Genomic DNA, 115,343 nt, shown 5'->3' with positions numbered 1-115,343 from the left:
AGGAATAGCCAATCTAAGTGATAATGCAACCGCAGCTTTCAACAACCAATTCCCTCCCGCTATAAGCAATGCTAGACCAAGAATTATAAAGAGTAGATTTTCCAATAATTTGAATTTGCCGTAAATATAGATGAAGATTTAGAGCAATAAAGTAGTTGTCGAAAAAAATATTTTAACTAAAATAACAGTTAAATAACTATAAAAATAGTTGTTTAACTAAATCCCTCGTTCTATATTTGAACCTTACAAAACACCCTTATATGCAAAAATTGACCAATAAGGAGGAAGAGGTGATGAAAATCCTCTGGAACTTGAAAAAAGCTTTTGTCAAAGAAATCAAAGCCGAATTAAAGGGTGACAAACCTCATTACAACACCTTGTCCACAATAGTTCGAAACCTTCAGGAAAAAAACTATGTTGGGCATGAAGCTTTTGGCAATACGCATAGGTACTACCCATTAGTGACCAAAGAAGCCTATAGAAAGAAGTTCATCAATACCACAATTGCCGATTTTTATGACAACTCATACAAGAGTCTGGTCTCCTTTTTCGCAAAGGAGGAAAAAATATCAGTGAAAGAACTGAAAGAAATCATCGAACTCATTGAAAACAACAAATAGATGGAGACCCTTATAATTTACTTACTGAAAACAGGAGGGCTCATTGCACTTTTCTGGGTTTCTTATCAATTCTTGTTAAGTAAGGAAACTTTTTTTATTACCAATCGTTGGTTTCTATTGGCTGGACTAGCTGCTTCAATCTGTATTCCTTTGTTCCATATCACCAAAACAGTTTGGATAGATCCAATATCATTGCCCACCCTTCTGGTTAACAATCTTGAAATAGCGAATGCTCCAAATCATGAAAGAGGCTTTGAATGGATATCTTTAATACTCACAATCTATTTTATTGGAGTTGCTTTTTTTGCTATTCGATTTACACTTCAACTTTATTCATTACGAACGCTAATCCGTAAAAGTATTTCCATAAAAATTGGGAACATCCGACTTGTTGAGCCCGAAAAAAAAATTACCCCCTTTTCATTTTTCGGGCATATTATCTATAATCCAAGGGAACATTCCCATGATGACCTTTTAACCATTGTGGAACATGAAAAAGTGCATATAAGGCAGTTCCATTCATTTGATGTTCTTTTGGCTCACTTCATTCTCATTTTTCAATGGTTTAATCCATTTATGTGGCTCTACCGTTCTGCTTTACACCAAAATTTGGAGTTTATTGCCGACCAAGGGGTGACATCAAACCAGCATTCTCTAAAAGATTATCAATACTTATTGTTGAAAACCAGCACTAAGATTCCAAACTATTCTTTTACAAGTCCATTTTTTAATTCCTCTGTAAAAAAGCGTATTGTAATGTTGAACATAAAACCTTCTCCTCGGAGAAACCTGGGAAAATATTTTTTGACCCTTCCTTTTCTGGCTATCTTTTTTATGGTATTCCAAGTGAAGACCAATGCACAAACTAGGGAACTGGAGCATGTTGAGACCACTATTCCAAATGCCAAAACTTATCATATCCATCAGAAATCCACCAAAGATGAAATCTTGAAAATAAAATCAAAAATTGAAAAAGGAGGGGGGAAATTCAGCTATGAAATGTCTAGAAGCCCCAATGGGAAAATCACCTATCTTAAGTTTGAAATAAAAAATAAAGGAACCGGAAACTATGAAAGTGATGACACTTTTAAAGAAGTCTTTTTTGGCACCTTAGATTCTGGGGGTATTTTTTTGGCTGAAACACGAAAAGATTACCAACGCTTAAAAAATAGAACGCTCAAACAAATTGTCCCTTCACAAAAAGACACAATAGAAAAACCAAAATCGGTTTTGGTTACTACAGATGAAAACAATGAAACCATCGTTGGCACTTCAGAAAGTGAGACCTCTCCTCAAAGAGCGGCCAATGATTCAGCCAATAAAACAACAAGGTCCAAACCAAAAAAGATTGCTTCAACCGCAATGGATTCCATATTCGAATCAAAACAAAAAGACAGCAATGCCACTGAATTCACAAGTAACGGAGCAGAATCTGACAGTGACAATTCATTTTTACGTCGCTTGAACAGACAATCACCTATTAGCTCCCAATATTATTCCCCACTGTATTTATTGGATGGAAAAGAAATCTCCTTTACACAATTGAATGCCCTGACTCCAGATAAGATAAAAAGTATAAATGTCTTAAAAGGCAATTCTGCCATATTAAAGTATGGAGGAAGGGCTAAGGATGGGGCGGTTGAGGTTTCCACTAAAAAAATATCCGATTTTTCTCAAAATACAGAGCTTAACAAAAATGACTTCAGTCAAATAATTACCAAAAAAACCACCAATAGAGAGTTAGAGCATTTGGTGTCCCAATTAAAAGCACACAAGCTTGAATTGATATATTCCGATATTGTTAGGAATAAAAATGATGAAATCATCCAAATAAATATTTCCATAAAAGATAAAACTGGACTTAAATCAGCAGGTAGTGCTATTTGGACCAACAAAAACAACCCCATTCCCAATATCTTAGTAGGCAGAATTAATGGAATGGCCAGGGTAACTTCAAGTCAATGATTTTACCAAATTTCACAACATCAACCGACCCCAAAAAGGTCGGTTTTTTATTTTGAGAAATAAATGAAATCCTTAAAAATGGCCATTTTTTGATGAAAACCTCCCTTGGTTTTTGAAAAACCTCTAAAAAAGCCCCTACAAAAGCTTCAATTTGAAATTTAAATCAACTATTGACCTTACATTTTAAAACTTTATTGAAGAAGGTCACATCTTTTTTAAAGTCAATCTCATTCTTAAACCTACAACCTTGTATGCAATTGTATTGATTTCCTTCCAAAAATTTGGAAACATGATTCATGTCATTTTATCTTAAAAAAACGTAACCGGTTCACAGCAATTTTTAACCCTTAAAATCAATCAACACAATGATCACAATTGTTAAGTTTTTGATGATGCTGTTCATTCAGCTCATCGCTATCATATTTGTCTAACCTTTAAAACCAATCGCTATGCTTACATTATTTGGAATACTGATCATATTATTAGGAATTGTTACCCTGGTTACAAAACCAATCTTTAAAACCAGTAAACTGTTGCAATGGTTTACCCCTAAGCGAAGTTTACAAATTATTGGAGTGGGAATAGTAATGAGCATTGTTACGGGGACACTGTTTTACGCAGAACCTGGAACTGCTTATGCCGTACAATATCCCTGGGGTGGCCAAAAAGCCGTTTTTAGGCAAGGAATACATACCAAAATGTGGGGTAGGCTCATTCCCATACAGTTTGAACTGCCCATCAAGTATGTTATCCCCAACAATGAAGGTGATTTGGGTGAGCAAAGTGAATATGCCAATGTTGATGCCGCTAAATACTGGGCCTTCAGTGATGCCGTAAAGGCTAGAATCGCTACCTCAGTTGTCATTAGCATCAATACCGAGGATCAAGCCCAATTCCTATCGGTTGCAGATCGTAACAAAACAGAGAAAAACATGATTCGCTCAAGAATCATCCCCAATATTGATCAGTCCATCAAAAATACCTGTAAACTGATGGATGCCCAGGATTACATCTCGGGCCAGGCGTCTGACTTTGACAGGTACTTTAAGGATCAGTTGGAAAACGGCATGTATGTTCTGGAAGAGTACGCAGATCACCAAACCCGGGAAATCATCGGTGACAGTAGCACGGTAAGAACCATTGTGAATAAGGAAACTAAGCATAAAAGATTTCGTATTCAAATTAGAAATGGAGAACCTGTTCGAGAGAAAGGCAACTCACTTAAGGCATATGGGTTAACTGTTATACAAGCTGTGGTGACAGAAATTGATTGGGAGGAAACTTTTGACAAGCGATTACAGCTACAGAAGGAAGAAGTTGCACAGACCCAATTGGAAAAACAGCAAGCCGAAAGGGAATTTTACCGAGCACAAAAAGAAAAAGCCCGTGGGGAAGCCGATAAAGCTACCGAAAGAGCTCGTTTGGAAAAAGAACAAATACAAAAAACCATTGCTGCGGAGACCGAGGCCAAGGTAGCTGAGTTTAACCTGGTCAAAGAGAAAAAGCAGTTTGAGGTGGAAAAGTTCAAAGCACAGAGCAAAAAGGTTGCTGCCGATGCTGAGGCTTATCAAAATGCCAAGCTGGTAAGTGCGGGACTTACTCCCCAGGAGCGCGCTGAATGGGATTATAAAACATCTGTTGGCGTTGCCCGTGAATTGAAAGACCTTAGACTGCCCGAAATCTTCATTGAGGGAAGCGATCAAAAACAGAGCGGTAATCTCCTTCAATCGTTGATCGGTGCAGAGTTGGCCAAAACAATGATTGAAAAGAATCCCAATAAATAACCAAAACAAACCCGGTCCAGGACCGGGTTTTTAGTTTTTGAACAATTTTTATTCCTCCTCCCCTATTTTTTGCAAAAAGGCAATGTCTTCCTCTACTGTCAATAAAAGCAAGCTTGTTGCCGTACAAAAAACTGGACTGGTAATGCAATGATGACCACTCCAACTACCATCTTGATTCTGAATTTTTAAAATACGTCCACTCATATTGTCATACCAATTTTTCCACCCTTCATCTTTGTTCACCAACAGCGACTCACCTGTCTGCAGGTAACTTAAAAATTCTTCTCCTCCATTATTCCCAAAGCCGTCCAAAACTTCATCCCTTTGTGCCATTTCCTTGGCAGACTCATACACTTTGTAAGCCGTTCCATATCTCTGGGCCTCGCCGCTTGCATAACCTATTTCTTCTAGAATTTCTGAGCTGACCACAGCATCAGCCGCTATTCTACCTTCGGCCTTTGCCTTATTGATATCCGTTTTAACCTTACGGGCCTCCTTAGCACTAGCCCTTGCACTTCCGCTTACCGAATAAAGTATGATTCCAGCACCGTCATCCGTTTTAACCGAACCATCTTTTTCGTTATAATTGGCCTTTTGATAGTTCTTGGACCTTTCCAAAATCTCTTTGTCCACAGCAACACCAGCTACCTGTGCAGATTCTAAGGCATTATTGGCCATACCACTTTGCAAGACACCTGCCCAACCTGCCCCTTTTTGCTTTCCATCTTCATCTGTCCCATCCTGAATACGGGCAACACAAATGTCCAAACATCTAACAACTCTCTTTTTGTCCATGCCATCCAAATTCCTGTCCAATACATTGGAAAGGAACTGTGCAGCCAATACGGCATCAATGTTCTGACCAAGTTTAGACTGAATCTGTGTATTTCTGACTTGTGTAATATAGGGGTCTCCACTTTCCGCACTTTCTATGGTTTCCAGTAGATAATCCAATACTTTTTCAAGGTTTTTGGCATGTTCACCTTTTTTCAGTGTTGTTCCGCTTCTTAAAAAAGCCATACCAACCATTGCAGTGGTAGCAGGATCCGCTTTCACCGCATGGGGGTCTTTAATATGTTGTGTTGAATGGCTTCCCGCGCCATATCCTCCATTGTGCAACTGTCCATTGGACAGCCATTCAAGTCCATCGCGCACGGCCAATTGAATATTCTGATCAGATCTGTAACGGTGAAAACCTTCTGATGATTGTTCTCCCATAACAGTCATAAATACGCAACCTTTCTCTGGTTGAATGGTTCTTTTTGGGTTGGACGCCGTCAATGTTGTGTAAAGCAAAATTCCTGTGAGTGCTATGACGGGTGCCACTAGAAATCGAAATGTTATCCTCATCGCTAAAACTTTTAAATTTTGTTGAAACTAGATAATGCCACCTGTTTAAAAAATGTGCATTTAGTCTAATGGGGCTACTGATGAGTGTAACAGGACTTTTGTTGAGGCAAGGCAATCTCAAATTGTCAACATTTACAGAAAAGGTAGCTTTGAATGGAAAACCAGTTTTAAAGCTTGTTTCAGATTTAATTGGTAATGGGATTTTATAAAAACTTTAGCAATTCACTTGAGCTTTGTGTTATTTGATTTGATTATTTTACATTTTTGTAACAAATCAAACCTAAAAAAGTGAAAAAAATAACAATTTTACTAGTTTCCCTCATCTGTTTGCAATCGTGCAAACAAGAACCCAAAAAAGAAGAATCCCCTAATCTTAGCGAAGAGTTCGCCGCAGTTTTGGACAGCTATTATGAAGATGGATTAAAGTTAAATCCAATCAATGCCACTACAGCTGGTGACCATCGTTATGATGATGTTTTTGCCAATCAACTCTCAGATGAGCATATCGCTAAAGCCAAGGCCCACTTTGAAGGGTATAAGAATAAGTTAAATGAATTTCCGAACGAAAGTTTGACACCTAGTGAGCAAATGAGCAAAGCCATTCTAACATGGCAATGTGATATTAATTTAAATGAATTCAACTTCAATGCAAACCTTACCCCTATTGATCAAATGTGGTCCCCTAACCTGTTTATGGGGCAATTGGCCAGTGGTTCCAGTGCACAACCCTTTGAAACTGTTGAAGATTATCAAAAATGGATGAAGCGAGTGGATGGGTATTTGGAGTGGCTATCCAGCGCAGAAGATAAAATGCGTGAGGGCATGGAAAAGGGACATGTACTTCCAAAATCACTGATTAAAAAAGTATTACCACAGCTAGAATCACTAACAGTAAAAGATTTGGACAAACATCTCTTTTACACCCCTATCAAGAATATGCCAGAAAGTTTTACAGAAGAGCAAAAGTCACAACTTACTTCTGCTTATCAAAGTATGGTGAATGACAAAATCATCCCCGCATACGAAAAGCTACATACTTTTATGGCCAATGAGTATATGGAAGCCGGTCGTGAATCCAGCGGAATTCAGGGCGAGCCTAATGGAGATGGTTACTATGCACATCAAATCAAAAAATACACTACAACAGATATGACCGCTGCTGAAATCCATGAATTGGGATTAAGTGAAGTAGCCAGAATTCGTTCCGAAATGGAAAAAATCAAGGAACAAGTTGGTTTTGAAGGGGATTTAAAGGCCTTTTTTGACTATGTGAGAAGCAATAAAGAGCTTATGCCGTTTACGGATCCACAACAGGTAATTGATAACTTCAATGCCATACACAACCGTATGAAGCCGCAAATTGAAAAATTGTTCGATGTAAAGCCGAAGACTCCTTTTGAAGTAAGGCGTACAGAAGCGTTCAGGGAAAAATCCGCCAGTGCCGAATATAACCCGGGCTCCCTAGATGGCACTCGACCAGGAATTTTTTATACTCCTATTCCGGAAGTTGCCAAGTACAATACGTATTCTGATGAGTCTTTGTTCTTGCACGAGGCTATTCCCGGACATCACTATCAGATATCATTGACCCAAGAGAGTGAAGAATTGCCAAAGTTCAGAAAAACGCTTTGGTACAGTGGTTATGGCGAAGGTTGGGCGCTATACAGTGAATCGTTGGGAACGGAGTTAGGCCTATATACAGATCCTTACCAATTATTTGGCATGCTGGGCGCTGAAATGCACAGAGCGGTAAGATTGGTTGTGGACACTGGGCTGCATTCCAAAGGGTGGACCCGTGAACAAGCCATACAATATTCGTTGGATAACGAGGCCGAGTCAGAAGCTTCCATCATATCCGAAATAGAACGCTATATGGCCAACCCCGGCCAGGCATTGTCCTATAAAATAGGGCAGCTCAAAATTCGGGAATTACGCAAAAGAGCAGAAGACGCTTTGGGAGATAAGTTTGATATCCGTCAATTTCACAATCAGGTTTTGGAAACCGGTTGTGTTCCACTTGCTTTGTTGGAAGACAAAATTGACAATTGGATCAAGGAAAATAGTTAAACACCGACGGGGCCGCTTAAAGCGGCCCTTTATTTTTTGTTCAAATCAAAAATTTGTAATGGCCCATTATTGTTCGCCACTACTATTTTTGGTTTTTCCGACACCAAAATAGGTGTCATTTTTTTTAGCATCTCCCCTAGCATAAAAACCACTTTCCCATGGAGAAACTGCTTGAAATCCACCTTTGCCTTCACCCAATAGCAAAAGACCGGTTCCTCCATCGTTTCTGGGTGTTTCCACTTCAGAAACAAATAAATTACCGACCAATAAAGCATCCAAATTACCGTCCACATTAAAATCATCCACTAAAATGTCATTTATATTGGAAAGCTGGGCAAGATGTGGCAAATCAGACAATTTAAAACTTCCATCTCCTAAATTCTCCAAATAAGAAGAAGCAAAGGTATTAGCTTCATAGTGCAAGGATTTTTCCAAATTTCTTTTTCCATATACTTGGTCTATTTCTAAAGAAGCAAAAACATCGTACTTTTCAAATTTTGTCTTTAGGCCAGGTATTTGCTGGGAAGAGCATGAAAAGCCTCTTAATGGATAATGTTTTTCACTGTTATAATACCCCAAGACAATATCTCCAAATCCATTTTTATCAAAATCGTCATAATATATGTCAAAAGGTTTTTCTTTTGAGGTTTTATACTTGTAGTTCAATCCCAAATTACCTACAATAAAATCCATGTCCCCATCCTGATCAAAATCACCCTTTTCTATGCTGAACCACCATCCCGAAGAATTTTCCAGTCCATTTATCGGTGTTTTGGAAAATCTTCCTCCATCATTTGTAAAAATCGTGATGGGCATCCATTCGCCAACCACGATTAAATCAGAATCACCATCATTATCATAGTCCGCCCAAACTGCGTCTGTAACCATGCCAACATCCTTTAATTCTGGTGCCAAAGTATCAGTATTGTCAACCAATTTACCATTGTCGTTGGTCCAAAGTATGCTGGATGCCGGTAAGGGGTATTGGCGGGGAACATGTCTTCCTCCTACGAACAAATCCATATCTCCATCCTTGTCATAGTCTTCTGCCCTTACTATTGACCCGCTCTGTTGCACTTCGTTTAATTCTACTCTTTCGGAAAAATCACCTTTCCCGTCATTTAAATAAAGACGATCAACGTAATATGAAGCATTTGCAGGGAACTCATTGCCCCCACTTACCACATATAGGTCTTGATGGCCATCATTATTGATATCTACAAACAAAGCATCCAAATCTTCATGCTCCTTTTCCTTTTCCCAAAAGGCTTGGGAACTTTTTGAAAATTGTCCACCTGGGTTTTGGATGTATAAAATGGGACTATTCCCCGTAGCTCCTCCTATAAAAATATCTTCAAGTCCATCATTGTTAATATCCGAAACATCCATTGCTGGGCCAAATTGAGACATTTTATGGGGCAATAACACTTGATACCCATAATCATCAAAAATGTTCTCTTGATGAACAAATTCTATAGCTTTTGACTTGGTATCTTCTTTAAAAATAGGAGTTGGAGAGTCAGGAATTTTTCGCGGCTCCATAGCCTTATCCATATCCAATTCCATTACCTGGTTGGCAGTAAGATTTTTGAGCATTGTCTCCTTATGATTGGGCCAAGAAATCTTCAGGCTATCTATTTTTTGATTCTCCCTCAAACCAAAATGCACAATGGGCTCGCTACAGGAATATATCCCACGAACATTTGTTGTCTCCTGAATCTGCATCCCTTCTTTGGAAAACAATGTCACCCTTGCTCCAAATACTGGTCTGTTCTTGCTATCTTTCAATTTAATTCTAAAGAAATTTGAATTAGGTAGGCTTTCGGAATTATTTCGATAAATGAATGCCTCTTCATTAACATTATTGACCACCAAATCCAAATCTCCATCATTATCAAAATCGGCATAGGCAGAGCCATTGGAAAAAGATTTTTGTTCCAAGCCCCATTCATCCATTACTTTTTCAAACTGTAGGTTTCCCTTGTTTTTAAAAGCATAATTGGATATAGGGTTGGAAGGAACCATATTTACTGCTTTCTGTAAATCCAAAATATCAAAGATGCTGGTGATACCCCCTCCATCTGGATGTGCCAAAATCCATTCATAAGATGTTTTATCGATAAAGTCGGCCACTGCCTTATCGGCATCCGTATTCATGATATCATGTAATAATCCATTGGTAACATAGGTATCTTTCAATCCATCATTATCAAAATCAGCCATTAAATTAGACCAGCTCCAATCTGTTGAGGCCATTCCCGTCATTTGGGCCACATCACTGAACACCATATTACCATTATTTAATTGTAAGGTGTTGAACATATATTGATAATGGCCTCCTTTATTCACTACTTTCCAAAAGGCCTCAGGGTCCATTCCACTCATATTGGATTTCAATCTAAAATTATCCTCTGCAACCATATCAACCACAAATACATCTAAATGACCATCGTTATTGATATCAGAAATATCCACTCCCATAGCAAAATGTGAAATATGCCCTGTTGACGAATCCACAACATTGGTAAAAGTCCCATTCTTATTGTTCAAAAATAGGAAGTCAGGCTCTTTAAAATCATTTGTCACGTATAAATCCACCCATCCATCATTGTTCAAATCTGCAGCGCAAACAGCATTGGGGTAACCAGAACGTTTAACTCCCGCTTTTTCAGTAACATCTTCAAATGAATTTTTACCAGTATTCCTTAGCAATCTTACATGAGATTCAGCCTTTTGTTTGTTTGACCCAATAAACTCAGATAGAATTCCTGCATTTGGGGGTTGAGTCAATAAGAAAATATCTAAAAAACCATCTTGATCATAATCTAAAAAAACGGCATGTCTGGTCCTTTGGGAGTCTGCAACGCCATACTCTTTTGCTGATTCAACAAAAGTACCATCCCCCTTATTAATATATAAAAAGTTGATTCTCTTCTCGGGATTATAATCATATAACTCCCTGCTGACATATATATCAACATAGCCATCATTGTTCACATCTGCAATGGTGACCCCAGCTGACCAACCATCATCATCAACTATTCCAGCTTCTTTAGTGACATCCTTAAAGGTTAGATTTCCCTGATTAAGATAAATTCTGTCCTGAACCATATTCCCTGCAAAATAAATATCCTGCAGACCATCATTATTAAAATCTCCTATACCAACACCTGCACCAGAGTAAAAATTAGCATACAACAAGATATTTTTATCCTTAGTGCTCTTTATTGTGTTTTTAAATTTGACCCCAGTATAAGATGGCTTTAATAGTGTAAACCTCTTATGATTTTGTGAATTACCAAAGCCCGGAATAAGAAGTGTTATCAAAATCCCTAGTTGAAAACAAATTATTTTTTTCTGCGTCTTTTTCATTATCACCAATACATATCAGTTTTCTTACAAATTGCCGTGGCTTTCAAAATAATTAAAATGTTCAGGGGTCTTAAATTATTTAGACCAATGCCTTATCCAAGAAGATGTTGGGTGTTCTCAAACCTATTAACCTTTTCCAAAATGACATCAAAACAAGGTTAATAAACATCCATCTTATTCATAGCCTTAATTCCATCAGATTACTATTAATGGTAATTTTTCAGGTTAACAGACCACAATATGCCATACATTAAGTTTAACTAAGTAAAGTGGTACTTTTCCATAAATGTTAAGAAGCTAAAACTTTGGCTATCTTTGCATTGACCAACCACTGAAGTTATGTTTTACAAATTCTTGGCAAAAGTCAACAGGCTAGTACTCCCTTCATACACCAAAAGAAGATTGGATCTCTCCAAGGCATCCAAATTACAGCTGGCGATTATAGGATGGCGTTATTTTGTAACCACAAGGGCATTGGATTAGTACTCGATCAAGGATTTAATATCATATCCATTGAGCTTATCAGCTCCGTTCAGAAAGCCAAGCTGAACCAGAAAGTTGCACTGCACAACCTCTCCTCCTAATTTTTCAACCAATTTGCACACTGCACTGGCTGTTCCTCCTGTAGCCAATACATCATCGTGCACCAAAACTTTTTCACCTTTGAGAATTGCATCCGTATGAATTTCAAGAATATCGGTACCATATTCCAACGCATAGGATTCAGCAGTGGTTTTATAAGGAAGCTTTCCCTTTTTTCGAACAGGTACAAAACCGGCATTAAGTTTTGAGGCCAACATTGGAGCAAAAATAAACCCCCTGCTATCCACTCCAACCACCTTATCTATCGTTTGACCATCAACAAGTTGATAAAGGGCATCGCTTGCCTCAATCAATGCATTTGAATCATTTAAAAGTGGTGTAATGTCCTTAAAAGTAATTCCAGGTTTGGGAAAGTCTTCTATATCACGAACATAGGATTCAAAATCCATAATTTTTGATTACTAGGTTTTGTCGTAAATTTAAAAAGAAATATATTTGCACCCCATTAAAAAGGCCTCGTGGCGCAACTGAATAGCGCATCTGATTACGGCTCAGAAGGTTACAGGTTTGAATCCTGTCGAGGTCACCAAGAGGAAACTCCAAACGAATTAAAAACCTTGCAAATCTTAGATTTTGCAAGGTTTCGTTGTTTTTGGACTATCATTTATCTGAATTCATTGGTTTCAGACATCAACAAATCGATTAATAAATTTTGTAAATACCTTTTTAGAGTTTATTAAATCTCAAAATTCTCTGAAACACTAAAGTGCTGTGAACATGATACCAACCAATAAGTCATAATCAAAGGATTCAAACTCAGTGAACATCATCTTGTGGTTCTCTGGACCAGATGTTATTTGGGAACTTGGAGATGTATTGCCTCAATTTATGTTTACCAATGCGTCAAGCATAGTTGAAAGCTCTTTTATTTTGGGAACAAGGAACAACTTCAATTTTAAGAACCCCAATCTCAATTTTGGTTTTAATTTCACCTATATTATCCGTTTTAATCGAAAATTGAAAGGATTGCAACAAGCAAATCAAAAACCCGAATAGATTTATTTGGACCACGGAAAATTGAACGGTACTGTTCCATCCAGTTCTACTTTCTTCATCAAGAAAATAAAGGTTCCCAAAAGCAAAATCAATCCAAAAATTGTTAAGAAATAAATTGGGGAGTGAGATAAACTTCCATAATATTCTGCAAAAGAAATGGTATTGATGTTTGCATAAGTGATAAAGAAGAACAGTACTTCAAAAAGTTTGTTTCCTTTGGAGACAATACCTAATGCAGATGCCAAGAACACTATAAACACAGCTCCCAATATAATGGAAAAAGCAGTTGTTGGGTTACCCGTAAGCAAAAGCTTTAAGACAAATGGCAATGCCAAGGAAATCATTAAAATAATGCCAGCCAAAAGTTGAGACAGAAATAACCTTCCCAATGGGTTATAAGACGTATATAGATACTGGCTCATATTATGGATTTGTTCTTTAATAGTGAGCTCTGACAAACGGTTTACCTGTAAAAACCATAGTATGGGCAATACCATTGAAAATGCAATTTTTGTGGGAACAACCACTAATAAAGCCATACCAACTACATTTAATGCCCAAGTCCATCTTTTTCCCTTTCTAAGAAGCATTAAGATTTCTGTTTTTAAAATTGATGCAATGCTAAAATTCTCGTTTGCAAGCGCCAATTGGGATGAGACTATTTCGGTATGGGCTGTCTTTTCTTTTAGGGCCACCGAGGCGTTTACTTTTAAGGATGCTTTTTGTTTTAGGTCAAATCGGTGGAATTTGAAAGCAATAACCATAATTGCCAATGTGCCTAAAAAAATCCACCCTAATCGACTTAGTAAAAACAAGTTGGTGAAATCCATTCCATCAAACATGAATCTTTTCGAATCTTGGAGATTTCCAATTACATAACCAATGGTCAAATTTGTTTTCTCGGCTGTATTTGGTATTTTTTTTACCAAGGCTTCCATTTGATGTACCACTATTTTATTTCCAAAGGGGTCCAAGGTGAACTCTCCTTCTGTTTTAGGGGTAAACAACATTATGGCAACAAATAGGAAAAAGAAAAGTACATTTTGTATGGTCTTATATTTTCCCAATAGAACTTCTAATACAACGGCAATGCAAGAAATACAAAACATTGCAGGAACAGTGATGACAACAAAAGGTTTTACGAATTGCATCAGTTCTAGGGTAAAACCATCGTGGTAGCAAAAAAACAAGATGATTCCCATTAAAAAAACAAGGAAGACAATGGTTAAAAGCATTAGAAAATTACTCAATACTTTTGAAAATAGATATTTAAAATTACTGGCAGGTGTAGAAGCCACTATCTGCCCTACCTTGGTATCTGTATCTTTCTTTATGCCATCATTGACCAAATAAAACCCTGCTAACGATAAAAAAATGCAAGACATGACGGCGGTAACATACCCAAACCATGCTGAATTGTACAACCCTACATAATCTCCAATCCTAATGGTTGAATATGTGGCATTGGGTTCTGGTACAAATGTATAGGCAATGGCCAAGGTTGCACAAAGAACAATTAAAAAGGGATAGTTCCGGGTGCGCTGCAAATAATCATATTTAATGATGTTGAACATTGATTTCATGACTTAGTTGTTTTTTGTGGTGAACAAATAAGCATCTTCAAGAGTGGCTTGCTTTTTTATCGAGTTTTCATATGGATTTTCAGTAATATACCTTACCGTAATCCCTTCTGAATTTCTAGAAGTACTCACCACAACATTGAGCTGCTTAAATTGAGGTAATTGTTCTTTTGGAATGGTTACTTCAAAAACAGCATCTGTAACTTCAGATATTAACTCTTTTTGGGTTCCGTGTAATAGCAACTTGCCATTTTTCATAATCGCAACCTTATCTGCAATAGTATCAATATCAGATACAATATGGGAGGACAGGATTACAATACTTTCCAGGGCCAGATTGGAAATTAAGTTCCTAAAGTTTACCCGTTCTTCAGGATCTAATCCGACAGTAGGTTCATCAAAGATGATGACTTTTGGGTTATTTAAAAGTGCTTGGGCAATCCCCACTCTTTGCTTCATTCCGCCCGAATAGCCTTTAATAGGTCTATGGGCTACTGCGCTAAGGTTTAAGCCTTCTAACAGTTGGGAAATTCTATTTTTTAAGTTTTTACCTCCCACTCCTTTTACCGCAGCTATATAGTTTAAAAACTCATAGGCATTTAGGTTAGGGTATACCCCAAAATCCTGAGGCAAAAAACCAAGTTGTTGTCGCATGTAGTTGGGGTCTTTTCCAATATTATTTTTGTTAAGGGATATAAGCCCGCTACTGGGTCTGTTTACCGTTGCAATCATTCTCAACAGGGTTGATTTTCCTGCTCCATTGGGGCCTAACAGTCCAAGAATTCCATTTTCTACTGTAAGTGAAAAATCCTGAAGACCATATTTATTTTGACTATATTTTTTAGATACATTTTGAATTTCTAACTTCATAGCATTAAGATTTTATCCGTTTAATAGTTGTTTCCAATCCATTTTGTCTAAAAGTCAATTGATCTACATTGCTTGGGTCAATTTCTAATTCTACACCAAAGGTGCCATTGACCAGTTTGTTTTGCTCCGTGCTCACTAGAAGTACTTTTGCTCCTTGTGCCAATATGTATAGATTATCCTCCTCCTCTAGGATTTCTATATCCATTTTTAGCCCCGCGGCATCAAATTCATAGATTCCAATAGCATGTTTGTATTCGGCTGCAATGTTATTTTTAAAAGTTGCCGAACTGATTTTTCCTTCCATGAAGTCAAAAAGTTCGTTTCTAATCATTTTATCAAAGGGAACCATATGGGCATTGGAGAAGTAAAGAATCAAGTTTTTGTTCTCCCTATTATAATATTCCCTGTAAGCATATCCTAGATTATTGCCTCCATGCCCAATGTATCCTTTGGATGATTTAATCATACCAAGTCCATAATCTGCATCATCAAAAGTTGTCAATAGTTCAAGGGAGGTTTCGTTCAGCAAGGTTTTCTTCTCAAAAAGATGCTCGTAAAACTTGGCCATATCGCTTAAAGTAGAGGCAATGCTTCCGGCTGAGAATGCATATTTGGCGAAGAATCTATAATCCAGATAAGCGAAAACATTTTCTTTATTATGTACTGGTGGAGCAAGGTTTTTAAGGTTTTTTGAAACATAAGGGTAGGATTCTTTCATACCGCAAGGTTCAAATATGCGTTCACGCAACAAATCAGTATAGTTCTGATCGGTTATCTTTTCCAAAAGGTGACCCAACAAAATATAGTTTGTATTGCAGTACTCATGTTTGCCTATCATTTCAGGATTGTTTTCCGGAATTTTTCCTAGAAAATCTGAATTGTAAAGACTATCACTTTTGGCAAAAAAGGTGCCTTCAAAATTTCTACCCACGAGTTCTCCAAGCCCACTCCTATGCCTTAAGAGGGTTTCAATGGTCAAAGACCCATCAACATGTTCAATAGGATCCAGATATTTACCTATGGAATCAGTGAGCGCTAGATTTCCTTTTTCAATCTCTTGCAATAGAAGTATGGCAGTAATTTTCTTAGTGCCACTTCCTATGTTAAATACGGTATGTTGGTTAAAGTTGAACTTGCCTGCATTGGCAAAGGTTGTATTTCCATCTTTCTTGATCAATATACCTATCCCCTGGTTTAGGTCATTTAAATGGGAGTTGTACTTGGAAATTAGGTCGGGGAGTTTCTTTGATTGTGCTGCCGATAAAAGTGAAGCTAATAAAAGTAGTGAGGTCAAAAATTGTTGTATTTGTTTCATTATCTGATGTTTTAAAAGATTAATGGCCCAAAAATCCAATGAGAAAAACCTTTTACAAAACAATAATGACAAAGGAGGGGAAACCCGTGTTCAAGGCTATTTTAATGGAATGTCATCTATTTTTAACCGTTTACACCGCAATAAGGTTTGTTGGTCATTAAAAAAAGTATTTATGACCTTTTGGATATACATTTGTTGTGAATCAAATAAGAAAAAATGTCAAGACTTGATGCCCTAGTAGATAATAAGATTGTCCAAAACCTATTTATCTGGTTTTGCCTGTTTCTTATTTTTACTGCTACTATACAGAGTGATAACAGATTGCTGTCTGGAGTTGTGGGCATACTGTTGTTTGCACCGTCTATTTATATCCAGAATCTTATGATTCTTCCCTTGTTCAATAAAAAGATGGGGCTTTTTGTGTTGTTTTCTGTGTTAAATGCTACAGCTTTTACATTTGTTTCCACTTTTTTACTGGGAAAGTTACTAGGGGAAGAATCCTATGAATGGGGAATGTTCTTAAATTTTTTAGGAGCGCAGGTTTTGGCATTGATCTTTGGAATGGCCATAAAGATGGCCCGTGATAATTACAGTAAACGCCATAGGGACAAAGAGGCTGAACTTCAACTGCTTAAAGGTCAATTGAATCCTCATTTTTTATTCAACACCTTAAATAACCTTTATGGGCTGTCCGTTGTTAAATCGGATAAATTGCCTAACCTAATGCTAAAACTTTCCGATTTATTACGGTATAGTCTGTATGATACAAAGGAAAGTGTGGTTTCATTGGAAAAAGAGATTCAATATATTGAAAACTATGTGGCCCTTGAAAGAATACGCCTCAGTGATACAACAGATATAGATTTTAGGGTAAGCGGAGAAGTGGGCTCAAAATCCATAGCTCCAATGTTGTTGATTATTTTTCTGGAAAATGCGTTTAAACACTTGGGCAGTCCAAAAAATGAAAGAAGCAGTGTTGAGGTTGATTTAAAAGTTGCTGACAATACCCTATATTTTTTGTGTTCCAATACCATTGACCCGGTTAAACCTATAGAAAGAGAGCAAAAAAATGGTATAAAGAACCATACTGGTGGAATTGGTTTAAGAAATGCAAAAAAACGGTTGTCTCTAATTTATCCGGAAAGACATAAATTGGCCATTACGGAAAAGAATAATTGCCATAAAGTTCAATTGACTTTAAACTTATAAGTGGAAATGGAAAAGCTAAAATGTATCATAGCCGATGATGAGCCCATAGCCAGGCAAATTTTAGAGAGTTATATCAAGGAAATTTCCAGTTTGGAATTGGTTGCGGCGTGCAAAGATGCTTTTGAGGTAATGGAGCAACTACAACGTAATGATGTTGACCTACTCTTTTTAGACATTAACATGCCTAAACTCTCAGGCTTGGGATTATTAAAGACCTTACAAAAAAAGCCAAGTGTAATAATAACTACAGCTTACCCAGAACATGCAGTAGAAGGTTTTGAACTTTCCGTAACCGATTATTTGTTAAAGCCATTCTCAATGGAGCGCTTTATACAGGCAGTACTAAAGGTTCAAAAAAAACCGATGTCTATTGATTCTGTTTCAATTTCCCCAAAGGAGAAGACAGAGAATTTTTTGTTTGTTAAAAGTGATAAGAAAATAATCAGGTTGGATTTTGAGTCAATCTATTATGTGGAAGCGTATGGCAACTATATAAAAATTTTTACTGACCAGATGATATTGAGCCCGCAAACTTTATCGGATTTTTTGGAAAAGTTGCCGGAATATTTTATGAGAATCCACAAGTCCTATATCATCAATTTTAATAAATTAAAGTTGATAGATGGAAATCAAGTTGTTTTGGCAAACGATAAAATTTTGACCATAGGAAAATCTTATAGAAAACAAGTTTTAAAAAAAATATAGCCCATTACAAATCAAATAAATATTGTGATTTAAAAATTTGGCATTGGTAACTTTAGAATGAATGTCAAATAGATTGACAACAATTCTGTTCATAGATTTTGTAAAGTCGTCTCAAAACATATATAACCACAAATTGCAAAAAACGCTAGAGTCCTGTTGAGGTCACTTAAAGTTTAACCCCGCATTTTCATGCAGGGTTTGTTGTTTTAGGACTGTTATTTAGTCGTATTTTTAAGTCATTATAGACAAAACCAATCAAGTGAACAAACTATTATCACTCATCTTCGGGCTAATTATATTTCTGGGATGTAAAGATTCTAAGATTAAGAATGGACAAAATCAATTGTCATCAAAGCTTTATCATAAATCCCAAGTGGTACTGGAAAAAGATGGGTGGGTCTTTAGGGATTTGAATAAAAACAAAAAGATGGACATCTATGAAGATGTCCGCCAATCCATAGATGAAAGAGTTGAAGATCTTTTAAGTCAGATGACCTTAGAGGAAAAAGCTGGGATGATGTTTATCAACGGCGTGCCAGTAAGCACTGATGCTGTTCCTGACGGCAAACAAGGCTTAAAGGGGTTTGTGGCAACCCAACCTCCCATCACGGAAAATATGAGTGCCAAGAAAATGGCCCATTTTAATACATGGGATATTCCTGATGACCTCAGCATTTTGGCCAAATGGTATAATAATGTTCAGCAGCTGGCCGAAAATACAAGATTGGGTATCCCCATAACCATGGCTTCTGACCCCAGACATCATTTTAACAAAAAAAATACCGATGTAGCTTCTCCAGGGTTTACCCAGTTTTGTGAAATGCCCGGTTTTGCAGCTATTGGTGATGAAAATTTGGTCAAACAGTTCGCCAATATTGTTCGCAGGGAATTTATGGCAGTTGGATTCCGAGAGTCTTTGAGTCCACAAATTGATTTGGCTACGGAACCACGCTGGGCTCGAATTAGTGGTGGGTTCAGTGAAGATGCTTCATTAACGTCTCGTTTAGCAAAGCCCTATATTGAAGGGCTACAAGGTGAAAAATTGACCAATGGAGTAGCCTGCATGACAAAACACTTCCCTGGGGGTGGTCCCCAAAAAGAGGGTTTAGACCCAGATTTTATTTTCCATAAAGGACAAGTCTATCCAGGTGATAATTTTGATTACCATTTAATTCCCTTTGAAGCAGCTTTTGAAAGTAATACTGCAGGAGTTATGCCATATTATGGCGTTCCAACAGATCAGACTGATGAAAATGTTGCGATGGCCTTCAACAAAACAATTATTACAACATTATTGAGGGAAAAATACAATTATGATGGGGTAGTTTGCACCAATTGGGGGTTGCTCACCGACATTCCCATGGGACCGGATGTAACATGGGAAGCAAGAGCCTGGGGTGTTGAGCATTTAAGCGCAGCGGAACGTGTCTTAAAAGTCATTGAGGTAGGGTGTGACCAATTTGGTGGTGAGAGTCTACCAGAGTTGGTGGTACAATTAGCGACTGAAGGCAAAATCAAAGAGGAAAGAATTGATACATCTGTACGACGTTTACTAAGGCAAAAATTCGAGCTGGGCCTGTTTGATAATCCCTTCGTGGATGAAACGAAAGTTACCGAAATCATCGGGGCTGAAAACTCAAAAATACTGGGAGAAAAAACACAACAGATTTCCATGACCTTATTAAAGAATGAAAACTCGACCTTGCCCTTGGCTAAAAAAAAGCATAAGGTCTATATTAAAAATTTAGACAGTATTGCAGTTGCTAAATATGCAAAAGTCGTTTCATCGCCAGAGGAGGCCGATTTCGCGATTTTAAGGTTAAATACACCATGGTATCCAGTTGAAACAAAAAACTTTATCGCCGCATCTTTTCATCATGGGGATTTAGATTTTAAAGCTAAGGAAAAAAAGGAAATTTTGAATTTGTTGAAAAGAGTTCCTACCATAGTAAACATCTATTTGGATAGACCAGCGGTTATTCCAGAGATTACACAATATGCAGCGGCTGTCATCGCCGATTTTGGAGCAAGCGATAAATCCGTATGTGAAGTTCTTTTTGGAAATTCTGAACCTCAGGGGAAACTACCTTTTGAACTACCATCCTCAATGAATGCCGTAAGAGATCAAAAAACTGACGTTCCATATGATAGTCAGAACCCATTGTTCGAATTTGGATTTGGCCTAAAATATTGATACTTGTTTTGATTTATCAATGATTTAAGGCGCAATACGAAACTCGGACATTCCAATTTTCCTTGTTAAAAGCTGAAAAGTAAAGCAACTAATTTCTCAGTGGCGTTTAAACGCAAGTACGAATTGACCCCAATGGAATATCGAACCAAAATCTCTCAACTGAATATTGGGTTAGACACATATTGCTCACACGTCAATTGGATTTCATAAAATTTTATTTTCCTGGTTGCCGAAAGGCGATAAACATAGGTTTAAAAAATAGAGGAATGCCGTATATTTGTCATGTTATTTAATTACATGACAAGTAAATGAAATCATTTTTAGATCGGTCAGCTGGTTATCTGATCAATATGACCGCACTTTTATTAAAAAGGGAAATGACCGCTGCATTGAGTAAAAACAAAATAAATGTTACCCCGGAGCAATGGGCCATTCTTAATCGGTTGAGTGAAAACTCCGGCCTATCCCAAAAAGAAGTTGCCAGGCGTACGTTTAAAGACAATGCCAACATCACGCGTATACTGGACAAACTGGAGAAAAAAGGATTGGTAAAACGGCAAATGGATTCCAATGACAGAAGGGTTTGGAAGATCCATATTACCAATGAAGGCAAAACTATTCGTGATAACATAGAACCTCTGGCAAAGGAAATCCTAAAAAAAGCAACCAAGGGCATTGACTCTAAAGATGTTGATTCTTTTAACGCGACCGCAAAAAAAATGCTCGAAAATTTGGGGCAATAATTTTTTCTCATAAATTTGTCATGACAATTATTGTTTTAAACCATAGTTGCTACAGCAATTATTTGATTGCTTCATCACACTAGAAACCATAAATCATGAACGGTATGATTATAAGAAAAGTCCTGATCGCAGCTTGTATTCTCGCGATTACTTTTTCATGTAAGGAGAAATCTAAAGAGAATGCAAAGCTCAACGAAGTTGAACAGCAACAAGAGGTTGAAACCCATGATTCGGACATTGGGAAACAGAATTATGCCATAGTATGGAAATGGGCGACTGATAACAAACAGCTGGTGGAAGAAAACCTTGTGGTTATCTCCGATGAGATCAACAAGCTTTGGAAGGAAGGTGTTGTTATAGATGCTTACTACGATTCCAATGCAACCATTGACAAGTTTGAGTACTTTCCAAATGTCTTTTTCTTTCTAAAAGCAAAATCTGAAACGGAAGCTGAGAACATTCTAAATGACCTTACACTCGTTCAGAAAGAAATAGCCTCTTATAAAATACATCCTGTAGGACTTAAATGGTTAGGGCGTGATCATGATAAAATTTTAGAAAAAGGGCTGACAAATTCCTATGTCGCTGTATGGACATCCGACAATTGGGAGAATACCACAGATGACCTTACCAAATCGCAGGCGGATGCCATTTTAGCATTATGGAACGATGCCACTATTGAGAATGTGTATTTTGATATAGAGGGCACGCAAAAGATGAACGACAAAACCGACTTTGTGTTTTTTATTAATGTAAATACTGAAAAGGAAGCAAAAGAAATCTGTAACAATCTCCCTTTTGTAAAGGAAAATATTGCCAACTATGAAATATACCCCGTTGGCGTCTTTTGGTTGGGAGATTTTGAAGAATTTAATGGGGAATGAAGTGAACTATGAAAGAAATCAAAAACAATTTAAGTCAAAAATATAGTAAGGGAACCATTGCAATACATTGGATTACCGCGCTGCTCATAATTGCCCTGTTTCCTTTGGGCAAATATATGTCCGGACTTGAACCTTCAGAAAAAATGGGGTTGCTGAAAATTCATGCCATCTTTGGAATGGTCGTTTTCGTATTAACGCTTGTGAGAAGCTATCTTTTTTTTAAATCCAAGCGACCTGACGATTTAAAAACGGGCTCCAAATTCAACGATAAATTAGCAGTTTGGATTCATAATGCATTTTACTTTTTGTTGATTGGAATTTCCTTAGCTGGATTAGCAACTATGATTACAGGCGGCTATCTAGATGCCATAAAATCAGCAAAACCAGATTTAATTCTCGCGAAAGAAAATGTAGTTCCGCTTAAAGCCCATGGACTATTGGCAACCATTATGATGCTATTGCTGGTGCTGCACGTTTTGGGTGTGATAAAACATTATGTATTGACAAAGGAAAACACATTAAAAAGAATGTCATAAAAATTGAATCATGAATACATCTCTAAAGATTTCAAAAACAATATTCGCAGCAATTTTGCTCATAGCAACGGGCTCATGTGATAATAGGGAAAACCAAAAAAACAACTCCAACATGGAAACTAGTAACTCAGAGCACATTATTCTTATAAACCCATTTGAAGTACCGGAAGGAAAATTGGAAGAATCAATACAATATTGGGAAGCTTGCCGAGATTTCCTTAAAAAAGAGCCCGGGTACATTTCTACAGAGTTGCATCAAACAATTAAGGATGATACCAAATTTGAATTGATAAATGTTGCCGTATGGGAAAGTCCAAAAGCATTTATGGACGCCAGCAAAAAGATGGCTAAAGAGCTAGGGGTTCCACCCCCAGAAGGATTGAAAGCCAATCCATCCCTTTATACTGTAATCAGGAAGTAAACGGTACTCCCACTATTAATTTATATGGATAATTTCGTAAAGCAGATGTTTGCATACATGATAAGCTCCAATAAATTCATTCTCACCTATCCAATTCATGCTACTGTAATTCAAACTTGCAAACTCGATTGCTCAAGGAGGTTCTAAACTATATTGTCCATTTAAATTTCGTGATAGCAACTTCAGCAGGCGTTCTTGCCTCAGGTATCGCCAATGTTTTTAATCTGGATAATTATTTGCACTACGGACTATTCGCCTTTTTCTCCACATTATGTGTATATAATGGTCAACGAGTTGTAAAAGCAACTTTGGAAACAAAAACAAGATGGTTGGATTGGGTAAGTAAGCATAGAAAATTAGTAACTGTTCTAAGTATTGTTAGCGGATTACTTGGAGGGTACTTCTTCATCCTATTGTTAAATAACATATCGCCCATGATAACTATATTAATGGGCGGGGCCATAATTATCTCTTTTTACTATGTCGTTCGAATAGGGAGCAAGAATTTACGTGAATTACCCCATCTTAAAGCTCATTTAATTGCCCTGACATGGACCGGAATTATAGTGGTGTTTCCCATTGTAAATGAAAATATCCACAATTGGGAAATACTCCTGGTTTTTATTCCAGTGCACTATCTATATTTTGTTGCAGTGTCCATTCCTTTCGATATTCGAGATTTGAAATATGATTCACCATCGCAACGAACAATTCCGCAAGTAGTGGGTGTCCAAAATGCTAAAATTATTTCAATCGCACTGTTGATGCTAGTATTGGTAAGCCTTGGTATTGTTTCTTCTTTTTCAATGTCGACACCGTTGTTTGTATTTGCTATTCTTATGCAAATACTCTTGATCGCTTATTGCACGGAAAAACACCGTGATTTTTATTACACCATCCTTATAGACGGTACAATTGCCCTTTTAGGAGTTAGCTATTTAACTAAATAAGGGAGAGAACCAAAGATATACATCCCAAAATGAAAAGAAAGAACTTATTAGTAATACATATTACAGCTACAATAATAGCAGTAATAACAATCAGCACATTTTTTATTGTATCATTAAGAGCAGAATTAATTGCAGATAAAACACTGATCAAAGCTGTAAAAACAGGAATTCTATATGCCTTACCAATTCTTGTAATTGCAATGCCATCTTTGGCGATTTCAGGAAATAAATTGGCAGGAAAGTCAAAACATCCAATCGTTTTAAAAAAACTAAAAAGGATGAAGCTGGTAATGGCCAATGGAATTATCCTGATCTCATTGGTAATATTCTTATACTATCGTGCAAACCACATATCCATTGACAGTACATTCCTTTATGCGCAAATTGCAGAATTTGTATTTGGACTTAGTAATTTAACCTTGATAGGGCTAAATATCAAATCAGGACTGCAACTTTCAGGAAAATTGAAAAACTAAGGTTCCTAAAATCATCGATAGGTGGTTTTCCGTTGTTCCTGTTTTTAAGATTATCCCATAAGACCAAGATTTTGCACAATTTGATTTATGACATCCGAACCTTGATCTGAAAATCACATTGCTAGCTTTAGAATGTAACAAATGAATTTACCCACCGTTAAATAGATTTTCAATAATTAGGTCAATGATTTTTACAAAGAAGCTTACAAAAATATAAACCTGTATACTTTCTTTTTATTACCCAAAGTCTGAGCAGCGTGAATTTTTTTCTACTTCACTTACCAAAAACAAATAGGTATTCACCATAAAAAGATTACGGTTTTATCGGTGTCATTTTGCTTTAATTCTATGAAAATAAATCAGAATTAGACCAAAATTTAACTTTTTAAACACTTTCTGCAAAAAAAGTATTGAAATATGACAAACTTTCTGTAGAAACCCATTCCTAACCAAACTATATTAGTCTCACCTAAATAACCAACCCTTCTTATTTCAGATGAAATCTGATGGGTTATAAACCGGTAACAACCAAACTACCAATGAAAAGTGGATTTAATAAAAGGTTGCTTTACCCTTCTTTTTGAAGATAGAAGCAATCTTTTAAATCCATTTTTGAAATGCGGCCTGCACATCAAGAAAAGTTCAAAGTGACTATATTCAACCAAAAATATAATCCGGATTAGGTTGACTTCCAATTTTACTTTTAATACTGAACTTTTACAATACCTATTCGGTTTAAAAAATCATGTTGTAACCAAACCTTTATGACAATCAACAAGTATCTTTCCATTGCACTTATCATTACTGTCTTTCATTGCAATTTGCCTTGTTTATGGGCCCAAACTGATTGGTTGATAGACGGGTCATCGTACAAGGCCGAAGTAACACAAGCCGAAAACGAGTTGGAAATGACCAATGGCCTTATTAGGCGTGTTTTCCGCATATCTCCCAACGCTGCTACAATTCGCCTCGATAATTTGGTTACCGGTGAATCACTCCTTAGGGGCATCAAACCAGAAGCTGTGGTTAAAATCAATGGGGTCAACTACGATGTAGGAGGCTTAAAAGGGCAACCTAACTATGCTTTCCTTAAATCCGAATGGATAGCGGACATGGAGGTAGACCCTTCCTCCCTACAATATATTGGTCATGAAATTAGCGAGCCCAAAGCGCCCTTTCAATGGAAGCAGGTCAGGAATTATGCCAATGGTTCGGAATGGCCTCCAAAGGGTGTTCACCTCCGCATGGATTATAAAATGCCCGAACCTGAAAATTTGTTGACAGGGGATGGTTTACTTCCCAGTCCTTATGGTAGAAAAACCTTATATCATACAAATTTTAACTCCCTAGACGATATTTGGAAAACCACCTATTCCAAAACGCATGAGCGTTCCTCTTTCCAAAATGAAGGGAAAATAGGGGAAATCTATACACCTGCCAACACTGCAGTGTACATTGAAAAAAAATTGGATTCCGACGCAAAAATCATCGAAGTTACCTTTAATGTGGGAACGGATAAAAGCAAAAGTTATGGGCCCGGAATCACCCTTGTTTGGCCCAACAAAACAGTAAAATTCTACTTGCGCCCAGGCGGTAACAGCTATGATGATGGAGTGGCCATGTTTGGTCTATGGGACGGTCAAAAAGAAAACAAAGCTGCCGGGGGTCGTCAAGTATTGGACCTGACAAAACCCTGGACACTTCGCTATCGGATTACAGACAAAGCAGTTTTTTGTGAAGCAAAACCAGAAGGTGGTGACTGGCGTACCATTGAAAAACTTACATCATTCAACACTATGCCAACACATGTACGAGTAGGCAAGACCAATGCAAAAGGAGAGGGAGTGGATGATAAAACCCATCCGGGAGAGTTGGTTAGAATGCAGGTCATGGGTTATGCTGATTACGCAAGCCTTTCCAAAAGTGCAGGGACTGGTTTAAACAAAGAAGCCATTACCCTCTCTGTTCATTACGAACTGTATGATGGGATTCCGGTAATGGCCAAATGGCTTACCCTAAAAAACAATAGTGAAAAGAGCATAACGGTAGACAAGTTTATCAGTGAGATTATTGCTGCTGTTGAATATGGGTCTGCAGTGGAAACACGTGAATTCAATGTTCCTACTCCCAATATCCATGTGGAAACGGATTATGCTTTTTCCAGTTTCAATGTAGAAGATGCAAACCACCATGCCGTACGTTGGTTGCCCGATCCAGATTATCACACTCAAGTCAACTATCTCCGGGTTACACCGTGCTTGCTCAATGTAGGCCCTGAAATTGGTCCTGCCAAAACTATCGCTCCTGGTGAAACTTTTAAGACCTTTCGCACTTTTGTAATGCCAAATGATAGCTATGACAGGGAAAGACAAGGGCTTGCCTTACGAAGAATGTACCGTACCCTTGCTCCATGGACGACTGAAAATCCCCTTATGATGCATGCCCGTTTTGCTGATTGGGAAAGGGTTAAAACCGCTATTGACCAAGCATCCGAAGCTGGATTTGAAATGGTCATCCTAACCTTCGGTAGTGGATTCAATATTGAAGACGACAGTCAACAATATTTAGCTAAAATGAAAAAATATGCGGATTATGCCAAAAGTAAAGGCGTTGAAATTGGAGGATACTCCCTCCTCGCCTCTCGAAGGATTGGTAACGGGCAAGATGTTGTCATGCCTCCTGGACAACGTCCAACCTTTGGCAACTCACCTTGCATTGAAAGTCAATGGGGACAAGATTATTTTAAAAAACTATATAATTTCTATGAAAAAACAGGCTTTACCCTGCTAGAGCACGATGGTTCCTACCCCGGGGATGTTTGCACATCACAAGATCATCCTGGGCATAAAGGCTTGGAGGATTCTAGATGGGAGCAATATGAAACCATTTCCAAATTCTACCAATGGTGTCGGGCGAATGGCATTTACCTTAACATCCCCGACTATTATTATATGGCCGGCGGTAATAAATGTGGAATGGGCTATAGAGAAGTCAATTGGAGTTTGCCGCGTAGTCAACAACTTATCCATACACGGCAAAACATTTACGATGGAGCATGGCAAAAAACGCCTTCCATGGGCTGGATGTTTGTGCCGCTCACCGAATATCACGGAGGCGGTGCCGCTGCAACCATTGAACCGTTGAAAGAACACCTCTCGCATTATGAAATGATGATGGTGAGCAATCTTGGAGGAGGGGTCCAAGCTTGTTATCGTGGTCCAAGACTTTATGATTCAGATGAGACAAAAACAATGGTTTCACGCGTGGTTAAGTGGTTTAAAAAACATAGGGAAGTACTTGAAGGAGATATTATCCATTTACGCAGGGCAGATGGTCGTGATATCGATTATTGGCTCAGTGTCAATCCAAATGGAAAAGAAAAAGGTATGCTGATGGTCTACAATCCAACCGACAAAGAAATTACGAAAACCATAAAAGTCCCTCTATATTATACAGGTCTTACCGACAATGCCAAAATAGCATTGGAAAATGGCACAGTAAAGAAATATGCGCTAACCCGGGATTATACCGTAGCCCTCGAGGTCACTGTAAAACCCAATAGTTATACCTGGGCCGTAATAAAATAATAACGGGGTCAATTTTATGATAATAACAGGAATAAAATATTATGTTGAAATAAAAAATGTTATCGTACACATTTTAATGATACTTTTTTATATCTTGCCCTAATTGCATAACAAAACCTAAACTGCATGAAAACATTGAGAACAATAATTTACCTTTTTCTGATTGCCTTTTTAAATGCGTGTGGACCGCAAGTAGAAAAAAAGCTAGGTAATTTTGAACTATTGCCTTCTCCACAGGAATTTGAAATTACCGGGATAAGCAATTTAAAGGTTGATCAGTTACAATTCATTTTCTCTGAAAGTAATGATGACCTTCCTGTTTTGGGCAACATTTTAGGGAGTTTTGAACAATCCGATGAAAAATCCAAAGCACAAGTGGTCTATAGCATTGACGAAAGTTTGGATGTACCTACGGAAGGATATATTTTCCAAATTCAAAATGACCAGATCATCCTAACTGGTAAAGATGAAGCAGGATTGTTCTATGCCTTCAAAACTTTGGAACAGCTTGCCATAGACGCCATAGAACAGGATGTCCATCTCCCCTTATGCAGCATTAAGGATTTTCCGCTTCTCGCATATAGGTCTATCCATTTGGATATCAAACATCACCTTGAAAAAACGGATTACTACTATCAACTTATTGACAAATTGGCCAGTTATAAGATCAACGCCATTATAGCAGAGGTAGAAGATAAAATCAAATTTGAGCGCCATCCTAAAATTGGCTCCGCAGATGCATTGAGCAAGGAAGATTGGAAAAAACTCTCAGATTATGCCAGTGAAAGAAATATAGAAATCAGTCCGCTCATGCAAGGGTTAGGGCATTCGTCTTTTGTGCTCAAACATGAGGAATACAAACATCTCAGAGACGACCCAAAAAGTGACTGGGCTTACAATCCATTGGACCCTGAAACCTACAAGGTCCAGTTTGACCTGTATGAGGAAGCCATTGAAGCAACCCCAAACGGCAAATACCTCCATGTTGGAGGTGATGAAGTACACACAACGGGGCGCGGCAGTGGTAAATCTGCCCTAGAACTACAATTACAATGGTTGGACAAAGTTTGCAAATTTGCCGAAGAACATGATCGAATTCCTATATTTTGGGATGATATGCCCCTGAAGCATGCGGATGTTTATAACCCTATGTTCAACACGGAAATCAGTAAACAAGAGGTAGATAAAATTTGGGAAGAAAATGAACACAAATTGGTCGAATTTCTAGATCAGTTTCCCAAAAACTGCATTTATATGCGCTGGAACTATCATTCCCCAGAAACCTATGGCAATAGTAAGGCCATGAATTGGTTCAGCAATCATGGTTTCCAAGTAATGGGAGCTACCGCTGGGCAAACAAGATGGGTATTAATGCCGCAACGGGAGAGCAATATCGACAACATCAAATCCTTTGCCCTGTCATCTATAGAAAGTGGGTTAAATGGCCTTTTACTTACCCTTTGGGACGACGATTCCCCACATTTTGAACTCTATATGCGAGGCATTCTGGCATTTGCCGAATATACTTGGGCCGGTGATAAAAGAACCAAGGATGAAATTAAATCCGCATACCGCCACAGAGAATATTCAAGCACACTTTCCGAAGACCAATATGCGTTTATAGATACCTTGGAAGCCCCCGTGGCCCAATGGAAAAATCTATTGTTGGAGGGGAATAGCAGAAATTATCTGATGAGCAACCCAAATGCCAAGGAAAAGCTGGTCATTGAATTACCAAATACCGAAACCCCAGGAAAATGGTCAGAAAAATATGCTGATAGAATAAATGGGGCCAAAGAAACAGTTCTCAAATGTGATACTATTGCGGCTAAGATTGTCGAGATGAAAAATCTGGCTAAGCGAAACACATACAATTTGGAGATTTATGAACAAGTGAACAAATTAGTCCGGTTCAATAACACCATCCTCCTACAATTAAACGAATTTGATCTTGCATCCAATATTATAGAAAGAAAACAAGCTTTGGAAAAGCTCACAAAACTGAACGAACAATTTTCAACACTTAGAAATGAGTTGGAATCTGTTTATGGCAAAACCCGAGTACTCAACAAACCTGATGACTATATTTTAGACCAAGATCATCATGTACATTTAGCCAACCAATCCTTATCTTTTGACTGGCAGTTTTCTGCAGAAATCCTATTTTTGGAAAAACTGGATGAAACCATTAATTATGAAACTGTTTTGATCAATTCCAAGGATTAATCCACGACCATAGATGACAAGAAAACCCAATATTGTATTGTTTTTCCTAATATTATTTGGGTTTGCTTGCGGTCCAACCAAACAGACAAGTTCTGATCCCGATATTTTCATCCAAAAAAGACACGGTTCTAGCAAAGAGTGGAAGGTGGTATGGGAAGATCATTTCAACAGTTCTGAACTTGATAGTAGCAAATGGACGAAAATCCCTCAGGGAAAAGCCGACTGGAATGACCAAATGACCGATAAGGATGCACGTTGTTTTGATTGGAAAGATGGAAAACTCCATTTGATCGGAATCAAAAATAACGATACGCTATCTGACCCTAGAACGTATCTAACAGGTGGAATCTATACGAAAGGTAAGTTTGCCTTTCAATATGGCAAAATTGAAATACATGCCAAACTGGAATCGGCAAAAGGAGCTTGGCCCGCCATATGGATGCTTTCTCACGAAAACAGATATGGTGCCTATCCAAGAAATGGTGAGATAGACATTATGGAACATCTTAATTTTGATGATATCATCTACCAAACCACACATTCCTACTACACACTGGAGTTGAAACAAAAAGACAATCCCCAATATTATGGCACCACCACTGTAAATACCGAAGAATTCAATACCTATGGATTGGAGTGGTATCCGGATAAACTGGTATACACCCTAAATGGAAAGCCAACATTCACCTATCCAAAGGTAGATGGGGTTGATTCCAGTCAATGGCCTTTTGATCAGCCTTTTTATATATTGATCGATCAACAATTAGGAGGCTCATGGGTTGGGGATGTAGATCTTGAACAGCTTCCGGTGAACATGATCATCGATTGGGTAAAAGTATATCAATAGCAAGCCATGAAAACAATATTTGAACAAGGTTCCAGACACTTATGGGTTTTAGCAATCTCATTTTTATTAATCTCCTGTAACCAAAAACAGAAAAAAGCATCTCCAAAGACTCCACAGCCGGAAGGTCAGTGGACAGCGGAGCGTGCCAATCAGTGGTATAATGACCTCGATTGGCCGGTAGGCTGCAATTTTGCGCCTTCCAATGCTATTAATCAACTTGAAATGTGGCAAGAGGACACATTTTCACCCGAACTTATAGACAAAGAACTGGGTTGGGCCGAGGATTTGGGTTTTAATACCCTTCGTGTATTTCTACATTATCTGCCATGGAAAGAGGACAAAACTGGTTTTTATGAAAGAGTTGACGAATTTTTAGAGATATGCAAGAAGCATAACATAAGGGTCATGCTTATCTTTTTTGATGATGTTTGGCACCCCAATCCTGTATCTGGCAAGCAACCCGAGCCTACCAAAGGTGTACACAACTCAGGGTGGGTTCAAAGTCCGGGTATTGCCATATTGAAGGATTTAGAATCACATGAAACCAGTTTGAAGGCCTATGTACAGCAAACTATGGAACGGTATGCACAAGATTCCAGAGTACTTATTTGGGATTTGTACAATGAACCTGCAAATCCAAACCAAGCTAGTTATGGGGACATTGAGCTCGAAAACAAGGAACAGTTTTCATTAAAACTGCTGAAAAAGGCATTTGCATGGGCGAGGGAAATCAACCCCAGTCAGCCCATATGCTCCGATGTCTGGAGAGCTGGAGAGCTGGACCTTGACAAATTAGATGCTATCGACAAGTTCTGTTATGAAAATTCAGATGTGATTAATTTTCATTCCTATTATGGTCCCGAAATCACTGAAAAAATGGTTGAGCTGTTGTCGGCCTCCGGCCGTCCATTAATATGCACAGAATACATGGCACGCACAGCAGGTTCCACTTTTGAAACCATACTCCCCATATTTAAAAAACACAAAGTGGCTGCCTATAACTGGGGGTTGGTCAATGGCAAGAGCAACACCATTTACCCATGGCGTAGTTGGGAACATCCTTTTCCTAACGAACCTGAAGTCTGGTTCCATGATATTTTTAGGGAAGATGGGACTCCTTTTTCCAGTGAAGAGGTACACTTTATTAAAAAAACCATTGGGAAATAAACCACAATTGATGAGTGTTCCCACCCTCACAAACTTCAACCGAAATTAGAAGATAAAAACAAAAAGGCTAGCTGCTACAGCTAACCTTTTTATTACTAACTCAAACTAAACTAAAAACTAAACTTTTAGATTTTACTACAGTCAAATTTAAATACTTAGAAGCTTAATTTCCAGTTATAATTATACTACTTCTGATATTTTTTTTGCCATATGGGTGTTATATTGGGAAATTGTGTCTAATAAAGCATATGAAATACAGCTTATAATTGGTTAAAAAATGGGTCGGGAGCTATTGTGCTTCTTTCAATAGGGAATCTATACTAATCTGAGCTTTTTCCAGTTCTTTTGCCAATCGCTCATTTTCTTGAATATGCTGTAGGCGGACTTGCTCCAATTTTCGTTCAAATTCATCCAAAGGAACATATTCTGGCTCTAACAAAGCGCCTTTTATAATGCCAAAAAGGGTGTACAAAAAGCTTATGGCAATGGCAGAAATTAGAACAACCAACAACGTTTTCTCCTTTTTGTGGGATGATGAATTCTTTTTGAGCAGTACTTTTTCATTTTTGGAAAGCTTACGATTGCTTGACAGTTGATCAAAGAAAACGTCCCATTTCTCCTCTTCCCTAACATGCATGTCTTTAAACCCGCCTTCTTCAATGAACAAATGGGTTTTGGGTGTTGAAGCCAACATAAAAATCTCTGCCCCATTTCCGCCCATCACATCCAACAATGTTGGGTCATACTCCCTAATTTCCCTAATCAATTTCTCTACAAACCTCAGATTATAATTTGGCCGGAGAAATTCATCATAAAGCGTTTGGGTCTCAAAATAATCCCTGCGCTCCAACGCATATTGCAAAAAACGATCTTTTAGTTCGGCCTTAAAAAATTCGCCCATTTCCCTGGTAAGAAAAAAATTAAAGTTTTTGGTGTACTGCTCTTTCCTTACAAAGTTACTTCAAATGTGCTGTGAAATGGCAGCGGATAGGCAAAAGAATTGTAAGTCAAGTAAAAAGAAAATTAACCCCTATTACTTTTACTCATTGCTCCATTATATGAGTCATTGATTATTTAGGGTTGATTAATGTATTGTTATTAAAACTTGAGCTTGCCATTTTTGTCCCAAAGCCCCCAATAGGCGCCAACATCCCCCTCTGCCCCAACTTTCCATGATTCATCAAAAGAGGAAAAATAGAATATTTCAATGTCTTCTTCCTTAGACCATTTTTGAGCATTCATAAAATACTTCAGTGCGTTTTCATAGGATGGAAATGCACCTTCTAGATTGGTTCCCTTACTTGGCCAACCAGTTTCTGTTATAATCACTTTTTTTCCATTACCTGCCTTAAGTGCCCTTTGGTACATATCCTTCATATATAACAAGGAATAGTCCATATCACATCCTTCCCAAAATGGGTAACAATTGGCCAAAATAATATCGCAGACATCTGCAATTCTCGGGTGATCCGTAAACTCATAATACGCGTCAACGTAACCCACGGGGATATCCGAAATTACGGTTTTCACTCGGTTTATATAACTTAGCAGTTCATCTTCAGTCAAGTCTCCACGGTATAAAACCTCGTTACCAACTGCTGCAATATCCACATAACCCTCATTGGCCAATTCAATAAGGTTTTCGATTTCTTTCTTGTTGATTTCCCCATCCTCGCCCAACCAGGCTCCGACCAGCGTTTTTATTCCATATTCATGAGCAATCCTGGGTATCATCTCATTACCTTCCGTACAGGAAAAAGAACGCACCCATTTTGTATAAGGTTGAATGATTTCCATTCTTTGGCGTATCTGATCTTCGGTAATTTGAACGCCAGGTTTCTGATTTTCCGTATATGGACTAAAACATAATCCATGCATACCATCCTCAAGAACCTGCCTACATAATTTCTTAAGTTGGTTTAGCGACTTGCCACTATAATCAAGAGCGGCCAAGGTCAAAAATTTTTCTTTTCTTCCTGAAGACATAATATCTCCGTTTTTAGAAATTATTGATTAGGTTTATTTTACTTCTTCTTTTCGTTTTTCAAGTGCAGCCCTTATCTCGCCGGCACGCTCCTCGGTAACATCATAATTTCGCATTACGTAAATGGCCACCAGTGTCCCCAAAATTGGAAAACCAGAATAGAAAGCCCTTAATCCCGTAATGGCTCCTTCAGGTTGTGTTGCGGCCTCAGGATCAAAACCTACCAAAGTCATAATGGTTCCTGTCAACAATCCCGCTATAGCAAAACCAAATTTGACCATCCACCAGTAAATGGCCCCAAAAATACCTTCTCTCCGTAAGCCCGTATTCAATTCATCCAAATCGATAACATCTGCAGTCATTGACATCATCAATGTAAATAGACTTCCTATTCCAAAGGAAAAGAAGGGCAATGCGAAAATGAACATATAGGGTTTTCCAGGTATGAAAAGGAACCAAAGCATAATGTATCCCAAAATTGAAATGGACTGTGAGAGGATAAAGGCTTTCTTTTTTCCCATCTTTTTTGACATCCAAGCTACGATTGGGATAACCAAAAAGGTGGTCACTAAAGCTCCTATGCTTCCAAAAAGTGTTGGCCATATTCCTGCCGCACTGGCATCACCATTAAACAAATAGTACACCACTATGAAAAATGAAAAACTGGCAATGGTATAAAATGTATTATATATGAAAAAGGTAGAAATACATAGTTTTCTAAAAGGCTCTGATTTAAATGCTTCTTTAAATCCGTTTAAAATCTCTTTTAAACTCCCCCCCATGTTTTTTAGAGTCAAAGGAGCATAATCCGCATCAATTGTTGATTTGCTTTTTAAGAATATGGCGGGAACCATGGCAAAAACCATACAGACTATTCCAACCCATATTGCCAGGTCACGCGTTGCCACATCGGCAGATTCGAACCAGCCTTTATCATACATAATCACCCAAAACCATGGGGCAATTACCCAGGCCCATTGTCCTATCCACTGGGCCACCGCCATAATATCTGTTCGTTCATGAAAATCATTGCTCATTTCATAACCCATGGCCACATAGGGAACACTGAAAATGGTCAACCCCAAATAGAACACAAAAGACCATAGTAGAAAATAAGTGAAATTATAATCGATACCATTCTCCCTATACAATTGCCACATGATCACAAATGACACTCCCATTATAATTGCTCCCAGAAATACGTATTGCCTTCGTCTGCCCCATCGGGATTTAGTGTTGTCGGAAATGAAACCCATGATCGGGTCGGTAATGGAATCGAATATTCTAGGAAGGAAGAACAATATTCCCCACATCCATCCTGGAAATCCCAAATCTTGAACCAGCACCACCATAAAGATTCCCAATACGGCAGGAAACATCTGATTGGCCAGCATACCAATTCCAAAAGCTACTTTAGCTCCAAAGGAAACTTTGTCCGCAGGTAAACTCTCTGTGTTGCTCATAATTTTTTATTTAGTTGGTTGTATCTATTAGACCGTGATGGCCTTACATGCTTTTTTAAACACGGCTATCGGTATTTATTCTTCACCACTTCAAAAGTCAATTTCTTGTTTCTTTCTATATCCACAATACCCCAATATTCCTCATTCGGTGTTCCATCATAGGGTACACCGCTACTGTTAGGTGCCCATCCGCCTGGATCTTGTGTATCAGGCTTTCCTGCTTTCCACCAACCATCGGTAAAAGAGAAGAGCGTTACCCCAGAACAAACATCTTGATTGTTGAAAACCGCATCCAGAATGTTTGCATTGGCTTCTGCTTGCGCTTTCTGGTTAATCCCTTTTTCATAACCCTTTTTAGCAATTGTCATGTAACTATCGCCTCCTGCTTCAGATAGGTACATAGGTTTTTTACTGATAGTTTTCCATCGATCAAAAACCTCCGTGGGATCATCCCATCGATATACATTCAATCCCCAAACATCTATATTAGGACAAGAGGTTAGTGCCTGGGCATCGGGCAGTTCTCCATGCGCTGTTGTAACAGGATGTGTTTTGTCCAATTCATGTATGGCCTCCGCGGATGTATTTAAAGTTTGATACCAGTTGTTTATATCATCGCCAAACCATTCCGGATGATAGTTATACTCATTACCTAGTTCCCACATTAAAATGGCCTGATGATCTTTGTATTTTTTCACATAGTCTATAAACGACCTTGAAAGGATATCATATTTTCCATTTTGATTATAACCAAACCCTATAATTACCTTCATTCCTGCTTCATGGATGGCATCCAATACTTGTATATCATCTATGGGTTCATAAACCCTGATGGTATTGATTCTGGCTTCCTTCATGAGGGCCAAATCCGTGTCCAAGGTTTCAAAACTTCTTTTGGTACTCCCTTTTGAAACTGGATGATAACAGATTCCCTTAATGAGGTAAGGGTTACCATTCACCATAAGGTTTCGGCCAGAATTGGCTACTACACCCTCTGCATCATGACCTTTACAGGCCAGTGCAATCATGATCAATGCTATAATCGATATTTTTTTTAGCATCACACTTACTTCAATTCGCTACAGTTTCTTTTTTTAAGGGAGGTTCCAAAACATCCTTCATCAATTCTTCCTTATCTCCATGGTATGTTTTGGTAACCGGATTTCCATTTCGGGTTAAGCCCTTAAAATTGCCTTTATCCACAAGTTCCCAAAGTGCATACTTTGCCTTTCCATCAATAGTAAAAAGTCCAAAATGATTTTCAGACCCCCCTTGGTTTTTGGCATCTTTCCATTTTTCATCAAAGGCCTCAAAATAAAAACAAGAAATCTTTGCTTTGTTGGTCCATGCTCTCATGTGCTTATGGTAAATGGCCTCTTTGTATTCATCGGTGGCCTTGGAACCTTTGGAACCGTAATGGCCGTTAGAAAAACTGGCCCAACCTGTTTCGCCAATATGAATAGGTTTATTTACACCTAAAGATTTCATGTAATCGGACACACTATTGTATTGTGCCACCGCATATTCCTTAGCGCGCAGCATAGCAGCTTCTATTTTTTTCGGTTTTGGACAGCTTTTCCTCTTCTTCGTTTATTCCCCAAAAAAATTGGGTTGTGGTGGGTGTCGTGCATTGGATATGTGTGCATGGATACATAATCGACCGCATTCCACAAACTTTCCAAGTCCTCTACATGATATTCATTGCTTCCACCACCCCACGAGGCAAAATTATCTGAACTGGTTATCCACAAATCTTTTGGAAGTTTTCCCTCATTTTTCAAATGTTGCAAGTGATTTACCCATTTTAGAATAACTCCAGGTCTTACGTAATAACTCCATGCCCATTTTACCATGGCTTCATTGCCCACAGCAATGATTTTTACGATATCCGGATATTGATTTGTAAGTGCTACCGATCTGCTGATTTCCCCTATGTTTTGGTCACTTTCTCCATCATGATCTGGATTGGCAGTCCAGGCATCTTTGCAATCTATCCATGCGCCAAGCATTACATACATTTCAAAGGCTGAGTCTTCCTTTTTAAGTTCATCAATGGCTTTCAGTAAATTGGATGCTTGTTGAAATTGTACGTTATAGGTCCTAACAATCTTTATGCCCATGGCCGATAGAATCTTCATATCTTCCTTGAGCTCATTTATTGTTGGTTGAATTTTTCGGGTAATTTCCCTATAACCTCCATAGGAAATGGCCAAATAATCTGGATTGCCTAAAATATCTTTAGCTGTCACTTCTCTTTTTGTTTGGGATTGTTTTTGTTCTTCTTTTATCCTTTGTTCTTTACAAGAATGGTGCGCTACCAAAATCGCTGTTACCATAAATATTTGTATGATTGATCTCATACCATCATTTTATAATTCTCATCTTAATTTGGACTTGTCTAGATTAACAATAATCAGTGTGACCTCTCCCGACCTTTCAAAAATTTGTGTGCTAATAGTTTTGTCAAGGTTTAGGGATTCAAATATTGTGGAACTGTTGTCACCGGCAACAACCTTTATTTGGTCATTTTCTGCCAGAATATAAACAATAGGTACTTGACAATACGTAAAACAAAGTGAGTCCTTTTCCAGTAACAATTGCCTTTGCTTTCCATTTACATCTACATAATTGAAGGTTTTGGAATTGGCCAAAAACTCATTCTTTCTTAATAAGCATGGATTAAAAGCCAGCATCCCATCTTTTACAAATACACCCAACTCGCCAAATCTGCTCAAAATATCTTCCTTCACCTGTCCCGTCATTCCAGGTTGTTGAGCACCTTTCCCCGCTGGTGTATGTGAATAGGGGTCTGTTGGAAACGCTCCATACAACGATGGTGGCTTGTGCACACCAATTCCTTCATTTATTTCATAAAAATGCTCCAACATCCTTCCTATAACCTCTTCGCTCTCTCCTTTTGATATAGCTTTTAAGCAGCACTCCTGTACTGCAAGTAAAAGTTTGGAAACCATATGCCAATAAATGGAACCCAATCCTTCATAACCATAAAAAGTACCTGACCTACCCGTAAAGGATTTATGATCAAAAACAGTTTCAAAAATTTGTAGTATGCGCTCTTTATCAGATGCAACCAATTTGGCATATGAAGTTTTTGAAAGCTCGGTTAATGCAGTTTCAAGGTCGTTGGCATTCTTAAAATTTCCATTAAAGTGATACTCTCCGTGATTGTCTTTCTCAATTATTTGATGGTTACCATCCTTGAGTAGTTGTGGCAGCAGTTTGGTTGTTAGCACTGATTCTTCCGGAACATTGTTTTTTTCTGAAAACAAAGGCAATTCTTTATTGGGATAGAGTAGATAACTATACTGATCTGCCCTGAACAACTTACTGTTTTTTAGACTATCCAAAACCGCAAGTACTTCCGTGGAAGACAAATAACCAGAACTTAGCACCGCTACTTGGCCTTCCAACATTTCGCTTAGGTACGAGATGGACACCTCATCACTGTCCTCAACAGTCATTAGGTTATAAGCATGATATAAATGATCTGCCCTTTTATTGGCTTCTATGGAATGCTCCAGGTATTGAAGGCTTACCTCCACAAATTGTCTTAGGTCTTTAGTTGAAACATCCTGTTTGTTGCCAGTAAAGGAATTTTCATAAATATTGGCGCGGTACTCGCTACCGGATTGGCCCAAACCATCCATTATCTGCTTGCGGGTCTTGTCATCAATCTTGTTTGATAATGATTGCTTATTCTCAATGAGTGTGTCGGACACAGCTTTAAAAAAGGTGACAAGTTCTTCTGAAACTCCAATATTGTCCATTGTAGCTTCCTCCAATACATCTTGGAAAAAATTCAAGAATCGTCTTAAATAATATAACGTAACCATGGAAACCCCGTTGCCTACAAGAGCATTATTGGCATCATTCCATTCTGGGCGCTGGGTGTTCATCCAAATACCTCCCTCAGGAATTAGATTTGATAGTTTTGCCAGTACCGTGGCTAAAATCTTCTCTATAAAATTGACCCTATAAATATTGTGGTTACAGTCCTGTAACAACCCTCCATCGGCTCCAAGTTCACCCCTTCTCTTTCTAATTTCCGAATCCAAATCATGGTTGAAAAGGATGGTATCCTTAGGGTTTTTCAAAATGTCACCATAGCTTTTGATAACATATGGAACGTTGGCATAGACAAACATATCTTGGTTGAAATAGCTTTCCAATCTTCCAGGTTCATGGTTTTGGAGAAATTCCAAAAACTTCAATAAGTAGATAATCTGGTGGTCTCCCCAATAACCAATATAGGACCAAGGATCGTCGGGTTCAATAATCTCCCAATCAAAACCATCTTTGGTAACCCTATAAGGGTTATACCCCTCAAAAGTGGTGGCATTTAAGAATTTATTGATCATACTTTCAATAAACTCGGGATAAGAATGTGCCAAGGCCTCCCAGTTCTGAAAGATATCCCTCCAGTTGCCTTCGTAGTCCAAAATCTTGGAACCGTCATTCTCGTTTCTTGTATTTATCGAAAACCGATTCCAGGGCCTACTTGGATCGCCATGCCTTCTACTGAACATAAGTGGCATATATTCCAAACAAAGCCTCTTAAAATCCATGTCCATGCTCCCATTTGCCACGTTCCGTAAGTCTGAAAGGGAAAAACTATCCGGAAGTTTTTGAATCAGTGTTTTTGAAGTCTCGAAAACTTCTTTGTTGGCTTTAGCCACATAATTTGAGAAGTCCCATTTTTCAATTTCATAGTTGTTATCGAAAATCCCGCCCCGCATTATATTGAAGAGGGTATTGGAAAAGTGACGTGTATCACGAAGTTTATCCCGGGACATCTGCAATCCATCCGAAGCAGCTGCCAATTGGATTAAATGTTGGGTCCCTTTTTCAATATCTTGTTTTACCTTTTCATATAGCTTTTCATCTTTCTGAATCTCCTTGGAAATTTTTACAATGGTGGAATGGTTTTGGTTGACGTTGGCCACAAGCATCCATTCTTTTTCCTCCTTAGGTTCCAAGGTTAGTTCCACCTGGTTAAAATATGCCCCCTTTTCGGCCTTTACATCATATTCAGGCTGAACTTCAGCTCCTTTTCGGAAGTTTGACAACTGAAGAGAAGACAGAATTTGTTTTGGGTTTTCCAATCCCATCGACCAAACCATATTAGCTTTAAGGGCCTCGCTTGGTTCTGCTTTGTCCACAATTATTGCACTCAATGCGTAAATCCCAAGACCAGATTCCGTGACAAGCTCACTTCGTTTATAGGCATCGACCAGATTGCTCTGCTTGTTTTGAAGCTCACTTCCCACTCCATAAGGTAAAATGTTTTGGATGCCATCCAATATGGATATGTTAACCGCGCCGTATCCATCATTTACCAAAGTACACTGCCTTACAAATCCATAAGCGTCACTGGAGCACCACTGATATCTAAATGTGAGTTCCAGATGATGGTTGATCTCCTCAAATACGATCTTATTGCCATAAACATTTTTATATAGATTTCTGGTCACGTGATACATGCCTTCCATCCTATCTGAAAATGGCTCCCATAGCTGGGATTCATTCCCTTTTTTGATTCTGAAAATAGTTTTACTTCCCGTTATCTCTCTGGATTCCGTTATCTTATCATCAGAATAATAGGGGAACAGGGCATATTCAGCATTCTTTCTGCCAGCTGTGAGCCCTCCATTGCTGGAGATAAACATCCAATGGTCAGAATCGCTAACAATACTCATAAAGAAAGGGCGTAAAGTATCGCTATTGGAAATTTTGAAATAGCGCTCATTCGCGATTTCCACGTATTCCATTTCCTTAATGTTATTTGCTGTAAAATCCTGCATTATAAATTCTTCTGTCATTTTTGGTTGTAATTCATATTTTAAGTCCTTATCAAGGACTGTTCAACTTCCTCTAATGTCTTTCCTTTGGTTTCTATCACATATCTGGAAACAAAAAAGAAAGCGAGCAATGATAACAGTGCATAAAGTGCAAAAGTCATAGTGGGGCCTAAATTTGACAGCTCCCACGGAAATACCTGTGTTACGGAAAAGCTGACCAGAGAGTTGAAAAAACCTACCACCGAGATAGCTATACCCTTAATTTTATTTGGAAATATTTCGGAAATCAAGGTCCACATCACCGGACCCAACGAAATGGCAAATGCCGCCACATACAGTAATATGGCTATCAGTACCAAGTTAGCATTAACATTGATGAAATTGGTTATCTCGTTTCTTTTGAAGCCTAGAAACAGTTCGGGTTTCAACTTCTTACCAACCGCATCAAACAATTCGGATTGACTCTCATATGACTCTCCTTCAAAACCGGCAAGCACCTGTTGAATTTGTGGGTTCCCCACTTTTTCCAAGGATTCATGAGTGAAACTATAGGTGGCATTGTTGAACGCCAAGGTGGCCATCAATAACGCAATGGTCATAAATCCGGTTCCTAGGAGCAACAAAGGCTTCCGGCCCAATCTATCTATTAACCAGATCGCAACCAAAGTAAATACCAAATTGGTAAGTCCCACCACAATGGCTTGTAAAAAGGAAGAATCGGTGCTACCTCCGGCTTGTTCAAAAATTGTGGGCGCATAATAGAAGATCGCATTGATTCCCGTTATCTGTTGAAAAAAAGCAATGCCCAGCGCTATAATCATTATGGTGGCATATTTGCTCTTGAACAAGTCTGATAGTTTTCCTTTTTTTTCTTTCTTTTCGAGTCCCCGTTGAATTTCTGCCACAGTTAGCTCTGCATATTCCTCACCTCCAATTTTTTGTAGTATCCTACGCGCAAGTTTCACTTTGTTCAGTTTAAGAATCAGCCATCTTGGACTTCGAGGTACCGAAAACAGTGAAGCAAAATAAATCAAGGCCGGGATTGCTTCAACCCCTAACATCCATCGCCAGCTTTCATCTCCATAATTCACCAAAAAATAATTGGAAAAATAGGCTACTGAAATTCCAATAACTATGTTCAACTGATTGAAAGAGACCAGGCTTCCCCTCAGCTTAGGAGGTGCTATCTCCGCAATGTAAATGGGCGCTATTAAAATGGCCCCGCCAATACCTATACCACCAATGATGCGGGCAATAATGAATTCCGTATAACTTGTCGCCAAAGCGGACCACGTTGCCGAAATGGCAAAAAGAGCCGCTACAACTATCAACACTTTCTTCCTTCCAAACCTATCCGCTGTGGGGCCCGCCAAAAGATTTCCGGCCATTGCACCAAAAATGACACAACCCACGGAAAAGCCCAACATGGCATCCGTCATTTCAAAATATTGGGTAATACCCTTTACAGCTCCAGAAATTACCGCACTGTCAAAACCCAATAAAAATCCTCCAAGCGCAACAACAAGGCTTATCAAAATTGTATATGACCTGTTCATTTTTAAAGAAGCATCTTTGGTCTCCATATTTTTTTGTTTTGACGGTTTCTATTTGTGCACATTTTTGACTTTTTCCATCGCCGCTCATTTAGGGACAAAAAAGACCAGTACTAATAGTAACTGGTCCTTTTCTCATACAAAACTTAACAACCTATTACTATTGATAAACCCTTATATAATCCACCTCCATGGTAGAGGAAACAAACCCGGGATCTATATTCCCTCCAAAGTTTCCACCCATTGCAACATTCAAAATCAGGAAAAAATCCTTATCGTATGGACGATTGGCATCATTAGATAAGGTTCCGTATTCGACATCGTCCACTAAAAATGTAATTTCAGTTTCTGTCCAAATCACACTATACACGTGAAAATCATCAGAAGCGCCTGTAACGGTTGTTTCTACACTTCTTGCATCTCCGGCATGGTTGATTGGATCATGGGTACTACCCAGTATTTGGTCTTGATTATTGCCCACATGCTCCATGATATCAATTTCCCCAGCAGCTGGCCAAATGTTGGTTTCAAAATCAGCTCCAAGCATCCAAATTGCAGGCCATGTTCCGCCTCCAGTGGGTAATTTTGCCCTGGCATCGACCCTGCCGTATTGAAATTCAAAATTCTGATAGGTCTGGATACGGGAAGAGGTGTAATCGCTTCCGTTAAAGCTCTCAGCTTGTGCCGTAATTTTTAAAACTCCATCTTCAATTATGATGTTTTCTGGACGATCGGTATAGTACTGTGATTCATTATTTCCCCAACCATTATCACCAGTACCAAGATCATAATTCCATACCGCTGAATCTGGGGCACCATCCGTATCAAATTCCTGTGACCACACCAAATTTTCAAAAGTGGTACCGGAACCTCCAGAATTACCTTGTTCATCTACTGGAGTCGTAGAAAATTTAAGATACCAAGCAAGATTTGAATCGTTTCCATCAATAGCCCTTACATGCATGGAATTGTTGGTGATTTCCAAAATTTCATAGGAAGAGGTACTTATGTAATATCCCATAAAGGCATCATTTGTAAAGTTCATTACTGTTCCTCTAGAATTGAACGCCGGATCTGGTACTTGTGTCCAATCCACTGAAGTGGGTGCCAATGATACACTGCTCACCCCTGAGGTATCAAAATCGAAGCATGCGTCTTCCCCTACAGATCCGCCAACAATATCTTGGTGTCCTGCATTAAAAAATGTTGCTCCCTTGTTATCATGTTCATAGGTCAATTGATTGCCCGTAGCATTCAATGTAAATGTAAATTCATCATCACAAAAACAACTGCTGATCGCTTCACCACATTTTTCAAATGGAGATGCAGAAAAGAAAGCTGGAAACCAAAATTGGTCTGGCAAAAAAGCCAAAGTGGCCCCCACTCCCAAATGTCCTGGTTCTACGGCAGCTAAATACCATGTCTTGGAAGAAGCCGAAACAACTTCACCATCATCATTTAAATCTCCACCTGTAAGTAATTCCATGGCTACAAAATCTGAGAAATCACTTTCCACAGCAACTTGATAAGAAGCAGATGAGCTTACTCCTCCTGTACCATAGGCAACAACAGCGTAATCATACGTGTTTAGCCCAACAAGAGTAAATCGCTTAGTCACGGTACCATTTGGAGATACCTGAACGTCTCCATCACTAAACTTGAAAGTATAAGTGATGGCATCATCAGCGGAAGCGGTAAAAACCACTATCCCAGAACCGTCGGTACTTACTTCCGTAGAAACCGATAGGTTTGATGGCACCAGAATGGTATCCAACGTTGGCTCATCTTCTTGGCAACCAAAAGCCAACATTGCCAATAGTATTACAATCAATAGTTTTACATCTTTCATCCTCAATGGTTTTTAGTCTTTAACCAATTTATACTGCCAAAACACTCCTGACCCTGCTTCAATGACCACATTCATAGTGGTGTCGTTGTCGGACAAGGTAATGTTATAGGTAATGCTGTTAGGAACGGCTACATTTGGAAGTTCCCCAGCATTAACAGCCTTGGGAAGCCCTATGTAGGCCCCAGAACCATCAATGGTCAATGTGCCTGCGCCAGAATCATAGCTAAAAGTTGCAGATGCAGTTCCATCATGCGGGGCAACCGGTGCGCCACAGGCTTCGGAGCCACCTTGCCATCCTTCAATCCAAGATTCTGCACCGAGGACATTCATAAACGATCCATCACCTCCAAAGACATAGGTGTCGTCAAAATAACAGGCCCTATCGATAACCCCTTGGTCATCTATGGCGAACCAGCTTACGTCTCCTGGTGCTGGACCAACTCCTAAGGATCCTGCTTCGGACGCCATTCTCCAAGTGCCTTCCAAAGGAGAGGGAACATCCCTGATCAACTTATATTGCCAGAATACTCCTGAACCGGACTCAATGACCACGTTCATTGTATTGTTGTTGTCTGCTAGTGTAACGTTGTAAGTAATGGAAGTAGGAACGGCTACGTTGGGAAGTTCCCCTGCATTGACTGCTTTGGGAAGACCCAAATAAGCTCCTGTACCGTCAATGGTCAATGTACCTGCGCCTGCATTATAGGTATACGTTGCAGATGCTGAACCGTCATGTGGAGCAACTGGTGCACCACAGGCTTCGGAGCCACCTTGCCATCCTTCAATCCAAGATTCTGTACCAAGGACATTCATAAACGATCCATCTCCTCCAAACACATAGGTGTCGTCAAAATAACAGGCCCTATCGATAACCCCTTGGTCATCTATGGCAAACCAACTTACATCTCCAGGTGCTGGACCAACTCCTAAGGATCCTGCTTCGGGTGCCATTCTCCAGGTTCCAGCAAGTGAAACTGGAGGAACACTTTTGATTAGTTTATATTGCCAGAAAACACCTGAACCTGATTCAATAACAACATTTAAAACCGTATTGTTTTCAGAAAGCGAAGCTGTATAAGTTATCGACTCCGGAACCGCCACATTGGGAAGTTCTCCTTCATTGACAGCTTTTGGAAGTCCTATATAGGCTCCCGTACCATTGATGGTAACCGTACCGGCAACTCCATCTACGGTATAAGTTGCAGAAGCAGAACCGTCGTGAGGTGCCACAGGTGCACCACAAGCTTCGGAGCCACCTTGCCATCCTTCAATCCAAGATTCTGCGCCAAGTGCATTTACGAAAGAACCGTCTTCATTAAACGTATAGGTATCATCAAAATAACAAGCTCTTGCCGTTACACCAGCCTCATCAATTGCGAACCAACTGGTATCACCAGGTGCCGGACCTACGCCCAACGAACCTGCTTCAGGTGCCATTACCCAGGTTCCAACCAAATCTTCGGCTACCAAGGTCACCGGAGCTTGAACATTTACAGTTTGAGTGGATTCAACAGTGGCTGCACCTACTCCTCGCGCCACAACTTTCACCTCATAATCACCAGCTTCGGCATAGATATGATTTACAGTCTCGCCATTCATAATAGTGGTGGCTTCCTCATTTTCCACATCTCCAAAGAACACATCAAAAACGGTTGCGTTATTAGCAGTTGGGGCTACTGTAATTTCCAAGGAATTGGTTGTAGAGGCCGTAACATCAACAGCCAAATCACTGGGAGGTGTGAACGATATGTTCACTATTCTGCTTAACTCACTTGTCAATCCGGTTGCACCTACTCCAATAATCTTTAGAGTAAATTCGCCTTCTCCATAAACATGATTCACCGTTTCGCCAGGGGCAACTTCAGTTGCGGATTCGTTTTCCACATCTCCAAAGAAAACCTGAAACACAGATGCTCCTTCGCCAGTTGGTGTAATTGACACCGTTCCAGTATCATCATCTGCAATATCAAATAAGGCACTTAAATTGGTCGGTGCGGAAATATCTTGAAATGCAAAGGATTGATCATCATCTTCTTCACAAGAGTTAAATACGCCAAGTACTATGAAAAGTACCAATAGATGTTTAAAATATTTCATTTTTCAAAGTTTAGTTTTTATTAATACCCTGGGTTTTGCAGCCAGCGATTGCCCGCTAATTCTATTTCTATGGATGGAATTGGGAACAGCTCATTTTTACCGGCCTGAAAGCCATCAATTTCAGCTGCCGCCCTTCCTGTTCTTACCAAATCGAAGAAATGATGTCCTTCTCCGACAAGCTCTACCCTTCTTTCTTGATAAATGGCCGTGGTCAATGCATTTCCCGTATCGGTCAAATCGGCCAGTCCAGCCCTATTTCTCACCTGATTCAAATAAAGCAGTGCTCGTGTATCATCAATACTGCCCCTGTTAAGGGCTTCGGCCGCCATAAGCAGCACATCTGCATACCTGATAGCCCTGTAATTGTTGGGATTGGTCAAGTTGGCATCTCCCGTATTGAGATCTCCTTGACGTGAGATATATTTTCTGTTGTAATAGCCTGTATGTTCAAAACCTTCTACATAAGAAACACCGCTATTGGACGCGGCCCAGGCCTCAATATCCAAAATGGCCACATCTCTTCTTAGGTCTCCTGCCTCAAAGGCATCAAAAACTTCTTGGGTGGGTACGTTAAAACTAAAACCAGATTCAAACAATGGTCCTGAGTAGTTTCTAATACCATTGAAACCAACGGCCACATTACCTTCACTACATTGCAGACAATCAAATCCCGCTCCTTCCAGGTCAGTGTACTGCACCTCAAAAACAGATTCTATATTGTTCTCATTATCATTTTCAAACATTGTGGCGTAATCAGCCAATAGGTCATATGTACCCGAACCTATTACCTCCTCAAGTACGGTCGCTGCTTCTTGAAATTTGCCTTGGAAGAGGTATGCCTTTCCCAATAATGCTTGGGCCGCTCCTTTGGTTGCCCTTCCAACTTCGGTCTGCGTAGCAGGTAGATTGGCTGCAGCAAAAATCAGGTCTGTTTCTATTTGGGCATAAACCTCTGATGCAGGTGTGCGTTCGGCTGTATTCTGATCTCCAAAAAGAAGTCTTTGGTCTACGGCCAATGGTACATCGCCAAACCATTTTACCAGTTCAAAATAATAATAGGCGCGTAGAAAAGTTGCTTCGGCAAGTACGGCATCCTTATTGGCAAAATCTGTCTTGTCCTTGAATTCCAAAATGTAATTTGCGCGGTTCACTCCTGCGAACATCCAGTTCCATATATCCCGTAACTGTTGATTGACAGGTGTGTGCGTCATATCATCCACCTCTTGAATTCCAGGAACGTCAGTGGCACTTTCACCACCCGCCAGGGTATTATCCGAAGCTATTTCACCTAGCATTACATTTAGATAGGTGGAATGCAACATGTCATAGGCAGCAATAAGTGCGCTTTGATAATCTTCTTCTGAATTGAAAAAACTTTCGGTATCCTCATTAAAGGAATCCACATCAACATAATCGTCCGTACATGCCCAAACTGCAAGGCTGGCAAACAGGACAAAAAGAATTTTTTTCATGAATCTTAAGTTGTATTTGCTCATTTTCATCCTTTTAAAATTTTAGATTTACACCCAATAGATAAGTTCTGGGCACTGGATAGAATCCTTGATCGATTCCGGCGCCAATTGGTGCTCCTGAAGAGGCACTTGGGTCGTACCCCCGATATTCTGTAAATGTGTAAATGTTATTGGCGGAAACATAAATCCGAAGCTTATCAGCCCCAAAGCGTTCCATAAATTCATTTGAGAATGTATATCCCACTTGCGCGTTCTGAATCCTTACAAAGGAACCGTCCTCTACAAAAAAGTCTGAAAACAGGGTGTTGGATGTGGCTCCAGTGGTTACCCTAGGATATTCGTTGGAGCTCCCTTCCCCAGTCCACCGGTTCAAAGTGAAAACCGATTTATTGACAAGAGGTTGGTTTCGTTCATAATTTCGAACGATTTCATTTCCAATCGATGCAAAAGCGTATGCCCCAAAGTCAAAATTTTTGTAATTGATAGAGAGGTTCAACCCCATTGTAGCATCGGGTATTGGATTACCAATATCTACCCTATCATCAGAATCAATTTCTCCGTCACCATTTTGGTCCACAAAACGTATATCGCCCGGACCTGTATTGGCCTGTGTGGCATGAGCATCTACTTCAGCTTGGTTTTGAAAGATTCCGTTGGTCTCCAATCCATAGAAATATCCTATGGGCTTTCCTGCTTCCATTCTGGCAGGTGGATCCTGACCAACTCCAAATGCGCCTCCTTGTAAAAACCCCGCTTCGTTGTTTACCTCAGTAACCTCATTATCCAAGAAGGTTACATTATAATTGATTCCCAAGGAAAAATTCTCTGATGGGCTATAATCATATCCAATGGCAAATTCAAATCCACTATTTTCAACTGTACCACCATTTACAACAGGAGCTTGGGCTCCTGGAGCCGATGCCCCTAGAATTCCCGAAACCTGTGGTTGAAGCAAGAGCCCTTCCGTGGTTTTGTTAAAGTAATCTGCTGTAATATCAATGGTATCATTGAACAATCTCAGGTCTATCCCTATATCGTAAGTTTTTTGCTCTTCCCATTGAATGGCTGGATTGGGCAAAACTCCCACTGCCTGACCAAACACCAACTGTCCATTCAACACATAAGCTCCTTCTCCACTTAGCACTCCCCTAAATCCATTGGAAGGGATACGATCGTTACCTAAAATACCATAGCTTCCCCTTAACTTAAAAAAGTTGATGGTCTTGCTCTCATTTAAAAAATTCTCATCGGAAACTACCCATCCAACAGAACCTGATGGGAAATAACCAAAGCGATTATTGGGTCCAAATTTGGTAGAACCATCTCTTCGGATAACCCCAGAAAGAAGATACTTGCCTTTATAGTCGTATTGGACCCTGGCAAAATAGGACAACAATCGTTCATCAAACTTGCCGCTAAGACCGCTATCCACCAATCCATTCCTTCTATCTACCGTGTTCGCAATATCCGCCTGGGCAAAAGTGGTCTCATTTTCAAAGAAACCTGTTGTACTTCCAGAGAACAGGCCGGTTGTCTTGAACACTGAAGTACCCAAGGTTGCCTGAAGGTTATGATTTTCTCCAAAAAGTCTTTTGTAATTTATAAATGCATCAAACGTATAGTCCCTGAAAATATCCTTGTTTACCGACAAGGAGTTTCTACCAATGTTATTGAACACTTTTCCCGAACCATAGAAAACCGTTGGAGAAAAACCTCTTCCCTGTACTTCAGCATAATTGAACTGCAGACTGGTCTCCACGGTAAAATCTTCCAAAAAACCATAGTTCAATGCTATTTTCCCACTCAAACGATCTACATCGGTAGAGTTAAATGTATTGGCCACTTGAGCCAATGGATTTATTACTTCATTACCAAGTCCTTCGGCCAAGGTGAAATCTCCATTTGCATCTTTGACCGCAAAAGTCGGGGCATTGTTAAGTGCATTAAAAAGAACAGAACCTATGGCATTTTCAGAAAGTGTTCTTCGTTCCGTGCCTGTGTATAACAAATTTGTGGTCAACTTTAGATTTTCCAGCAGATCCGTATTAAAATTGACACGGGTTGTATAACGTTTAAAGTTTGCTTTGTTTCCACCTACAATACCATCTTGGGTCAACAAGGAGGCTCCAAAAGAATATGTTGATTTTTCGCCCCCTCCATTCATGGTCAGGTTATGATTGAATATTGGTGCGGTTTGAAAAACCTCATCTTGCCAATCTGTACCCACACCCAATTCTGAAATGTTTGGGAAGGGATTAGGCTGGCCATTGGCTGCGAAAGCCTCGTTTATAATAACTGCATATTCGGTTGCATTGAGTACTGGAATGGTTCGTGATGTTTCTTGAAAACCTCCGTAGGCGTCATAGCTGAATTTTAATTCCGAATTTCTTCTACCTGTCTTGGTGGTTATCAAAACGACCCCGTTTGCCGCCCTTACCCCATAAATACCTGCGGTGGCATCTTTGAGTACGTTGATACTTTCAATATCCCCTGGGTTTAGGACACTCAGGTCTTCAATAACGTTGCCATCAACAAGAATCAAAGGTCTGTTGTCCCCATTTGTTGATATTCCACGGATGCGGATACTGGACCCACTACCAGGTGATCCTGATTCTGCGGTGATGTTCACCCCAGCTACCTGACCTTGTAAAGCCTGCTCAATCCGAGTTGGGTTCAATTCTTCTATGGTCTCTGAGCCTACCACCGTAACGGCCCCTGTAATCTCTTTTTTCGTTTGGGTTCCATACCCAATCACGACCACTTCATCCAAGGCACTTACGTCTTCCTGCATGTAAACGGTTATGGCATCTTGACCCGTTATGGTCATCTCTGTGGTTTTAAAACTTATATAGGAGAAAACCAGAACGTCGCCCACCGCAACATCTGCCAATGTGAAATTACCATCAAAATCAGTAGTTGTGCCGTTAGTGGTGTTCTTAAGAATGACATTGACGCCCGGTAAAGGTTCATTCAAGGCCCGATCATACACTGTCCCAGAAATTGAAATACTCTGAGCGGTAAGTAAAGAAGTACTTAAAACCAAAAACAGAAAAGAAAAGACGTGCTTCATTTGAGTTAATTTTGAAGCTGCAATCTAATTTCTGTTTATTGAGAATCCTTAAAAAGAACCTCTACAAAAAATCAACGTTTTCAAAAAATTGCGTAAAAAATTGTCAAATACTCACAAAAAGGCTGTGTTTGCAAGCACTATCACAATTTGTCAATTAGCCCTTTTTTTTAGATGCCTTCCTTGAAAATACCATATTGTATAGGTAATGTTGAGGTGTTTTGAATTTATGTTGTATCAATTCTTTGTAAACATCTCTTGAAATCATGAGATTTTGGTCAAAATATGCTTTAACAGTGACACTTTTTAACCTTATTTGGCATTTACAGCCCTAAAATATAGTTGGTCAGATTATCATCTTGGGAAAGGTTCATCTTTTTTCTGAGTCGATATCGTTTGATCTCGACACTTCTCGGAGAAATATTGAACATTGGAGCTATTTCTTTGGAAGATAGATTAAGACGTAAGTAAGCACAGAGTCTAATATCGTTTGGGGATAAATTGGGATGTTCTTTTTTCAATTTCTTCAAGAACTTCCTATCCGCATTGTTGAACGCTTCCTTAAAAAGTTCCCAGTCATCATTTTGATTAAGGTTTTTATCGATGATATGTATAATGGGTCTTACTGAATCCTTGTCATCTACACTTTCCACAAGTTGTTCTTTGACCTTTGACAACAGTTCATTCTTTTTAATGATACTCATTGTTGATGCGGCCAACTCATTGCTTTTATTTTTAAAATCCTCCTTTAACCGTTCGTTTTTGAGTTTTATGATCTCTTTTTCATTTTGAGCTTTGGCCAATGCCATTTCACGTTGACTACGTTGAATAAGCTTTTCTTGTCGTTTACGATAGTAACGTCTGTAGAAATTGTGAATCATAAAACCACCTAAAATTGTCGATAAAAGGTAAATAGTCAACATTAAATTGGTCAGATACCAAGGCCTGGCAATTGAGAAGGAATAGGTAGCCGTATTATTGGACATTTTGCTCCCAATCCGGGACCTTGCATAAAAGGTAAAATCCCCATAAGGTAAATTCTCAAAAGTAACAGAAGCAGCAGTTGACCAATCGCTCCAGTTATCATACAACCCTTCCAATTTATACTGATACTCAACTGCGGTATATTTATCGAATGCGGGAACGCTATATGAAAAATGAAGATTGTTTTCCTTGTTTTCCAAAAGAGCAACGGAATCCAAAGCCATACTTTGGACAGGTTGACCATAGCTATATTTATTCACTTTATTTAAATGAATGACCTGCTCCTTTAGTTTCAGCTTTTCCAAATTCAAGGTAACATAGCCATTTGAAGAACCTATCAGGTATTTATCACTACCGATATTGGTAATGTTTTCAAAGCCAGCAACCCCCAGATTGTTTCGTAAACCAGTGGGTAATGGTACAACCGTCCGGTTATACCCACTATCAAACTTGGAAGGGGAAACAAACATAATTTCCTGTTGGCCAAAACGCCATAGCCTTTGATTTGGTACATCATTCATTAAAATACTCAAAGCGTCCTGTTCCTTGTAATGAAAAAGTTGGGTAAGCGTTGAATCGGCAATAAATTGACCTTGGGGTTCCAATTTAAACACACCATTGGTTGTTGCATAGATAGTTTCATCTTTGAATTTGACAAGACTTGAAGCAATCCCTTTGCTTTCTTCCTTAGATAAAATTCTCACCTTTCTAAAGTCTTCTTCCAGTTTTAACCTGAACACGCCTTTGTACTCATGGTTGATATACAACTCATTCTGAGCAGAAAATTCGAAAAACCGGCTCGAGTTACTAAAACCTTCCAGCGTATTGCGATATTTCCATTTCCCATTGGTATTCTCCAAAATGCTAAGTCCTCCATAATTACCTTGCAATAGGTAATTTGGCTCTCCTTCAATGACTTTTACATCCCATGTACCAGGAAAATTCGAAATCAACTCAGCACCATCATCTTTTACCAAATAGGTCCCATTATGGTGGCCGCAGAACAAATTACCCTGTATTTCCGTTAGACACCATACTTGACCTTCAGTTCCTTTGATCAATTTGAAATTGGAAATGCCATTAAGTTCGGTCCAAAACAATCCCTGGTTGGTTCCCAAATACAATTTTCCATTATAAACCCTTGCCGCATAAACCACTCCCAATTTACCTTCGTTATCAACATATTCATTAAAATAGGAATCAAGGTTAACCACACTAAGCCCATTGTCATGTCCTAACCATAAATTGGAATCTTGGTCTTCATATATGGAAAGAATAGTGTTGTTATTCAATCCTTGCTGCTGGTCAATCCTGAGAATTAATCTGCCTTCCTTGGATATTAGGTACACTCCGTTGGATATGGTCCCCAATACAATATTACCGTCTTTCAACCGTAGACTACTGTATATATTAAGTGATTGTAGGTCAGATTGTGCAGGAATGTTCCACTCAACCAGTTGGTCATCTCCACCAGCTCTGTATAATTTGGAATCGGCTGTTACATAAACCAAACCACTTTGATATTCAAATAACCCAATTAACGTTTTATTTCTTATTTGGACATCTTGGGTAACCAAACTTGGCGCACCCTCGGTTATTTTGAATACACCCTGGTTCTTTCTTTGAAAGTAAACTCCGCTTGTAAGATTAAAAATTTGGGCTTTGTCAGTTTCCGCTTCGATAACCCTGAAATTCTCATTTGTAAGACTATAAATGTAAATGCGATTAAGCGATTGGAACAATATCCAGTCTTCAACCGGAACAATATTCCAAAATTCCTCATCCTCAATGAGTGGTTCAGTAAGCTTATCTTTAAGCGAGGTATATACTAGTTTACCCTTTGAGTTTTTTGTCCAAAAGCCAAATTCCATATAACACCCTGTATAAATTTTGTCATTTACCACGGTAACATTTCGGATTACGGAGCCATTTGGAGTGGGATACTTATTCCACTGAATACCATCAGATTCAAGGAGGCTATGGTTGTTGGCTATGTATATAAATCCATCCGAAGATTGTGAAATTGCCCAATTCTGATTTTCACCATAATAATCAGCTGGAGTATAGTTTTGAATAGGGGGCAACTCTTGGGAACAAATGGGAGCAATTAAAAAAACAAGTATTACGAAAAAAGGAAAGAATCTCAAATTCCTGTATTTAAACAATGATCAACCTATCTAAATATAGGAAAAGAATTCAAGTATTAAATAATTTCCGCATTCAAACCTGCATCCAATAGTTTGGAACATCTGGGTTTTAGATAGGAATATTCTCCAGTTTTGACCGTACATTTTCCGTTATAATGTACAATTAATGAACATTGTTCTGCTTGCTCCGGAGTGTGGTCGCAAACATTTATAAGTGTTTCAATGACATGGTCAAATGTATTTACATCGTCATTGAAGAGCACAATTTCATTCTGATTTACAATCTCTTCTTCTAAAAGTAGTTCTTCCGATACTTTCTCCTGGGTTCCCATGATTGTGGAATTAATCAATCCTAATTTACATATTTTGCCGAAACCCAATTGTTCTTTTCCAGTTTTTTTGCAAATTTTAACCCACAATCCCCACATTTTAAGGAAATTATATCTAAATCTTGGGTGTAGAATCCGCTTAAAAAAAGTATTCCTCCTTTATTTAAGCAATTGGAATAGACAGGAATATCGTCCAGTAAAATATTTCTATTGATATTGGCTAAGATGATATCGTATTTCTTATCTACCAGTAAGCTGCTATCTCCTTGATAGACTTCAATCCTACTACAATTATTTCTTTCTACATTTTCCTTGGAATTTAAGAAACACCATTCTTCAATATCGATAGCGTCCAGAGTAGTTGCACCTCTCATTTCAGCCAAAATAGCCAGAACTCCGGTACCGCACCCCATATCCAACACCGATTTACCATCGAAATCTTCATTTAAAATATGTTTCAACATCATATGGGTGGTTTCGTGGTGTCCGGTACCAAAACTCATTTTTGGTTCTATGACGATGTCATATTCTACATTTTTAGATTCATGGAAAGGAGCCCGGACCATACATTGATTACCAACGGTAATGGGATGAAAATTCTTCTCCCATTCCGCGTTCCAATTTTGTTGTGCTATTTCTTTACTGGACCAGGTGATTTCAAAATTAGGACTCTTTAAGATATGTAAGTCCTCTAAAATGGTTTCTTTCCATTCCGACTTGAGTATGTAGGCCAACAAGCCCAAATCGTTTTCCACAAAGCTTTCAAAACCCACTTCCCCCAGTTCTGCAATTAAAATATCGGTTGCAGGCTGTAAAGGTATAATCTTAAAGTTGTATTCAATATAAATCACTCTGAATCAAATAAATATGCATTCAATGTACCTTACATAGTCTGTATACATAAAACACCTGCTGTCAGTATTTTGTGTTCATGTTCATTTTGTCTTGATACAAAACGAACCAAAAAATCAAGACGATTTTAATGAAATTTTTGCCATTTCATTGCAAAACCGCTGATAAATCTATCGCTAGATGCTCTTTTTTGCTTTGCAAAACGCAATTCCGCTCGATTTACAGCTATTTCTGGAAAATCGTCATCTACAACATCAACTGGTTTAAATGGCCTTGATAATGGCAATAAAATCATCTGCCTTTAACGAAGCTCCGCCAATAAGACCACCATCCACATCTGGTTTTGAGAAAATATCCGAAGCATTTGCAGGCTTTACGCTTCCACCGTATAAAATAGAAACACCTTCTGCAACTGAGTTGTCATAAGCCTCTGCAATTGTTTTTCTGATAAAAGCGTGCATTTCCTGCGCTTGTTCAGGGCTTGCAGTTTCTCCTGTTCCAATGGCCCAAACAGGTTCGTAAGCCAACACAATACTTTTCCAAGCAGCGGCATCCAAATCAAAAAGGGCGTTTTTCAATTGGCTTTCCACTACAGAAAAATGATTTCCAGACTTTCTGTCTTCCAATTCTTCTCCAAAGCAGAAAATAATGGTCATTTCCTTTTCCAAAGCGGTCTTTACTTTTTTGGACAGTAAATCATCCGTTTCTCCAAAAAGGGATCGTCGCTCAGAGTGGCCAAGAATCACAGTATCCACATGAATGTTCAATAACATATCTGCGGAAATTTCACCGGTATAAGCTCCATTTTCTGCAAAGTGCATATTTTGGGCCGCCACTTTTATGGTTGATGATTGCAGACTTCTTTGTGCTTGGGCCAAATTAACAAAGGTTGGTGCCACAATGACTTCGGCATGGGTATCTGGAAGTTTAGCGGAAAGCTCGGACAACAAAGCCTCCGTTTCTTCAATATTCTTGTTCATTTTCCAGTTTCCTGCTACTATTTGGGTTCTCATTCTTCTTGTTTTATGTTTGGTGTTATTATGTTTAGAATTCTAATTCATCAAGGTCATTATAATGGACTTTTTGCAGAATAGTGCCCCGCTCCAAGACCAAAACGGCCGGATTAGATCGTACAATGGTCTTTAGTGTGGTCTCATCAGTAAAGTAAAAATCGAAGTCCAATCCGTAATCCTTCTTTATTTGGTTTGCCCTATCATTTCCAGAAGCTGACATACCTATAACTTTGAACCCCTTTTCTTTGGCTTTTGATGTCACTGAAGCCACATCTGCAAAAGCTTCATGATTGCTCTTTGCCAAATCATAGGCAATGACCATTACCAATTTATTCTCCTCCAAAATAGAAGAAGCCATATCTTCTCCGTCTTGTTCAATGGTGAAATCGTGGATTGGTGGTTCGTATCCCTTTTGAATTTCTGTTGTTTCTACACCTATAAATTCCCCATCAACTTTTGGGTATTCTCCATTGGTCACCACAATTTTTTCCTCCCCGTTCACTTTAAATTGCCATGCATACTCATATAAAGGCTTTGGAGCATTCTCCGGCACGCTCATCCCCTCCTGAATATTGGCTCCGATCTTATACGGTCTAAAATCTACCGAAGGTAGGTGATTGAGTACATGGTTCGCAAATAAAGCACAGACTACCAATGAAACTCCTGCCACAATCCAATTGGTTTTAGCATTGAACAAGGGTGTAATATATTTTCTACCGAAGAATAAAATCAAAATAAAAACCAGTAATATGATATCCTTGGTGAACGATTCCCAAGGAGTGAGTTTTACAGCATCACCAAAACAACCGCAGTCTGTAACCTTGTTGAAATATGCCGAATAAAAAGTTAGGAAGGTAAAAAAGATAATCATCAACAAGAGGCTCCAAACCGTAAATTTTGGTTTAAACCCAATTAGCAACAGTACTCCCAAAATTACCTCAACAATGACCACAAAAATGGAAATTGACAAAGCCAAGGGCATTAAAAACGGAAGATCCAACACCCCTTGGCTAAAATATTCTTCCAGTTTGAAGGAGAACCCAACAGGGTCGTTCAACTTTATGAGTCCACTTATTATAAATAAGACCCCGACAAAAATCCTAGAAATCCAAACCAAATATTTCATATTTCTTCGAAATAAAATTCCAATCTACAAATACTAAATTTCAATATACAAGTACCAAATTCCAAATACGTCGAATTTCAAATTTTATTTATAATGGAGGATAGTATTTTTCTAAGTTCTTCAGATTCTTGTATCAAGCCATCAAATTCATTTGCGTTAGGGTTACTCTCTTTCAATAAGCGTAACCAATATTTAGATTCTTTTGCTTCTTTTCGGGCGATCTTTAACCTAAATGCAAAGTCTTTCTCACCCAACTTTTCATTAGCTTCAATATAATTTGCACCAACAGAACCAGATGATCTGACCAATTGTTTTCCATCTTCAATATTAGCAATCGAGGTCTTGAGCGACTTCACCAAAATTCTACAATTGCAAGCAAATTTAAATGTCCTTTCTTCTAAATCATAAATCTTTGACATTTTTAAGATTTGGGATTTGTATTTTTTTTATTTGGAACTTTCACTCATGTGAATCAGCGCAAAAACCGCATAATTTACCATATCCTGGTAATTGGCATCAATACCTTCACTAACCAAAGTAGCGCCTTGGTTATCCTCTATCTGTTTTACCCTCAATAATTTTTGTAATATCAAATCGGTCAATGAGCTTACTCGCATATCGCGCCACGCTTCGCCATAATCGTGGTTTTTGTTCTCCATCAACTCTTTGGTTATGGTAACTTCCGCATCATATAGGGCAATGGCTTCTTCTGCCGAAAGATCAGGCTGTTCTACAACCCCTTTCTTCAATTGGATCAGTGCCATAATGGAATAGTTGATAATTCCGATAAACTCGGAGCGTTCCCCTTCATCCACTTTGCGTACCTCATTTTCCTGCAAACTTCTAATGCGCTGGGCCTTGATAAATATTTGATCGGTCAACGACGGGAGCCGAAGTATCCGCCAAGCTGTACCATAATCTTTGGCTTTCTTTAAAAATAGTTCCCGGCAGGCATTGATCACTGCATCATATTGTTGGGAGGTGTGCTGCATGTATTCTGGCTAATTTGCGTAAATTTCGTCCAAACTTGGGTGCTATAAAAACACCTTGCCAAAGATAATCAAACCCAACAAAGCAGCTATTTCTTATGACCATAAACTGCAAAGGAGACCTTATCGACCTCAGCACGCCTAAAATAATGGGTATTTTGAACCTTACCCCTGATTCTTTTTATGATGGAGGAAGGTACAAGGATGAGTCCATTATCTTGAAACAGGTAGAGAAAATGCTTTTGGATGGAGCAGCTTTTATTGATATGGGTGCTTACAGTTCAAGACCTGGGGCCGAACACGTTCCAGAAGACGAGGAATTACTGCGAATGCTCCCCATTTTGGAGTTGATTCTCAAAAACTTTCCTGAAACTTTGGTTTCCATCGATACTTTCAGAAGCAAGGTAGCCTCCGAGAGTTTGCAACGAGGAGCAGCGTTAATCAATGATATTTCTGCCGGAAATCTTGATGCAAATATGTTTGCTACCATTGCCCAATACCAAGTACCCTATATTATGATGCACTTGAAGGGTACTCCGCAATCCATGCAGAAAAAGGCGGTTTACGATGATCTAATCAAGGACCTTCGCTATTATTTCTCAGAAAAGATGGGTAAGGCTACCGAGCATAAAATTAACGATGTGATCATTGACCCTGGTTTCGGTTTTGCTAAGACCACAGAGCAGAATTACACCTTACTGAACCATCTGGACCTTTTCAAAACTTTTGAAGTTCCATTGTTGATCGGTTTAAGTAGAAAATCCATGATTTACAAAGTGCTGAAATCATCTCCAAAAGAAGCTTTGAACGGTTCAACAGCACTCCATACCGTAGCATTGTTGAAAGGCGCCAATATTTTAAGGGTTCACGACGTTAAAGAAGCAAAGGAGTGCGTAATGCTCATAGAAGCATTAAAAGCCAACGCACTCTAATTTTTGGTTAGGCTATTTTTGCTAATTTTACAAAAACACCGCGGTTGGATTTTCTGAATTTTCTTGAATTTAAAATCACAGATGTCATCGACATTGTGCTTGTGGCCGCCCTACTCTACTACATTTATAAACTGGTCAAAGGTACGGTTGCCATCAATATTTTTATTGGAATAGTGATTGTTTGGGCTCTGTGGAAGTTGACTGAGCTGATTCAAATGAAAATGATCAGTAGCATGGTGGGTGGTTTTATGAACATTGGTCTCATTGCTCTGATCATTGTGTTCCAGCAAGAAATACGAAAATTCCTGTTGATGATTGGCTCTACCAATTTTGCCTCCAAGCGGAGTTTTATCCGGCATTTTAAATTTTTAAGACAAGAGGCCATGCCCACGGACACCAATATTGAAGCCGTTGTAGGGGCATGTGAAAAAATGGGTTCAACCAAGACCGGGGCCATTATTGTCATGGAACGCACCAATTCCCTTGACTTTGTAAAGATAACCGGGGATAGTATGAATATTGAGATTACCCAACCTATTCTAGAGAGTATCTTTTTTAAAAATAGCCCACTACATGATGGAGCGGCGATAATTCAAGATAACTACATTACGGCAACTCGGGTAATTCTGCCCGTTTCCAACGATCGGAACATTCCTTTGCGTTTTGGACTACGCCACCGTGCCGCTGTGGGCATTACCGAAAAGACCGATGCCATTTGTTTAGTGGTGAGTGAAGAAACTGGATCTATTACTTATATAAAAAACGGTGAGTTTGTTCCCTATAAAGGAATGGAGGAACTGACCAATCTGTTGAAAAAGGATTTGGAATAATTGTTTTCAATTCAAAAGTCATAAACCCGGACAATACATCAGAAGTTAATGTACACTATCCACTTTGTACCATTACAAATTAATCATCTAAAAAAAGCAATGCTAACATTGATTGCTTTTGGATTTACAATAAGCTTGGGTGCTCAAATTCATCAAACTTCATCGGCAAGCGACAACAGTCCAAACTTTGTTCTAATTCTTGCGGACGATTTGGGGTTTGCCGATCTTGGTTATAGTGGAAGCACTCAAATTAAAACACCCAACATAGATAAACTGGCCAATACAGGCATAATCTTTTCAGAGGGATATGTTTCCTCTCCTGTCTGTAGCCCCTCAAGAGCTGGCCTGCTCACCGGAATCAATCAGGTTAAATTTGGGCATGACAATAATTTAGCAAACAATCAACCAGGTTTTGACCCTGAATACTTAGGCTTGCCCGTTTCACAAAAAACCATAGCTGATAGATTAAAACCTCTTGGTTATACAAATGGACTTATCGGAAAATGGCATTTGGGTGAGAAACCGCAATTCCATCCTTTGCAAAGAGGATTTGATGAATTCTGGGGATACACCGGAGGTGGACATGATTATTTTTCTTCCCTGCCAAATGGGAAAGGGTATAAATCCCCAATTGAATGCAATTATAAAACGCCAACTCCAATCTCATATATTACTGATGATGTTGGGGATGAAAGTGTTCAATTTATAGAAAGGCATAAAGATCGTCCTTTCTTTTTGTTCGCTTCCTTTAACGCACCGCATACTCCTCTGCAGGCAACCAAGGAGGACCTTGAACTATACGAACATATAGATGATATAAAAAGGAGAACATATGCCGCAATGGTCCACCGATTGGACATTAATGTTGGTAAGATTATGGAATCGCTTAACCAGAATGGGCTTAGGGAGAATACCATGATAGTCTTTATGAGCGACAATGGTGGTCCCACGGATAGCAACGCCTCATTAAACGCCCCATATAATGGGCAGAAGGGAATCCTTTTGGAAGGAGGCATACACGTGCCATTTATTATGAATTGGCCCAAAACACTTCCATCTGGATTGAGGTACAACAACCCTGTTTCCTCGTTGGATATTATGCCCACTTTTCTTGAATTGGCAGGCGGAAAAAACCATGGGATAACGACGGACGGGGTAAACCTAGTACCCCATATTTTGAAAGAAAAGGTAGGTCCGCCACACAAAGAACTAAAATGGCGTTTTACCATAAGCGCTGCAATCAGGGATGGCGATTGGAAATTGGTAAGACTCCCGGACCGCTTCCCTATGTTATTCCATTTACCTTCTGATACTTCTGAACAAAAAAATGTGGCGCTAAAACATTTGAAAAAAACGGAAGAATTGCTAAAGAAGTTGGGGAGCTGGGATGTACGTCTTCCTCACCCGGTATTTTTAGAAGGAGCCGTTTGGAAACAAAGGCAACTTGAGTTGTATGACAAAAAGTATAAAACCAAACAACCTTTAACACAATAATATACAAAGAAAGAATCGTATAAATGAAACCAATTATCGTTTTACTATTCGCAATGTTCTCTCTTCCGCTGTTTTCCCAAATGGATAGATGTGACCGGGGAATATCATCGTAAGCTTGGTGGTGGAGACCATATAGAAAAATATACTTTATCCTTAAATGAAGACGGTTCTTTTTTCTTTCATTCATATAAAAATGTAAAACGAGGGATTCCACCTGAAGTGCATAAATATGGTAAAGGCACCTGGCGTGCAGAAACAAAACAAAGGTTTAGCACCCATACTGTCCTGATTACATTCTTTGCTGATGGTAATAAAGATTTTGACGACAAGCATACGCTAGACTTTAATAATTCCAAAGCACGATTGATCATGAAATCCACCCGTGACAAAACGGATAAAAATGTGGAGGTAAAGCTTCAATTTTATGCATCCGATGATTTTTTGGATGGAGAAAATTGATATGTTTAAGGTTGAGAAAAAGGATTTGGAGTAATCATCTCAAAAACAAAAAGGGCCAACTTCCTGTGAGCTTTAATAAAACCCTGTCAGTTCGAGTGATTTTAAGGAACAAAAAATCGTATCGAGAACTCCTTTGAGGTCGAAATCCTTGTTTTCGATACAAATTTTCACCGATTACAATCGTGAAAATTCACTCAAACTGACGAATTCCATCTAAATGCACAACGGGTCACCTAAGTTTCTAAGTACAGATAAAAGTTTTGAATTGATTTCGTGTTCCAAAGGAAATCATAATTAACATTTTTTTGCTTTTGCCTTGTCATACATTTGGCATCAAAATCAACAAAAAATGAGAAAAACCATCAACTTATCCCTTTGCTTCCTATTATTTACCGCTTTATATACCCATGCGCAGACCCAAAAAGACAGCATGGAAATTAAACAAGTGGCATTGGACTATATCGAATCCCAACATCATGTAAAACCAGAACAATTTGAACGTGCCGCCCACCCCAGGATGGTAAAAAGAACCTTCTGGACCGACAAAAGCACCCAAAAGGAGTATTTACGGGAGACTTTTACCGATGCCATGATCTTATTGGCAGAGACCTATAATAAAGATGGTGACAAATTTCCTGAGAACCCGAAAAAAGAAAGTGGTCATACTTGATATTTACGATAAAACCGCCTCGGTAAAATTAATTGCCGATGATTGGATCGATTATATGCACATCATTAAACTAAACGGGAAATGGCAAATTGTAAATGTGCTCTGGCAGTTTAAAGATTCAAGTATTCACTAATACTTTTACATTTACGCCACCTCCTCGGCCAAAAACTGAGCTTCGTACAAATCGTTGTAGTAACCTCCTTTTTTAAGCAATTCTTTGTGGGTACCCATTTCAACGATCTGTCCGGCATCCATAACAATAATTTTGTCTGCTTTTTTAATGGTCGCCAAGCGGTGTGCTATGATAATGGATGTCCTTCCCTCGGTGATTTTGTCCGTGGCCTGTTGAATCAATTGTTCCGAATAGGTGTCTACTGATGAGGTGGCTTCATCCAGAATCAATATGCTTGGGTTGCTTACATAGGCCCGCAAGAATGCAATCAATTGGCGTTGACCACTGGAGAGCATACTTCCACGTTCTTTCACATTGTATTGGTACCCTCCGGGCAAGCTCGAAATAAATTCGTGCACCCCAATCTGTTTGGCGGCGGCCTCTATATCCGATAACGCAACAGATTCATCACGAAGTGATATGTTGTTGGCAATGGAATCGGCAAAAAGGAACACATCTTGCAACACAATGGCAATATGGGAACGCAATGACCTTAAGGAGTAGTCCTGAATATTGTGTTCATCAATCAAAATATTCCTGAATTGATTTCATAAAAACGGTTCAACAGATTGATGATGGTAGATTTTCCTGCTCCGGTTGCCCCCACAATGGCCACGGTCTCACCAGCCTTTACATCAAAAGAAATCCCATGTAATACCTCCTCATTTTCCAAATACCCAAATCGAACATCGGAGAATTGAATGTTGCCTTTTACATCCGTTTTTTCCAAGGTTCCGTTATCGGCAATCTGGCTATCGGTGTCCAAAATCTTGAACACCCGGTTTGCAGCCACCATTCCCATTTGCAGGGTATTGAACTTATCCGCAATCTGTCGAAGTGGACGGAACAATAGATCCATCAAAAAGAAAAAAGCGACAATGGAACCCTTGTTATCCAAATTAATACCGTCAATACTTTGAATTATCCCAAAATATACCACTAGACCAATACCAACAGAGTTTGAAATTTCGGCAATGGGGAAAAAGATGGAATTGTACCAAACTGTTTTTAACCACGCATTCTGATGCTTTTCGTTGATCTTTCGGAATTTTTCCTTTTCAATTTCTTCACGATTGAAAAGCTGTACAATCTTCATTCCCGCAATGCGCTCCTGCACAAACGAATTCAAATTGGCCACCTGTGCACGAACTTCAACAAAAGCTACCTTCATGGCTTGTTGAAACACCCTTGTTGCAACTAGAATTATTGGTAGAATGGCAAATACAATCAAGGCCAATTTCCAATTGATGTATAGCATGACCGCTGCACCGGAAAGCATTTTGAGCAAATCGGCAACAATCACAAAAAATCCCTGACTGAATATTTCACCAATACGTTGCATATCCGCAACCGCCCGTGTGACCAAAACCCCAATGGAAGAATTATCAAAATAGGTCATTTTAAAACCCATCATCTTTTGAAAAAGCCGAACCCGAATATCTTTGATCACCGACTCACCCAACAAGTTTGCATAATAATTGAACAGGAAGCTGACAAATTACCTGCCCCAACAAGGCACCCAACATTATCAACACAACAAACAACAATTGCTCACTATCTTTGTTGGCTAGGGGTTCATCTATTATGAATTTGACCAAAATCGGTGTTAATATACGCAAAAGCAGCGGATAAAATGGCAACCACTGGCCACCACCCAAAAGGTAACTCTGTAGGGTTTGGTATGCGCAAACACTCGCTTGAACAAACCAAAGTCAAATGCTTTTCCTATTTCATCATTTTTGCTCATTAAATATCTTTTTTGGGTAAGAGACCTTTGTCAAATATAATCCTTTTGCAGGGACAGAAACACCGGCTTTGCCCCTATCTTTACTTTCAATAATTGTGTTGATTTCTTCAGGTTCCATTTTGCCAAGTCCCACATCCAACAAAGTACCAACAATGGCCCTGACCATATTCCGAAGGAATCGGTCTGCTGTAATGGTAAAGACCAACTTATCTTCCTTTATTTCCCAATGAGCCTTCTTAACATCGCAAAGAAAGGTTTTAACATCTGTATTGGACTTGGAAAAGCACTCAAAATCTTTGTGTTCCAATAAAAATTGAGCCGATTTGTTCATGCATCAACATCCAATGGCAGTTTTACAAAATGTGCAAAATCGGCATAAAACGGATTTTTCTCTTGAACCACCCAATATTCATAAGTACGTTCCTCTGCATCGAACCGGGCATGGGCCTCAACCTGAACATTTTGAATGCTTTGTACGGCAATATCTTCTGGCAGGAAAGCATTCAATCTGAACGTAAGCTCTTTGGAATCTTCGATTGTATCAAAATCAAAATGCGCAAACATTTCTTTGGCGTGTACTCCGGCATCAGTCCGTCCAGCCCCAACAACATCAATTTTTTGCGCAGCAGTGTGGACAGGGCTTTCTCCAGTACCTCCTGAACAGTTATTGCGTTGGGTTGGTTTTGCCAGCCATGGTAAGCTTTCCCGAAATAAGAAAATTGGATGAAATATCTCAATGGATTCCCTTACTTTTAAGTTGTTAAAGATACTTGAATCCCCCTCAATAGAAATCTTACTATATTTTTTTAGCATATTTTTAGCGTTATGACCAAGATTTTATTGCTTTCCGATACCCACGGACATATGGACGAGTCCATTTTAAAATATGCGGCACAGGCGGATGAAATATGGCATGCAGGGGATATTGGAAATATTGCGGTGACCGATAAATTGAAAGCACTGAAACCGCTTCGAGGGGTTTATGGCAATATTGATGACCATGTCATTCAAATGGAGTTTCCTGAGCACAATCGGTTTTTCTGCGAAGGGGTTGATGTTTGGATTACGCATATTGGAGGCTATCCCAATAAATATAATGTTAGGGTTAGGGACGAAATCAAACGAAATCCCCCAAAATTGTTTATCTCCGGACATTCCCATATTTTAAAGGTCATGAACGATAAAAAATTGAATTTGCTACATATGAATCCGGGTGCCTGCGGAAAACAAGGTTTCCAACATGTAAGGACCATGCTCCGTTTTGTTATTGATGGTGAAAAAATTTCGGATTTAGAAGTCATTGAATTAGGAAAAAACTAATGAAACATTGCCTTTTAATCATCTTACTATTTAGTATAGCCTGCAACAACAAGGTAAAGCAGGAAGAAAAGGTGCTTTCAGAGCCTGACGCCAAGGTCACTCTATATTTATTAGGCACTGTTCAGGATGCAGGCAGCCCTCATATTGATTGTCAAAAAGAGTGCTGTTCAGCTTTGTTCGAAAACCCTGAGTCTGATCGTAAAGTAGTTTCATTGGGTTTGGTGGATCATGAAAATGGAAAATCGTTCCTGTTCGAAGCTACTCCAGATATGCCTGCCCAATTGAGGGATTTGAAGAATTTTTCGGGTAATGACAACGACATTCCTGATGGGATTTTCTTGACCCATGCGCATATTGGTCATTATACCGGATTGATGTACCTGGGGCGTGAAGCTAAAGGAGCAAGCCAGGTTCCAGTATATGCAATGCCCAAAATGAAATCGTTTCTGGAAACCAATGGTCCTTGGAACCAATTGGTATCCTTAAATAATATTACTCTTCAACAAATTCAAGATGAAACACCACTGCAACTGACCTCCAATATTACAGTTGTGCCTTTTTCGGTACCTCATAGAGATGAATATTCTGAAACCGTTGGCTACAAAATTATGGGTCCAAACAAATCGGTTTTGTTTATTCCAGATATTGATAAATGGCACAAATGGGAAAAGAATATTGTTGAAGAAATCAAAAAGGTGGATTTTGCATTTTTAGATGCTTCATTTTTTGACGAAAAGGAAATCAACAATAGGGATATTTCCGAAATACCCCATCCCTTTGTTATTGAAAGTATGAAACTTTTTGATGAACTTTCCGATGAGGAAAAAGGGAAAGTCCATTTCATTCATTTCAATCACACCAACCCTCTCTTGAAACCCAAAAGCACCGAATCCCGATTGGTTCAGATACAAGGTCATAAGGTTGCCAAGTTTCGGGAAAGGTTCGCACTTTAAGGTACTCACAGATTCGTAAGAATTACAATCCTTGCACGTCTAAGCAATCAAACAATCCAAAAACAGATGAAAACACCTAATTTAAAACTTCTCGCGATTACCTGTGCACTATTGTTAAGCTCGTGCGGGCCAAAAGATAATAAGGCCGCCACTGTTGAAACAAAGATGGTTGAAACAGTGGTCAAAGAACCTGTCTATGACACCAATCGTCCAGAGACCATTTTAGCAGCCATTGAATATGCCCATGGTGGCTGGAACGGCCTTTGGAAAAAGGGTGATGTGGAGTACACCTATGATTATAGGTCACCTGAAACAGGAAAGGCCGATGTTTCCCTGGAGCGCTACATATTCGGTTCTGAGATTTCGTACGGCAATTATGGCCAGCATCAAATCAACTTTATGCAGGATAGCAACGATAAAGTAATCCAATATTTTGATGGAAATGAAACCACGGTTTTGGTAAATGGAGACGAAAATCAAAATCCAGAATTGTTAGGGGTGAGTGATTTCCTTAGAAGAACCAATTACTATTGGTTTACCATGCACTACAAGTTGAACGACAAAGGGGCAAAGGCTAAATATTTAGGGCAAGAGGATTATAAGGGAAAAACATATGATAAAATTGAAGTAAGCTATGATGCTGAAGTTACCGGGAAGGAACAAAATGACAGTTATATTATTTTGGTAAACCCAGAGACAAAATTGATTGATAGGTTTTTCTTCTCAATACCTTTTTTAGGTGTAGACGAACCTGTTATTGCGGCCAACTACGAATATGAAAATATTGACGGACAGTTAATATCGACCAAGCGATCCTATTTTATGCCCAGTGAACAGGGATACTCAGAAGAACCCAGCCTTATCCAAACATTAAAAAATATAAAATTTGGAAACGGTTTTACTGCGGAAACCATACAACAATAGATTACAGTCACTATAAAATTAAAAACCCCGGCAATGCCGGGGTTTTTCGCACTAATACTACTAAGATGTTAGGTTTAACGTAAGCGATCAACAGATTTTACAAGATCTTCATCCTTTTTGATGGCTCTGTTGGCCAGAACCAGAAAAACGATAGAAAATACAGGAATCAGCATCCCAATACCCTTCTCAGAAATGGTGTTTTCTCCGGATAAGCTTAGTGATCGATAAACGAAAAATCCTAGTAAAAAAAGATTCAATATCATATTCAATCTGTTCACAACAAATTGATTCTGTCTGTTTTTGTACATAAAAATCGAAATCAAGGCCAATGCCGCGGAACCATAAAAAACGATACTTATCCATAGTTCGTTTTGGGCAAAAAACTCGGCTCCCTCCCCATCAATCCATAAACTCAAAACAAATGGTAGCGCACCTGAGGCGAGTACCACCATTATTAAAAAAAACGTTTGAATTCGTTGAATCATTGTTCAAATTGCTTTCGGAAGGCAAAAATAAGTGTCTTTTCGGTAAATGACAGCTTATTCTTGAAAATAATTTGTATACTTGTGTCGTTATTAGCGAAGCACTTACCCAAGGAAATCTTTCCCGTCGTAGTACCCCAATAACTTTTTACTTCAATTTATTTCGATTAGACAAGTTTAATTTATTCATATTTAATGTTCGAGATTTCAGATCTAAAAGCTAAAAAGCTTCCTGAGTTGCAAGAAATTGCAAAAGGCCTAAATGTTCCCAAATTCAAGACTCTAAAAAAACTGGATTTGGTCTACCAGATACTGGATGTGCAGGCAACCAACCCAAAAGTGGTACAAGAAAGCCCGGCAGTAGCCAAAGAAAAGGCCGCTCCAAAACCTAAAAGGGCAAGAACACCCCGTCCTAAGAAAGAACAAAAAGAAGCTGTTACAGAAACTGTCGAAACTAAGGTAGAAACAGACAAACCCGTTGAAACAAAGGAAGATTCCAAAGGTCAGCCCCAAAAAAGGGAACACCATAAACAAAACGGGCACCAAAAAAATCAACATAAAAAAGGTAACCAGCACCATAGAAACCACGAGAAAAAGAGCAGCAACTTTGACAAAGATTTAAAAAACAGGTACAAAGAACCTGAATTCGAGTTTGATAGCATCATTGAAAGTGAAGGTGTACTGGACATCATGCAGGATGGCTACGGTTTCCTTCGTTCATCGGATTATAATTACCTGTCTTCTCCTGATGACATATACGTTTCACAATCACAGATTAGGTTGTTTGGACTAAAAACTGGGGATACCGTACTAGGAAATGTTAGACCTCCTAAAGAAGGAGAGAAATATTTCCCGCTTATCAAAGTGACCAAAATAAATGGTTTAGACCCTCAAGTGGTACGTGACAGGGTTTCATTTGAACATCTTACCCCATTATTTCCTAAGGAAAAGTTCAAGTTGGCGGAACGACAAAGTACGCTATCCACAAGAATAATGGATTTGTTCTCCCCAATTGGTAAAGGACAACGGGGCATGATTGTTTCGCAACCCAAAACGGGTAAGACCATGTTGCTTAAGGATATTGCCAATGCCATTGCCGCCAATCATCCAGAGGTGTACCAGATTATTCTTTTGATTGATGAACGTCCTGAAGAAGTTACCGATATGCAACGTAACGTTCGCGGCGAGGTGGTTGCTTCCACTTTTGATAAAGAGGCCACTGAACATGTCCGTGTAGCAAACATTGTACTTGAAAAAGCCAAACGTTTGGTAGAGTGCGGTCATGATGTTGTTATTCTTTTGGATTCCATTACACGATTGGCAAGAGCTTACAATACAGTACAGCCAGCCTCTGGTAAAGTATTGAGTGGTGGTGTGGATGCCAATGCATTGCATAAACCAAAACGTTTCTTTGGTGCGGCAAGAAACATTGAAAATGGAGGATCACTTTCCATTATTGCAACCGCCTTAACAGAAACAGGTTCAAAAATGGACGAGGTTATCTTTGAAGAATTCAAGGGTACTGGTAATATGGAATTGCAGTTGGATAGACGAATTTCCAACCGTAGAATTTTCCCTGCCATTGATCTTATTTCTTCCTCTACCCGTAGGGATGACCTGTTATTGGATGAGACCACAATTCAACGTATGTGGATAATGCGTAAGTATTTAGCCGACATGAACCCCGTGGAAGCCATGGAGTTTATGGAACAACGTATTAAACAGACCAAAAACAATGAGGAGTTTTTGCTAACTATGAATGAGTAGTTTTCTTACATAAAAAGTTCTTAAAATTCACAATTTTTAGACCCTTTGATTAATATCAAAGGGTTTTTTTATGGATTCATTTTAAAGAAAAAACATATCTTTAAAACAGTTTCCTCAAAACCCTATAAACTAAAACACTTACGTATGAAAAACACAAGTAAAGTAGCCACCTCTTTTTTAGCATTTATACTTCTTATTTTGGCGGCATGCCAACCAAAACCCAAAAAAGAGGAACCCCATGAGGAACCAAGAGAAAAAGTAAAACCGCCAGAACAAATTATCTCCCTGGAAGAATCTAAGTCTTTGTATGACAATTACACTCGAAATAGAGTGGATATAATACAGCAATTTGAAAAGGAACAGCACGAAGATGACAATTTCCGTGTGGCCAGGTTCAACTCTTTTGACTACAAGACGATAAAACAATACATTGCCTTTATAGAACAAGAGGCGGAAGCGGCCGACGTGGATATTACAACGCTGCGTTTTTATTTTGCCAACTACCCGAACAAAGAAAATTTCCCCGATGGAAGAAAAATAGTTCACCCAAGGCAGAATTCACTTTTTGTGGTTCCCACAATGAACGTTGATGGTGAGGATTATGGTTTTTATATTGGGGAGGATGGTAAAGCAAAGCTTATAAAAGATGCCGTAGGGGCAAAAGGAATAGGGCAGCGTTCCAAACAAAATAACAAATCATATGCCAGCATGGTTCCAATATCCTCTGCACCACCTGCTGTTAATGGTGGGCAAAGTTTAGCCCTAGACAAAGGGAGCAGTGGCCCACCTCCAAATGGAGATTACTAAAAACCTATGTCCCAAGAGCTCTTAAATCTTTTTAAGGAAAATTATTATATCCCACTGTATTTGTTGGCATGGGTAGTAGCAGTAGTGCGTTACAGAAGTTATTTTGACACAGCGTTAAAATACTTTCCCATATTCATCATCTATACATTTTTTACGGAGCTCTTGGGTTACTTTATCAAACATTCCGACGAATTTCAGTTCTTTTCTGATGAAAGATACGCATGGCACAACGTCATAATATATAATATCTACTCTATTGTCTCATTCTCTTTTTTTTACTATATCTATTGGAATGTTCTTAAAAAAGCAGCTCATAAGAAATGGCTTAAATACGGTATTATTATTAGTCTACTGAGCTATGTTGTCAGTCTCTTTTTTCAGAATCCGTTTCATAAGAGCCTATACTATGCTGACCTAGTAGCATCCATTACCTTAATACTTGCCATTATTTTATATTTTAAGGAAAAAGGGATTGAAGAAAGTGCCTTTTCACTAAAGTATAGTCTATTGTTTTGGATAAGTTTGGGACTCCTTATCTTTCATATTTTTTTCCCATTTATTTTTATAGCTGCCTTTGATGCTCCTGTCTTCTATTATGAATATAATCTTCATCAATTATTACTGATTCTCATTGCCATTATGTATCTACTGTTTATTCTTGGTTTTTTAATGGGACAAAGAAGAGCATTTAGATAGTCCATTTTAATCTTTTTTACTTTTTCATAAACCACAGAATTCCCTGCTTTTACAACTTCGCCTTACCGTTTATCGAATAAACATATAGTTTTGTAGTATTTTTCGTTCAATTTACATTGAAATTTATATTGTTTTTTAATCGAAGAAAAAATACCGTTTGTCGACACATCAATGCCATCCATCTGAAATTGAGGCATTGAAAACCTAGTTGCATATATTTTTAATCTAGAATTTGGACATTGGGTCCAAGCAAATATTTAAAAGATGAAAACGTCCCAAATTGTTTTATCTACCTTGTGCTTAGTAATGGCACTTACCTTTACTTCATGCGTCAAAGATAGTTTAGACCCTAATGTTGAACCTGAAACAGAAGGTGAAACTGAAGAGCCTGTTGTTCCGGTTGGAGAACTGGAAATAACAGAATTAAAAATTCCATCAGGTTTTGAGTTCAAAACAGAAAAAGAAGTAACGCTTACCATAAATGATAACACCTCGAATGTAAAGTATGATGTTTATGCATACAATGATGAAGTGTTGACAGGTGAACAGATTACATACTTGAATGAGGAAAATGAGGAAGAAACGGATGTTGAAATTTCAGTAGACAACCTAAATCATGTCATCTTTAGTGGAATGCCTTCCGGTGGTAAAATTGAACACACTTTTGTGGTTCCCAGCTATTATGAAAAACTATATATCAGAAGAAAAGAAGGTTTCTCATACACCTCTTCTATTGTGAACATTACGTCACAAGAAGTTATCTATACGTATTCACCTCAAAGTGGCAAAAGAGCATCAGCTGCCAAGCCCATGGTAGAAGATTATTTATACTGTGTTAATGGAGCTGGTGAGATGTTTCAAATTGATCCCGTTAATGGCGACTATACTTTTATAAGTGATATGCCCATGGGTAGTTGGACAGCAGCCATTGATCAAGAAAACAAGGTTTTATATTCAATAGGCAGGTCCAAACCTAACCCATTAATGAAGTATGATATGGTAAATGACACTTGGACCACTATAGGAGATCTAGGCATTGGTGGGCCACGATTGGATTATAATAAAAATGATGGCCTACTTTATTTTTCAAAAAATAATACGCTGTACACTATAGACCCACAAAATGCCAATATTTTATCTAATTGGAAAATAAACGGCCTGCATAAAAAAAATGGGGGAGATTTAGCCTTTGCGGATGATGGAACCATATTTCTATGCTCCTTTTCAGGCTTATATAAACTTGAGCTAAATGGAAACGGGGAGTATGATACTACGCGTATCAGTGGCGAAGATTTACCTTTTGAACCCACTTCCATGACCTTTGATTCAAATCAAGAGTTATGGCTGGCCAACAATGGGGGAAACAGCAACCTTATTGTCATGGATACAGAAACTGGCGGATGGGAGTATCGTTATGGTCCACTTTCTACCTCAGGAGTATCCTTTGACCGAACCATTAACGATCTTACGACTTTCAGGATTTTTGATGAAGTAACTGTTGACCCAGATACTGATGGAGATGGAATTACCGATAGCAATGATGAATACCCTGACGATCCTGACAAAGCCTTTGAACAGTTCACACCAAGTAAATATGGATGGGGAACAGTAGCCTTTGAAGATCTTTGGCCATTTTTGGGAGATTACGATTTTAACGATACGGCAGTGAACTACAGGTTTGTGGCCATTTTGAATGCCGATAATATGGCAGTTCAGCTGGACATACATTTTGAAGTAAGCTCAGACGGAGCAGCTCTGACCAATGCCTTCGGTATTGAATTTGAAAGTATACCGCCCAGCTTGGTTGAATCAGTAACTGGTACCGTATTGACTGAAGGTTACATAAATGTTGCTGCAAATGGACTGGAACAAGGACAAGATAGAGCTGTGGTCATTTTATTCGATAATAACGAGACCATGTTACACGTACCTACAACGGTTTCCGTAAAATTTACAAATCCAATCACAACAGCTCAGTTGGGTATAGCACCATTTAATCCATTCTTGATTGTTGCCAAGGACAGAAGTAAGGAAATTCACCTGCCTAACAGGTTCAGAACAACTTTAGGTGTAAACGACACCTCCGTTGAAGGTGTAAATAGAGATATCGATGGTAATTACCAAACAGATTCGGGTTTACCATGGGCCATCAACATTATTCACAATTTTAAACCCCCAAAAGAAAGTGTCCCTATAAATCAGGCATACAACTTCTTTAATCAATGGGCCACTTCAGGTGGAAATTCGTACGAAGATTGGTATAAAGATTCAACAGGTTACCGAAATGAAGCAGATCTTAAGGATTAAAATTGAAAATCATATAAACTAAAAAAGCGCCCTAATTAGGGCGCTTTTTTATGTCATTTAAACCAAGTATTACATTGCCGCAACACTGCTCATCAACTTGCTCTTCAAGTTGGCGGCTTTATTGTTATGGATAATATTTCGCTTGGCAAGCTTATCAATCATACCCACTACAGTAGGCAACAAAGCTTCAGCAGCTTTCTTATCTTCCTCATTACGTAATTTTTTAATGGCATTACGCACTGTTTTGTGCTGATACCTGTTACGTAAACGTACCGCTTCGTTTCTTCTGATTCTTTTTAATGCTGACTTATGATTTGCCATTCTCTTAGTTTATACTTTCAAATATTTTTTTCGTAGCCCGTAGGGGAATCGAACCCCTGTTACCAGGATGAAAACCTGGCGTCCTAACCCCTAGACGAACGGGCCATTTAGGTAAAATGTACGATTAAAAATTAATAGTTGATGTTACTCGAACAATAATTCCTAATTCATTAAACCCATTATTTCACTGAACTTCGTAGCCCGTAGGGGAATCGAACCCCTGTTACCAGGATGAAAACCTGGCGTCCTAACCCCTAGACGAACGGGCCGGGTGCATAATTGCGGATGCAAAAATACAACTATTTTTAAGTCTTGCAACAGTAAATAAAATTTTTTACCTGCTTTAGTAAGCCTTGGCAAATAGCACTCTACGGGTAGATGGTTTTCCTGTTACCATACATTTCCCTTCTTCCTCCTCTGCTTTCCAAGGAATACATCGTATTGTTGCTTTGGTTTCTTCTTTAATCTTATCCTCAGTTTCGATACTTCCATCCCAATGAGCTGAAACAAAGCCTCCTTTTTCCGCAATCACCTGTTTGAACTCGTCATAAGTATCAACATGGGTAATGTGAGCAGCTCTATAATCAAGTGCGTTTTGATATATATTCTCTTGAATCTCTTGCAACAAGGATTCTATTTTGCCTACAATATCTTCAGCTTGAACCGACTCTTTTTGAAGGGTATCCCTTCGAGCGACCTCATAGGTGCCATTTTCCAAATCACGCTGTCCAATAGCCAAACGTACCGGCACTCCCTTTAATTCATACTCATTGAATTTAAACCCAGGTTTGTGTGTATCCCTTTTATCATATTTAACCGAAACTCCTTTAGAGCGAAGCTCCTTTACCAAAGGCTCCACCTTTTCAGAAATAGCCTCCAACTGCTCCAATCCTTTATAAATGGGAACAATTACCACTTGAATAGGTGCCAATTTAGGGGGAAGCACCAATCCATTGTCATCGCTATGCGTCATAACAAGTGCCCCCATAAGTCTGGTGGAAACTCCCCAAGAAGTGGCCCAAACATGTTCCTGTTTTCCTTCTCTATTGGCAAATTTCACATCAAACGCCTTGGCAAAATTCTGCCCTAAAAAGTGTGATGTTCCTGCCTGCAATGCCTTTCCATCTTGCATTAAAGCTTCAATACAATAGGTTTCTTCAGCACCTGCAAAACGTTCGCTTTCCGTTTTGGTACCCTTGATTACAGGCACACCCATATAATTTTCAACAAAGTCTGCATATACATGCATCATTTGCTCAGCTTCTTCCAAAGCTTCTTCTCTTGTAGCATGGGCCGTATGCCCTTCTTGCCATAAAAATTCGGCAGTCCGCAAAAACAAGCGTGTACGCATTTCCCAACGCACCACATTGGCCCATTGGTTCACAAGTATGGGTAAATCCCTATAAGATTGTATCCACTTTCTATAGGTATCCCAGATAATAGTTTCCGAAGTCGGACGTACAATCAATTCCTCTTCCAACTTTGCATCCTCATCCACAACAATCCCGCTTCCATCTTCGGCATTTTTAAGACGATAATGGGTCACCACTGCACATTCCTTGGCAAAACCCTCCACATGGCTGGCCTCTTTGCTCAAATAGGATTTTGGTATAAACAGCGGGAAATAAGCATTCTCATGCCCAGTTTCCTTGAACATTTTATCCAATTGAGCCTGCATCTTTTCCCATATGGCAAAACCATAAGGTTTGATTACCATACATCCCCTAACACCTGAATTTTCAGCTAAATTAGCCTTAACAACAAGTTCATTATACCATTTGGAATAATCCTCGCTTCTACTCGTTAATTTTTTACCCATCTACTGTAGTTTGGCACAAAACTTGTGACTTTGTCTTAGAAATAGTTGGGCAAAACTAACTATTTTTAGTATGTTCAACAATAAAAATTGTACAATGAAAAAGTCGATACCCCGCTCCAAATTTCAAATTCTTGCTGCTACTATTGTAGCGGCCATTCTATTGGCCTCCTGTGGCTCATACCAACAGGCTTCTTATTACGACGATGATGGCATCTATTCCAATGGCAATAGAGTGGTCAGCGTTGAAAAAAAATCTGCTGAAGCCGTAAGGATCGAAAAACAGGAGAGTGATATTTATGGTGATTATTTTGGGCAGAAGGCAGATGAATATGATGAAATTTTGGAAGATGAAATTTTCACGGATATCGACAGCTATAATAGTGGTGTTCAAAATGACAGCATTCCGTTGGGCGAACAAACCGATTATTTTGCCAACAACAATACGTATCGTGGGAATCCTGGATGGGGTGATAATCCTTCCAGCGTTTCCATAAATGTTTATGACAATAGCTGGGCTTGGGGTGGCCTTGGTTGGGGATTGGGCTGGAACGACCCTTGGTTATGGAACGGATGGGGCTGGGGAGGCTACTATGGATGGTACAACCCATGGAGATGGAACCGTTGGGGCTACGCCGGATATTATGGTTATGGCTATCCTTATTGGGGTTACGGAGGATACAGATACGGATGGGGCGGATATTATGGTTATGGATACAATAGACCTTATAGAGGATATTACGGCAGTAGAGGGTATGCCTACAACCGAAGTAGAAGAGGTTATTCCAATAATGTTATTCCAGGAACATCCCTTCGTGGAAGATCAAATCTAGCATCCAGAAGAAGTGGTTATTCTTCTAGGTACAGAGCCAATACAGGACGTTCCCGTGTAAGTAGAAGTGCCTCCACAGGTAGAAGTTCAAGAACATACCGAAGCGGAACTACCGCAAGAAGATCCGTGAGCTCAGATGCCATAGCACGAAACAGAATCTACAGAAGTAGTAGAAGTACCCGTACAGCTCCAAATTATAACAGAAGTTCCAGAACATACCGCTCTTACGGTACTTCACCTTCCACAAGAAGTAGTGGCACCTATAGAAGAAGTGGAACGGTCAATAGAAGTTCATCTGGTTATAGAACATCTGGCAGAAGCACAAGAAGTTATCAATCTTCTGGAAGAACAGCTCCCAGGAGCAGCAACTATAGAAGGTCTTCCAGTAGTTCTAGAAGCTCAGGAAGTTATAGAAGCAGTAGCCCTAGCAGAAGTTCTAGAAGCTACAGGAGCAGCAGTCCAAGTAGAAGTTCCAGAAGTTCTGGCAGCTACAGAAGTTCCGGTAGTTCCAGTAGATCATCAGGAGGAGCCTCAAGATCATCATCGTCTGGTAGAAGTAGCAGAAGACATTAAATCCTGCAAAAATTCATTGTAAAAACTAAATCATTGGAAATGAAAAGAATTTCAACTTTCATAATGGTATTCGCATGCGCTTACGCAAGTGCCCAAAACATAAATGATGTGCTACGCTATAGCACAGAGAATACGCTAGGGACGGCCAGATTCCAGGCCATGGGAGGTGCTTTTGGAGCCTTAGGAGGAGACCTATCATCCTTAAATGTGAATCCGGCAGGCTCCGCAGTCTTCAACTATAGCCAGTTTACCGTTTCTGGCTCCAACTATAATGTGAGCAATGATGCCCTTTTTGGCAACAACACTCGAAATACGGATATCAATTCAATTGAACTGAACCAAGTGGGCGGGGTCTTTGTCTTTAAATCTTCCGACAGTCCCTGGAAAAAAATTGCTTTGGCCTTCAACTATGACATGGTACAAAACTTTGATAATGAATTTTCCGTTTCCGGAAACACAACCCAGGGAATAGACAATTACTTTTTAAACTTTGCACAAGGGCAAACCTTAAGCAATCTTAGGGTACAGCAAGGTGAACTCATTGAAGATGCATATTTGGATATAGGATCAAGTCTAGGTTTTGGTGCTCAACAGGCTTTTCTTGGATTTCAAGCTGGATTGATTGAACCCACAGAAGATGTAGACAACAATACATCTTATTTCTCCAATGCAGAATACACCAATGTAAACCAGCAATATTTGCAGAGTGTAACAGGGTATAATAGTAAATTCACATTGAATTTTGCTGGACAATATCAGGAAAACCTATACCTGGGAGCTTCTTTGAACTTTCATTCCTTGGTTTATGATAAATTCACCCGATTGGATGAAAATGGATATAATGCTGATTCTCCCGTACAGTTTACCGATTTCGATAATTTCCTTCACACCGAAGGATACGGTTTCTCATTCAGTCTGGGAGGTATAGCAAAATTGAATGACAATATTAGGGTTGGCGGAAGCTATCAATCTCCAACATGGTATGAACTAACGGATGATACGGCCCAACGCATCAATTCAAACTTGGCAGAACCTGATATCGATTTTATAGACTTTGGTATCCTAAACCTGTTTGAGGAATACAGGATAAAAACACCGGCTAAACTTACAGGAAGTGTTGCCGTTGTTTTTGGCAAGGATGGGCTTTTGAGCTTTGACTACGGATATCAAGATATGTCACAAGCTGAACTTCGCCCTACAACCGACCCAAGTTTTGCATCAGAAAATGAATTTATTGCCAATCAACTAGGTCCAGTGAACACCTATAGATTGGGAGGCGAGTTCCGTATTGACGAGGTTAGTTTGCGAGCTGGATATAAATATGAGGAAAGTCCTTATGAAAATGGGGATATCATTGGAGATTTAACCGGTTTTTCAGGCGGTATTGGCTATAATTTTGGTGGAAGCAGACTGGATTTAGCCTTTAGCAGGTCTGAACAGGATATAAATACATTGCTCTTTGAATCAGGCATCAATAGCACTGCCATGATCAACAGAATAAATACCAATGTTACCTTAGGGTACACCTTAAAATTCTAATTTCTCAGAAAATAGCATTGTTAAAAGGCCGGAAGTATCTGGCCTTTTTTCATTTACCTTACAAGAGAAAAGTGCCTTCTGACTGAGCGGGCCAATACCACTCCTGAGTCATCATAATCCAACCGGAACCAATAATCAGAAGATGGTAACTCCCTGCCATTAAATGTTCCATCCCAAGCGCTACCAACTCCAAGCTGTTTTAACAACTTACCATAACGATCAAAAATAAAAACAACGGGATTTGTTAGTTGTTCAATTCCCAATACATTCCAATTGTCATAGATTCCATCTCCGTTAGGTGTGAAAAATTTTGGGTAACCAACCACAAGAAATTCAATAGGTTCAGAGGTACCACAACCATTTACATCATTAATGACAACCGAGTTCAATCCTGGAGGTACATCTGAAAATACCTGATCGGTCTGAAATTCACCACCGTTAAGCGAGTATTCGTAATTCCCGTTTCCGACTGGAACAAACTCAACATTATAGGGATCTGTTTGATTACTGCTGACTAAATCATCCAAAACCACAATATCAATGTCAGCTGGTGTTGGGGTTGCAAAAAAGGTAATTAAGATATCATCTTGGATTATTGTTGCAAAAGTAGTTTCTATGGTCACCCTATATCGCCCGGAATTTGGACTGGTCACTGTCCATTCTGTTTGTCCCGCACCTGTTGCCAAGGTTGTTTCGTAAGTCCCATCATCATCAGCATCCAATTCCCATGTAATATTGGCAATGTTAGGACCAGCTGGGGAATTCAAAGCGCTCAATACAATATCTGGGTCACCTTCACAGGCAATAATGTCCAATCCCAAAAACTCATCCCGTAAGGTACAGTCCAATGCAGTATTTTGGTCCGCATCCACAGAAGATCCCGTAAAGGTTAATTCAAATGGCTCAGGATCACCATTAAAGTTGGTACGGTAATTATTTATAAATAAATAGTAAATCTCGCCTGCTGTCACATCCAACCATTCATCATATGTGTTCTGACTCTGCTTTACAAAAGGTGCACCTACCCTACCATCTATTGGATTTACCCCTATACCGGTAAAATTTGTGTCATTGGTTTCATAATTGCAACGAATAGGCTGCGCAGTTCCATTTCCAACAATGGTACAGAAATTTTGACCCGTAGTTTGGTCAAAAGGACCGTAAAGCGCAAAATCCAACTCGGAAGTAACTATACCTCCGGGAGTCACAGGAAGAGCCTCTATATCAAAACCAATTTGTCCATCCGTCCCGGCCCTAAAAACGTACCATGAAGAGTTGTTTTCCAAATTGGCGGAATCAACACTTCCCTTTTCCAAACAACCCGATTGTGTTATAACATCAGGGTCAAAATCATCAATATCACCACTACCGTCGGTAAGTGACATTATAGGAGCATCCGCACAAACAGGGATGGCTGTTCTACAATCTGGGGAATTTTGGGCTTTTAGGCCAATGGAAAAAAGAAGAAAACAACAGATAGCGCAAAATAGAGCTCTCATAGAATTTGGGGCTAAAGGTTATTCTAGAATCTAACCTGTATAACTCCCCAAAACCTGGTTTTAGTATTTTTCAACCGAAAAATTATACACTTAATCGATAAAATGCACTTTTAGCTATCTTCTCAATGAAAAATGGTTCTTAAGATGTTTGGCATTGACCCGGTTTCCGTCATTATCCAAATAGGACAATTTAAACCAATAATCGGTAGATGGAAGCGGTTTCCCATTTAAACTACCATCCCATCCCGCGTTAAACTCGGTCAACTGTTTTATCAACTTACCATAACGGTCATAAATAGTAACTATGGGCGAATTTAATATGGAAAGTCCCTCTATTTGCCAACTTTCATTCAGTACATCCCCATTAGGAGAAAAAATGGGAGGAAATCCCACAACCACAAAGCTCTCCGTCACCACGCCACATCCAAAAGCATCCCTAGCACTTATGGTATGCGTTCCACCCGGCACTTCATCAAATACCGGACTGGTTTGATAAGCACCTCCATTCAAACTGTATTCAAAATCTCCGTCCGCTTCATTTGTTACTGTAACCGTGTTGCTTGGACTCAAATCTCTGAATTCAACATCCACCGAGATTACAGGAACTTCAGAGATGGATACATTAATTGTTCTACTAACCGCACAATTTACTCCATTGGAAAAGTGGGTAACCGTTAACTCATAGGTTCCTTCTTGCGACACCACCAAACTTGGCGTTAATTCCCCAGTACTCCACTGATAGGTATATGATGGATTGGGTATGGTCTCTCCAATAGTGATAGTGGCACCGTCACAAACCGTTTCATTCTCCGAAAAGGTCAATTCTGGTGTTTCAATGGCGTCGACAGTAAAGTTTTGCGAAGCATCATAACAATTTGGATTGGCCAAAGAAGCCGTTCTGACGTAAATAACTTCCTGTCCTGAACTTTTTGGATACTGTTTTGGCAAAGGATTGGTTCCAGAATTCGCATCTGTTTGGGAACTGTAATAACTCACCACAAAATCACTGGGGTTTTGGGCTCCAAGTGCTTCCGAATCCTTAGCAGCCAAATTAAAAATCATTCCAGATGTATGGCATAAAGCTTCATCTGCCAACGTTCCAGTTGTCGGTACTGCGTTAAAAGCTACTTGCACATCACTTATGATTGAACCTGTAGTAGTGGTCACAAGAACTCTATAAACCGCTGAACCTGTCACGTTCAACGTGGGATTGATTTCTCCAGAAATTACTTGAAACCCGCTACCTGTATCACTGTACCATGTATAATTGGTCGCCCCTACAGTAGTGGCATCTAGCGGTACCGTATCGCCCTGGCAAGCAGCAATTGGAGAACCTAAAAGATTATTTACTATGGAACAATCCAACGCGTCGGTTGGATTAGTACTGAAAACATTTCCGGTAAATTGAATGGAAAAGCCAGAATTAACATTGCTGAAATTATTTATCAACAAAAAGTAATCCTCTCCCGCGTTTACATCCAGCCAATCTTCATAATGCACCGAATTTTCATCTCCTGTGGGGTCTTCCCCAACTCCAATGAATGATTTGTTTTCGCTATTGTCAAAGAAGTTACATCGTACCGGGTCTCCTAAACTGTTGCAATCACTTGCCCTATATAAAGCAAAATCCCAGTCTTCAGAACTATCATGACCAATATTAAATCCCAATTGACCGGTTGCCATGGTTCTAAACCTGTACCAACCAGAATTGGATTCTATGGCCCCAGAAAGTGACCGTTCCAAACATCCGCTAGAGTTTGCCCCGTTAAAGTCATCGTTCCCAAAACCGTTTGCCCCACCATTAACAGGGGTATTGCTGCATATGGGAACAGCGCTACCGCAATCTGAAGTAACTTGCGCATAGGCCGTTTGGCAGAATAAAACAACCGCTATAACTCTCAATACTCGTTTCACCATAAAGGGTTGTAAGTTTGGGTGTTATAAAAGTAAAGTGGCTTAAGCCTTAACAATAATTTATGTTGTCAAACCAAGCATAGCAGATGTTAAATAGGGTTTTAATGTATATCTTTGCTTCCTTGAAGAAAAAGGAAATGAAATTAGAGCAGGCATTGGAAGAACAGTACGAAGAAAGAGGCAATGACCATATTGGTTCTGCATCAGAAACCCCAATTAGGGATGACGCTTTTATTTTAAGTGATGAAGAAAAGATTGAACGTATACAAAAAAGTGTCCGTGAAATCATGTTGACCCTTGGTTTGGATTTGGATGATGACAGCCTTAACGGTACCCCAAAAAGGGTAGCCAAAATGTACGTTAAAGAGATTTTTGGAGGCTTACATCCCAAAAGAAAGCCAAAATCCTCAACCTTTAAGAACAAATACAAGTATGGGGAGATGTTGGTTGAAAAGAACATCGTCCTATACTCCACTTGTGAGCATCACTTATTGCCCATTATAGGAAGGGCTCACATTGCCTATATCTCCAACGGAACCGTGGTAGGTCTGTCCAAAATGAACCGAGTAGTGGATTATTTTGCCAAACGCCCACAGGTACAGGAAAGATTGAACATCCAAATTGTAAAGGAGCTTCAAAAAGTATTGGGAACCGAAGATGTGGCCTGTGTTATAGATGCAAAACACCTTTGTGTCAATTCAAGGGGAATACGTGATATTGAAAGTAGCACGGTTACTGCCGAGTATGGCGGAAAATTTAAGGATGAGGCCATACGAAGGGAATTTCTGGACTATATTAACCTAGATACCGACTTTTAATCCTAAGTTTTTCAATGCAGCTTTATAAGAATCAGAACCTAAGAGTACATAATTCACTTTCGGGAAAAAAAGAGGTTTTTCAACCTATAAATGAAGGTCACATTGGCATGTATGTTTGCGGACCAACCGTTTACAGTAACGTACACTTGGGAAATTGCCGTACGTTCATGTCTTTTGATATGATTTTCCGTTATTTCAAACATTTAGGTTATAAAGTGCGCTATGTACGGAATATTACGGATGCCGGGCATTTGGAGAACGATGCGGATGAAGGTGAGGATAAAATCGCCAAAAAGGCAAAACTGGAGCAAATTGAACCCATGGAAGTGGTTCAGCGCTATACGGTCGACTTTCATGAAACACTGCAAAAGTTCAACTTTTTGCCCCCAAGTATTGAGCCAACAGCCACAGGGCATATCATTGAGCAAATTGAGATCATAAAAGAAATCCTGGAAAAAGGCTTTGCATACGAAGTAAATGGTTCGGTTTATTTTGATGTTCCCAAGTTTAACGAGAGCCATGAATATGGCAAACTCAGTGGTAGAAAGCTGGAGGATATGATTGCAAATACAAGGGAACTCACAGCACAGGGTGAAAAAAGAAGCCCGCAGGATTTTGCACTTTGGAAAAAAGCAGGACCGCAGCATATAATGCGCTGGCCTTCGCCTTGGGGAGACGGTTTCCCAGGTTGGCATCTGGAGTGCACCGCAATGAGCACAAAATATTTGGGGGAAACCTTTGACATACATGGGGGCGGAATGGACTTAAAATTCCCGCACCATGAATGTGAAATTGCCCAATCCGAAGCAAGTACAGGAAAATCACCGGTCAAATACTGGATGCATGCCAATATGTTGACATTGAATGGCAAAAAAATGTCGAAATCCACGGGCAATAATATTTATCCCTCTGAAATGTTCAGCGGTGAAAACGACATTATGAGCAAAGCATATGCACCTGCCGTAGTTCGATTTTTTATGATGCAGGCACACTATACGAGCATATTGGACCTAAGCGATGATGCATTACAAGCTTCAGAAAAAGGCTATAACCGCCTAATGGATGCCATGGAATGCTTGGACGACCTGAAGACAGGTGAAAAATCTGATTTTGATTACAAAGCGTGGCAGCAAAAATGCTATGATGCCATGAACGATGATTTTAACACTCCTATCCTTATAGCTCATCTCTTTGATGCCGTTAAGCATATTAATCTCATTAAAGAAGGAAGCGAGAATATCTCTCAAGAAGATAAATCCTTGCTCAAAACAACCTTGCATAATTTTGTATACGATATTTTAGGTATAGAAAATCAAAAAGCAGCAAAAAATGATACCAGTGCCCTGGGCGGAGTAATGGAATTGCTTATAGAGTTGCGCAACGAGGCACGCGCCAATAAGGATTTTGCCACCTCGGACAAGATTAGGGACCAACTTACCGCTTTGGGCATTCAACTTAAAGACGGAAAAGACGGAACCACGTTTAGCATAAACTAAAACATAAATTCATTGAAACAAAGGGGAATATCATTCAAAAAAATCCTTATTGCCCCCTTTGTTCTTTTGGTGAGGCTATACCAGCTTTTAATTTCACCACTTACCCCCGCCACTTGCCGCTATTCTCCAACATGTTCTGCATATACTTTAGAAGCCCTCAAAAAACATGGCCTTTTCAAGGGTGGATGGCTCTCTTTGAAGCGAATTTTCAGTTGTCATCCCTGGGGTGGTAAAGGGTATGACCCCGTACCATGAAATTCAAAGCTTCAAAATTTAAGCTTGAACTAGATTTCATATACCAAACATCGAAAACCTCACACTTTCACGAATCAAATCCCAAATTCCAAACATAAAACTATCAAAAGTAATGATCTAAAATTCCAATAATCCAACCATCTAACCGTCCAAAGTAAGTATATTAGTCCAAAATTTTTTTACATGTACTTCCTTGGCTTTAATTGGAATCCTGATGGCACCCTTTTTAAATTAGGTTTCATTCAAATCAAATATTATAACCTACTATGGATTGCTGCTTTTGTAGTGGGGTGGTACATCATCAAAAAAATCTTTTTGAACGAAAAAAAGTCCATGCAACAAGTGGATTCGCTTTTTGTATATGGATTGGTTTCCATTATGTTGGGAGCACGTTTGGGGCATGTCATTTTCTATGACTGGGCCTATTATAAAAATCATTTGCTGGAAATTCTGTTACCCATTCGCGAAAGTGCAGATGAATCTTTATTTGGTTTTATAAATGGATATGAATTTACTGGTTTCACCGGATTGGCCAGCCACGGTGCCACAATTGCTGCTATTATTGGGGTATGGTTGTACTGCAGAAAATGGAAGGATATTAAAATGCTTTGGTTATTGGACAGAATGGTGATTCCATCTGCTATAGGAGCTTGCTTCGTGCGATTGGGTAATTTCTTCAACTCCGAGATCAACGGTAAGGTAGTGGATAAATCCTATGCCATGGCAGTACGTTTTATCCGTGATTCTGATGATATGCCTGCATACAAGGCAATGGCTCTGACCAAGGAAAAAACTGCAAGTGCGGCTTATAAAGCCATTGAACATAATCCAGAATTTTCTGGAGTTTTGGAATCCATTCCATTTCGCCATCCTGCACAACTCTACGAATCCATCTGTTACCTGTTCCTTTTCCTCCTATTGTACAGATTTTATTGGAAAACCAACAAAAAAGACAAAGTGGGGTATTTGTTTGGTCTCTTTATGGTTGGGTTGTGGACCACACGTTTTTTAATTGAGTATTTCAAGAAGAGTCAGGGAGGTTTTGAAGAATCTTTAGGTCTTCTTTCCACGGGGCAATGGCTAAGTATCCCTATGATTTTGGTTGGTCTCTACTTCATGTTCAGACCTTCGTCCAGTGCACAATAAAAAATTTACAATGACCAATTATCAATTACTCCCGTCAAAACATGCCCGTTTCTTTGCCTTGATAATTTTCAGCGCTTTTATAATTGTCAGTTGTAAATCAGAACCAAAAAAAGAAATCAAAACCGAAAGCATAAGCTTTACCAAAGAAGGTGAACTTACCGTTTCAAAATCTGAAACCGATGAAATAGTTGCCAATTTTGATATTGAGATTGCAGAATCTGAATACGAAACACAAACTGGGCTAATGTACCGGGAATCCATGGAAAACAACCAAGGGATGTTGTTTGTTTTTGACGATGTGGCCATGCACTCTTTCTACATGAAGAACACCCAAATCCCACTGGATATCATCTATATAGATGAAAATTTAAAAATTGTCAATTTTCAAAAAAATGCCAAGCCATTTGATGAAACCGGACTATCCTCCGGGGTTCCAATAAAGTATGTGCTGGAAATCAACGCTGGACTTTCCGACCAATTGGGCTTGATGGTTGGTGATAGCGTTTCCTATAACAAACTGTAATGCCTAATTACCTATTAGAAAACCAAACTACGGAACGTTTACTTTTTCGTAAAATACTCCCCTCGGATTTTGATGCGTGGCTTCCTTTTTACCACGAGCCAAAATCCACACAATATTGGGATGGACTTCCCTCAGACCCACATGAAGCATGTAAAATTCAGTTTGATCGTATTTTTGAGCGATATGAACAGGAATCAGGTGGAATGAACGCCCTAATTCTAAAAGAAATGGGGCAATTGGTGGGAATCTGCGGTCTTTTGGTTCAAGTTGTGGATGAAATTGAGGAGTTGGAAATTGGTTATTCTGTTCTACCCCAGTTCTGGCAACAAGGCTTTGCCATTGAAGCAGCCCAAAAGTGCAAGGAATTTGCCTTTACTCATAATTTTGTCCCCTCATTGATTTCAATTATCCATGTAGACAATATCCCCTCTCAAAAAGTTGCTTTAAAAAATGGAATGCATTTGGATAAAACCACAACCTACAAGAACAATCCTGTTCACATTTTTAGGGTAAATCAAGGATAATCTTTATTTTGAACTTTTTGATTCATCAGATGGACCAACCCAAAAACTATGCAATTCTAATTGATAATAAATCCCAGACCAAAACTTTGGTTTCCGATTTATTGAAGGGCATTCCGATCCATGGATTTGAAAAACTAAATAACAAAAACGGACTGTTGTTTTCCCGCTCGGAAATTGAGCGGTTTATGAACGAGGAGGAACGGCACGGCACCAAGATAATTACCAAAGATTCCCCCCAATCCTTAAAATCCATGAGCAGTGGGGAACAAAAAAAAGCATTGCTGGCACATCTATTGGCACAAAAGCCTGATTTTTTGGTGTTAATCAATCCTTATGACAATCTTGATGTTGCCACGCAAGACTACCTAAGGGAAAAATTGCTTTCTACTTCAAGGTCTACCCCATTGGTCCAAGTAGTAAGTAGATTGGATGATATTCTTTCCATTACCACGGATTTTTTTAGATTGGACAGAGGTGAACTGGTTTTATATTCGAACGCCAATGCTTTTTGGAAGGCAAATAAAAGACCGACTGTTCAATTTTCAGAAACCATTCCACCTCCTATTGAAGCAATAACGGTCAATAGCGCTGAATTGGTCAATTTCAAGAATGTATCTGTCAGTTTTGATGGGCGTCAAGTACTGGACAATGTCAATTGGACCATCAAAAAAGGGGAGTTTTGGCAACTCATAGGTCCCAATGGCAGTGGAAAGACCACCATGCTCTCGATGATTACAGGCGATAGTCATAAAGGTTACGGACAAGACCTTACCTTATTTGGACAAAAAAAGGGAAGCGGTGAAAGTGTATGGAACCTAAAAGAAAAAATAGGGTACTTCACCCCTGCCATGACCGACAAATTCAATGGTTACCATACCTTAGAAAACATGGTGATTTCCGGGATATATGATTCCGTTGGACTTTATAAAAAGGCATCTGATCAAGCTAAGCGTCTTGCAGGTTCATGGGTAAAGCTGTTGCATTTGCAGGACAAACGAAAGAAACAATTTCATGAGCTTACTCCTGGTGAAAAAAGATTGGTCATGACGGCCAGGGCAATGATCAAGCATCCTCCATTACTTATTTTGGACGAACCCACCGCTGGATTGGACGATGAGAATGCAGCTCTTTTTGTTTCATTGGTCAATAAAATTGCGCAGGAAAGTGATACCGCTATCATATTTGTGTCACATAGAACAGAAATTGGGCTGGAACCTCAATTTGACTACATTTTGGAGATGAACCCAACGGGCTCCATAGGAAAGGCATCCACTAGAAACCCATAAATAACAAGTGTACGAATAAGGCTTTATTCTGTAATTTTTATTTCGCTGTTCAATTCCAGGATTTTTTTAATAAAGGATTCGTTGGTTTTTGGGCTTATATTTAATAATCCATGAGTGTCATATTTTATGACAAGTCCCTTTCTGGCAGTGGTTGGCCAATTTCCAATCCAAATTGTTTTTTGAACCGCTATTTCCTTAATTCGGTCTAAGCTGATTTTTCTGGCAAAAGGACCACTCCCATAAATCAGCTCGGTATCCGTTAGTTCATAATAGGTACCATACCACATCCAAACCAAAAATCCAACGACTATGAACACTGGTATCAAAACCCAACTTTCATCAACTCCTATTTGCTTGTCAACCACATTAAAAAGTGTGATTCCAGCTAAAAATGCACAGAGTCCCAATATTATGGCATTAAACAAGATTCCCTTTCTGCTCTTAAATCGCATTCTTTCAGTTTATAAAATAACGTACTTAAGGAAACATATCCGACCAAGGTCTTATCCAAAATCCCGTTATTTTGTCTGCTTCATTCAATACAACCCTCACCTCAAGCTTCTTGTTGCTCTTTTCAAAAGTACTTTTGAATCTGTGTGTACGTATTTGTTCGTTTTCTGGTGATATCCAAGTTTCTTCATATTCCAAATCCTTAAAATCGCCAAACTGACTTTTAAGGCTCTCGTAAACTGCCTTTTGATTCTCCGCTGTCAAATAGTTTTTTACCATAGGTATTGCCTCATTATTGAACGTATAGGTCTCTCCCTTTTTTGACTGCTCCAGATATTTGGTTGCAAAGTCTCGGGCGATACGCACATTGCTTTTATCGACTTTTGAGTTTGGCAGTTTTTTGTAATCCTGACCACAGGAGTTCAAACTAAAAACCAGGGCCATGCTGAGTAAAAATGTTATACGTTTCATAGTAAGGGTATTGTATTAAGGATTAATCGGGTAATTATTTCGGATATGACCAAACTGCATATGAACGTTATGGTCAGTGTGGTTCCTCTTAAGTTTGAGGAGACTTTAAAACCATGGAACAACAATACTATTGTCCAGCTAAGCGATAATAGATAAATCAATGTGACAACATACATCGCAACTGATTCAACAACAAAGCTTTTGAAATAAGGAATATACCGAATCAATGGAACTATGATCAATGGTATTCTGGCCAAAAGTGCAGTGCCAAAAACATCTATGATTCTAATTCTCGTCTTTGAAAGCATTAGTCCGGATGCATATAGAAGGAGAGAAATTACAAGCCAACTTATGAGGTGCTCAAGAAAAAAGAATTTGAACCCAGAATCCTTGGCAAAATCGATGTTTGAAAATCCGTAGAAGTGTGTTCCCGATCCAAATGAAAGGTAGGCAACCAAAAGCATGGCCATAAATCCAAGAACCAACGATTTAAATCCTGCTATACGGGTAAATGGATTGATCCAGTAACTACGCTCCATCTACTTCCAATTTGTTGATTTCACTTATGATATCATCAAGCTTGTTCCTGACCGTAGGATAACTCAACTTCATTTGTTGGGCCATGACCTTTAAACTTCCACTTGCTTTAATGAAGTCCAAAACAAATTTTTGGTCATCCATAGATAATTGCGATATTATGGGGAGTGCATACAATCCAGTAACCGTAGTTTCACAATTATCACAATGTAACTGTCTAACATTCAGCACATTTTCACAGCTTGGACACGATAATGGAAGCTTTTTGTTCATTTTTTAAATTTAACTAAATATAGTAAATTTTAAATTATATTAAAGTATTACTCAATTTTATTAAAATTAATATAAATATATTATAATGAGAGAAGCTATTTTAAAAATCTATGATGAAGTAGTAGCAACTAACCCAAATTTTGAACGTAAGGGAAAAACCATGCCCTATACTTCCGCAAATGGGTATATGTTCTCATTGATCAGTAAAGATGATGAGTTGGGCATTCGGCTCTCAAAAGAGGCTACAATTGAATTTGACAAAGCTTTTGGTGCAAAACCATTTAAATCGCACGGAGCCACAATGCGAGAATATGTGTTAATCCCTGAATCTTTATTGGCTGATCAAGAAACCCTTGGCAAGTATCTTCAAAAAGGATACGAACATGTAATGTCTTTACCTCCCAAATAGCATTTATTATGGGGTTTTATGATTTATCAAAACAGGAAAGGAAGAAACTGGTCTATAAAATTGAATCGGAAATTCTATCCGATCTTAAAAAAGGACAGGACAAATCCGTTCTACACTATTTTTCTGATGAAGACACTTATATCAGAAAAACAGGATATTTATCCATAGGCAAAATTCATAAAACCACTAAAATTCCGCTTTCCAATATCACATCTCTTCTTGACAAACTTCTTCAATCTGACAATGAAAAAGTAAGACAAACAACTATTAATGCAGCTGGGGAGTTAGGAAAAACCCATTTTGAAGCGGTTGTCCGTTTTTTTGATATCGGACTATTTGATGAGCATCATTCTGTTAGAAATGCGGTAATAGGTTCCATTAAAAAAATGGGAGAGAAAAACCCTAAACCTGTGTTGGCATGGGCCAACAAATATTTACATCACCCCAACAAAGAGGTTAGACGTGAAATATGTCATGGTATAGAGCTACGAGGCAGAAAATACCCCGAAGACATCCTTCCATTGCTCAAAGAACTGGAACGTGACCCAACGGCAAGGGTAAAAAACACATTGATTCATGTGCTGGGACAAATTGCCTATAAAAAAGGATGTCTTGAAACTGTTGTAAAAGCCTTGAATACTTGGCAGAATAAAGAATTAGTAGAAAAGGCACTGGACGAAATTGTGGATGTACATTACCGCTATAAAAGCTTTGCGGCTCTAAGTCAAAAAGAAGTTGTAGCCTTTATAGATGAACACTATGTTCGAAAATAAAAAAGCCACTCTTTAGAGTGGCTTTTTTAATATATCATCCTAAAATGACTATTCGTTAGCTCCTGCTATTTTCTTTTTCAATGCATCAAACATTATTGGAGTTGCAATAAACACGGAAGAATATGTACCCACAATAACCCCAACGATCATAGCGAACATAAATCCTCTTAAGCTTTCCCCACCAAAAACAAAGATGGCCAAAAGTACTATCAAAGTAGTTAAAGAGGTGTTCAACGTTCGGCTCAATGTGCTATTTAATGCTTGATTAATATTTTCTCCGTTCTTCCAACCTTTTAGGTTTACAATCTCCCTAATACGGTCAAACACAACCACGGTATCGTTCAAAGAGTAACCGATTACCGTTAGAATTGCGGCAATAAAGGCTTGGTCAATTTCCATGTTGAATGGCATAATACTTCCAGTTAAGGAGAAGATACCCAATACAATCAATACATCATGAAACACTGCCATAACCGCACCCAAAGAGAACTGCCATTTTCTAAATCTCAACAAAATATACAAGAACACTACAAACAATGATCCAATAATGGCCAAGAAAGCATTGTTCTTGATATCATCTGCTATAGTAGGTCCTACTTTAACGGACTGTAGAATTCCTATGGATTTTTCAGATGCGCCAACGGTGAAATCTTCAAAAGAAGTACCATCCGGTAAATATTTTTGAAGCGAAGTATAGAGTTTGTTCTGGATTTCATTATCCACTTCAATACCTTCAACATCCACTTTATATGGAGTGGTCACTTTAATCTGATTGGCTTCCCCGAAGGTTTTTACATTTGTTCCACTTCCAAATACTGTATTCAATTCCGATGCAATCTCCGAAGGATTAACCGCTTTTTCAAAACGGATTTGGTACGAACGCCCTCCAACAAAGTCAACACCTTGTTGCAATTTTAAGGTAAACAACGAGAAAATACTTACTCCGATCAAAATGGCAGAAACCACATAAGCTATCTTACGTTTACCCAAGAAGTTGATGTTCATATTCTTGAAAAGGTTCTTGGTCAATCCTGTGGAGAAATCCAAGCTTCTGCCTTTTTTGGAAACATACCAGTCTACCAACAAACGGGTGATAAAGATGGCAGTGAACAATGAGGTAACAATACCGATCAATAAGGTAGTGGCAAATCCTTTAATTGGTCCTGAACCAAAAACAAACAGGATAATCGCTGTAAGACCGGTTGTAATGTTGGCATCCAAAATAGATGACAATGCATTGCTGAAACCATCTGCAACAGCTTGCGCTTTTCCTTTTCCTCTCGCCAATTCTTCTTTGACACGTTCAAATATCAGTACGTTGGCATCGACCGACATACCGATGGTCAACACAATACCCGCAATACCTGGAAGGGTCAATACCGCTCCAAGACTTGTCAACACTCCAAAAATCAAAAGGATGTTTAACACCAAGGCGATATCGGCAAAGATTCCAGCTTTTCCGTAGTAGAATACCATCCATACCAGTACAAATGCCATTGCAATCAAGAAGGACATAAAACCACTATCAATGGCTTCTTGTCCCAAGGATGGCCCAACAACTTCCGATTGAATGATTTCTGCTGATGCAGGTAGTTTACCCGCTCTCAACACATTTGCAATATCCTTTGTTTCGTTAACCGTAAAAGTTCCAGTGATTTCGGAACGTCCACCAGAAATTGGCCCGGTAGAAACACCTGGAGCCGTATAAACTTTGTTATCCAATACAATGGCAATACCAGTTTGGTTGTTAAAGGCATCGCCTGTCAACTTCTCCCATTCCTTGGCGCCACGAGTATTCATGGTCATGCTTACTGCTGGTTTGTTGTATTGATCAAAAGTATCTTGGGCATCAGAAACAACATCACCGCTTATTCTTGGGGTTCCATCCCTATTGGATTTTAGTGCATATAGTTCAGCTATCTCTGAATCTTTAGCCGATCTTTCCCAAAGGAACTTGGTAAACTGAATATCATTCGGCAAAAGTCGCTTAATCTCGCGCATTCTAAGGTATCCCCCTATTTCAGCAGTATCCGTAACCAAAACCCTTGCAATGGCATGACTGCCAGGATTGCCAGGAATCAATTTGCTCAATAATGGATTAGTTTGAGTTGTCAAATCCAAAGAATCTTGCGCAACATCCGATAAAAGCGAATCAATCTCAGATTCTGGTTTGGTTGTTTCCTCTTCTGAAGCCACTGGCTCCAAAATATCCCTTAATTTTTCATTGGCATTTACAAAGAAAGCACCCAAGCTTTGGTTGTTTTGAGAATACGTTTCCCAAAATTCCAACTGTGCTGTACTTGACAACAGTTCTTGTGCTCTGGCAATATCCCTTGCTCCCGGAAGTTCCACCAAAATACGACCTGAATTTCCTTCTCGCTGAATGTTAGGCTGTGTTACCCCAAAACCATCAATACGTTCACGAAGTACCTCAAAAGCTGAAACAATGGATTCATCAATCTTTGTTCTGATGATTGGCTTCACCTCATCATCGGTCATCTGAAAATTGACTACATCGCTTAGACCCTTGTTGGCAAAAATATCAGGCGATGCCAATTTGGTATCACCTTTTACGTTATCAAAAGCGTCAAAAAATAACTCCAAGTACGTGTCAGGACTATTCTTGGAAGCATTATCCGCATCGGCCAAGGCCTTATTGAAAATTGGATTTTTTGTATTGTTGGCCAATCCTTTTAAGATGTCCTTTACAGAAATCTGAAGGGTAACGTTTATCCCTCCTTTAAGGTCAAGACCCTTGTTCAATTCTTTTTTCTTCGCATCATCATAGCTGGTATAGCCCAACACAGGATTGGTGCCGATAGAATCCAAATATGATGCTTCTAAAGCCTCACGCTTTGCTACATAATCTTCCTCTGCTTCCGAAATTTGGCTAATGGCATAGGTTTCAGCATCCTTTTCCAACTTACTCGTTATGAAAGTATAGGATAGCTGATAAATACTTACCAAACCAAAAAGGAGTGCGAAAAGCTTTATAAGTCCTTTATTTTGCATTGATTATTAAATTTTTAGAAGTTTTCTTAAACAGCGTGCAAATATATCATTTCCCGTAAGATTTGCCAATAGAATTTGCGGGAATTGCAAATGGGCAGAGGATTCTGCCCATTTATTTTAAATCGTTATTTGTCCTAAGGATTATACTTCAAGCAATCCATTGGTTTTTTTAACGCCTTCGGCGCTTTCCTGCATTTTGGCTTTTTCGGCATCGCTCAGTTCAATCTCAACAACTTTTTCAATACCATTTCTTCCCAATAATACAGGTACACCTATGCAAATGTCGTTAAGCCCATATTCCCCTTCCAAAAGTGTGGAACACGGGAACATTTTCTTCTGATCACAAGCAATGGCCTGTACCAAACCAGAAACTGCGGCCCCCGGAGCATACCAAGCGCTGGTACCCAAAAGTTTGGTCAATGTTGCACCACCCACTTTGGTTTCCTCTACCACCCATTTCATTTTTTCTTCGGAAAGAAATTCAGAAACTTTTACACTGTTTCTTGTAGCATGACCAATTAAAGGCACCATACCTTTATCACTATGGCCACCTATCACCATTCCATCCACATCTGAAATTGGAGCTTCCAATGCTTCGGCCAATCTATATTTGAAACGGGCACTGTCCAAGGCACCACCCATACCAATGATTCTGTGTTTTGGGAGGCCAGTGGTCTTATGCACCAAATAGGTCATGGTATCCATTGGATTGCTCACCACAATTAAAATTACATTTGGAGAGTGCTCCAAAAGACTGGAAGAAACTGTCTTTACAATTCCGGCATTGATTCCAATGAGTTCCTCACGGGTCATCCCAGGTTTACGAGGGATTCCAGATGTAATCACAGCAATATCGCTACCTGCAGTTTTGGAGTAATCGCTGGTACTTCCTGTTATTTTGGTATCAAAACCATTTAGGGATGCGGTTTGCATCAAATCCATTGCCTTTCCTTCGGCATATCCTTCTTTTATATCCAACAAAACAACCTCAGAGGCAAAATTTTTCATTGCGATATACTCAGCACAGCTAGCACCTACTGCACCTGCTCCAACTACGGTAACTTTCATTTTTTTAGGTTTAAATTTTAATCGATCAAAAATAAGGCATTTAGGTCAGAAAAAACCTGACATTTACCATTTTAGGTCAGATCATTTTTCTTATTGCTTTGTAAGTAAAATAACCGTAATGTTAACAAAATATGTAGTTCAACGAAGAAATGGCCCCTAGGCTTACCGTACGTCGAATTTGCTACAATAGTTCTTCCCTGAACTCCGTTCTAGTAGTCCCAAATCACGATTAACCTACTTTGCCTATGAAAAAATTCTTTTCATTGCTATCGATTGTGTGCATTATTGCTATAAGCAACTGTACCAGTATTCCAGAAAATAATGACCCTATTTTGGGTATCTGGGCCAGAAGTTCTTCTTCAATTGATGGTAAAAGCGGAAACACCACTCGGGAGGAGTGGATTTTCAACGATGTATACTTAGGTAGATACCAAAGCTATTCCGATTCCAAATTGACATTTTATACTGATTTTAAATGGTCTGAGGAAAATGGAGTATATACCATTATTTATGCCGATACAGAGGTTACGGATGTAACCGTTAGTTTGGAAGAAACCAATGACCCTGAAATATTGGCCCTGGAAAATGGTTCTGTCTTCGCCACCAGGGAATAACCAAAGAAGGCACACCATATGAAAATAAAAAGCCCCTGCCCCTAGGGGCTTTTTTAGCGTTTTGAAGGTTTATAGTGTCGTATTTAGCACAATTTCATACCTTTAAGTAACTCCCCCTCACATAATTGTATATTCCTATGAAAACTTTCATGTACCTCTGGGGCTTTTTCCTTCTTTTTCTAATGGCTGCGAATCCAACAGTTAATTCTCTCCCGTATTCTGGGGAGTCTCCAAATATTTTGGATTGTGATGCATTTTATAAGACTGCTATGGACGAAATGGTTGCTGACCAGAACAGTTTCATGGAAAAATACCTTAAAGGCAACGAAGGGGACTATGACAGACATTACGATTTCAAAAACAGTGTCTTAAAAATCAGCAATAAAAAAAATGGTTTTGTGATACTGGAAATTGATTTTATCCATGTGGGATATTTTGATGCGGAAAAAAGTATTTGGCATTGGGGTTGGGAAGATACCGATATTGACCCTAAACATGCTGAAAGTTATCAAAAAGTAAAACAGTATGGGATAGAAAACGGATGTGATAAGCTTACCGTAAAACAATGGCTTGGAAAAGAGCTAAATGCCTGGGAAATGTCTGGAGCGGTCAATCACATTTTAAACGGAAAGGGTGCAGCTAGACACTACACCCCTTCTGAATATAATTATGTTGTTTTCATGGATATTAAACCCATGGTTGACTAAGATTACCTAAATCCAAAGTTCACCCCAAAGGTGAATGTGCTGAACTCGGCAATGTTATAATCTGCATTTAAACGGAAAAAACCAAGCTTCAATTTGGTTCCAATGTTGGCAGAAACACCACTTACCTTATTATTTATCATAAATGGGTCGTTATAAACTATATCCGGACCAGCGGTCTCCACTTCATATCTTCCCAATATATTGGTATCTGATTTTCCAGTAATGTAATTCAATCCTCCATAGAAATTAATTACGGGCAAGCGAGTAGATACAACTGCAGCAAAATTCCAAGAGCTGAACTTGGCATCAATGCGCTGGTTTTCTCCGGATACCGCTCCGGTATCCGTAAAATCGTATTCTCCGCTAAGATTGGTATATCCAATAACCGCTGAGATTGCAACTGGCAGTAATTTATCAGCTGGAAGGTGTTTGGTAAAATCATGTTGGACACCAAACCCATAAAGTCCTATGGAAACATCGTCTGTGTTGATTTTAGGTAAAAACCTTGCCTTTACCTCCGTACCTTTGATCAAACCCACACTAGCTTGAATATATCCAGAGGGAACAAAGTTTAAATCCTCTGAAGATAAACCCGAAGGGAGCTCAAACTGAGCACTTACCTGCTGTCCTTCAATGGTTGCATTAATGGCCACATCCACACCTTCAATATCTCCCAAGGCGGTTGCTACTTCCTTAGAACTGCTACCATCCAAAAACTGTAGGTTTTCGTAATCTGCCGTATTTAGGGTAAAGGATTTTTTATCTGATTTATTCTTGAAACCCGTAATATTTCCAACAATCGATATTTCGAATCCGCCCAAAGGCTTCGCATCTGCGGTGTTGTACCATCCATTTGAAATGCTATAGATTCCTGCTTCCGTGACGGGAGCCAACCAACTCGTTGTATAACGTTCGGCATCATTGAGACCTGCCGCCAAGAGATCATTAAGGTTAGATTGTGCCATTCCGAAGGAAAAACTACACAAAGCGAGCAAAAGAACTATTCTCTTCATCTTGTAAAATTTTTCCTAAAACTAAAAAACTCGCTTTGTTAGAGCGAGTTTTTGTTGTGAAATGGCTTTATCTATGCATCTATGTTAGCATAAACGGCATTTTTCTCAATGAATTCTCGTCTTGGCGGTACCTCATCCCCCATTAACATGGAGAAAATACGATCAGATTCTGTTGCATTATCGATGCTCACTTGGCGAAGTGTTCTAAACTCAGGATTCATTGTAGTATCCCAAAGTTGTTCTGCGTTCATTTCACCAAGACCTTTGTAACGTTGGATGCTAGCACCTCCTTTCATGGATTCCACTATCTCATCACGTTCATTATCGTCCCAAGCATATCTACGCTTAGTACCTTTTTTCACCAAATACAATGGTGGTGTGGCGATGTAAACGTGTCCTCCTTCAATAAGCTCGCGCATGTATCGGAAAAAGAAGGTAAGAATCAAAGTTTCAATGTGACTACCATCAACATCGGCATCACACATGATGACCACTTTATGATAGCGCAGCTTTTCAAGATTCAATGCCTTACTATCTTCCTCGGTACCAATAGTGACTCCAAGAGCAGTATAAATGTTCTTGATTTCCTCATTTTCAAAAACCTTATGTTGCATGGCTTTTTCCACGTTCAGAATCTTACCGCGAAGCGGTAAAATAGCCTGAAAATTTCTATCACGACCCTGTTTTGCGGTTCCACCCGCAGAATCTCCCTCTACCAAGAACACTTCACATTTTGTTGGATCTTGTTCAGAGCAATCGGATAACTTTCCTGGCAATCCCCCAACACTCATTGGGTTTTTACGTTGCACCATTTCACGGGCCTTGGCCGCAGCGTGTCTAGCTTGGGCAGCCAGTTTTACTTTTTCAACTATTTGCTTGGCATCATCTGGATGCTCCTCCAAATAATTGGTCAACATTTCAGAAACTGCCTGACTAACAGCACTGGTCACCTCACGGTTACCCAATTTGGTCTTGGTCTGTCCTTCAAATTGTGGTTCCGCAACCTTTACCGAAACAATAGCTGTAAGTCCTTCACGGAAATCATCTCCGGAAATTTCAAACTTTAGCTTGTCCAACATTCCCGAACCATCTGCATATTTCTTCAAAGTGGATGTCAATCCCCTTCTAAAACCAGATAAATGGGTTCCACCTTCATGGGTGTTGATGTTGTTTACATAAGAATGAAGGTTTTCCGTATATCCGTTGTTATAGATCATGGCAACTTCAACAGGAATTCCATTTTTCTCACCTTCCATGGAAATTACGCTTTGGATAAGCGGTTCACGAGTTCCATCCAAAAACTTGATAAATTCCTTCAATCCTTCTTTGGAATGAAAGGTTTCAGAGATATACTCCCCTTTTTCGTCTTTATTCCGTTTATCGGTAAGGGTTATGGTCACTCCCTTGTTCAAATACGCTAGTTCACGCATTCTATTGGCCAAAGTCTCGTAACTGTACTCAACAGTTTGGGTAAAAATGGTGTCATCGGGCATAAAGGTTACCACTGTTCCGGTATCCTTGCTCTCGCCGGTACTTTTAACCGGGTACAGCGATTTTCCCCTCTCGTATTCTTGTTCCCAAATTTTACCTTCTCGGTGAACCGTAGCCTTTAAATGGCTTGATAGCGCATTTACACAAGAAACCCCAACACCGTGAAGACCACCTGAAACCTTATAGGAGTCCTTATCAAATTTACCTCCAGCACCGATCTTGGTCATCACCACCTCTAGGGCAGAAACTCCTTCTTTCTTGTGAAGGCCCACTGGTATACCCCTACCATTATCCTTTGTGGTAATGGAGTTGTTTTCGTTTATAATGACATCAATGGTATCACAATGACCGCCCATGGCCTCATCTATGGAGTTGTCCACTACTTCATATACCAAATGGTGCAATCCTCTGACCCCAACATCCCCAATATACATGGAAGGTCTCATACGTACGTGCTCCATGCCCTCAAGGGCCTGGATACTATCCGCTGAATATTGATTTTTTTTAGCCTCTTCGCTCATATATTTTCTTTAGTTACCTTGAAAATTTCAAATCTTACAAATATAAAGAATACCCAATGAAATTAGGAGGTTGAAGCACTTTAGAGCACCTAAGTTATCAACAAATAAATGTGGAAAAAATTGAGCCTTTTTCTTACTTCCCTCTCACACTTTTTAAAATCAAAAAGCCCCTTGGTTAAGGGGCTTTTCTGACTAATTCAAATAAAACAAAACTACATCTTCCTACTTCACGTTTTATTTACGGTTAATTACTTTGTATAGGCATCCTCATGGACATTGGCCACAGCCCTACCAGAAGGATCATTCATATTTTTAAACGCTTCATCCCATTCTAGGGCTATTTTGGTGCTACAGGCCACCGAAGGCTCTTGTGGAACACATAAAGCAGCCGCATCCGAAGGAAAATGTCCTTCAAAAATGGAACGATAGTAATATTCTTCCTTGGTGGTCGGTGTTTGAATGGGGAATTTGAAATGGGCATTGGCCAATTGCGCATCACTCACTTCTTCTTCTACCAATTGCTTCAAAGTATCTATCCAGCTGTATCCAACACCATCCGAGAATTGTTCTTTTTGCCTCCAAGCAACACTTTCTGGCAAATAATCTTCAAACGCCTTACGAACCACCCATTTTTCCATACGTTCCCCATTGATCATTTTATCTTTTGGGTTGATTCGCATAGCAACATCCATAAATTCTTTGTCTAGAAATGGAACACGGCCTTCAATCCCCCAAGCTGCCAAAGATTTATTGGCCCTAAGACAATCGTACATGTGCAATTTGTCCAACTTTCTCACGGTTTCTTCATGAAAATCTTTTGGACTGGGTGCTTTATGGAAATAAAGATACCCCCCGAACAACTCATCCGCACCTTCGCCAGACAGCACCATCTTTATCCCCATTGATTTGATAACCCTCGCCATCAAATACATGGGTGTGGACGCCCTAATGGTGGTGATATCATAAGTTTCCAAGTTGTAAATGACATCTTTAATGGCATCAAGTCCTTCTTGGATGGTAAATTTTATCTCGTGATGAATGGTACCGATATGATCTGCCACTTTTTGAGCGGCAGCCAAATCAGGTGAACCTTCAAGTCCAACCGAAAATGAATGCAATTGTGGCCACCAAGCTTCTTTGGTATCGCCAGATTCAATTCGCATTTGCGAATATTTCTTGGCAACCGCAGAGGTAACCGAAGAATCCAATCCCCCAGATAATAGCACTCCATACGGCACATCAGACATTAATTGACGGTGTACTGCAGCTTCCAAAGCATCCTTTATTTCTTGAATGCTGGTCTCGTTCTCCTTAACCGCCTCATAGTCCATCCAATCCCTTTTGTACCATTTTTTGAACTCTCCATCAGCACTGTGCAGATAATGTCCAGGTGGAAACAATTCTATTTTTGAGCATGTTCCTTCCAATGCTTTAAGTTCGGAAGCCACATAAAAGGTTCCGTTTTTATCCCATCCTATATATAATGGAATAATTCCCATATGATCTCTTGCAATGAAGTATTCATCCTTTTCACTATCATAAATGGCAAAACCGAAAATACCGTTCAAGTCGTCAACAAAATCAACTCCTTTTTCTTGGTACAGTGCCAAAATAACCTCGCAATCTGATTGGGTCCTGAATTCATATTTACCCTCAAACTGCTTTCTAAGCTCCCTATGGTTATAGATTTCGCCGTTGGCGGCCAATATCAGTTTACTATCTTCGCTGAGCAAAGGTTGTTTTCCAGAAGCTGGATCAACAATGGCCAATCGCTCATGGGCCAAAATGGCTTTTTCATCTGAATATATACCACTCCAATCCGGACCTCTATGCCTAACTTTTTTAGACATCTCCAAAAGCTGGGGTCTTAATTTTTCCGCACTTTCCTTTATATCAAATGCACATACTATTCCGCACATATCTTTATCTTTATAACAATTTATACTGCAAATATTATTTTAATATTTCAATTAATAAATAGTATTGCTATTTTACATTACAATATGAAACTTTATCGATTCAAATACGGATAAAGTGATATGATTATTATCGAAAAGAGCAGTTTATCGAACACTTTGAAAGGTCTGTTAAATTTTAACGTCTCTTTATAAAAACATCATTTAATTACATCCTAGTTTTGAGGACAACTAAAATCATAATCATGAAAAATGTATTCTTATTTACTTTTTTAACCTTAGCCTTGGTTTTTTCCACTGAAGCAACCGCTCAAAAGTTTAGCGGATTGGACAAAAGCCCTGCTGATATCGCTTCTTACCCCGCCAGTTACAGAGTTTCTGATAAAGCGGTAAGAGTGATTTACAGCAGACCTCAGTTAAAGGGGCGTAGCCTTTCTGAACTTGCTCCTGCCGGTAAGGTTTGGAGAACCGGAGCCAATGAAGCTGCAGAAATCACTTTTTACAAGGATGCCACCGTTGGTGGAAAATCCGTGAAAGCTGGAACTTATTCTTTATTTACTATTCCCGGTGATGACGAGTGGACGGTAATATTGAACAGTAATTTGAACCAATGGGGAGCTTATTCTTATGATAGTGCCGCCGATGTGGCCAGAGTTACTGCTAAAGCCAGTACCGACGGGGAATCTTTGGAAGCGTTTTCAATTGCTTTTACTGACGATGGCGATTTGGTCATGGGTTGGGGAACCACAAGAGCTTCTTTAGCCATAAGCCAATAAAACAATAATTTTAATGTTGAGGAAACGGGCCATATGGCCCGTTTTTATTTCATCTGTTTTCCGCTGATAAAAACCTGTTCTGCTTGTAGATTGGGTATGTCATCCACTGGCATATCCATAATATCATTGCTCAAAACCACAAAATCTGCCAGCTTACCAACCTCAATGCTTCCTTTTTCATTTTCCTCAAAATTGGAATATGCCGCCCAAATGGTCATTCCCCTTAAAGTTTCTTCTCGCGATAAGGCATCTTTCATTTGGAAGCCTTCTTCTGGATACTTTTCCAAATCTTGACGAGCCACTGCGGCATAAAACGTTAAAAACGGACTTACGCGCTCTACAGGAAAATCAGTTCCCAAGGCGACCAATCCAGCTTTATCCAATAGTTTTTTATAGGCATAGGCTCCTTTTACACGTTCCGCACCTAACCGATCTTCGGCCCAATACATGTCGCTAGTGGCATGGGTGGGTTGAATGGAGGGAATAATTCCATTCTCGAAATAATCAAAATCTTGTTCTGAAACCACCTGTGCATGTTCCACCTTCCAACGTCTGTCTTGTTTCCCTTCAAGTGCTTTTTGATAGGCCCTTAGCACCACAACGTTGGCCGAATCCCCAATGGCATGGGTATTCATTTGGTATTCTGAAGCTGCAATACGCTCTGCCAAACTTTCAATTTGGTCCACTGGGGTTACCATGGCTCCAAAATGCCCTTCTTGGTCCGAATATGGTTTTTTCAAAGCCGCACCTCTGGAACCCAAAGCTCCATCGCCATAAACTTTTACAGATCGTACGTGGAGCCCATCCGTTTTGATGATTCCTTTGTCCAAATAGTAATCCAGGTTTTCAGGATTGTTGCTGATCATGGCGTATACCCTAATGGATAGATCATCTGCTTTTTGAAGACTATCTATAAGTTCAATCGTAGATTTGTTCAGTCCAGCATCGTTTACCGTGGTCAGTCCGTAATCCAAGCACAGTTTTTCCGCATTTTTCAAAGCCTGAACCTGCATTTTTCTGCTAGGTTTGGGTATGATTGCATTTATCATCCCCATGGGATTGTCTACCAAAACTCCGGTCAGTTTTCCATCTTTTTTTACTATTTCACCACCTTCGACATCCATTTCCAAGGTTATTCCGGCTAAATCCAATGCTTTTTGGTTGGCCAAATAGGCATGACCATCCACACGTCGTAAAGCAACAGGGGTGTTTGGAAAGAGTTCATCCAATTTTTCCTTTGTTGGGAATTCCTTGATTTCCCAATCGTTTTGGTCCCATCCTCTTCCCCTAACAAAGTTGGAGGGATTACTTTTTTGAAATGCGACCACTTTTTCGAGTATTTCCTCAAAACTGGTCGTCCCTACCAAGTCCACGACTTGTTGATTCAACCCTAATCCATAAAAATGACAATGAGCATCGATAAGTCCTGGAACAACGGTTTTTCCTTGAACATCGAGTTCTTTTTTTGCTTGGTAATTTTGCAGTAGCTGCTCTTTGTCTCCCACCGCCACAAACTTTCCATCTTTGATGGCCATACTGTTGACTATGGAAAATTCCGCATCAACCGTGTAGATATTTGCATTGTGGACAATTAAATCGACCTCTTCCTTGGGATTGCAAGCAGCAAAAAGAAGAAGAACCAAAAGGCTGAAAAGTATTTTTTTCATGTTTTGAGGATTTCCCTCAAAAATAGAAAATGTAACGTTATGGAGTTGTGCTAATTAATTATCATTAAAATCAGTCATCACAAACTCAACCCTGCGGTTGGAAAGATGATCTTCTTTGATTCTCCCGTTTCCTAGTGGTCTTGTGTCACCAACTCCTTCCCATACAATACGGTCATCATCGATACCGAGTTTTTTAAGATAAATGGCAACTGCCCTAGCTCTTAATGAAGATATGAACTTGTTATACCCAGGCTGTCCAACATTATCCGAATGACCGGTAATCTTCATCTGTACCTCCGTGTTTTCTTTAAGGTACTTGAATATCTTTTTGACACTTGCTATGGCTTCAGCATCCAATTCGTATCCTTTTGGTTCAAATGGGTTGCGCTCCAAAACATAAATCTTGTCTTTTTCATAGTTAACCCTTGGCAATTCTTCCAGTGCCAAGTTATCAACATAATAATACGAGTAATCACTTGATATTATGGGCTTTTCTTGCTGCAACAACACTGTATTTGTATTGTTTTTAAAATTCCCCACAATGATATGATTTTCAAAGCCTTTGGCTTCAAATTCCGCAGTCAACGTAACCCAATCATCCGTACTTGCCAACGATTTGTTCGGTTTCAATTTTACCTCATGAAACAATACGCCTTCTTGTAAATCTAGACGGGAATTTGTCAAAGCGGAACCATTGGGAAACTTTACTTTTTTATTGACCAGGACAATTGACATATCCTTTACGGCAAGACTAGAAGCCTCGGCTAGACTCAATTGCACGGAAATTTTATAGGGATGTTTTTCTCGTAGTGTTCTACTGGTGTTTAGCTGAATATATTCGCGATAGTCATTCAATGCGTAGAAATAAAGTCCTGCATAACCTGAACCATCAGTTGCCTCTTGTGAACCCTTAAAATTGGCAGGCACCCCAAAATCACTTGATCCACATTCATTGAAATAGTCTCCCGAACTGGACGACGGCAATGAAACATCCTCAAGAAGAGCATCAAAACTGGTGATGTTCAACGGACAGGATTTATAATTTTCGAAGCTGGGGTTTAGAATTAAATTTTGTCCAAAAAGCGGAGTCCCCACTAAAAAACAAAAACTGAAGAATGAAAAAATACGAGTAACCTTGTAAAGCATAGTTGTGTTGATTTGGGTTCTCGTATCGCCTATATAAACGCAGTTTTCAGGTTCATATTGTTTAGCGCTCTGTTTTTGGGGTATGAAATTTCATTATTCTTATCATACTAACTTTCAATAAAATACGTTACTTATAGTCCAAATCTTATTTCAATGCGGATAGTGACCTATATGCTGGTTTTATCTTTTGTCCCTTACTTTGGACTTTGCCAAAACAAGATTAGTGGTAAAATAGTTGATGAACTGGGATTTCCCGTTTATAGAGCTTCAGTTGAAATAAATGCAACGGACAATATCACTTATACCGACTACGACGGGTCCTTTACACTGATCGGCGAAAAGGATTTTCATTGGAAAATCAATATCAAATCCAAAGGTTATAAACCTGAATCGTTTTTTGTTCTGAATGGTGGCAATACCGGTAATATCATATTAAAATATGATGTAGATATCAATAAACTGCTGGATGGCAGTTCAGGCCTGCATCAAAAGTTTTATTGGGATTCGTGGAACAAAGAAATGTTGTTTCCAAAATTGGAAGATCTCCTGGCCAGTACTTTTAATTGATTGCTTCTTTTGGGGCAGTTCTTAGTGCCTCTGTCATTCATCAACAAACTCGGTCATCACAAACTCCACCCTACGATTTTTCCGTCTGGCTTTATCCGTCAGAGTGCTGTCCAATGGAATCTTGTTCCCATGGCCTTCGGAGGTAATCCTATTTTTCTCCAATCCCAAGCGCATTAAATACCTAGCAACAGTTTTAGCCCTTTGGTTGGACAATACATCATTGTATTCTTCTGATCCTAAATCATCTGTATGCCCGCTAATGGAAACTTTTAAATTGGGATTCTTTTGAAGGTATTCATACACATCTTTTAAGCTTTGCTTAGCCTTGGGCTCCAATTCAAAACGGTCAAAATCAAAGTTTACATGATTAAGCACATAACTCTGGTTGGGCTTGTACTCAGGCCCAAGGTAAACTAGGGAAACATCGTCCAAATAGTAATAGGAATACCCTTCTGTTTTGGCGGCACTATTTTTAAAATCCAAATAAAGGGTTCCGCCGTTACTTTTAAAGTTCCCAAGAACAAGATTGTTTTCAAATCCTTTGGCCACTATATCCAAACTTACTTGCATCCAGTCCTTCTTGTCATCATAAAACCCTGTTGTAGAGAATTGTTTTGCATGAGTGGTTTTAGTTGATTCTGATGACAGAACTGCATTTGAAAGCTGGCGCTTGGTATGAATCGATAACGGTTTTTCCGAGAAAACTGCGCCAATATCCATAACAGCCCCATCTGATTTTTCAGAAAGACTCAAGGAGAGGCTCAGTCTGTATCTATGGCCTTTTTTCAACGTTTCAGATAACTCAACTTGAATGTATTCCCTATAATCTTTTGGAGCAAAAAGATATAATCCGGCATAACCGTTACCCTCATAGGCTTCTTGCTTTCCTTTAAAATTCATGGGAATACCAAGCTTGGTCTTACTGCACTCGTTAAAGTAATCTGTTGTTCCCAATGTAGGAGCATTCCAAAACTCGGTATCTCGATTTAGATTACTCATTTTAACGGGGCATTCCACAAAATCCTCAAATCCACCATTGCGGACAAAATTTTGCGCTATCCCTAACTGCAAAGTCAAGAGTAAAATGGCGTAGGTCGGTATGTTAATGAATCGTAATCGCATGACTTCCAATTCAAATGGAGCAGCCATTCCAACGCAAGTAGATGGAACAGCATTCTAAACATAACGATTTTTCTGACGATTTATTGCAGTTTCCTTACATAAGAGTGAGCCCAGAAAAGGTGCAACAAAGAAAAAGTGTCCAAATTCATGAATTGAGTTGGACACCTTTTTAAAATTTTGATTGGATAGTCCTAATCGACAATGATTCTTGTTCCCTTTATGGGGAAAACACCATCTGTAGATTCCGCCTCACCTTTGATCTCATTTCCATCCCAGGTTAAACTCACAGTTACTTTCTGTCCTTCAACATATATAACAAAATCTATGGCCTTTCCAGCCACCTTTACCTGCTCTGCCTTTAAAGCAGCGTTGTTCACCCTTACGGTAACCTCATAGTTTTCTTCGATTTTTTTTACCACCAATACTCCCTTACTATATTCATAGGAAGTACCTTCTGCCGTATAATTCCATTCACCTACTGGAGAGGTTTCTACAATTACTTTATCGTTTACCGATTTGTTGGCCGAAACAGGCATGGCTTGCAAAGAAGTGCAAAGAAAACAGGCTGCCACAATCACTGAACACATTGATTTTACTGATATCATTTTTTTCATTTTTTGAAATTGTTATTGTTTATACCAAAGAAAGCGTTCCATTTGTAAAATACAATAGCACTATTAACTTTTGTGACCAAAAGCTATTATAGTGTGATAAACAGGGACATATTTTACTGTAAAAACTTAAAAAGCTCCCTGCTAACCAAAGCCTAAAAATCAAATTTATAAGAAACCCCAGCTAAGGCCTGAAAACCTTGAACCCTAAAATTCGCCCACCTTTGATAATCATTGTTGGCAATATTGGAAGCTTTTAGAAAGACCGAAAGTTGTTCGTTAAAGCGATATCCTACGTGTGCATTAGCATCAAAAAAACCATCCAAGGTCACAATGGTGGCCGGGAATTCTGAGGGCAATACATTTTGAACAGCTTGGGACACCAAGTCATCACGTTCCCCAATATAAAAGAGGTTGGCGCCAAAATACCATTGCTTGTTGATTTGATAATCCATGAATAATGATCCCTTTATAGAGGGTAAATTCCATGCCGGGTTGTCCGTTTCGGTGTCATAATCGTAAAATTCGGCGTTGATTCCCAAGGTGAAATTCCGGTTCACATCAACATTTAGCTCTCCAAAAATCCCCAATGTTTTTACATCATCATAAAACACCTGAAAGGAATTTCCATAGAAATACCCTTTTACATCAGTTCTAAACAGGTTCTGCGGATTTAAAAAGAACAAAGGCTTTCTATTTTCCGCAGTATAAGATCCCTTGATATTGTACCCCACATTGGACAACAACTGTCCTTTCAATCCAATATAACCTTCATATTGCCGATCCGTAGGCCTAATGTCCAAGGTTGGAGAAACGTATGGGTTTTCTGAAACAAAATCATAATAGGAATTTTGCTTGAGCTCTCCCTCAACTCCACCATAGGCAATTACAGATTCGTCCAACAAACGATAGGATGCAGTTACCGCTGGATAAATGTAAAAATCAATGTCATCGTTTTCGGTATCCATTCCATAAACAATATTAGCTCCCAAATTTAGGGTAAGGTCATCCCTAAGCACCAGTAAACTTGGATTTAAACTGGCCTGAAACTGACTATAGTTAATTTCACCAGTATTAGTGGTACTGTTCAATGATGCATTTTTAAAATTCCCATTTACATAATCCAGTTTTGTATTTATGGTCACCAACTCTTCGGTGATGGGTAATTCAATGGTTGGGTTAATGACAATGCGGTTCTCTCCAGATTCGGAAGCGTCCCAGAATCTTCGCAACAATACATTTCCCTTCTTAAAAAAAGAATCTTCCAAATTTAAGTGTGCCTTGGCCTCCGCATTAAAATAGTTCTGTTTTTCATCAATTGTGGCAATAGTGGCATCGTCAAACGCATTGTTTTCAATCCCGTACCAATTATATAATTGGTGTTGAAGTCCAATACTAGCTCCCCAATCCATATCCCTATCCTTTTTGGCGTAGGAAGCATCAAACTTGGTATTGTAAAACTCCGTATCTAGTGGTGTGCTTTCAATATCTCCCCGAGAGGAATGGTGACTCAAACCAAAATCCAACAAATCTTCTCCCCTATTAAATTCCCTACTGGTATATAAATCCACCAAGGCATTGTTGAAGTTTCCCAAACCAACAGATGCATAGGAATTGTACAAGGTTGGTGGAGGTGTCTTTTTTACTCGAGATGCCTTTCCTTTTGCTGGGGTAAAGGTAGATGCGACCGGTACTGAAAAAATACTGTAATTGATCTCCTTTTTCTGTAGCACAATGGAATCGTTAAGATTGGGAGCGGATTTTACTTTAAAGGCATCTGAAACGGTGGGGGAATACGGTTTTACAACAGTAACCGTTTCAGTGCCTATATCATCGGTTTCCTGAGCTGAAATAGCTCCCCAAAGGCCCAAAAATAGTACTGAAAATATATGGATGTTCTTTTGCATGCTGTGTCTCGTTTTTTAATTGCCGTTAGGATCAACTGAAGAATTGCTCTGCGCTTCCCTGGATTTGATAATGGATAACTCTCCCTTGGCCTCAGCAACAATATCATTGTATTCCGCAAAATTGGAAATTACACTCTCCAAAATATAGGTGGCCTGAAAAGCATCGCCCAGTGCATAAAAATTCTTGGCCATGATGATCAATCCCTTTCCTCCCCATTCCTTATATGCGGAATAATCCTTGGCCAATTTTTGAACCGCCGTGTTGGAAGCTTCAAAATCTTGGTTTTTATTCTTAAAATAACCATCATAGTACCAGGCCTCCGCAGCTAATTCACCTGTGGCAATCTTCTTTACCTCTTGATATGCCGTTTCCGCCAAGCGTTCATCATTGGTTGCAATGGCAGAGCGCGCAATCATGATTTGGGCATCACTTTTAATACGGTTATCAATTTTTGGTGCTTTCAATACCTTTTCGGCATAAGCAATGGTCTGCGAATAATTTTCCTGCCCGTAGTACCCTTTCATTAAGTTGGATTGTGCAAAGGTCCTGTTTTGGGAAATCTCCGCAGTGTTTTCCAATTGCTTTAAGTACGGAATGGCACTTTGATAATCTTGTTTTCCAACATAAATTTCGCATACCCTGGTAAGAGCCTGCTCTGTATATTCTCCGCTTCCGCTATCGGCAACCGTTTTGTACTTGGGCAATGCAGCTTCTTTATTTCCTTTGGAAAAATACAGTTGTGCCAGATTAAAATTCACCTGTAATGCATGGAGCCCATTTGGAAACTCCTTTAAATAATCTTCATAGCCCTTAATGGCTGCTTCTGATTTTCCTTCCGCTCGTTTTCTATCGGCTGCTTCAAAACTGGCATTGTCCAATTCGGCATCAGTGACTTCAACAAAATCCAAGTTTCTGGCCCATGCTGCATACTCGCTCACCCTACCTTCATCAACATACACCAATTTGGCAGTTGCTACGGCCTGTTTGGCCTCTTGGGTGTTAGGATACTTTTGGACCACACCTTTTAGTTTTGTTAGTGCTTGATCATTCCTGTTGGCATTGTAATGAACCAGTCCTTGTCTTAACATGGCTCTGGGAGCAAATTTGCTCCTTCCATATTCTTCAATCAAACGATCATAGGTTTGGAGTCCCATATTTTCCTTGCCTCCCTTTATGTAGGAATTACCAAGTTCAAAGAATGCATCATCACGAAGTGAGGATTTGGGATATCGGGTAAGAAATTGGTTCAACCCATCAATTTTTGCCGAACTGTTTCCCAAAAATCCACTGCATAATGCTTTTTGGAACGCTGCATAATCGCGTTCAGGCCCATTCATTTTGGAAGATTCATTATAGGCCGATTGTGCTGATTTGTATTTGCTTGTCACAAAATAGCTATCTCCCAATCGCAAGTAGCTATCGGCCAATCGTTCATTGTCTTCCGTTCCAGAGTTGGTCACATTTTTAAAATAGGATATGGCGTTACTGTATTCCTTCAGTTTAAAATGGCAATACCCCAAATTGTAGTCTAAATTGGTATATTCAGGTAATTTCTTCGCCGCAGGAAGCTTTCTAAATTGTGAAAAATCGGAAAGTGCCTCATCAAACCTGTTCAATCGGTATGCTGATTCGGCTTTCCAATATAGCGCCCGGGCTTCAAAATCTTTATTCTCTGCGCTTTTCAAAGACTTGGAAAATCGTTCCAGCGCTGGTTCATAATCCCCATCAATAAACAATTCCACTCCTCTATAAAATGCCACTTTTTGATAAGTCTCCTTGCTGGCATAACCCTTGTTTTTCTCCAAGAGTTCCATGGCGCCCTCAAAATTCTTGGAAGTAATATAAGAATCCACCAATAATTCCTGAATCTCTTGTTGGTGCTCGTCCTTGGGATATTTCTCCAAATAAGTTGCCATTACTTGCGGAACAGGTTCGTACGCATTTCCTATCTCATAGCTCAAACGGGCATAGTTCAACAAAGCGTCTTTTTGGATTTCTGCACTAAAATCCATCTGGGAAGCATTTCTGAACGCATTCAACGCTTCTGGTTTTTTATCCAGTTTTAAATAGCATTCAGCCAAATGATAATAGGCATTCTGCGAAACACTGTTGGTTCCCCCAATAATTTTATTGAAGTATTGGATTGCGCCTTCATAATCACCCTGCTTATAATGACTGTATCCTGTAAGGTAATAATCCGTGTTACTCAATTTCCCCCGTCTACCGCGATATTTTTTTAGATAAGGTATGGCTTCATCGTATTGTTTTAGGTTGAAGTAACTCTCCCCAATAATCTTGTTCAACTCGGAAATTTCCTTGCGGTCAGATTTTGGCAATTGCTTTTTTGCCATGGCAATGGCCTCTTCAAAATTGCCCAATTTAAAATTCAGGTCAGCCTGATAATAAGAAAGCTTTTCATTGAGTAATTCAGGGTCTGTTATTTGGTCGAACCGGGCACTGGCCTCGTCATAATCATCCTGCTCATAAGCTATGTATCCCAAATAATATTTGGCCTGCGATCCATATTTGGGCGAGTTGCTCACCTTGCTCAAATAGCGTTCTGCCTGCTTTGGCCTTTTTGAAGCATAAAGCGCATAGCCATTGTTGAAGTTGAAACGCTCTTTATCGTTATTGGACATGGCGGATTGATCCACTTTTTTATACCATTTAAGGGAATACGGATATTTTCCGGTTTCAAAATAATAGTCGGCCACATCCAAAAAAGCAGAATTCCGTTTGGTAGAAGTGGGATATCTATCCACAAAATCCTCCATTAATTTATCGGCGCCGCGCTGGTTCAATCGAATCGCAGCATTAGCAGAATAGTAAGCACTGTTGGCTTCCGTTTCGTAATCTTTGGTGCTGGTTTTTATTTTATCGAAAATTGACTGTGCCGCTTGGTATTGTTGATTATTATACAAAGCAAGGGCATCTTGATACGCCTTTTTTTCGTGGGAATAAATTTCAGTTTTCTGTGCGGAAAGAATAAAAAACGACCCTAAACAAATTAGGGTTAAAATGAGGTTTCTTCGATTCATAGTGTTCTACGCTGTTCTCGATTGACTGTTACCATAACGTCAAAATTCAGGCCAAAGTATATTTTATAGTTAAGAAGAAGAATTTGCAAATGCTTCAGCTGCTATAATTTTAGAACTTAGTACCTTTAGTTTTTCAATACAAAAATATGCCAGAAACCATCTTAAAATTACAGGACGTCGCTGTTTTTCAAAACGAAAATCTCATCTTAAAGGACATTACCTTGGAAGTGAAAAAAGGGGAATTTGTCTATGTAATTGGAAAAACTGGTAGCGGGAAGAGTAGTTTTATGAAAACCCTGTATGCAGATATCCCGTTAAAACAGGGAGCTGGTAGCGTGGTCGATTTTGATCTAAAAAAACTTCAAGAAAAAGATATTCCGTTTTTACGAAGAAAATTGGGCATTGTATTCCAAGATTTTAAATTACTTCCAGATAGAAATGTGAACAACAATCTTCGGTTTGTGTTAAAAGCCACTGGGTGGACAGATGCCTCAAAAATGGATGGCAAAATTGAAGAAGTATTGGATAAGGTGGGAATGAAAACCAAAGGTTTTAAATTTCCACATGAGCTCTCTGGTGGGGAACAGCAACGAATTGCCATTGCCCGTGCCTTGTTGAACGACCCTGAATTAATTCTGGCGGATGAGCCTACTGGAAATCTGGACCCGCAGACCAGTGTAGAGGTCATGAAAGTGCTACAGGACATCAATCAAAATGGACGTACGATCATTATGGCCACACATGATTATGCACTAATATTGAAATATCCTCACAAAACCTTAAAATGTGATGGCAGTAAAGTTTTTGAAGTCATACAAAAAGCCATGTGATCATGATAATCAAAAAACAAGATTGCGGAAAGAAAAAGAAATCAAGTCCAATTATTGGTATTCTACTCTTTCTAATTTCCATTGTTTTAATGGCGCTTACCGGTCCAATAGGTCTGGTTTTTGGTTTTTTTCATCAACTTTTCGCCAAAGGTTTTAATGGAATTGGGGAATTTGCACTGAAAATTGCGGTTTCCATAGATCAATTGGGTAATGTAATCATGCAACACCTTTTCAACAGCTTGTGGATCACAAAAGATGGATATGAGTTTGGTAACCGGGATGAAACTATTTCAAGCGCCCTGGGCAAGAACAAGCAATTGTGCACCTTAACCACCTTTGGAAAAGCTATCGATAAAATTCTGGATATCATCGACCACAACCATTCCCTGGATTCCATCGACTATTTTATTCAACCCGAGGAATAATTTTAACAAGCCTGTATTGTAGTTAAACAACCTCTTTCAACTGTTATTCCTGTAACACTTTTTAAAAAGTATTGTCTTTTTTGATATCAATCAAAAACGATAATCCATGTTCAACAAAATCAAATGTATTCTATACACCTGTCTTATCCTGATTTTCAGTAATTCATGTGCGCAAAGCACAACCTCTATAAAAGATCTAGAAGGGGAATTTATTTCATTAACCAATGAGTACTTAAAAATAAATGAAGAAGCAAGCGGAGCAATGGTCGCAATTGACCATCCCGATAAACCCCTTTGGAAATTTAGCACTGGCTTTATTGGCCATGCAAAAAAAGACCAACTTATTGGAGAAGAACTTTTTATAGCGGCAAGTATTACAAAAACATTTGTTGCGGTATGTATTTTACAGCTTGAAGAAGAAGGCAAGCTCCATATTACGGACAAGGTAAGCCAGTATTTGGATAGAAAATTGTTAAAAAAGCTAACCGAATATAAAGGCAAATCCTATGAGGACAAACTGACCATAGCTCATTTGTTGAGACACACCAGTGGCATTTTTGATTATTTAAATGAAGGACAGGTTCATTTGGAAGGATATAAAAAATCTCCGGACAGAACCTATGAATTACAAGAAAGAGTGGATTTTGCTTTGGAACTGGGATCGGCCACAAACAAGCTTGGAAAG

At 39.2% G+C, this 115,343-nt stretch carries 96 protein-coding genes, 3 tRNA genes and 2 pseudogenes (2 of these 101 cut by a window edge); 51 read left to right on the top strand and 50 right to left on the bottom strand.

Annotated features, from left to right (window positions below; genetic code table 11):
* Positions 1-105, bottom strand: the beginning of a protein-coding gene (locus ACOQO1_RS04245) for a calcium/sodium antiporter (protein ID WP_420601614.1). 840 nt of this gene lie to the left of the window's left edge; the window shows 105 of its 945 coding nt (coding positions 1-105); it begins with the start codon at positions 103-105; its stop codon lies beyond the left edge, outside the window.
* 155 nt (positions 106-260) lie between these two features.
* Here ACOQO1_RS04245 and ACOQO1_RS04240 point away from each other — a divergent pair, with 155 nt between their 5' ends.
* The 3 genes from ACOQO1_RS04240 (at position 261) to ACOQO1_RS04230 (ending at position 4,369) form a co-directional block, all read left to right on the top strand.
* Positions 261-620: a BlaI/MecI/CopY family transcriptional regulator gene (locus tag ACOQO1_RS04240; RefSeq protein WP_420601613.1), complete on the top strand. Its 360-nt coding sequence runs from the start codon at positions 261-263 to the stop codon at positions 618-620.
* On the top strand, positions 621-2,585 hold the full coding sequence (locus tag ACOQO1_RS04235; RefSeq protein ID WP_420601612.1) for a M56 family metallopeptidase: 1,965 nt from the start codon (positions 621-623) through the stop codon (positions 2,583-2,585).
* Between the two features lie 449 nt (positions 2,586-3,034).
* Positions 3,035-4,369, top strand: a complete 1,335-nt coding sequence (locus tag ACOQO1_RS04230) for an SPFH domain-containing protein (RefSeq protein WP_420601611.1) — start codon at positions 3,035-3,037, stop codon at positions 4,367-4,369.
* Positions 4,370-4,417: 48 nt separating this feature from the next.
* Here the strand turns inward: ACOQO1_RS04230 and ACOQO1_RS04225 are convergent, their stop codons facing one another.
* A complete protein-coding gene (locus ACOQO1_RS04225) occupies positions 4,418-5,719 on the bottom strand; it encodes a hypothetical protein (protein ID WP_420601610.1) in 1,302 nt (433 codons plus the stop codon).
* Between the two features lie 288 nt (positions 5,720-6,007).
* Between ACOQO1_RS04225 and ACOQO1_RS04220 the strand changes: the two genes are divergently transcribed.
* Positions 6,008-7,786, top strand: coding sequence for a DUF885 domain-containing protein (locus tag ACOQO1_RS04220; protein ID WP_420601609.1), 1,779 nt, complete (start codon positions 6,008-6,010; stop codon positions 7,784-7,786).
* Between the two features lie 66 nt (positions 7,787-7,852).
* Here ACOQO1_RS04220 and ACOQO1_RS04215 read toward each other — a convergent pair whose 3' ends face one another.
* Positions 7,853-10,984, bottom strand: a complete 3,132-nt coding sequence (locus tag ACOQO1_RS04215) for a VCBS repeat-containing protein (protein ID WP_420601608.1) — start codon at positions 10,982-10,984, stop codon at positions 7,853-7,855.
* Positions 10,985-11,497: 513 nt separating this feature from the next.
* On the opposite strand from ACOQO1_RS04215, the gene ACOQO1_RS04210 reads away from it, so the two are divergent.
* Entirely contained in the window at positions 11,498-11,641 is a 144-nt protein-coding gene (locus ACOQO1_RS04210) for an SsrA-binding protein (RefSeq protein WP_420601607.1), read from the top strand.
* Here ACOQO1_RS04210 and ACOQO1_RS04205 read toward each other — a convergent pair.
* Entirely contained in the window at positions 11,638-12,150 is a 513-nt protein-coding gene (locus ACOQO1_RS04205) for an adenine phosphoribosyltransferase (RefSeq protein ID WP_420601606.1), read from the bottom strand. The genes ACOQO1_RS04210 and ACOQO1_RS04205 overlap by 4 nt on opposite strands.
* Before the next feature lie 63 nt (positions 12,151-12,213).
* Between ACOQO1_RS04205 and ACOQO1_RS04200 the strand changes: the two genes are divergently transcribed.
* Positions 12,214-12,290 (top strand) — tRNA-Arg (locus ACOQO1_RS04200).
* 230 nt (positions 12,291-12,520) lie between these two features.
* On the top strand, positions 12,521-12,757 hold the full coding sequence (locus ACOQO1_RS04195; protein ID WP_420601605.1) for a DUF5777 family beta-barrel protein: 237 nt from the start codon (positions 12,521-12,523) through the stop codon (positions 12,755-12,757).
* Between the two features lie 2 nt (positions 12,758-12,759).
* Here ACOQO1_RS04195 and ACOQO1_RS04190 read toward each other — a convergent pair whose 3' ends face one another.
* From ACOQO1_RS04190 to ACOQO1_RS04180, 3 genes are read right to left on the bottom strand one after another with little or no spacing between them, the layout of a single operon-like run.
* Positions 12,760-14,340 (bottom strand): hypothetical protein, encoded by a 1,581-nt coding sequence (locus tag ACOQO1_RS04190; protein WP_420601604.1) that lies wholly within the window; start codon positions 14,338-14,340, stop codon positions 12,760-12,762.
* Positions 14,341-14,343: 3 nt separating this feature from the next.
* Entirely contained in the window at positions 14,344-15,207 is an 864-nt protein-coding gene (locus ACOQO1_RS04185; protein WP_420601603.1) for an ABC transporter ATP-binding protein, read from the bottom strand.
* A 4-nt stretch (positions 15,208-15,211) separates the two neighbouring features.
* Positions 15,212-16,522, bottom strand: a complete 1,311-nt coding sequence (locus ACOQO1_RS04180; protein ID WP_420601602.1) for a serine hydrolase domain-containing protein — start codon at positions 16,520-16,522, stop codon at positions 15,212-15,214.
* Positions 16,523-16,738: 216 nt separating this feature from the next.
* Between ACOQO1_RS04180 and ACOQO1_RS04175 the strand changes: the two genes are divergently transcribed.
* The 13 genes from ACOQO1_RS04175 (at position 16,739) to ACOQO1_RS04115 (ending at position 32,467) form a co-directional block, all read left to right on the top strand.
* Positions 16,739-17,731 (top strand): sensor histidine kinase, encoded by a 993-nt coding sequence (locus ACOQO1_RS04175; RefSeq protein WP_420601601.1) that lies wholly within the window; start codon positions 16,739-16,741, stop codon positions 17,729-17,731.
* Between the two features lie 6 nt (positions 17,732-17,737).
* Positions 17,738-18,436 (top strand): LytR/AlgR family response regulator transcription factor, encoded by a 699-nt coding sequence (locus tag ACOQO1_RS04170; protein WP_420601600.1) that lies wholly within the window; start codon positions 17,738-17,740, stop codon positions 18,434-18,436.
* Positions 18,437-18,695: 259 nt separating this feature from the next.
* Positions 18,696-20,630 (top strand): glycoside hydrolase family 3 protein, encoded by a 1,935-nt coding sequence (locus ACOQO1_RS04165; RefSeq protein WP_420601599.1) that lies wholly within the window; start codon positions 18,696-18,698, stop codon positions 20,628-20,630.
* Between the two features lie 308 nt (positions 20,631-20,938).
* The gene (locus ACOQO1_RS04160; RefSeq protein ID WP_420601598.1) at positions 20,939-21,373 is read left to right on the top strand and encodes a MarR family winged helix-turn-helix transcriptional regulator; all 435 of its coding nucleotides are present in this window, start codon (positions 20,939-20,941) and stop codon (positions 21,371-21,373) included.
* A gap of 104 nt (positions 21,374-21,477) precedes the next feature.
* Positions 21,478-22,257: a hypothetical protein gene (locus ACOQO1_RS04155; RefSeq protein WP_420601597.1), complete on the top strand. Its 780-nt coding sequence runs from the start codon at positions 21,478-21,480 to the stop codon at positions 22,255-22,257.
* An 8-nt stretch (positions 22,258-22,265) separates the two neighbouring features.
* Positions 22,266-22,793: a cytochrome b gene (locus ACOQO1_RS04150; RefSeq protein WP_420601596.1), complete on the top strand. Its 528-nt coding sequence runs from the start codon at positions 22,266-22,268 to the stop codon at positions 22,791-22,793.
* Positions 22,794-22,803: 10 nt separating this feature from the next.
* Positions 22,804-23,214 carry an antibiotic biosynthesis monooxygenase family protein gene (locus ACOQO1_RS04145; RefSeq protein WP_420601595.1) on the top strand — a complete coding sequence of 137 codons (411 nt, stop codon included), beginning with the start codon at positions 22,804-22,806 and terminating at the stop codon, positions 23,212-23,214.
* A 170-nt stretch (positions 23,215-23,384) separates the two neighbouring features.
* Complete coding sequence (locus tag ACOQO1_RS04140) at positions 23,385-24,164, top strand: hypothetical protein (RefSeq protein ID WP_420601594.1); 780 nt, start codon at positions 23,385-23,387, stop codon at positions 24,162-24,164.
* Positions 24,165-24,193: 29 nt separating this feature from the next.
* The gene (locus tag ACOQO1_RS04135) at positions 24,194-24,640 is read left to right on the top strand and encodes a hypothetical protein (protein ID WP_420601593.1); all 447 of its coding nucleotides are present in this window, start codon (positions 24,194-24,196) and stop codon (positions 24,638-24,640) included.
* A 764-nt stretch (positions 24,641-25,404) separates the two neighbouring features.
* Entirely contained in the window at positions 25,405-28,227 is a 2,823-nt protein-coding gene (locus tag ACOQO1_RS04130; protein ID WP_420601592.1) for a hypothetical protein, read from the top strand.
* Positions 28,228-28,353: 126 nt separating this feature from the next.
* Positions 28,354-30,453 (top strand): family 20 glycosylhydrolase, encoded by a 2,100-nt coding sequence (locus tag ACOQO1_RS04125; RefSeq protein WP_420601591.1) that lies wholly within the window; start codon positions 28,354-28,356, stop codon positions 30,451-30,453.
* Between the two features lie 13 nt (positions 30,454-30,466).
* Positions 30,467-31,300, top strand: coding sequence for a glycoside hydrolase family 16 protein (locus ACOQO1_RS04120; protein ID WP_420601590.1), 834 nt, complete (start codon positions 30,467-30,469; stop codon positions 31,298-31,300).
* Between the two features lie 6 nt (positions 31,301-31,306).
* Positions 31,307-32,467: a cellulase family glycosylhydrolase gene (locus ACOQO1_RS04115; protein WP_420601589.1), complete on the top strand. Its 1,161-nt coding sequence runs from the start codon at positions 31,307-31,309 to the stop codon at positions 32,465-32,467.
* A 289-nt stretch (positions 32,468-32,756) separates the two neighbouring features.
* Here ACOQO1_RS04115 and ACOQO1_RS04110 read toward each other — a convergent pair whose 3' ends face one another.
* The 19 genes from ACOQO1_RS04110 to ACOQO1_RS04020 form a co-directional block, all read right to left on the bottom strand.
* Entirely contained in the window at positions 32,757-33,368 is a 612-nt protein-coding gene (locus ACOQO1_RS04110) for a hypothetical protein (RefSeq protein WP_420601588.1), read from the bottom strand.
* A gap of 197 nt (positions 33,369-33,565) precedes the next feature.
* Complete coding sequence (locus ACOQO1_RS04105) at positions 33,566-34,453, bottom strand: glycosyl hydrolase family 17 protein (protein WP_420601587.1); 888 nt, start codon at positions 34,451-34,453, stop codon at positions 33,566-33,568.
* Between the two features lie 33 nt (positions 34,454-34,486).
* On the bottom strand, positions 34,487-35,914 hold the full coding sequence (locus ACOQO1_RS04100; protein WP_420601586.1) for an MFS transporter: 1,428 nt from the start codon (positions 35,912-35,914) through the stop codon (positions 34,487-34,489).
* 65 nt (positions 35,915-35,979) lie between these two features.
* Positions 35,980-36,975, bottom strand: a complete 996-nt coding sequence (locus ACOQO1_RS04095; protein ID WP_420601585.1) for a glycoside hydrolase family 2 TIM barrel-domain containing protein — start codon at positions 36,973-36,975, stop codon at positions 35,980-35,982.
* A 10-nt stretch (positions 36,976-36,985) separates the two neighbouring features.
* Entirely contained in the window at positions 36,986-37,456 is a 471-nt protein-coding gene (locus tag ACOQO1_RS04090) for a glycosyl hydrolase family 17 protein (RefSeq protein WP_420601584.1), read from the bottom strand.
* Between the two features lie 8 nt (positions 37,457-37,464).
* Complete coding sequence (locus ACOQO1_RS04085) at positions 37,465-38,274, bottom strand: hypothetical protein (RefSeq protein ID WP_420601583.1); 810 nt, start codon at positions 38,272-38,274, stop codon at positions 37,465-37,467.
* An 18-nt stretch (positions 38,275-38,292) separates the two neighbouring features.
* Entirely contained in the window at positions 38,293-41,754 is a 3,462-nt protein-coding gene (locus ACOQO1_RS04080; RefSeq protein WP_420601582.1) for a hypothetical protein, read from the bottom strand.
* Between the two features lie 20 nt (positions 41,755-41,774).
* Positions 41,775-43,316, bottom strand: a complete 1,542-nt coding sequence (locus tag ACOQO1_RS04075; protein ID WP_420601581.1) for a sugar porter family MFS transporter — start codon at positions 43,314-43,316, stop codon at positions 41,775-41,777.
* 130 nt (positions 43,317-43,446) lie between these two features.
* The gene (locus ACOQO1_RS04070) at positions 43,447-45,135 is read right to left on the bottom strand and encodes a glycoside hydrolase family 16 protein (protein WP_420601580.1); all 1,689 of its coding nucleotides are present in this window, start codon (positions 45,133-45,135) and stop codon (positions 43,447-43,449) included.
* A 12-nt stretch (positions 45,136-45,147) separates the two neighbouring features.
* The gene (locus tag ACOQO1_RS04065; protein WP_420601579.1) at positions 45,148-47,232 is read right to left on the bottom strand and encodes a hypothetical protein; all 2,085 of its coding nucleotides are present in this window, start codon (positions 47,230-47,232) and stop codon (positions 45,148-45,150) included.
* A gap of 20 nt (positions 47,233-47,252) precedes the next feature.
* Complete coding sequence (locus ACOQO1_RS04060) at positions 47,253-48,704, bottom strand: RagB/SusD family nutrient uptake outer membrane protein (RefSeq protein ID WP_420601578.1); 1,452 nt, start codon at positions 48,702-48,704, stop codon at positions 47,253-47,255.
* 34 nt (positions 48,705-48,738) lie between these two features.
* The gene (locus ACOQO1_RS04055; protein ID WP_420601577.1) at positions 48,739-51,774 is read right to left on the bottom strand and encodes a SusC/RagA family TonB-linked outer membrane protein; all 3,036 of its coding nucleotides are present in this window, start codon (positions 51,772-51,774) and stop codon (positions 48,739-48,741) included.
* 320 nt (positions 51,775-52,094) lie between these two features.
* A complete protein-coding gene (locus ACOQO1_RS04050) occupies positions 52,095-54,902 on the bottom strand; it encodes a two-component regulator propeller domain-containing protein (protein ID WP_420601576.1) in 2,808 nt (935 codons plus the stop codon).
* Positions 54,903-54,958: 56 nt separating this feature from the next.
* On the bottom strand, positions 54,959-55,234 hold the full coding sequence (locus tag ACOQO1_RS04045) for an ATP-dependent Clp protease adaptor ClpS (RefSeq protein WP_420601575.1): 276 nt from the start codon (positions 55,232-55,234) through the stop codon (positions 54,959-54,961).
* 20 nt (positions 55,235-55,254) lie between these two features.
* Entirely contained in the window at positions 55,255-56,082 is an 828-nt protein-coding gene (gene prmA / locus ACOQO1_RS04040; RefSeq protein WP_420601574.1) for a 50S ribosomal protein L11 methyltransferase, read from the bottom strand.
* A 264-nt stretch (positions 56,083-56,346) separates the two neighbouring features.
* Complete coding sequence (gene tpiA / locus ACOQO1_RS04035; protein WP_420601573.1) at positions 56,347-57,096, bottom strand: triose-phosphate isomerase; 750 nt, start codon at positions 57,094-57,096, stop codon at positions 56,347-56,349.
* Between the two features lie 31 nt (positions 57,097-57,127).
* Positions 57,128-58,222 carry a BT_3928 family protein gene (locus tag ACOQO1_RS04030; protein ID WP_420601572.1) on the bottom strand — a complete coding sequence of 365 codons (1,095 nt, stop codon included), beginning with the start codon at positions 58,220-58,222 and terminating at the stop codon, positions 57,128-57,130.
* Positions 58,223-58,299: 77 nt separating this feature from the next.
* On the bottom strand, positions 58,300-58,641 hold the full coding sequence (locus tag ACOQO1_RS04025) for a four helix bundle protein (RefSeq protein WP_420601571.1): 342 nt from the start codon (positions 58,639-58,641) through the stop codon (positions 58,300-58,302).
* A gap of 27 nt (positions 58,642-58,668) precedes the next feature.
* Positions 58,669-59,214, bottom strand: a complete 546-nt coding sequence (locus ACOQO1_RS04020; RefSeq protein ID WP_420601570.1) for a DUF1599 domain-containing protein — start codon at positions 59,212-59,214, stop codon at positions 58,669-58,671.
* 95 nt (positions 59,215-59,309) lie between these two features.
* Here ACOQO1_RS04020 and folP point away from each other — a divergent pair, with 95 nt between their 5' ends.
* The 6 genes from folP (at position 59,310) to ACOQO1_RS03990 (ending at position 63,729) form a co-directional block, all read left to right on the top strand.
* Positions 59,310-60,143 carry a dihydropteroate synthase gene (gene folP, locus ACOQO1_RS04015; protein ID WP_420601569.1) on the top strand — a complete coding sequence of 278 codons (834 nt, stop codon included), beginning with the start codon at positions 59,310-59,312 and terminating at the stop codon, positions 60,141-60,143.
* Positions 60,144-60,187: 44 nt separating this feature from the next.
* Positions 60,188-60,973, top strand: coding sequence for a diadenylate cyclase CdaA (cdaA, locus tag ACOQO1_RS04010; RefSeq protein WP_420601568.1), 786 nt, complete (start codon positions 60,188-60,190; stop codon positions 60,971-60,973).
* A 99-nt stretch (positions 60,974-61,072) separates the two neighbouring features.
* A complete protein-coding gene (locus ACOQO1_RS04005; RefSeq protein WP_420601567.1) occupies positions 61,073-62,467 on the top strand; it encodes a sulfatase-like hydrolase/transferase in 1,395 nt (464 codons plus the stop codon).
* 90 nt (positions 62,468-62,557) lie between these two features.
* On the top strand, positions 62,558-62,926 hold the full coding sequence (locus ACOQO1_RS04000) for a hypothetical protein (RefSeq protein WP_420601566.1): 369 nt from the start codon (positions 62,558-62,560) through the stop codon (positions 62,924-62,926).
* 349 nt (positions 62,927-63,275) lie between these two features.
* Entirely contained in the window at positions 63,276-63,596 is a 321-nt protein-coding gene (locus tag ACOQO1_RS03995) for a hypothetical protein (RefSeq protein WP_420601565.1), read from the top strand.
* Positions 63,547-63,729, top strand: a complete 183-nt coding sequence (locus ACOQO1_RS03990) for a nuclear transport factor 2 family protein (RefSeq protein ID WP_420601564.1) — start codon at positions 63,547-63,549, stop codon at positions 63,727-63,729. Before ACOQO1_RS03995 ends, ACOQO1_RS03990 begins: the two co-directional genes overlap by 50 nt.
* Positions 63,730-63,740: 11 nt before the next feature.
* Here ACOQO1_RS03990 and ACOQO1_RS03985 read toward each other — a convergent pair.
* Positions 63,741-65,515, bottom strand: a pseudogene (locus ACOQO1_RS03985) (ABC transporter ATP-binding protein).
* Positions 65,502-66,252 (bottom strand): annotated as a pseudogene (truA, locus tag ACOQO1_RS03980) (tRNA pseudouridine(38-40) synthase TruA). Before truA ends, ACOQO1_RS03985 begins: the two co-directional pseudogenes overlap by 14 nt.
* A gap of 88 nt (positions 66,253-66,340) precedes the next feature.
* On the opposite strand from truA, the gene ACOQO1_RS03975 reads away from it, so the two are divergent.
* The 3 genes from ACOQO1_RS03975 to ACOQO1_RS03965 all read left to right on the top strand — a co-directional run bounded on the left by ACOQO1_RS03975 (position 66,341) and on the right by ACOQO1_RS03965 (position 68,712).
* Positions 66,341-66,835 carry a metallophosphoesterase family protein gene (locus tag ACOQO1_RS03975; RefSeq protein ID WP_420601563.1) on the top strand — a complete coding sequence of 165 codons (495 nt, stop codon included), beginning with the start codon at positions 66,341-66,343 and terminating at the stop codon, positions 66,833-66,835.
* Positions 66,835-67,788 (top strand): MBL fold metallo-hydrolase, encoded by a 954-nt coding sequence (locus tag ACOQO1_RS03970; protein ID WP_420601562.1) that lies wholly within the window; start codon positions 66,835-66,837, stop codon positions 67,786-67,788. Before ACOQO1_RS03975 ends, ACOQO1_RS03970 begins: the two co-directional genes overlap by 1 nt.
* Before the next feature lie 66 nt (positions 67,789-67,854).
* On the top strand, positions 67,855-68,712 hold the full coding sequence (locus ACOQO1_RS03965) for a DUF6503 family protein (RefSeq protein WP_420601561.1): 858 nt from the start codon (positions 67,855-67,857) through the stop codon (positions 68,710-68,712).
* 74 nt (positions 68,713-68,786) lie between these two features.
* Here the strand turns inward: ACOQO1_RS03965 and ACOQO1_RS03960 are convergent, their stop codons facing one another.
* Positions 68,787-69,197 (bottom strand): DUF4293 domain-containing protein, encoded by a 411-nt coding sequence (locus tag ACOQO1_RS03960; RefSeq protein WP_420601560.1) that lies wholly within the window; start codon positions 69,195-69,197, stop codon positions 68,787-68,789.
* A gap of 192 nt (positions 69,198-69,389) precedes the next feature.
* On the opposite strand from ACOQO1_RS03960, the gene rho reads away from it, so the two are divergent.
* From rho to ACOQO1_RS03940, 4 genes are all read left to right on the top strand, one after another.
* Positions 69,390-70,961, top strand: coding sequence for a transcription termination factor Rho (rho, locus tag ACOQO1_RS03955; protein ID WP_420601559.1), 1,572 nt, complete (start codon positions 69,390-69,392; stop codon positions 70,959-70,961).
* Positions 70,962-71,105: 144 nt separating this feature from the next.
* The gene (locus tag ACOQO1_RS03950; RefSeq protein WP_420601558.1) at positions 71,106-71,768 is read left to right on the top strand and encodes a hypothetical protein; all 663 of its coding nucleotides are present in this window, start codon (positions 71,106-71,108) and stop codon (positions 71,766-71,768) included.
* A 6-nt stretch (positions 71,769-71,774) separates the two neighbouring features.
* Positions 71,775-72,464: a hypothetical protein gene (locus ACOQO1_RS03945; protein WP_420601557.1), complete on the top strand. Its 690-nt coding sequence runs from the start codon at positions 71,775-71,777 to the stop codon at positions 72,462-72,464.
* 264 nt (positions 72,465-72,728) lie between these two features.
* Positions 72,729-74,771, top strand: a complete 2,043-nt coding sequence (locus tag ACOQO1_RS03940) for an LruC domain-containing protein (RefSeq protein WP_420601556.1) — start codon at positions 72,729-72,731, stop codon at positions 74,769-74,771.
* Positions 74,772-74,840: 69 nt separating this feature from the next.
* Here ACOQO1_RS03940 and rpsT read toward each other — a convergent pair whose 3' ends face one another.
* From rpsT to proS, 4 genes are all read right to left on the bottom strand, one after another.
* Positions 74,841-75,092: a 30S ribosomal protein S20 gene (rpsT, locus tag ACOQO1_RS03935; RefSeq protein WP_420320054.1), complete on the bottom strand. Its 252-nt coding sequence runs from the start codon at positions 75,090-75,092 to the stop codon at positions 74,841-74,843.
* 33 nt (positions 75,093-75,125) lie between these two features.
* Positions 75,126-75,197, bottom strand: a tRNA-Glu gene (locus tag ACOQO1_RS03930).
* Positions 75,198-75,289: 92 nt separating this feature from the next.
* Positions 75,290-75,361 (bottom strand) — tRNA-Glu (locus tag ACOQO1_RS03925).
* Positions 75,362-75,435: 74 nt separating this feature from the next.
* Entirely contained in the window at positions 75,436-76,911 is a 1,476-nt protein-coding gene (proS, locus tag ACOQO1_RS03920) for a proline--tRNA ligase (RefSeq protein ID WP_420601555.1), read from the bottom strand.
* A 94-nt stretch (positions 76,912-77,005) separates the two neighbouring features.
* Between proS and ACOQO1_RS03915 the strand changes: the two genes are divergently transcribed.
* Complete coding sequence (locus ACOQO1_RS03915) at positions 77,006-78,313, top strand: hypothetical protein (RefSeq protein WP_420601554.1); 1,308 nt, start codon at positions 77,006-77,008, stop codon at positions 78,311-78,313.
* 39 nt (positions 78,314-78,352) lie between these two features.
* On the top strand, positions 78,353-79,852 hold the full coding sequence (locus ACOQO1_RS03910; protein ID WP_420601553.1) for an OmpP1/FadL family transporter: 1,500 nt from the start codon (positions 78,353-78,355) through the stop codon (positions 79,850-79,852).
* Between the two features lie 53 nt (positions 79,853-79,905).
* Here the strand turns inward: ACOQO1_RS03910 and ACOQO1_RS03905 are convergent, their stop codons facing one another.
* Complete coding sequence (locus ACOQO1_RS03905) at positions 79,906-81,351, bottom strand: T9SS type B sorting domain-containing protein (RefSeq protein WP_420601552.1); 1,446 nt, start codon at positions 81,349-81,351, stop codon at positions 79,906-79,908.
* A 114-nt stretch (positions 81,352-81,465) separates the two neighbouring features.
* The gene (locus ACOQO1_RS03900) at positions 81,466-83,268 is read right to left on the bottom strand and encodes a T9SS type B sorting domain-containing protein (RefSeq protein ID WP_420601551.1); all 1,803 of its coding nucleotides are present in this window, start codon (positions 83,266-83,268) and stop codon (positions 81,466-81,468) included.
* Positions 83,269-83,402: 134 nt separating this feature from the next.
* Here ACOQO1_RS03900 and folE point away from each other — a divergent pair, with 134 nt between their 5' ends.
* The 7 genes from folE to ACOQO1_RS03865 all read left to right on the top strand — a co-directional run bounded on the left by folE (position 83,403) and on the right by ACOQO1_RS03865 (position 89,313).
* Entirely contained in the window at positions 83,403-84,083 is a 681-nt protein-coding gene (gene folE / locus ACOQO1_RS03895; protein WP_420601659.1) for a GTP cyclohydrolase I FolE, read from the top strand.
* Between the two features lie 14 nt (positions 84,084-84,097).
* Positions 84,098-85,579 carry a cysteine--tRNA ligase gene (cysS, locus tag ACOQO1_RS03890; RefSeq protein ID WP_420601550.1) on the top strand — a complete coding sequence of 494 codons (1,482 nt, stop codon included), beginning with the start codon at positions 84,098-84,100 and terminating at the stop codon, positions 85,577-85,579.
* Positions 85,580-85,606: 27 nt separating this feature from the next.
* Entirely contained in the window at positions 85,607-85,834 is a 228-nt protein-coding gene (yidD, locus tag ACOQO1_RS03885) for a membrane protein insertion efficiency factor YidD (protein ID WP_420601658.1), read from the top strand.
* A 183-nt stretch (positions 85,835-86,017) separates the two neighbouring features.
* On the top strand, positions 86,018-86,980 hold the full coding sequence (lgt, locus tag ACOQO1_RS03880) for a prolipoprotein diacylglyceryl transferase (RefSeq protein WP_420601549.1): 963 nt from the start codon (positions 86,018-86,020) through the stop codon (positions 86,978-86,980).
* A 10-nt stretch (positions 86,981-86,990) separates the two neighbouring features.
* Positions 86,991-87,503, top strand: coding sequence for a DUF192 domain-containing protein (locus tag ACOQO1_RS03875; RefSeq protein ID WP_420601548.1), 513 nt, complete (start codon positions 86,991-86,993; stop codon positions 87,501-87,503).
* Positions 87,503-88,027 carry a GNAT family N-acetyltransferase gene (locus ACOQO1_RS03870; protein ID WP_420601547.1) on the top strand — a complete coding sequence of 175 codons (525 nt, stop codon included), beginning with the start codon at positions 87,503-87,505 and terminating at the stop codon, positions 88,025-88,027. The genes ACOQO1_RS03875 and ACOQO1_RS03870 overlap by 1 nt, the downstream gene beginning before the upstream one ends.
* Positions 88,028-88,056: 29 nt before the next feature.
* On the top strand, positions 88,057-89,313 hold the full coding sequence (locus ACOQO1_RS03865; RefSeq protein WP_420601546.1) for an ATP-binding cassette domain-containing protein: 1,257 nt from the start codon (positions 88,057-88,059) through the stop codon (positions 89,311-89,313).
* Between the two features lie 23 nt (positions 89,314-89,336).
* Here ACOQO1_RS03865 and ACOQO1_RS03860 read toward each other — a convergent pair whose 3' ends face one another.
* The 4 genes from ACOQO1_RS03860 to ACOQO1_RS03845 are packed head-to-tail and all read right to left on the bottom strand — an operon-like array spanning position 89,337 to position 91,044.
* Positions 89,337-89,765 carry a PH domain-containing protein gene (locus ACOQO1_RS03860; RefSeq protein ID WP_420601545.1) on the bottom strand — a complete coding sequence of 143 codons (429 nt, stop codon included), beginning with the start codon at positions 89,763-89,765 and terminating at the stop codon, positions 89,337-89,339.
* Between the two features lie 25 nt (positions 89,766-89,790).
* A complete protein-coding gene (locus ACOQO1_RS03855; RefSeq protein WP_420601544.1) occupies positions 89,791-90,234 on the bottom strand; it encodes a hypothetical protein in 444 nt (147 codons plus the stop codon).
* Entirely contained in the window at positions 90,231-90,773 is a 543-nt protein-coding gene (locus ACOQO1_RS03850) for a hypothetical protein (protein ID WP_420601543.1), read from the bottom strand. The genes ACOQO1_RS03855 and ACOQO1_RS03850 overlap by 4 nt, the downstream gene beginning before the upstream one ends.
* On the bottom strand, positions 90,763-91,044 hold the full coding sequence (locus ACOQO1_RS03845) for a DUF2089 family protein (RefSeq protein WP_420601542.1): 282 nt from the start codon (positions 91,042-91,044) through the stop codon (positions 90,763-90,765). Before ACOQO1_RS03845 ends, ACOQO1_RS03850 begins: the two co-directional genes overlap by 11 nt.
* An 85-nt stretch (positions 91,045-91,129) precedes the next feature.
* Between ACOQO1_RS03845 and ACOQO1_RS03840 the strand changes: the two genes are divergently transcribed.
* Together ACOQO1_RS03840 and ACOQO1_RS03835 are read left to right on the top strand one after the other, a co-directional pair.
* A complete protein-coding gene (locus ACOQO1_RS03840; protein WP_420601541.1) occupies positions 91,130-91,453 on the top strand; it encodes a TfoX/Sxy family protein in 324 nt (107 codons plus the stop codon).
* Between the two features lie 8 nt (positions 91,454-91,461).
* Positions 91,462-92,226, top strand: coding sequence for a HEAT repeat domain-containing protein (locus ACOQO1_RS03835; RefSeq protein WP_420601540.1), 765 nt, complete (start codon positions 91,462-91,464; stop codon positions 92,224-92,226).
* 48 nt (positions 92,227-92,274) lie between these two features.
* On the opposite strand, the gene secDF is transcribed toward ACOQO1_RS03835, so the two are convergent.
* Positions 92,275-95,238: a protein translocase subunit SecDF gene (secDF, locus tag ACOQO1_RS03830; RefSeq protein WP_420601539.1), complete on the bottom strand. Its 2,964-nt coding sequence runs from the start codon at positions 95,236-95,238 to the stop codon at positions 92,275-92,277.
* Between the two features lie 141 nt (positions 95,239-95,379).
* On the bottom strand, positions 95,380-96,306 hold the full coding sequence (gene mdh / locus ACOQO1_RS03825; RefSeq protein WP_420601538.1) for a malate dehydrogenase: 927 nt from the start codon (positions 96,304-96,306) through the stop codon (positions 95,380-95,382).
* A gap of 245 nt (positions 96,307-96,551) precedes the next feature.
* Here mdh and ACOQO1_RS03820 point away from each other — a divergent pair, with 245 nt between their 5' ends.
* A complete protein-coding gene (locus tag ACOQO1_RS03820; RefSeq protein WP_420601537.1) occupies positions 96,552-96,920 on the top strand; it encodes a hypothetical protein in 369 nt (122 codons plus the stop codon).
* Positions 96,921-97,057: 137 nt separating this feature from the next.
* Positions 97,058-97,627 carry a DUF6882 domain-containing protein gene (locus ACOQO1_RS03815; RefSeq protein WP_420601536.1) on the top strand — a complete coding sequence of 190 codons (570 nt, stop codon included), beginning with the start codon at positions 97,058-97,060 and terminating at the stop codon, positions 97,625-97,627.
* Between the two features lie 2 nt (positions 97,628-97,629).
* Here the strand turns inward: ACOQO1_RS03815 and ACOQO1_RS03810 are convergent, their stop codons facing one another.
* From ACOQO1_RS03810 to asnB, 3 genes are all read right to left on the bottom strand, one after another.
* Entirely contained in the window at positions 97,630-98,640 is a 1,011-nt protein-coding gene (locus ACOQO1_RS03810; RefSeq protein ID WP_420601535.1) for a DUF6588 family protein, read from the bottom strand.
* A gap of 71 nt (positions 98,641-98,711) precedes the next feature.
* Positions 98,712-100,652, bottom strand: a complete 1,941-nt coding sequence (gene gyrB, locus ACOQO1_RS03805) for a DNA topoisomerase (ATP-hydrolyzing) subunit B (RefSeq protein WP_420601534.1) — start codon at positions 100,650-100,652, stop codon at positions 98,712-98,714.
* A gap of 248 nt (positions 100,653-100,900) precedes the next feature.
* Positions 100,901-102,571, bottom strand: a complete 1,671-nt coding sequence (gene asnB / locus ACOQO1_RS03800; RefSeq protein WP_420601533.1) for an asparagine synthase B — start codon at positions 102,569-102,571, stop codon at positions 100,901-100,903.
* A 242-nt stretch (positions 102,572-102,813) separates the two neighbouring features.
* On the opposite strand from asnB, the gene ACOQO1_RS03795 reads away from it, so the two are divergent.
* Complete coding sequence (locus tag ACOQO1_RS03795; protein ID WP_420601532.1) at positions 102,814-103,344, top strand: DUF2911 domain-containing protein; 531 nt, start codon at positions 102,814-102,816, stop codon at positions 103,342-103,344.
* 44 nt (positions 103,345-103,388) lie between these two features.
* Here the strand turns inward: ACOQO1_RS03795 and ACOQO1_RS03790 are convergent, their stop codons facing one another.
* Positions 103,389-105,011, bottom strand: a complete 1,623-nt coding sequence (locus ACOQO1_RS03790; RefSeq protein ID WP_420601531.1) for an amidohydrolase — start codon at positions 105,009-105,011, stop codon at positions 103,389-103,391.
* Between the two features lie 54 nt (positions 105,012-105,065).
* Complete coding sequence (locus ACOQO1_RS03785) at positions 105,066-106,037, bottom strand: OmpA family protein (protein WP_420601530.1); 972 nt, start codon at positions 106,035-106,037, stop codon at positions 105,066-105,068.
* A gap of 273 nt (positions 106,038-106,310) precedes the next feature.
* Here ACOQO1_RS03785 and ACOQO1_RS03780 point away from each other — a divergent pair, with 273 nt between their 5' ends.
* Positions 106,311-106,724, top strand: coding sequence for a carboxypeptidase-like regulatory domain-containing protein (locus ACOQO1_RS03780; protein WP_420601529.1), 414 nt, complete (start codon positions 106,311-106,313; stop codon positions 106,722-106,724).
* A 33-nt stretch (positions 106,725-106,757) separates the two neighbouring features.
* Here ACOQO1_RS03780 and ACOQO1_RS03775 read toward each other — a convergent pair whose 3' ends face one another.
* The 4 genes from ACOQO1_RS03775 to ACOQO1_RS03760 all read right to left on the bottom strand — a co-directional run bounded on the left by ACOQO1_RS03775 (position 106,758) and on the right by ACOQO1_RS03760 (position 113,403).
* On the bottom strand, positions 106,758-107,873 hold the full coding sequence (locus tag ACOQO1_RS03775) for an OmpA family protein (protein ID WP_420601528.1): 1,116 nt from the start codon (positions 107,871-107,873) through the stop codon (positions 106,758-106,760).
* A 164-nt stretch (positions 107,874-108,037) separates the two neighbouring features.
* Entirely contained in the window at positions 108,038-108,451 is a 414-nt protein-coding gene (locus tag ACOQO1_RS03770; protein ID WP_420601527.1) for a hypothetical protein, read from the bottom strand.
* Positions 108,452-108,612: 161 nt separating this feature from the next.
* Entirely contained in the window at positions 108,613-110,364 is a 1,752-nt protein-coding gene (locus tag ACOQO1_RS03765) for a TonB-dependent receptor (RefSeq protein ID WP_420601526.1), read from the bottom strand.
* 15 nt (positions 110,365-110,379) lie between these two features.
* Positions 110,380-113,403 carry a tetratricopeptide repeat protein gene (locus tag ACOQO1_RS03760; protein WP_420601525.1) on the bottom strand — a complete coding sequence of 1,008 codons (3,024 nt, stop codon included), beginning with the start codon at positions 113,401-113,403 and terminating at the stop codon, positions 110,380-110,382.
* A gap of 146 nt (positions 113,404-113,549) precedes the next feature.
* Here ACOQO1_RS03760 and ACOQO1_RS03755 point away from each other — a divergent pair, with 146 nt between their 5' ends.
* From ACOQO1_RS03755 to ACOQO1_RS03745, 3 genes are all read left to right on the top strand, one after another.
* Positions 113,550-114,233: a cell division ATP-binding protein FtsE gene (locus tag ACOQO1_RS03755; protein ID WP_420601524.1), complete on the top strand. Its 684-nt coding sequence runs from the start codon at positions 113,550-113,552 to the stop codon at positions 114,231-114,233.
* 2 nt (positions 114,234-114,235) lie between these two features.
* Positions 114,236-114,658, top strand: a complete 423-nt coding sequence (locus ACOQO1_RS03750) for a hypothetical protein (protein ID WP_420601523.1) — start codon at positions 114,236-114,238, stop codon at positions 114,656-114,658.
* A gap of 106 nt (positions 114,659-114,764) precedes the next feature.
* Positions 114,765-115,343 carry the 5' portion of a serine hydrolase domain-containing protein gene (locus tag ACOQO1_RS03745; RefSeq protein ID WP_420601522.1) on the top strand. It continues 552 nt past the right edge of the window, so 579 of the gene's 1,131 nt are visible here — the first part of the coding sequence; it begins with the start codon at positions 114,765-114,767; its stop codon lies beyond the right edge, outside the window.

Origin of the sequence: Flagellimonas sp. (assembly GCF_965222555.1) — a bacterium.
GTDB lineage: Bacteria > Bacteroidota > Bacteroidia > Flavobacteriales > Flavobacteriaceae > Flagellimonas.
The sequence above is the reverse complement of the archived record's forward strand: the minus strand, read 5'-3'. Positions and strand labels throughout refer to the sequence as shown.

Coding starts and splice junctions, on each gene's coding strand:
- ACOQO1_RS03970 (WP_420601562.1), top strand. CDS start 66,835: ATGAAACATTGCCTTTTAATCATCTTACTATTTAGTATAGCCTGCAAC.
- rpsT (WP_420320054.1), bottom strand. CDS start 75,092: ATGGCAAATCATAAGTCAGCATTAAAAAGAATCAGAAGAAACGAAGCG.
- cysS (WP_420601550.1), top strand. CDS start 84,098: ATGCAGCTTTATAAGAATCAGAACCTAAGAGTACATAATTCACTTTCG.
- ACOQO1_RS04185 (WP_420601603.1), bottom strand. CDS start 15,207: ATGAAGTTAGAAATTCAAAATGTATCTAAAAAATATAGTCAAAATAAA.
- ACOQO1_RS03835 (WP_420601540.1), top strand. CDS start 91,462: ATGGGGTTTTATGATTTATCAAAACAGGAAAGGAAGAAACTGGTCTAT.
- ACOQO1_RS03850 (WP_420601543.1), bottom strand. CDS start 90,773: ATGGAGCGTAGTTACTGGATCAATCCATTTACCCGTATAGCAGGATTT.
- ACOQO1_RS03750 (WP_420601523.1), top strand. CDS start 114,236: ATGATAATCAAAAAACAAGATTGCGGAAAGAAAAAGAAATCAAGTCCA.
- ACOQO1_RS04065 (WP_420601579.1), bottom strand. CDS start 47,232: ATGAAATATTTTAAACATCTATTGGTACTTTTCATAGTACTTGGCGTA.
- ACOQO1_RS03990 (WP_420601564.1), top strand. CDS start 63,547: ATGGTGACAAATTTCCTGAGAACCCGAAAAAAGAAAGTGGTCATACTT.
- ACOQO1_RS03760 (WP_420601525.1), bottom strand. CDS start 113,403: ATGAATCGAAGAAACCTCATTTTAACCCTAATTTGTTTAGGGTCGTTT.
- ACOQO1_RS04235 (WP_420601612.1), top strand. CDS start 621: ATGGAGACCCTTATAATTTACTTACTGAAAACAGGAGGGCTCATTGCA.
- ACOQO1_RS04085 (WP_420601583.1), bottom strand. CDS start 38,274: ATGAGATCAATCATACAAATATTTATGGTAACAGCGATTTTGGTAGCG.
- ACOQO1_RS03875 (WP_420601548.1), top strand. CDS start 86,991: ATGACCAATTATCAATTACTCCCGTCAAAACATGCCCGTTTCTTTGCC.
- ACOQO1_RS04110 (WP_420601588.1), bottom strand. CDS start 33,368: ATGGGCGAATTTTTTAAGGCCGAACTAAAAGATCGTTTTTTGCAATAT.
- ACOQO1_RS04175 (WP_420601601.1), top strand. CDS start 16,739: ATGTCAAGACTTGATGCCCTAGTAGATAATAAGATTGTCCAAAACCTA.
- ACOQO1_RS03855 (WP_420601544.1), bottom strand. CDS start 90,234: ATGAAACGTATAACATTTTTACTCAGCATGGCCCTGGTTTTTAGTTTG.
- rho (WP_420601559.1), top strand. CDS start 69,390: ATGTTCGAGATTTCAGATCTAAAAGCTAAAAAGCTTCCTGAGTTGCAA.
- ACOQO1_RS03810 (WP_420601535.1), bottom strand. CDS start 98,640: ATGAAGAGAATAGTTCTTTTGCTCGCTTTGTGTAGTTTTTCCTTCGGA.
- ACOQO1_RS03840 (WP_420601541.1), top strand. CDS start 91,130: ATGAGAGAAGCTATTTTAAAAATCTATGATGAAGTAGTAGCAACTAAC.
- ACOQO1_RS04160 (WP_420601598.1), top strand. CDS start 20,939: ATGAAATCATTTTTAGATCGGTCAGCTGGTTATCTGATCAATATGACC.
- ACOQO1_RS04115 (WP_420601589.1), top strand. CDS start 31,307: ATGAAAACAATATTTGAACAAGGTTCCAGACACTTATGGGTTTTAGCA.
- ACOQO1_RS04120 (WP_420601590.1), top strand. CDS start 30,467: ATGACAAGAAAACCCAATATTGTATTGTTTTTCCTAATATTATTTGGG.
- ACOQO1_RS03775 (WP_420601528.1), bottom strand. CDS start 107,873: ATGGCTGCTCCATTTGAATTGGAAGTCATGCGATTACGATTCATTAAC.
- ACOQO1_RS03770 (WP_420601527.1), bottom strand. CDS start 108,451: ATGATATCAGTAAAATCAATGTGTTCAGTGATTGTGGCAGCCTGTTTT.
- ACOQO1_RS03915 (WP_420601554.1), top strand. CDS start 77,006: ATGAAAAAGTCGATACCCCGCTCCAAATTTCAAATTCTTGCTGCTACT.
- gyrB (WP_420601534.1), bottom strand. CDS start 100,652: ATGAGCGAAGAGGCTAAAAAAAATCAATATTCAGCGGATAGTATCCAG.
- ACOQO1_RS04095 (WP_420601585.1), bottom strand. CDS start 36,975: ATGCTAAAAAAAATATCGATTATAGCATTGATCATGATTGCACTGGCC.
- ACOQO1_RS03845 (WP_420601542.1), bottom strand. CDS start 91,044: ATGAACAAAAAGCTTCCATTATCGTGTCCAAGCTGTGAAAATGTGCTG.
- asnB (WP_420601533.1), bottom strand. CDS start 102,571: ATGTGCGGAATAGTATGTGCATTTGATATAAAGGAAAGTGCGGAAAAA.
- ACOQO1_RS04125 (WP_420601591.1), top strand. CDS start 28,354: ATGAAAACATTGAGAACAATAATTTACCTTTTTCTGATTGCCTTTTTA.
- secDF (WP_420601539.1), bottom strand. CDS start 95,238: ATGCAAAATAAAGGACTTATAAAGCTTTTCGCACTCCTTTTTGGTTTG.
- proS (WP_420601555.1), bottom strand. CDS start 76,911: ATGGGTAAAAAATTAACGAGTAGAAGCGAGGATTATTCCAAATGGTAT.
- lgt (WP_420601549.1), top strand. CDS start 86,018: ATGTACTTCCTTGGCTTTAATTGGAATCCTGATGGCACCCTTTTTAAA.
- ACOQO1_RS03820 (WP_420601537.1), top strand. CDS start 96,552: ATGAAAAAATTCTTTTCATTGCTATCGATTGTGTGCATTATTGCTATA.
- ACOQO1_RS03960 (WP_420601560.1), bottom strand. CDS start 69,197: ATGATTCAACGAATTCAAACGTTTTTTTTAATAATGGTGGTACTCGCC.
- ACOQO1_RS03795 (WP_420601532.1), top strand. CDS start 102,814: ATGAAAAATGTATTCTTATTTACTTTTTTAACCTTAGCCTTGGTTTTT.
- ACOQO1_RS03965 (WP_420601561.1), top strand. CDS start 67,855: ATGAAAACACCTAATTTAAAACTTCTCGCGATTACCTGTGCACTATTG.
- ACOQO1_RS03975 (WP_420601563.1), top strand. CDS start 66,341: ATGACCAAGATTTTATTGCTTTCCGATACCCACGGACATATGGACGAG.
- ACOQO1_RS04005 (WP_420601567.1), top strand. CDS start 61,073: ATGCTAACATTGATTGCTTTTGGATTTACAATAAGCTTGGGTGCTCAA.
- ACOQO1_RS04070 (WP_420601580.1), bottom strand. CDS start 45,135: ATGAAAGATGTAAAACTATTGATTGTAATACTATTGGCAATGTTGGCT.
- ACOQO1_RS04145 (WP_420601595.1), top strand. CDS start 22,804: ATGAATACATCTCTAAAGATTTCAAAAACAATATTCGCAGCAATTTTG.
- ACOQO1_RS04240 (WP_420601613.1), top strand. CDS start 261: ATGCAAAAATTGACCAATAAGGAGGAAGAGGTGATGAAAATCCTCTGG.
- ACOQO1_RS04030 (WP_420601572.1), bottom strand. CDS start 58,222: ATGAAATATTTGGTTTGGATTTCTAGGATTTTTGTCGGGGTCTTATTT.
- ACOQO1_RS04055 (WP_420601577.1), bottom strand. CDS start 51,774: ATGAAGCACGTCTTTTCTTTTCTGTTTTTGGTTTTAAGTACTTCTTTA.
- ACOQO1_RS03765 (WP_420601526.1), bottom strand. CDS start 110,364: ATGCAAAAGAACATCCATATATTTTCAGTACTATTTTTGGGCCTTTGG.
- ACOQO1_RS04170 (WP_420601600.1), top strand. CDS start 17,738: ATGGAAAAGCTAAAATGTATCATAGCCGATGATGAGCCCATAGCCAGG.
- folE (WP_420601659.1), top strand. CDS start 83,403: ATGAAATTAGAGCAGGCATTGGAAGAACAGTACGAAGAAAGAGGCAAT.
- ACOQO1_RS03870 (WP_420601547.1), top strand. CDS start 87,503: ATGCCTAATTACCTATTAGAAAACCAAACTACGGAACGTTTACTTTTT.
- ACOQO1_RS03865 (WP_420601546.1), top strand. CDS start 88,057: ATGGACCAACCCAAAAACTATGCAATTCTAATTGATAATAAATCCCAG.
- ACOQO1_RS04205 (WP_420601606.1), bottom strand. CDS start 12,150: ATGGATTTTGAATCCTATGTTCGTGATATAGAAGACTTTCCCAAACCT.
- ACOQO1_RS04210 (WP_420601607.1), top strand. CDS start 11,498: ATGTTTTACAAATTCTTGGCAAAAGTCAACAGGCTAGTACTCCCTTCA.
- tpiA (WP_420601573.1), bottom strand. CDS start 57,096: ATGAGAACCCAAATAGTAGCAGGAAACTGGAAAATGAACAAGAATATT.
- ACOQO1_RS04060 (WP_420601578.1), bottom strand. CDS start 48,704: ATGAAAAAAATTCTTTTTGTCCTGTTTGCCAGCCTTGCAGTTTGGGCA.
- ACOQO1_RS04100 (WP_420601586.1), bottom strand. CDS start 35,914: ATGAGCAACACAGAGAGTTTACCTGCGGACAAAGTTTCCTTTGGAGCT.
- ACOQO1_RS04225 (WP_420601610.1), bottom strand. CDS start 5,719: ATGAGGATAACATTTCGATTTCTAGTGGCACCCGTCATAGCACTCACA.
- ACOQO1_RS03815 (WP_420601536.1), top strand. CDS start 97,058: ATGAAAACTTTCATGTACCTCTGGGGCTTTTTCCTTCTTTTTCTAATG.
- ACOQO1_RS03995 (WP_420601565.1), top strand. CDS start 63,276: ATGAGAAAAACCATCAACTTATCCCTTTGCTTCCTATTATTTACCGCT.
- ACOQO1_RS04020 (WP_420601570.1), bottom strand. CDS start 59,214: ATGCAGCACACCTCCCAACAATATGATGCAGTGATCAATGCCTGCCGG.
- ACOQO1_RS03905 (WP_420601552.1), bottom strand. CDS start 81,351: ATGAGAGCTCTATTTTGCGCTATCTGTTGTTTTCTTCTTTTTTCCATT.
- ACOQO1_RS04130 (WP_420601592.1), top strand. CDS start 25,405: ATGACAATCAACAAGTATCTTTCCATTGCACTTATCATTACTGTCTTT.
- ACOQO1_RS03950 (WP_420601558.1), top strand. CDS start 71,106: ATGAAAAACACAAGTAAAGTAGCCACCTCTTTTTTAGCATTTATACTT.
- ACOQO1_RS04135 (WP_420601593.1), top strand. CDS start 24,194: ATGAAAAGAAAGAACTTATTAGTAATACATATTACAGCTACAATAATA.
- ACOQO1_RS04155 (WP_420601597.1), top strand. CDS start 21,478: ATGATTATAAGAAAAGTCCTGATCGCAGCTTGTATTCTCGCGATTACT.
- ACOQO1_RS03790 (WP_420601531.1), bottom strand. CDS start 105,011: ATGAAAAAAATACTTTTCAGCCTTTTGGTTCTTCTTCTTTTTGCTGCT.
- mdh (WP_420601538.1), bottom strand. CDS start 96,306: ATGAAAGTTACCGTAGTTGGAGCAGGTGCAGTAGGTGCTAGCTGTGCT.
- ACOQO1_RS04230 (WP_420601611.1), top strand. CDS start 3,035: ATGCTTACATTATTTGGAATACTGATCATATTATTAGGAATTGTTACC.
- ACOQO1_RS03780 (WP_420601529.1), top strand. CDS start 106,311: ATGCGGATAGTGACCTATATGCTGGTTTTATCTTTTGTCCCTTACTTT.
- ACOQO1_RS04045 (WP_420601575.1), bottom strand. CDS start 55,234: ATGGGAACCCAGGAGAAAGTATCGGAAGAACTACTTTTAGAAGAAGAG.
- ACOQO1_RS04025 (WP_420601571.1), bottom strand. CDS start 58,641: ATGTCAAAGATTTATGATTTAGAAGAAAGGACATTTAAATTTGCTTGC.
- ACOQO1_RS04190 (WP_420601604.1), bottom strand. CDS start 14,340: ATGAAATCAATGTTCAACATCATTAAATATGATTATTTGCAGCGCACC.
- ACOQO1_RS04150 (WP_420601596.1), top strand. CDS start 22,266: ATGAAAGAAATCAAAAACAATTTAAGTCAAAAATATAGTAAGGGAACC.
- folP (WP_420601569.1), top strand. CDS start 59,310: ATGACCATAAACTGCAAAGGAGACCTTATCGACCTCAGCACGCCTAAA.
- ACOQO1_RS04075 (WP_420601581.1), bottom strand. CDS start 43,316: ATGGAGACCAAAGATGCTTCTTTAAAAATGAACAGGTCATATACAATT.
- ACOQO1_RS03940 (WP_420601556.1), top strand. CDS start 72,729: ATGAAAACGTCCCAAATTGTTTTATCTACCTTGTGCTTAGTAATGGCA.
- ACOQO1_RS03755 (WP_420601524.1), top strand. CDS start 113,550: ATGCCAGAAACCATCTTAAAATTACAGGACGTCGCTGTTTTTCAAAAC.
- ACOQO1_RS04090 (WP_420601584.1), bottom strand. CDS start 37,456: ATGCTGCGCGCTAAGGAATATGCGGTGGCACAATACAATAGTGTGTCC.
- ACOQO1_RS03860 (WP_420601545.1), bottom strand. CDS start 89,765: ATGCGATTTAAGAGCAGAAAGGGAATCTTGTTTAATGCCATAATATTG.
- ACOQO1_RS03910 (WP_420601553.1), top strand. CDS start 78,353: ATGAAAAGAATTTCAACTTTCATAATGGTATTCGCATGCGCTTACGCA.
- ACOQO1_RS04180 (WP_420601602.1), bottom strand. CDS start 16,522: ATGAAACAAATACAACAATTTTTGACCTCACTACTTTTATTAGCTTCA.
- ACOQO1_RS04105 (WP_420601587.1), bottom strand. CDS start 34,453: ATGTCTTCAGGAAGAAAAGAAAAATTTTTGACCTTGGCCGCTCTTGAT.
- ACOQO1_RS03945 (WP_420601557.1), top strand. CDS start 71,775: ATGTCCCAAGAGCTCTTAAATCTTTTTAAGGAAAATTATTATATCCCA.
- ACOQO1_RS03900 (WP_420601551.1), bottom strand. CDS start 83,268: ATGGTGAAACGAGTATTGAGAGTTATAGCGGTTGTTTTATTCTGCCAA.
- ACOQO1_RS04080 (WP_420601582.1), bottom strand. CDS start 41,754: ATGACAGAAGAATTTATAATGCAGGATTTTACAGCAAATAACATTAAG.